The organism is Alphaproteobacteria bacterium, assembly GCA_016124955.1.
Taxonomy (GTDB): Bacteria; Pseudomonadota; Alphaproteobacteria; order UBA9219; family RFNS01; genus RI-461.
The window spans coordinates 1-113,081 of the sequence record WGMR01000004.1 but is presented as its reverse complement, the minus strand read 5'-3'; the positions used below and the strand labels follow the sequence as shown (position 1 = coordinate 113,081).

Here is a 113,081-nt window from a genome sequence, read left to right as displayed (position 1 = left end):
TACGAAGCCGATCTCGCGATCCGGAAAGACGCCACCTCGGCGCGGTCGCAGCTGAACATGCTGGCGCATTATGCGCTTTCCGACAGGGCAAGCGGCAAGGTCTTGCTTGAAGGCGACACCAACGCCATCGCCAGCTACAACAGGGTCGATGCGCAATACGCGGTGCTGGCTGCGGAAAAGAATGCGCAAGATCGCGCGCTGCGCGATATATCAAACAAGCTCATTAACCGTATTAGCCTGTTCATGGCCAATATGGATAAAGCGCCGGCAAGCCGTTAAAGCCGCAAAAAAACCGCAAATCGCTGGTGGGATGCGCTTACGCCGTGCCGTATTACGCGTTATGATGCCCGCCATGCTCCGCCCCGTTATCCTCGCCCTTTTTATTGTGCCTCTGGCGCTGCCGGCCCATGCGCAGGAAACGCAGCCATGGTTTTGGGCGGCCAACAACGACCGGAAAGCAACCGAACCCGCAAGCACGGAAGCCGCGCAAGATGGCGGCGCGCAAACACAAAGCCCCGAAGAAGCCTTGCTCGATTGGCAGCTCCAGAAATCCTGGGACTATAAGGATTTCACGGTCGAACAATGGACGGCGCCGGAGCCCGATGGCTCCCCCGGCCTCGCGCAAAGCCAGAAAATCGTGGTCCGCCGCGGCGGCACCATTCGCGATATGATCGAAGACCAGCTCGTATCGCTCGAATGGGTCGGGCTTGGCGAGGATGCGAATGAAAACACAGACGAAGCGGAACAAAATGAAGCGCCCGCAATGCCGGACAACGACGAGCTTCCGCTCGCGGCCATAACGGGCGGCGAAGCGAACGAGCTTGTGATCACGGCATGGTCCGGCGGCGCGCATTGCTGCAACACGACCTACATCGCGCGGCTCGCGCCCGGCGGCTACAAACGTTTGCTCACGCTGCCCACGGGGGATGCGGGCACCGAAATAAAACGCATCGACGGGGCCGAAGCCTGGTCGGTTGTCACCGCCGATACCGTATTCGCCTACTGGAACACCAGCTTCGCAGGCTCGCCGATGCCGAGCGTGATCTTCGCCTACGACGCGGCGTCCGACAGCTACAGGTTTTCCGGCGCGATGATGAAGCGCCGCGGCGCGAATGAAGCGCGCATCCGCGAGCGCGAACAGGAAATCGCGCCCGAAGACTGGGTGATGGAACCGGCCTTCAACACCATGCTTGTGGGCCCGACCATCGTCACGCCGCTGCCGCCCGTCGCGCTGTGGGATATCATGCTCGAATATATCTACGCCGGTCGCTGGCCCGCGGCGATCGCAGTACTCGATGCCAAATGGCCAGAAGATATCGCGGGGCGCGCCGAATTCCTCGCATCCTTCACTTGCCGTTTGCGCAAAAGCGCATACTGGGCCGATATCGCCGCGCTGAACGATTTGCCGCCCGGAACGGGCGCGCAAGCCTGCCCGATTGAATCCGGCAACGATCCCGGCGCGGCGCAGGATGACGGCGGCGACAGCGGCGGCAATAACGGCGGCGAAACGCCCGCGCCGCAGCCCGAACAGCCCGCCGCGCCAGCGGGGCCGGTGCCGTCATGAAGATCGCGCCCGCCCGCACCGACAGTTTTGTGAAAAGCCCGGATGCCGCGCTGCGCGTCGCGCTGGTTTATGGGCCGGATGCCGGCCTCGTGCGCGAGCGCGGCCTTTTGCTGGCGCGCACCGCGTGCGAAACGGCGGACGATCCGTTCCGCGTCGCTACGCCCGCGCCCGGCACGGTGGCGGAAGACCCTGCGCTTTTGATGGATGAAATGGCGGCGCAATCGCTTTCCGGCGGGCGGCGGCTCGTGCACATACAGGGCGCGGGCGACGGGCTCGCGCTCGCGCTCACCAACCTGCTCGCCAACCTGCCGGGAACCGACACGCTGCTTGTGATCGAGGCCGGCGATCTCGGCAAAAATTCCAAATTACGCAAACTGTGCGAGGGCGGCGGGTCGGAGACGGCGGCGATCGCCTGCTATACCGAAGACGGCCCGGCGCGACGCCGCACCATCGCCACGCTTTTGCGCGAACAGGGGTTCGAGGCGGACGGCGATGCGCTCGACCTGCTGGCCGAAACCGCGCCGGCCGATCGCATGGCGCTGAAAAGCGAGCTTGAAAAGCTTTCCATCTACGCGATGGGGCGGCAAAAAATTTCGCGCGCCGACGTGGCCGAAGCGCTGGGCGACGGCGGCGCGGCCGAGCTCGATGCGCTGGCGATGGCTGTGGGCGCGGGCGCGCCGGGGGAGGTGGCGCGGCTGGCGCAACGGCTGCTTTCCGAAAACATGTCGTTCGTGATGCTGCTGCGCACGGTGCAGCGGCACTTGCTGCGCCTGCAGCTCGCGCGCGCGGCGCTGGATAGCGGCCGCACCGCGACCGACGCGATCAAATCGCTGCGCCCGCCCGTTTTCTGGAAACACGAAACGCCGATGGTGCGGCAGCTGCAGCGCTGGAGCGCGGAGCGGCTCGCCCGTGCGCTGGTCCACCTTGCCGAAGCGGAAGCGCAATGCAAAAGCACCGGCATCCCCGCCGAAACCGTTTGCGCCCAGGCGCTCGTCACCGTGGCGCGGTAAAAGAGCGCGCGCCTTAACAGGATGGCGTTCTTTTGGCTGATTTTATTTGAAATTCGCTAGGCTGTGGCCGATGCCCGGCCTGGTAGAATTTACCCCCGCAACTTCCCGATCAACCCGTCGAGCTGCTCGAGATCCTTGTACGCCACCGTCAGCGTCCCGCTGCCGTCGGTGCGGGCCTTGAGCGCAACCTTGAGCCCGAGCGTGGCGGCCAGATCGCGCTCGAGCGCGATCACGTCCGCGGTGCGGATCTCGCCGCGCTTTTGCGCCTTGCCGGCTTTCTTGCCCTGCCGCGCCTTGCCGTCGCCATGCCGCTTGGCAAGCGCTTCGGCATCGCGCACCGAAAGGCTGTTTTCCGCAATAGCCTTCGCCAGCGCTTCGGGGTCGTCGGTCGCGATCAGCGCGCGCGCATGGCCGGGGCTGAGCGCGCCGCTGGCCAGCATATCTTTTACCGTTTGCGGCAACCCAAGCAGGCGCAGCATGTTGGTCACATGGCTGCGGCTCTTGCCCACGGTCTTGGCCAGGTCTTCCTGCGTATAGGAAAATTCATCCATCAGGCGCTGGTAACCTTCCGCTTCCTCGACCGCGCTAAGGTCCTGCCGCTGGATGTTTTCGACCAGCGCGACCTCAAGCGTTTCCTTGTCCGAAAGCGCGCGCACGACCACCGGCACGTCATGCACGCCCGCGATCTGCGCGGCGCGCCAGCGGCGCTCGCCCGCCACAATCTCGTATGAATTTTTTTCGGCAAGCGGCCGCACCAGCAGCGGTTGCAGCACGCCGCGCGCGCGCACCGAAGCCGCAAGTTCGCGCAAAGCGGTTTCGTCGAACTGGCGGCGCGGCTGGAAGCGGCCGGGCTGCAGCCAGCTTAGCGGCATGGTTTGCGGGCTTTTTTGCTGCGCGGTTTGCGGCGCGGTTTGCGGCGCGGGGCTTTGCGCGGCGGCGCCCGAAGCGGTAGCAGGCGCGCCCGGCGCTTGCTGATAGGATGCGTCGGCATCGCCGAACAGCGCCGCGAGCCCGCGGCCCAGCGGGGCCGGCTTGCCCGTATCTTTCAGCGCTGCGTTGGTTTTGTTGGTCATGGTTTTTTCTCCCTCAGTATTACGCCACGGCGCTTTCGCTCGCGCCCAGCGGCCTGCCTTCGCGCTTCAAAACCTCGCTCGCGAGATGCATATAGGCGCGCGAACCCGGGCATTTCAGATCGTAAAGCAGAACCGGCTTGCCGTGCGAAGGCGCTTCGGAAATGCGAACATTGCGCGGGATCACCGTGGTGAAAACGCGGTCACCGAAATAATCGCGCACGTCTTTCGCAACCGCTTCCGAAAGCGCGTTGCGGCGGTCGAACATGGTCAGCACCACGCCTTCGATCACAAGCCCCGGGTTAAAGCGCGTGCGCACCGCTTCCACGGTTTGCACAAGGTTGCTGATGCCCTCCAGCGCATAGAACTCCACCTGCAGCGGCACGATCAGGCTATGCGCCGCCACGAGCGCATTGAGCGTCAAAAGGTTCAGCGAGGGCGGGCAATCGATCAGGATGTAATCGAAATCCTTTTCGCTGCGCTCGAGCGCTTCGCGCAAGCGGCTCTCGCGCCGCTCGGCGTTCACGAGCTGGATCTCGGCGCCCGCAAGGTCGGCCGAGGATGTCACGATCTGCAAACCCGGAATGGGCGTCGCCGCCGCAACGTCTTCCACGCTCATGCCGTCGAAAATCATCTCATAGCCGCCACGCTCGCGCGCGCTGCGCGGCACGCCGAAACCGGTGGATGCGTTGCCCTGCGGATCGAGATCGACCACCAGCACCCGCATGCCGACGGCGGCAAGCGCGGTCGCGAGATTGACGGTGGTGGTGGTTTTGCCGACCCCGCCTTTCTGATTAACGATCGCGATGATGCGGCACCGTTCGGGCGGCGTGATGCCGGGCGCGACGCCGCCGGACTTGGTTTGATCTGAGCTCATGCGGCGCTTCCTTGCTGCTTTCGGGTTATGGCTTTCTGCAAACTGTATTATTATAATAACACATTACTACAATCGCGCGGTCCTGTTTCCGTCCTCCCGCCTATTTCGGCTCCGGGTCGGGCTCCGGCTTCGGCGGCGGGGTCACAACTTTTTGCGTCGAAACGCCCGCCTTGGTCACATGCCCCAGCCCGCGCCAACGGACATCCTTGCGGGTGCTTTGATTATGGCCGACGCCCTGCAACACCAATACGAATCCGGAAGGATCGCTAAGGCTAGCATGCCTGCTGGCTTCAAAGTGCCAATCTTTGGCTGCCGCTGTCAATTCTTCTTCAACATGCTGACCCTTAAGGAAAATCATGATCCCGCCCTTATCCAGAAACGGGAAAGCATAGGGAATCAGCTCATCCATATGCGCCACGGCACGCGCCGTCACAACGCTTGACCGTATGTTGCGCACAAGCTCGGACCGCTCGGCATGAATATGCACCTCAAGCCCAAGCTCTGTTGCCACCGCCTCAAGGAAACGGGCCTTTTTCTGGGTTGCTTCAATAAGGTTTACGTGTGGCGCACCCAAAATTGCCAGCACCATGCCGGGAAAACCTGCACCGCTGCCAATATCGGTCACGCTTCTGGTCCATTGCGGCAGGTATGGCATCAATTGCGCGCTATCCAGAAAATGGCGGGTCCATATCTCGGACAACGTGCCCGGACCAACCAAGTTCATCTTCTTTTGCCATTCGGTAAGCATCGCGGCATAGCGATCGAGCTTGTCCAATGTTTCACGTGAAACATCGGGAAAATGGGTCAGGAATGTTTCACGTGAAACATCGGTCATAAATATCACCTATATTGTTGATTATGCTGCTTTTTTACTGCGTTTAACATAGCGCAAGAGTGCCAGGGTGGCCGCTGGCGTAACCCCCGGAATGCGCGCGGCCGCACCAAGCGTCTGCGGACGTACCTGCGCCAGTTTTTGCCGTACCTCAGCCGAAAGCCCGCCGATGGCATCGAGATCCAGGTCGGCCGGCAGTCGCAAAGCTTCATCCTTCTCGAAGGCCCGAATATCGGCATCCTGTCTGTCCATATAGCCGGCATAGCGGCCATCTGTCTCGATTTGATTCAAAATTTCTGTTTTAATATCAGATAGTTGTGGCCAAATTCTGGTCAATGTTTCACGTGAAACATCGGGATAGGCCAGCAAATCCATGGCGCTACGCCGCACCCCATCCTGGTTGATGTGCACGCCCTGTTTCACAAGCGCGGTTGGGCTGGCAGAAAATCCTTCAGCCATCGTCCGCGCGCGGGCCAGCTCGCTCATCTTGCTCGTGAATTTCTGCCGTCTTTCTGGCCCCACGCATCCGAGCTCCAGGCCCGCCGGGGTAAGGCGCTGGTCGGCATTGTCTGCCCGTAACTTAAGCCTGTATTCGGCGCGGCTTGTGAACATGCGGTAAGGCTCGGCGGTGCCACGGGAAATCAGATCGTCGATCATCACGCCGATATAGGCTTGCGTGCGGGAAAGGGTGAAGGGCGAGCTGCCGCTTGCCTTGAGCGCAGCATTCAGCCCGGCAATCAGCCCCTGTGCCGCCGCTTCCTCATAGCCCGTGGTGCCGTTGATTTGTCCCGCCAGAAAAAGCCCGGGCGCGCGCTTGACTTCGAGCGATGCGGTCAGTTCCCGGGGATCGACATAGTCATATTCAACCGCATAGCCGTGGCGCAAAATACTAACATTTTCAAGACCTTGTATGGATCGCACGAGTGCATCCTGCACATCACGCGGCAGCGATGTTGAGATGCCGTTTGGATATACGGTGTGATCGTCTAGCCCTTCGGGCTCGAGGAAAATCTGATGCCGTTCCTTGTCTGCAAAACGCACAACCTTGTCTTCGATCGAAGGGCAATAACGCGGGCCCGTCCCTTCGATCTGTCCCGAATAAATCGGCGAGCGGTCGAGGTTGGCGCGGATCATGTTGTGCGTGTCGGCAGATGTGTAGGTCAGGCCGCAGCAAACCTGGGGATTTGTGATCGCGGATGTTAGGGTCGAGAAGGGTATAGGCGGTTCGTCGCCCGGCTGCATTTCAAGCCCGGCCCAATCGATCGTCCGGCCATCGAGCCTCGGGGGTGTACCGGTTTTGAGCCGGCCAAGCGCGAGCCGGAGCCGTGCAAGCGTGGCCGAAAGCTTCGTGGATGGCGCTTCACCTATACGGCCAGCCTGTATCTTTTCGGCACCGATATGAACAAGGCCACGCAGGAACGTGCCCGTCGTAATCACAACGGCTGCGGCACGCAGCACTTCGCCCTGCTCGGTCACGATACCTTCGATACGGTTATCGGCGCCAACGATCAGATCGCCCACGGCGCAGGCGCGAATGGAAAGGTTTTGCTGACTGCCGAGCACTTCCTGCATATAGCGGCGATAAAGTTTTCGGTCCGCCTGCGCGCGCGGGCCTTGCACGGCAGCGCCCTTGCTACGGTTCAAAAGCCGAAACTGGATCCCCGCGCGGTCAGCCACCCGGCCCATGACGCCATCCAGCGCATCAATTTCCCGAACCAAATGGCCCTTCCCGAGCCCGCCGATTGCCGGGTTACACGACATTTCGCCTATGGTTTCAGGCTTATGCGTAGCAAGCAGCGTATGCGCGCCAAGCCGCGCGGCCGCGGCGGCGGCCTCACAGCCCGCATGGCCACCGCCAACAATGATGACATCAAAATCCTGCATGGCCGGAAGGTATAGGGCGAAACGCCCGCGCGCGCAAAGAATGTGCGCTGATGGCGATATTTAACGAACTTTTGTTGCACAATTAAAAAAAATTTTGAGACAGGCAGGGATATCAGCGTCTTAGCCGCAAAGGCACCCATAAGGCCAATGACACAAAAATTATTGTTATATATCATATGTTTAATGATTGATTGTTAAAGCTGTGGCTTAACAATTTATGGATATATTTTGGTTAAAATTAACCTTTGTGCGGTTATTTCGGGCTTTGCGGCCCGGTGCCGCGAAACAAGGGATCGGAACAGGCCCATGGCCACCGAATTACATATCGATGAAGTGCGCGGCCTTCTGATGGCCGCCAAGGAGCGCATCGCCGGCGAACGCGAGGCCATTTTGGCCGCGCATAGCCTTTCGGCCGATTGCAGCCGCGACGAATACGCCTTCGCTTATATGCAGGCCGAGCGCATGGGCATGCGCGCGATCCGTCACCAGCTCGATGAACTGGCATGGCTGCCCACCAGACTTGACCCGGACGGCGAGGTTGGCGGCGCGGGTGATGGCAACACCGCCGTGCGTGAACAGATGCGCGCGTGGATCACGCGCGGCCGCAACAACGAAGACGGCCAGCACGGCATCGCGCCGGATGCCATGATTTTCGGCAACGATTTCATCCATGCGCTGACGCGCTGCGGGCTCGCGACCGGCCCGGCCAAGACGCGCATGCGCGCGATGGCGACGCGCATCGGCACCCTGTTCCACGATCTTTCGCTGCTTGTCAGCAGCCTGCATTGCTGCAACACGTTGCGCGAATTTAATATCGATTACATCGAGCTGAGCGACCCGCAGGACCAAGTAAGCATCGCGCAGGAACTGGCAATGGTCGCGGATTATCTTGTGAGCGAGGCCGAAGCCTTGGTCGAACAACAAAAAGCGGAAACCAGGGCGGCGCAGAAGAAAAGTGTTCCGCATCTCCGGCTCGTGAAAAGCGACGTCGATTTCAGCGGCGACTACGCGCCGGCACACTAAACCCGGACTATCATACAAATTTCCCACCCGGCGCTTTTCCTGCCATAAAAGCGCATGGAAATTTTCCTGAGTGTCGTTATCGTTTTTGCCACCTCGCTTGTCGAGGCCACGTTCGGTTTTGGCGGCGGTCTTGTCGCCGTGCCGTTGCTTAGTCTCATGTTCGGCATCAAGGACAGCGTGACGCTTTTCCTTGTGTTTCAGGCGCTCAAAGGCGTACTCCTGCCTTTTATCTGGCGTCATATCGATTGGAAGGGAATCGGCGTGATCGCCGTGGTTTTCCCTGCCGCCTCCGCGCTCGGCTTGTTTTTGCTCAACACGGTCGATGACAGCCTGCTTAACTTCGTGCTGGCCGGCTATTTGGTTTTTTATGTCGCGGCGGGCGCGCGGCTGAAGTTTCCGCAATTGCGCGGCGTGAAAAACGTGGCGGCGCAGGCGGCGGCGGGCGCGGCAGGCGGGGTAGTTTCGGGCATATCGGGCATGGGCGGGCCCTTTATCGTGACTTATTTGAAAACCCTTTCGCTGAACAAGGAAACATTCCGGGCAAGCGTTCTGTTGATTTTGTTCGCAGGCAATGCGTTGCGTTGCGCGCTCAGCGGCACGGCCGGCATGTATCATGGGGAAATTCTGACGTTGTTGCTCATTTGTTTGCCCGCGCATTTGCTGGGGCTCGCGGTCGGCTACAAGGTTCCGCGCCTGATATCGGAAGACAGGTTTCGCGCCGCCATCAACATACTGCTCGTGGCGGCGGCCATCTCGCTGCTCGCCAAGGGGCTCTGAGCCTCTTCAATCCGTCTATATTGAAAATCAGTGCGGGCCGGTCATGCCGGCATTGCGCATTGCGTTCGCGGACAATCCCATAATACCCGCGCCCGCAACGGCCGTAGTCATCGCGCCGTTGAGCCCGAAGGCCGTAACGGCCGGCGGTATAAGCGCCGCAAAGCCAGGCATAAGCAGGGCCGCAAGGCCGAATGCGGTCAGGCCCGCGCCAACAAGGAAGGCGGTCGTGCGCGGATGTTCAACGACGGCCTTCGCCGCCCTGCCGAACATGTTATCGCCGAGCACCGCCATCGTCACGTTGGCGACGCCGGAAACCGCGCCCCATGCGGCGTAAGCGCCTACGCAAAGCGCCGCGCCCAGAAGAATTGTGGGCGCCAGGGCCGCAGCTGTGGGCGCCGCGATGGAAAGCGCTGTAAGGCCTGCGATGATTTTACCGGTTAAATAAGCCTTGGCGACCGGCATTGCCACGGCGCCGACGGCAAGGCCGGACACAATAATGCCGCGTGTCGTCCTCGCCCAGTTCTGCCTGCCAAACATAAGTTTGCCGGCGCCAGAAAAGAAACTGTCAATGCTGTTTGCGGCCATAATTGAAACCCCTTTGAGCGAATGGCTTTATAAAAAATTCCGGCGCAAGCGAAGCGCATCATCATTCGCATAAAGACCATGGGCGCACATTCTGTCAAGAATTTGGCGCACGAATGTTGGTTAATACGCTGATTTTCTTTATTTCCCGATACAAAAATCGCGAAATATGACATCGAGCAAATCTTCAACATCGACCCGGCCGGTGATGCGCCCGAGCGCGCGCAGCGCAAGGCGGGCATCTTCCGCGCGCAATTCCGGCGCAACCGCCATCGATGCGCGCAACAATGCCCCGCAACATTCCTCCAAAGCTTCGCGGTGGCGGGAACGGGTAAGGGACGGTGCACCGGTATCGGCAAGACGCGCGGCCACGGTTTGGGTAAGCGCGGCGATAAAGTTTTCCATGCCCGCACCGGTTTTCGCGGAAAGCGGATGGACCGATGCGACGGGGGCGGACAATGCTTTCGCCGCGCCCTCGATATCGGATTTGTTCAAAACCGCCATGCTGGCGGGGCCGGCCAGCGCCAAGGTCGCGGCATCGGGCGGCGTCGATGCGAGCAAGGCGGCATCGAACACCAGCAGCGTAAGATCGGCCGCGCGGGCGCGCGCCAGCGCGCGGCTTACGCCTTCGCTTTCCACCGCGTCGGCGCTTTCGCGCAAACCGGCGGTATCGGCAAGCGTGACCGGATAGCCGCCGAGATCGAGCCGCACTTCAATCACATCGCGCGTCGTGCCCGCCTGTTCCGCGACGATCGCCGCTTCGCGCCGCGCCAGCGCATTGAGCAAGGATGATTTGCCGGCATTGGGCGCGCCGAGAATGGCGATATGGAAGCCTTCGCGCAAACTTTCGCCGCGCCTGTCTGCCAGATGCGCTGCGATATCGCCCGCCATCGCCCGCAATTCGGCCAACGGCGCATTGTACGCATCGGGGGGAAGGTCTTCGTCCGCGAAATCGATATCGGCCTCAAGATGCGCGAGCGCGCGGGTCAGGCGCGCGGCCCAGCCGTCATACAGGCGCGCGAGCGCGCCGTCCATTTGCCGCAACGCCTGTTTGCGCTGCGCTTCGGTTTCCGAAGCCGCAAGATCGGCAATCGCTTCGGCCGCCGTCAGATCGAACTTGCCGTTTTCAAAACCGCGGCGGGTAAATTCGCCCGGTCCGGCATGGCGCAAGCCGGGCTGCGCGCGTAACGCTTCCGCCACCGCTTCGGTCACCGCGCGGCCGCCATGCACATGCAATTCGACGACGTCTTCGCCCGTGAAGCTGCCGGGCGCCGGAAACCAGAACAGCAACGCACGATCCATAATTTCTTTCGTGCCGGGATGGCGCAATGTGCGCAACGCCGCCGTGCGCGGCGGCGGCAGGGTTGCGGCGCAAAGCGCCGTAGCGGCGGCGCCCGCTTGCGGGCCCGATATGCGCAGAACGGCAATACCGCCGCGGCCGGGCGCGGAGGCAAGTGCGAAGATGGTTTCGGCGGCATTGTTGGCGGGCGCGGGATTTTCAGACATGCAGAAATGTATAACCGCATGCGCGCACGCAGACCAGCGGGCTAGCCGGTATAGGACGCCATGTAATCAAGTACGCGTTGCATGGTTTTGCGGCGCGGTTCGCGCCCCCGGCGCAGCTGGAACACAAGACCCGGATCGTTGACCGCGCATTTGCCCAGCATGCTTGCCGACATGCCGCTACGGCGCAGGAACAAATCCACCGCCGCAAGGAACTGTTCGGGCGCAAGTTGGCCGGAAAACGCAGGCGGGTATGGGCCGGGGGTCATCATGCCCACAGAATGTATAGGGCGTTTCCTATATGTCAATAGGATATTTTATATATTGTGTACTTATCTTCCTATGTATATAGTATTTATCCTATGACCGAGATGAAAAAACAAACCGGAAGACAAGAAGGCGCGGGCGACCCGGTGCGCAACCGGCTGCGCGCGCGCATGCAGGAACGCGGCCTTACGGACCGCGAGGTTTCGCTGCAGCTCGGCAAAAGCCATTCATACATGAACCAGTATTTCGAGCGCGGCACGCCGCGCAAGTTGCCCGAAGATGTGCGCTACCGGCTCGCCTCCCTGCTGGAAATGCCGGAAGCGGCGTTGCGCGATCACTTCGATATGACTTATTTACAAACAGCCGGCGGCACGAACAAGGCCGGTATCGCCGAAACATCCGGCGCGGGCGCGGGCGGGCGTATCGCCAACTTGATCGCGCACATACGCATGACGCTGCGCGCCGAATATTTCGGCAATGACGGACCGCTTGATCTCGAAGAAGTCACGCGGCTTGGCGATGCCTTGATCGAACATTTTTCGGAAGGCGCGCTGGCGGGCGCGCTGCCGACACGCATGGATTTGTTGCGGCAGGCCGAAACTTTGCTGAAGTACAAGGGTATCGGCGGGGAACGCTAGGCCGTTTGCGCGCGCGGCGGCAGTAACAGCCGCGCAACGCGCGCGCCGCCTTGCAAATGCGAAGCGATAATTTCATCGACATCGGCTTCGTTTTTTGGCGCATACCACACGCCTTCCGGGTATATGACGATGCAGGGCCCAAGCTCGCAACGGTCAAGGCACCCGGTCCCGTTGACGCGCACGGCTTCCAGCCCCGCTTCCTTCACACGCCGCTTCATATAGTTGCGCAAACGCTCGCTATCCTTGTCGGCGCAGCAGCCGCGTTCGTGCCCGGGCGCGCGCTTGTTTGTGCAGCAGAAAATATGCGCCCGGTAAAAGGGTTCGGCTTCCATGCCGGCCTTATTCGTTTCCGCGTCCGCCGCCGGATGCCAGGCGGGCGATGTTGGCGGCGTTTTGCATGGTCTGTTGCATGGTTTGCTGCACCGTTTGCTGCATGCCGCCCCAGAACAGTTTTTGCATTTCCTGCAGGCTGTCGGCTGAGCCGGGCACAAAAGCCTGCAGCATCTTCGAAGGGTCGGTGGCCTGCAGGCCGATTTGCATGCGTTCCTGCATTGCGCTCATCAGCGCTTCTTGCAGCGGCTGCACATCGGGAAGGCCCATAAACGCACGCGCCTCTTCGGGTGTGCATTCTATATTCATGGTGATTTTCATGGCTGCGCTCTCCGGCCCGTGTTGTGTGCCAGGTACTTTACGCCACAAGCGGCGCGGTTACAAACCGGCGGCCCGGCATGGACAAACCGCGGCGAGCCGCATAATCTGGCCCCATACAAGCAAATGCCCATGCGGAAAGGACGCGTCTCCCATGCCCGATACGCAAATCACCTCGCTCGACGGCGGCACCTTCAACGGCTATATCGCCCTGCCTGCCAGCCAGCAGGGCCCGGGCATGATCGTTTTGCAGGAAATTTTCGGTGTGAACGCAGCCATGCGCACGATCTGCGACCGCTATGCCGCCAAGGGTTATATCGCTATCTGCCCGGACCTGTTCTGGCGCCAGCAGCCCGGCGTGCAGCTGACCGATAAAAGCCAGGAAGAATGGGATAAGGCGATCGCGCTGATGAACGGCTTCGATATCGAACGCGGCGTGACGGATATTTTGGCCACGCTCGGGCATATGCGCAACATCAAGGGTTGCAGCGGCATGGTGGGCGCGGTCGGTTACTGTCTTGGCGGCAAGCTGGCCTGCTTCGCGGCATCCCGCACCGATGTCGAGGCGGCGGTGAGTTATTATGGCGTCGGGATCGAGGGTATGCTGGGCGAGATCCCGGATATACGCCGCCCCTATATGATGCATATGGCGGCGAAGGACCGCTTCGTTCCTGCGGACGCGCAGGCAAAAATCGCGCGCGCGGCCGAACGCAACAAGAATATCGTGATCTACACTTACGAAGGCGTCGATCATGCTTTCGCGCGGCCGGAAGGCCAGCATTACGACGAGGCGGCGGCGATGCAGGCCAACCGGCGCACGGATGAATTTTTCGCCAAACATCTTAAATAGTCATGCCCGCCGTCATACGCATTCATGAATATGGCGGCAGCGACAAGCTGGCACATGAAGATATAGCCTCGCCCGCACCCGGGCCGGGCGAAGCCTTGATCCGGCAGGATTTTATCGGCGTAAATTTCCGCGATATTTATCAGCGCACCGGGTTATACCCGCTGCCCGCCTTGCCCGGCGTGATCGGCGGCGAAGGCGCGGGCACGGTCGAGGCGGTGGGGACGGGCGTTACGGATGTGAAGCCGGGCGACCGCGCCGCCTATGCCGCGCCCGAGCCCGGCGGCTATGCCACGTACCGCACCATCGCCGCTTCGCGGCTGGTGCCGTTGCCGGAATGGCTAGATAACAAAACAGCAGCAGCCGTAATGGTGCAGGGCATGACGGCGGAATATTTGTTGTTCGGCGCGTATCAGGCGCTGGCGGGACAAAGCATTCTTGTGCATGCCGCCGCGGGCGGGGTGGGCCAGCTTTTGTGCCAATGGGCCAGCCATCTTGGTCTTGCCGTAATCGGCACCGTCGGCAGTGACGCGAAAGCGGAAATCGCGCGGGCGCGGGGTTGCGTGCATGTCATCAATTATGCGCGGGAAAATTTTACGGACGCCGTGCGCGCGTTCACGAACGGGGAAGGCGTGCACGCGGTTTACGATGCCGTCGGCGCCGCCACTTTCAATGGCAGCCTCGCCTGCCTTCGCCCGCGCGGCACGCTCATTAGCTTTGGGCAGGCTTCGGGGCCTGTGGCGCCTTTCGACATTCTCAAGCTTTCCGGCGGGTCGCTGCATCTGACGCGGCCTTCGCTGTTTTCCTATACGGCAACGCGCGCCGAGCTGCTGCAGCGCGCCGCCAACCTTTTCATGGTTCTGAAGAACGGCAGCGTGAAGCTGGCGCCGCCGGCAGAATTCCCGTTTGCCGCCGCTGCTGCAGCGCACGATGCGCTGGAAGGACGGAAAACGACCGGAAAGATTTTGTTGGCGGTCTAAAAGCCTCTGGCGAAACCTACGGCGTATATGTGGCGATGCTCGTACAGATAAGGGCGCCGACCGCAAGCGTTACGGGCACCATGATTATCGCGGCACGGCCCCGGCAAAACATGCCGAATAAAAACCCGACGCAGAAAGCCGCCGCGCCGACGGTTAGCAGCACCTCGGGCGGGAAGCCCTTGCCCGCACAGCTCAACGCGGCGGCGCAGGCATACATGGCCCCGACGGCAAGACCGGAACCGAGGGCGGAGCCGCCGCTGCGCACGGGTCCGCCCCGACTGCGTTTTGAATGATATCCGCCCGTATCAGGCCTATCGTCTGGCATAAAAAATCCGGATTGCTGAAAATATTTTTCTAAAATCTGTACGCCTGCATCTGCGCAGGCAGGCAGGCAGGAAACGTCAACAAGACAAGCGCTTTGTGCGAAATTACGCAAGCCCGTTATTGCTGCCTTTTTTTGGTAATCGCGTATGCGAATTATCGTTAACGCGTTAGCCTTGCTTCCAGAGCGGCGAGGAAATTTTCTTCAGAAACTCCTCGTGCGCCGCAAGCTCATCCTTGCCCGGCACATGGCTGCGCGGTTTGCGAAAAGCGCGCTGTACCGCGACCACGGATTCTTCAACCGCCTCGTCGCTTGCAGACGAAAGCGCAGCCAGGCCCGGTTGCCGTCCGCCGCGCAATTCAAGATAAACCTCGGCCAGCAATTGCGCATCGAGCAGCGCGCCGTGCAGCGTGCGCCCGGTGCGATCGATGCCGAAGCGGTCGCACAGCGCGTCAAGCGAGGCGCGCTGGCCCGGATATTTGCGCCGCGCCATGCCCACCGTATCGATCGCGCGCCCGGACTCTAGCGCGGGAAAACCGGCAAGTGCCAGCTCGGCGTTCAGGAAACCCATATCGAAAGCGGCATTGTGGATCACAAGCGGGTCGCTTGCGACAAATTCAAGAAAACCGCCCGCCACCGCGGAAAACACCGGCTTATCTGCCAAAAATGTATCGGTCAGGCCATGCACCGCCGCCGCTTCGGCCGGCATGTCGCGCTCCGGGTTGATATAAACATGGAAGCTTTTGCCGGTGGCGACGTAGTTGACCAGCTCAAGGCAGCCGATTTCAACCACGCGATGGCCGTCGGCGGCGCTCAGGCCGGTTGTTTCGGTATCAAGGACGATTTCGCGCATGGCTTCTTACTTATGCCCTTCAAGAATTTTTTGCAAAGCCTGTTTCAGTTGCTTGCGCATGGCGGCGCGCCCGCGATCGCTGCGCACGACGAAATCGGCGCGGCGGCGTTTTTCGGCATCCGGCATCTGGCGTGCGCGAATGAAGCGAAGCCGCGCCGCATCCATGCCCGGGCGCGCGAGAACGCGCTTTTTTTGCACCGCCGCGCTTGCGGTCACGACGATGACGGCATCGCAGCGCGCCTCGCCCTTCGTTTCAAACAAAAGCGGAATATCGAGCACGAGCGCGGGCTTGCGCTGCGCGCGCGCCTGCGTGCGCGCCGTACGCTCGGCCGCACGCACAGGCGGATGCAGGATGCGTTCCAGCCTGCGCAGCGCGGCAGCGTTACCGAGCACGCAGGCGCGCAGTTTTTCGCGGTCTATTTTGCCGCGCCTGAAAGCAGCGGGAAACAGGCGCGCGATCTTGCGCGCGGCCGCGCCGCGCGGGTTGGAAAGCGCGCGCGCCACAGCGGCATCGGCATTGTGAACGGCGCAGCCCATGGCGGCCAGCATGGCGGCCGCCGTGCTTTTACCCATGCCGACCGAACCTGTAAGGCCGATGATCGCGGGTTTCATGTAAGCTAAAGCCCGGCGCCGGCGATGCGGCGCACTTCGTCCGTCACCTGCGGTTCCACGCCGAACCACGCTTCGAAGCCCGGCACCGCCTGATAGAGCAGCATGCCGAGCCCGTCGATCGTGCGGTGGCCGCGCGCGGCGGCATCCTGCAACAAAGGCGTGACCAGCGGGTTATAGACGCAATCCATCACCCACGCGCCTTCGGCGAGGTTATCGAGCTTGAGATCGAGCGGCGCGGTACCCGAAAGGCCTTGCGTGGTTGCGTTGACGAGCAGCCGCGCCTCGCTGATCGCTTCGTGCCTGTGTTCCCATTTCACAACCTTGATATCGGTTTGCTGGTTGCGGAGCGATTCCGCAATCGCCTGTGCGCGGTCATAGGTGCGGTTGATCACCAGCACGCGCGGGCATTCCATCGCGATCAAGGCCGCCACGATCGCGCGCGCGCCGCCGCCGGCCCCGACAAGCGCGACCGGGCCCGCCTTGAAATCGTAGCCGGAAACCCGCAAATGCTCGGCAAAGCCGTAAGTGTCGGTATTCATGCCCATCAGCGTGCCGTTTTCACGCACCACCACGGTGTTGATGGCGCCGATACGCTCGCCGAACATATCAAGCTCATCGACGATCTTGGCCGCCAGCTCCTTGTGCGGCACGGTGATGTTGACGCCGCGGAAGCCGAGCGCGGGCAGTGAACGCAACGCCTGGATCAGCCGTTCGGGCTGCACCGCAAGCGGAACATAGACGCCATCGATGCCGTGATGCGCCAGCCAGAAATTATGCAGCGCGGGGCTGCGCGTATGGGCGATGGGCCAGCCCATCACCCCCGCCAGCTTTGTTTTGCCCGTCACCGCCATTATTGCCCTTCCCGTCCGCTATCCGCCGCAATGCGGCGTTTCTGCAATAGCATCATAACCTCGGCCGCGGTTTCTTCAATGGAGCGGCGCGAAACATCGATCACCGGCAGCCCCAAACGCGCGAACAGGCGGCGCGCCTCCTGTACCTCTTCTTTTACCTTGTCCGGATCGACGTAATCGGTTTCCTGATGCTGGTTGAGCCACTTAAGCCTGTGGCGGCGGATCTCCACCAGGCTTTCCGGATCCTTGGTGAGACCGACGACCAGCCTGCCCTTGCACAGTTCCGTAAGGTTTTCGGGCAGCGCCACGCCGGGGACGACCGGAATATTGGCGGCCTTGATGCCGCGATTGGCCAGATAAACGCAGGTCGGGGTTTTCGAGGTGCGCGAAACCCCGAGGATAATGACATCGGCCTTTTCGAGATTGCGCGACCCGTTGCCGTCATCGAGCGCGAGCGCGAAATCCATCGCTTCGATCCGGTCGAAGTAATCGGTATCCAGCACATGCTGCTTGCCCGGATTGTGCGCGGCCTTGACGCCGAAATGGTCGCGCATCGCATCCATCACGGGATCGAGCACCGAAATGCTGCGTATGCTTTCCTTTTTGCAGAAATCCTCAAGTTTCAGGCGCAATTCTTCGTCAACGAAGGTGTACATGACAAGCCCCGGACGGGCGCGGATACCATCGATCGCCATATCGAGCTGACGCGGAGTGCGGATCAGGCTCCAGAAATATTGGCTCGCTTCAATGCCTTCAAATTGCACGAGGCAGGCGCGGGCAATGGTGTTGATGGTTTCACCCGTCGCGTCGGAAACAAGATGGATATGGAATTCCTTGCTTTCCATTGCCGGTATTCTGTCCTTCCTGCGCTGTGCCTGTGGATTACGGTGACAAGAACGGGTTTTTCACAGGCCCATGAAAATCATCCCTGTCATGCACAAACTGTCACGCTTTTACCCAACAGGATAGCCGTTATGTCAAACACGCTTGTGTATAACCGGGATAAAACAAGGGCCTTGTTTACCCCCAAAAATCACAAACCTCGGTTAGCGCCAATATGCGGACTTGCACACATGGCTACACAGTTTCGATCCACAGGGATATTGAAGCCTTATAAAAAAAGCCTGCGTATAACTTAGCGCATAACCCTTAAAAAGCCATTCCATACCCATTTTCAACAGGACCAACCTACAACTCCTATCTATTATATATTCTTATTATAGAAGAACGCGTCTATGGATAATTCAATGCGTACGCTCGAACAAACTTTTAATGGCAAAGCCACATCTCCGCCGCCGATCTGGCTGATGCGGCAGGCGGGACGTTATTTGCCCGAATATCGTGCGGTCCGGGAACAGGCCGGGAGCTTCATGAAACTTTGCGGAAACCCGCAACTGGCAAGCGAAGTTACCTTGCAGCCGGTAAAGCGCTTCGGATTGGATGCCGCGATCATATTTTCCGATATATTGCTTATTCCCCATGCCCTTGGCCGCAGACTGGATTTTGCCGAAGGCGAAGGGCCGCGTCTGGACCCGTTGCCCGAGGATAGCGGTGCGTGGAACCTTGTTTACGATGAAGCCGGAACGGCGCCGACCTGCGCGGCTATAAAAACCGTCCGCGCCGCACTTGGCAACAAAACATCGCTGATAGGGTTTTGCGGCGCACCCTGGACGGTAGCCTGCTACATGATTGACGGAAAAAGCGGCAAGAACGGCGGCTTTGCCCGTGCGCTGCAATGGGCGCAGGAAAAGCCGGATCTTCTGACAGCGCTTTCAGACCAGCTTTGCAAAGCAAGCGCGCAATATCTTATAGCGCAAATCAGCGCCGGCGCCGGGGTTTTACAGATATTCGACAGCTGGGCCGGATTACTGGCGCACGACGAGGCGCTTTTTACCCGTTTTGTGACCGGACCGGCGGCAAAGATAACCGCCGAGATCAAGCGGCATTACCCGGAAATACCCGTAATCGGCTTCCCGCGCGGGGCGCGCGGGCTTTATGGCCGCTATGCCGCGGCCAGCGGCGCGGACGCCATCGGCATAGATAGCGACGTATCGCTGGCCGCCGCGCGCAAATTGCAGCAAGACAGGCCGGTACAGGGCAATTTACGGCCCGAAATATTGCTCGAGGGCGGGGGCAAGCTGGTACGCGAGGTTGCCTCCATTATGGAAGCCCTTGCAGGGGGCCCGTTTATCTTTAATCTTGGTCACGGTATCCTTCCCGCAACGCCGCCGGACCATGTCGCGCAGCTTGTGGATCTGGTGCGCAACTGGAAAGCCTGACCCTATGCCCGAACGCATCGCTGTCGTACTTTTCAATCTTGGCGGCCCCGACCGCGCGGAAAGCGTCCGCCCGTTCCTGTTCAATCTTTTCAACGACCCGGCGATTATTCGCCTTCCCGGTATCGTGCGTACGCCGCTCGCTTACCTGATCGCGCGCCGCCGCACCCCGTGGGCGCAAAAGAATTACGGAATTCTTGGCGGCGGCTCGCCCCTGCTTGCCAACACAAAAGCGCAAGCGGCGGCACTGGAAGCAAGGCTGGCGCAGGATTTGCGCGGCGACACGGTGAAATGCTTTGTATCCATGCGCTATTGGCATCCGATGGCGGACGAAACCGCGATGGAGGTGAAGGATTTCGCGCCCGACAAAACGGTTTTGCTGCCGCTCTATCCGCAATATTCCACGACCACCTCGGCTTCCAGCCTGCGCGCCTGGGCGCGCGCCGCGCGCGCGGCGGAGCTTGCGGACACGGCACGCGCGGTTTGCTGTTATCCTGCGATGGAAGGGTTTGTCGCCGCTATGGCGCAGGCGGTGCGCGTATCCTACGAACAGGTGCGTGCGCAGGCGGGCGAAGCAAGCCCGGCGCCGCGCGTGCTGTTTTCGGCCCATGGCTTGCCGCAAAAAGTGATCGCGGCGGGCGATCCATACCAGCTGCAATGCGAACAGACGGCGCGCGAGATTGTGGATGCGCTGGATATCCCCGGGCTCGATTGGGTGAACTGCTATCAAAGCCGGGTCGGGCCGCTTGCCTGGATCGGGCCTTATACGGACAACGAGGTGCGCCGCGCGGGCGCGCAGCGCGTCCCGCTCGTTATCGCGCCGATTGCGTTCGTGTCGGAACATGTCGAAACGCTGGTCGAGCTTGATCGCGATTACCGGAAGCTGGCGGATGCTTGCGGCGTGCCCGCCTATGCGCGCGTGCCTGCGGCCGGCGTCAACGCGCAATTTATCGGCGGGCTTGCGGGGCTCGTGCGCAGCGTTCTCGGCCGCGCGGCACAAACCGCGCCGTGTCCCGAAGGGGGCGTGCGCATCTGCGGCGCGGAATTCGGCGGCTGCCCCGCGCCCCGCGCACAGGAATGGCGAAAGGCGGCATGATGAAGAAACGCAAGCTCGGCCGTACCGGGATCGATGTCGGCGTTATCGGCCACGGTTTGTGGGGGATGGGCGGCTGGACCGGTTCGGACGACGCGCAATCCTTCGCGGCGATGCAATCCGCGCTGGATGGCGGGTGCAATTTCTTCGACAGCGCCTTCGCCTACGGCATGGGAAAATCCGACGGCCTGCTCGGGAAATTTATCAAAACCAACCCGCGCAAAACCATCGTGGCCGCCAGCAAGGTGCCGCCCAAGAACTGGAAATGGCCGCCGCCCTGGGGCTGCGCATTCGAAGAAGCCTTCCCGTTGCACCATGTGCTGAGCTTCGGCACCAAAACGCGCGATCTTGTCGGCCGTCCGCTCGATCTTTTGCAATTGCATGTGTGGGAAGACGATTGGGTGCGCGATCATGGCGATGATCTTGGACGCATCGCGGAGAAGGTGAAGGCGGAAGGCATCACGCGCCATTTCGGCATCAGTCTCAACCGCTGGGAGCCGGGCAACGGCATCGAGGCGATCGAGACCGGCCATATCGACAGCGTGCAGGTGATCTATAACATTTTCGACCAGGCGCCGGAGGACGAGCTGTTCCCCGCCTGCCTGAAGCATAATATCGGCGTGATTGCGCGCGTGCCGCTGGATGAAGGCAGCCTTGGCGGCGCGATGACGCGCGAAACCCGCTTTCCCAAGGACGACTGGCGCGCACGCTATTTCAACCCGGAAAACCTTGCCGCCACCTTGGACCGGGTGGACGCGCTGAAAAAAATCGTGCCGCACGGCATGACGCTGCCGGAAATGGCGATGCGTTTTGCCGCGCAGCACGAAGCGGTTTCGACCGTGATTGTGGGCATGCGCAAGCCCGATCACGTGCGCATGAACCTTGCGGCGGGTGACGGCAAACGGCTTGGCGACGATCTGATGCAGGAATTGCGCGGCCACCGCTGGAACCGCAAACCCGCGCCTTGGTCGGATTAAGGGGCTTGGAATGACGCATGACGTGATCAAGGCGCTGCATATTATCAGCGTGATCGCATGGATGGCGGGGATGCTTTACCTGCCCCGGCTTTATGTCTATCACGCGGATGCGGCAAAGGGCTCCGACAAATCGGAAACTTTCAAAGTAATGGAACGCAGGCTGCTGCGCATCATCATCAACCCCGCCATGATCGCCGCGTGGCTGTTCGGCGTCTGGATGATCCTTCTCAACCCCGCTTTGCTGGAACAAGGCTGGCTGCACGCCAAACTGGCGCTGCTGGCCGGCATGCAGGTGACCCACGCGCTGTTCGCGCGCTGGCGCCGCGATTTCGAACACGACCGCAATACCCGCCCGGCAAAATTCTATCGCATGGTTAACGAAGTGCCGACGCTTTTGCTGATCGGGATCGTGTTGCTGGCGGTGATCAAGCCGTTCTAGGGTTTTCCGGAAATCATGGTTAACCGCAAATAAATTCCATTATTTGGTTTCACGGTTTTCGCTTAGTTTCTGGCTACAGCAATTTAAACGAAATCATATACGGAGATTATTATGCAGGTCAGCGGCGGTATTGGCATCCCCGGTTTACTCGTTATGGCAGCGGCAGAGCTTTGCATGCCGGGCGGCAGCATCATCGCCGGTGCCCTGATTGGCGCGCTTGCCATGCGGGACGAATATGGCCAGCGTAATATTGGTACAGTGCTCGTCGGCGCTGCCTTCGGTGGCCTTCTTGGTTGGGGTATGTCGTGGCTTATGGGCATTACTGGCTTTACGGAAATGGCGCGCCCCGTCGCTCAAGGCCTTGTTTCCAAAGTTATGCATCTACGCCCCGGCGCCTGATTTGTCCGTCATGGTTAACGTGGTGATGACGGTTCAGGACGAGCTAATCCTTCCATTTTTTCCGCGCATGCGCTAAATCTCCGCGCGCATAAATTATAGTAATTGCGGTATTTTATTATGAATTTAGGAAAGATACGCGCCGCCGCCCTTGCGGGCGAAGCGGCGGCCGAGCTGGCCGCGCGCCGCGAAAGCAAACAAACTATACGCACGCTTGCCGGCACCATTGCCGTGCTCGCGACCTGCAACGGCGACCATGCCGCCGCAGGGCTGATGCTGGCCGCCTATCTGCAGCTCGGGAATACGGCTGCGGTGTTGCGCGATCAGGCCGGTACGCGCCCCAGAAAACGCAGACGCAGACGCACGAAAGCGACGGCAACGGGCCCGGTCAGATCGGCGCTTACGGGCGCGGCAATGATGGCGGTCACCATGCGGCCGACCGTTTCGGGCGACAAGCATATTGCCGCGCGGGCAATGCGGGCGGATCCGGTCCATGCCGGGGCTGATGTTGCGGTGCTTGTTTGTGAAGGCCAGAAGCTGATTACGGCGCGCCGCAAGCGGCTGCAACGCGCGCGCGGCGAACATGTGATGCCGCAAAAACGCAGACCGCTGATCAATGCGCGCCGCGCCCGCGCGCTGCGCCGCTGCTTTGAAGGCGCGGGTGCCGTCACGGTTGCTGCTGCAGGCGCGCGCCTGAACATGACGCCCGAAGAGGCGCATGCGGCCGCGCAGGTGGCGCTGCTTTACTTAACGGTGGCGGGCGCGGAGAGCATGGCGCGCGAGGCGGGCTTTGCGCTGCAGGCGAAGCTGTACAAGGCGGCGGCCGATTTGCTCGCCGACATACATTTCATGCCCGAATATCTGGCGGGGCTGCGCGCCAGGGTGATAGGCCCGCGTGCCGCCAAGGAAAAGGTTTTAACGAAAGATTTGGTTTGAACCGGCCTTGCCCGCCGCGCCGCCGGGGCCGCGGAAGAAGCGGGGCCCGCTATATGCCGTATTTCCTGCAAATTTTCTTTGACAGGCCCGGCCGGTTCGGGTAACACATCTTTAATCCCGCCGCGGTAAGATGCATAAATATTAACAATTAGCATCAGCGTTTAAGCATCGGCCCGGCCGGACCTTCCCCTGAACCCTGCGCTTTATCCCGGCCATAAGCCCGTATTCCTGCGCAGCAAACCATCTTGGATTACCCCAAACGGACCCGAAAAAACCAATCACACAGGACCAGAATACAAAATGAATTTACGCGAATTGAAAGCCAAGACGCCGGCCGAGCTTTTGCAGCAGGCCGAAGAACTGAAAATCGAAAACGCGGGCACGCTGCGCAAGCAGGATATGATGTTCGCGATCCTGAAGGCACTGGCCGAACAGGACCAGACCATCAGCGGCGAAGGCGTGCTTGAAGTTTTGCAGGACGGCTTCGGCTTCCTGCGCTCGCCCGAAAGTAACTATTTGCCCGGGCCGGACGACATCTATGTTTCCCCAAGCCAGGTCCGCAAATTCGGTTTGCGCACCGGCGACACGGTTGAAGGCGAGATCCGCTCGCCGAAGGAAGGCGAACGCTATTTCGCCCTGCTCAAGGTCAACAAGGTCAATTTCGACGAGCCGGACAAGGTCCGTCACCGCATCAATTTCGACAACCTGACGCCGCTGTATCCCGATGAGCGGTTGAAGCTCGAAATCGAGGTCGAGGCCGAAACCCTGCCGGCACCGAAGGAAATCAAGATCGAAAAGGCCGGCGCCGACGGCAAGCCCGGCAAGGTGCGCGCCACCAAGATCACCAAAACCGAGCGCAAGGATTTCACCGCCCGCATCATCGACCTGATCTGCCCCGTCGGCAAAGGCCAGCGCGCGCTCGTGGTCGCGCCGCCGCGCACCGGCAAGACCGTGATGCTGCAGAACATCGCGCATTCGATCGCGCAGAACCATCCGGAAGTCTATCTGATCGTGCTTTTGATCGACGAACGGCCGGAAGAAGTCACGGACATGGCGCGCTCGGTGAAGGGCGAGGTGATTTCCTCGACCTTCGACGAACCGGCCTCGCGCCACGTGCAGGTCGCCGAAATGGTGATCGAGAAGGCCAAGCGGCTTGTGGAGCACAAGCGCGACGTCGTGATCTTGCTCGACAGCATCACGCGCCTTGCACGCGCCTACAACACCGTTGTGCCGTCTTCGGGCAAGGTTCTGACCGGCGGCGTGGACGCCAATGCGTTGCAGCGCCCCAAGCGCTTCTTCGGCGCCGCGCGCAATATCGAGGAAGGCGGCTCGCTGACCATCATCGCCACCGCGCTGATCGATACCGGCAGCCGCATGGACGAAGTGATCTTTGAAGAATTCAAGGGCACCGGCAATTCCGAAATCATCCTCGATCGCAAGCTTTCCGATCGCCGCAGCTTCCCCGCGATCGATATCACCAAATCGGGCACGCGCAAGGAAGAGCTTCTGGTCGATAAGCCCACCATGACCAAGATGTGGGTGTTGCGCCGCATTCTGTTGCCCATGGGCGTGACCGACGCGGTGGAATTCCTGCTCGAAAAGCTACGGACATCGAAGACAAACAACGACTTCTTCGACAGCATGAACCAGTAAACCGGGTTTTGCTGTAGTGCACGACAAGTCTTAATCCGGCGTAACTTCCGTAACACTTTATTAGCCCTAACGGCCGTATAATGGCGTTAAGGGCAGGATGCCCCGTTGCCGCAGGCCTTGCGGCCAACAGGAAAAAGAGTTCCCTGACGGGGGCATAACCAACAAACAAAACCCCCTGCTCGTGAACCCGGCATCTGGCCCTCCCGTCGCGTCCTGCGGCCATACGTGGCCGCGTTGGCATAAACGCGATGCGGTATGGAAAGGGGGTCGAGGCTATGGTGCGTTTGTGCGGCCATGCCATGCATGAAAAGCTTGCGGCGCCCGCCGCGGCCGTCTCCCTTTTGTTATTTTTTGCGTTTCTGCTGTTCGCGCCCGCCGCCCAAGCCTGGACCGACAGCACCGGCCCCGAAAAACCCTATGCCTGGATCGACCCCAAGGTCGTGCCCGATTTCAAAAGCGGGCCGAGTGCATCGACCATGATGGACGGCGGCAACGGTACGCGCGCCGCCTACAGCAACCGCCACCACGACTTGCTGCCGCAGCTCGATCTCGAGCGCGGGCGCGAGCTGACCTACAGCCAGCACGGCAACCGCATTATTTTGAACGACGTGCTTGATCCGATGGAGCCCGGCGTTTCCTTCCGTTATAAAATCTATTTGCAAAAAGCGCCGAGCACGGTGGATTTGCGTTTCGGCTCCCCGCGATAGCAACCGGAAAAAAAGACAAAGTAAGATTCCGGTAACCAAAAACTCAGAAAATTTTAGCACAAATGCGCTATAACCGTTTTATAGCTTGATGAAACGCGGGGTCATTGTTCCGCCCCGCACCGGAAACTTGCATAGCCCGTCTGTTTGATGGAGATAACGATGGAAAGCGTGAAACGCGCGTCCGCGCATGTGCCCGTATTGTTTGTTGTTTGCACCCTTGCGCTGTGCCTTGTCGCCGGCGCCGTGCTGGCCTGAGGCGGCGGTGATCGTCGCGCTTATATGCTACGCGTTGGCCGCGCTTCTTGCCTGCGCCTCGTTTTGCCGCAGCATGCCGGCAAAATCGACCGGCGCCAGCATCAAGGGCGGAAACCCGCCTTCGCGTACCGCGTCGGCAATGATCGCGCGCGCGAACGGGAACAGCAGCCGCGGGCATTCGACCATCAAAGCCGCGCGCAGCTGAGGCTCCGCCATCGCCGGCATGGTGGCGATGCATGCATAGGTAAGATCGCAAATGAACGCGGTTTTATCCCCGATTTTCGATTCCGTCTTCAGGCGCAGCGCCACTTCATAGACATTTTCCGCCAGCGGCTGCGAGGTGACGTTCACGTTCACCTCCACGCGCGGCTCGGCGTTCGGCTGTTCGCCGAAGATGCGCGGCGCGGACGGGCTTTCGAAGGAAAAATCCTTCATATACTGGGCGTTGACCGTCATTTGTTGCGGCACGTTGCTGCCTGCTGCGCCTGCGGGCGTATCGTTCATGGCGTGGCTCCTATCCTGCTTCCGGCTTCGATAAGCAGGGGGTAACATGGTGCTTGCGCAGCGGCAACCTCTTTAATGGCCGCCGCTTTGCCGCGCCGCGCACGCGTATGCGCGCTGCCCTCTTGAAAAAGCCGCGCCGCTGGCGCATTAATCAGGCGTATCCCGCTTCCCGGCCCATGCGGCGCGCAAGATCTCAGGGTGTCATGGCTTATCTCGATATCATTGTCTTTGCCCTTGTTGCGGCCGTGCTCATATTCAAGTTGCGCGCGATCCTTGGCCGCCGCAATGACGGCGAGGAGCAGCGCCCGAACCCGTTTTCTGCCCCTTCGCGCGGCGCAGGCAAGGATAAGAAAGCCGAAAAGGATGACGGCGCGCGGGACGGCAATTTGGGCGATGACGAGGAAAACGTAATTCGCTCCGAAAAGTTCGACCGGCCGCGCGCGCTGCCCGCTTTCAAGGCCGCGCCCGAAAGCCTTATCGGCGGGATCGAGGCCATCACCGCCGCCGATCCTTCGTTTGACGAAAAGGCTTTTCTTGCGGGCGCGCGCAGCGCTTTCGGCATGATCGTTTCCGCCTTTGCGGCGGGCGAGCTGAAGGTTTTGAAGCCGCTGCTTTCCTCGCGCGTTTTCGCGCAGTTCGAACAGGCGGTGCAGGAACGCCAGAAGGCGGGCGAAAGACAGGAAACCGAGATCAAGAACATTCGCGACGCCGATCTCGCGCGCGCGAAGCTTGAAGGCACGCGCGCGCTTCTGACCGTGAAATATGTGAGCGACCAGATCAATGTAACGCGCGACGCCGCAGGTAATGTTGTGGCGGGCCTGCCCGGCAAGGCCGAGGAAGTCGAAGATAGCTGGACTTTCGCGCGCGATGTGAAATCGGGCGATCCGAACTGGCTTTTGGTTGAAACCCGTTCATAGAGCATACAAGTGCGACCATCCCCTGCATCGCCGCGCCATATTGCCCTTGCGGCGCTTTTGTTTGTGGCCGCTTGCGCGCAGGTGCCGAAAGGCCCGCAGCCCGAAGCATTGATTTTACAACCCGCAAGCTTCGCGCAATTGCCCGGCTGGCGCGCTGATAATACGGCGGAAGCGCTTGAACCCTTGCAAAAATCATGCGCGCTGGTTGCGCGCAAGGATCCGGCGCAGGATTTCGGCGCAGCCGGGAAAGTTGCCGATTGGCTCGTGCCCTGCGCGGCGCTTGAAGCTGTGCCGGCGGGTGACGGCGAAGCCGCGCGCGCGTATTTTGAAACCTATTTCACGCCCATGCGTGCCACCAGCAACGGCGATGCGGACGGGCTTTTCACGGGGTATTACGAACCTTCGCTGCGCGGCGCGCGCATGCGCGGCGGGCCTTATCAATACCCGCTTTACGCCCGCCCGGACGATCTTGTGACCGCCGATCTTGGCTTGTTCCTCGATAGCCTTGCGGGGCAGCGCGTTACGGGCCGCGTGCAGCAGGATGCGAAAGGCAAGATATTCGTGCCCTATGCCAAGCGGGCGGAGATTGCGGCCTTGGGCGTGCCGGCGCGCGCGCTGGCATGGGTGGATGACCCGGTCGGCGCCTTTTTCCTTGAAATACAGGGTTCAGGCCGTATCGAACTCGATGACGGCACGGTCATGCATGCCGGCTATGCGATCCAGAACGGGCACCCTTATACCGCGGTCGGCCGCGCGATGCGCGATGACGGGCTGTTCGCGGAAGACGAAAAAATCACGATGCAGAAAATCCGCGCCTGGCTTTCCGCCAACCCGCAGACCGCGCAGAGCGTGATGAACAAAAACGAATCTTATGTGTTTTTCGAAGAACGCGAAGCCGAAGGCGCGGTGGGCGCGCAGGGCGTCGTATTGACGCCGCTGCGCAGCGCGGCGGTCGATCGTCACTTCATCGCCTACGGCACGCCGCTCTGGCTCGATATCGAAAGCCCTGAAGGGCCGGGCATGCGCATTCAAAGGCTGGTGATAGCGCAAGATACGGGCGGCGCGATCAAGGGGCCCGTGCGCGGCGATTTGTTCTGGGGCCATGGCGCGCGCGCCGAGGAAATGGCGGGCGTCATGCAAAGCCGCGGCGGTTATTGGATGCTGGTGCCGAAGAACGCGGCGCGTTAGCCGAATTTCAAACTAGCGGCGACACGGCGATAGCCAAGCTTGCTGCCGAAATTTTCCCATACGCCGCCATTTTCCGACGTATCATTGGGGGCGGAGGTTTCGAGCGTGACGCGATTGCCGACAAGCCTTCTGGCGACAGTTAAGGGGACATGATCCGGATGCGCTTCCGTGAGATCCGGATATTCTTTTTGTATCAGACCATCAACCGCCTTCTGGCTAAGCAGGATTTTTTCGCGCGAAAGCCTTTCCGTAAGGATGGAAGCGCCGACACCAAGTGCTGCCGGAATGAGCGCCCAGAAGCCGATAGAGAATGCAGCTAAGGCGGCTATGCCGAGGCTTGCAGCAAGTACGGCGCGCCCGGGTGTGCGCTTGCTTAGCTCGATCGCGACCATTTTCACCGCGCCATCCGTGCCGGGCTTGACCGTGGAATAAGCGGTAACATGGGTGGGGCCGCTTGCAGAAAAAGCGACGGCATCGATAACGTCTGCCGATATGATTTTGCCTTTGGCAATGTTGCTCCGGCTCATTTTTTGCCTCTTTAAAAGCTGTTGTTATATGGGCTTCATTTTAATCGTATCATGGAGCGAAGAAACTAAAAAACAAACGCAGACGTTAACTATACGGCACAAAAACCGTGCTTTTATAAAGCATTGTACCGCATATTGAATATGGGGCGAGTCGTAGAGAATTCGTGGTTGGCTGCATGGATGAAAAAGACGAACGGTTCTGGCGGGAATACGCGCGCGGCATCAAGCCGTTGAAGCGCGGCGCGGACGCGCGCAAAAAAACGGAAACGGCAAAGAAGCCCCGGCCCGCCCCGCGCCGGCAAGGCGCCGGCCCGGCCATCGTGCCCGATCCGGACAGTTTCCAGCACAAGAACGTGCCGCGCGTGCATATTGCCGTGACGGCGGACGATCGCGGCTGGCAGCTTGACCGCAACATCGTTAAAAAATTACGGGTCGGGCGCGTGCCGCTTGAAGCGCGCATCGATCTGCACGGCATGACGCGCCCGGAAGCCTATGAAGCCTTGAAACATTTTATCGCCATCGCCCGGCGCGGCGCTATGCGCTGCGTGCTTGTGATTACGGGCAAGAGCGGCGTTTTGCGCGCGGACGTGCCGCGCTGGCTGCGCGCGCCGGAATTCATGCAATCGGTTATCGGCGCCGAACCCGCCGCGCCGCGTCACGGCGGCAACGGCGCGCTTTATGTCGTGCTGCGCCGCGGGCAGAAACGGGCGGGGCGCGATGGATAAGGGCCTTTTCGGCTATCTTTCGCTGCTGCTCACGGTGGCGGCCTATGCGCCTTATGTATGGATGACATGGCGCGGCAGCAACCGCCCGCATGTTTTTTCGTGGGCGATCTGGAGCCTTTTGATGAGCATCGCCGCTGCCGCGCAATATGCGGGCGCGGCCGGGCCGGGATACTGGGCCACGGCCTGTAGCGCGGGTTTTTGCATCGTCATTGCCGCGATGGCGCTGTACGGCGGCGAGAAAAACATTACGCGCAGCGACTGGGCTTTTCTTGCGGCTGCGCTGGCCGCCATTCCGCTCTGGGCCGCGACCGACGAGCCGCTGGCTGCCGTGCTGCTTGTAACTGCCGTCGATCTGCTCGGCTACGGGCCGACACTGCGCAAATCGTGGGCAAGGCCGCGCGAGGAAATGGCGCTGCATTACGTGATCAGCAACGCCAAACATATCGCATCGATTGCCGCAATCAGCGTCTATTCGCTCACCACCGCGCTGTACCCCGCCGCGCTGATTGCGGCCAACAGCGTGCTCGTTGCCGTGATCATGGCCCGCCGCGCGCGGCTTGCGGCGGCGCGTTAACCATAGAAAATAATTGCCAGCGGCGGCCATGCCAAGGATAGTGCCGGCATGTTCGTCGAATCCGAAACATATGAAGGCGCGATCAAGGGATCTTCCTGCATCCTGTATTACAAGCCGTGGATAATGTGGAAATCGGCGCGTTTCGTGCTGATCCGGCACGCGGACGGCAGGTACGGCAACCCCGGCGGCCTTGCGGACCCCGAAGACAACAACGACATGCGCGTCGCCGCCGTGCGCGAAATGGGCGAAGAGGTCAGGGATGCGCGCGGCAAGCCCGCCTTGCCGGATGTCAATCCAAGACAGCTGAAACTTCTGGGCGAAAGCTTTTACAAGCCCGATAACCCGCAATACCGCAACGTACACCAGCACACCTGTGTCTATAAGCTTTCGATGCGCGAATATACGCGCCGCGCGAAACCGCTGACCGCCATCGACCGCGATACGCAGCTGCGCAACACGAAGGGCGAGATCAGCGGCGTCGAGATTTTGACGGCGCGGGAGATATTGAGGCGCACGAAAAACCCGGCGCTGGCCGACGACCCCGCGCGCGGGCTGCCTTTCACCTATGCGGCTTCGCGTTTGCCGCTGATCGCGGTTGCGCGCAAGTTCAAGCGCCCTTCGCCGGTATGGCATTTAAACCGGGGCACGCTTTCCAACAATCTCGCTATTTAGCGGCTAGAGAATAAATTTCGACAGGTCGGCGTTTTGCGTCAGCGCCGCCAGTTTTTCCTTTACGTCACCCGCGGTGATGGCGATGGATTTCGGGCCGCCCTTCGCCGGATCGCCGGCATCGAAACTGATATCCTCGAGCAGCTTTTCAAGCACCGTATGCAGCCGCCGGGCGCCGATATTCTCGACGCTCTGATTGACATTGGCGGCAAGGCCGGCGAGCTCGTCGATCGCGGCGGGCTCGAATGTCAGCGTTATGCCTTCGGTCGCCAGAAGCGCCTTGTATTGCGTGATCAGGCTGGCTTCCGGCTCGGTCAGGATACGGCGAAAATCGTCGCGCGAAAGCGAGGCAAGCTCGACCCGGATCGGCAGGCGGCCTTGCAATTCGGGCAGCAAATCGGATGGCTTGGCAAGATGGAACGCGCCCGAAGCGATGAAGAGGATATGATCGGTTTGCACTGTACCGTATTTGGTGCTGACCGAGGTGCCCTCGATCAGCGGCAGCAGATCGCGCTGCACGCCCTCGCGGCTGACATCGCCGCCGCCGCGCACATGGTCGCTGCGCGCCGCGATTTTATCAATCTCGTCGAGGAACACGATGCCGTTTTGTTCGACATTCCGGATCGCTTCGCTCGCCAGCGCATCGGTATCGAGCAATTTGTCGGACTCTTCGGCCATAAGGATATCATGCGCCTCGGCCACCGTGCATTTGCGCGCACGCGTGCGCCCGCCCATGGCCTTGCCGAAAATATCGTTGAGGTTGAGCATGCCCATCTGCGCGCCCGGCATGCCCGGCACATCGAAGGTGGGCAGCGTGCCGCCCGCATTATCGGTGACCGTAATTTCGATTTCCTTGTCGTTCAGCTCGCCCGCGCGCAATTTATCGCGGAATTTCTGGCGCGTTTCCGGCGCGGCGCTGCCGCCCACAAGCGCATCGACCACGCGCTCTTCCGCGTTGGCCTTGGCCCGCGCCTCGACCTCCGCGCGCATTTTTTCGCGCGTGAGCTTCAGGGAAACCTCGACCAGGTCGCGCACAATCTGTTCGACATCGCGCCCGACATAGCCGACTTCGGTGAATTTGGTGGCTTCGACCTTGATAAAGGGCGCCTGCGCCAGCTTGGCGAGGCGGCGGGCAATCTCGGTCTTGCCGACGCCGGTGGGCCCGATCATCAGGATGTTTTTGGGCAAAACCTCTTCGCGCAGGCCTTCGGGCAATTGCTGGCGCCGCCAGCGGTTGCGCAACGCGACGGCGACGGCGCGCTTCGCGTCCTGCTGGCCGATGATGTGGCGATCAAGTTCGATGACGATTTCGCGCGGAGATAGTTCGGTCACGCGATTTTTTCCAAAGTGATGTTGTTGTTGGTATAGACGCAGATATCGGCGGCGATCGAAAGCGCGCGCCGCGCGATCGCTTCGGCATCCAGCTTTTCGTTATCCATCAGCGCGCGGGCGGCCGCGAGCGCGTAAGGCCCGCCCGAACCGATGCCGATGATGCCGTCTTCGGGTTCCAGCACATCGCCGGTGCCGGTGATGATCAGCGATGTTTCGCCGTCTGCCACCGCCATCAGGGCTTCAAGACGGCGCAGGTAGCGATCGGTGCGCCAATCCTTGGCCATTTCGACGCAGGCGCGCAGAAGCTGGCCCGGATGCTTTTCGAGCTTGCCCTCAAGCCGCTCGAACAGGGCGAAGGCGTCGGCCGTGGCGCCGGCAAAGCCCGCGATCACATCATTGCCGCCGGAACCAGATTTCAGCCGCCGCACCTTGCGGGCATTGGCTTTCATCACGGTTTGTCCCATTGAAACCTGCCCGTCGCCCGCGATCACGGCTGTGCCACCCTTGCGGATGGCAATGATGGTAGTGCCATACCATTTGGACGGGTCGTTATGGTCGAACATGCGGCTTCCCTTGTTGCCCTGCATAGATAGGAACGGAGCAAGAAAATTACAAGCCCGGCTTTGCCAAGCCCGCTAAACCCGCTATAAAAGCCGCCATGATCCTGTACCCTTCGATCGATATCAAGGACGGCAATGTCGTACGGCTCGTGCATGGCGACATGGAGCAAGCGACCGTATTCGGCAACAACCCGGCGGCGCAGGCCAGGGCGTTCGCGGCGCAGGGCTTCGAATGGCTGCATATCGTTGACCTGAACGGCGCCTTTGCGGGCAAGCCGGTGAACGGCGATGCGGTGGACGAGGTTCTGGCCGACGTCAAGATCCCGGTCCAGCTCGGCGGCGGCATTCGTAACATCGCGCTGATCGAAGCTTGGCTGCAAAAAGGCGTTTCGCGCGTCGTGCTCGGTACCGTCGCCGCGCGTCACCCGGAATTGGTGAAAGAGGCCTGCGCCCAGTTTCCGGGCAAGATCGCGGTGGCGATCGATGCGCGTAGCGGCACCGTGGCGGTTTCAGGCTGGGCGGAAGATACGGCGATGAAAGCGCTTGATCTCGCGCTGCGCTTCGAAGATGCCGGCGTTTCCGCCATTATCTATACCGACATTGATCGCGACGGCGCTTTGGGCGGCGTGAATGTTGAAGCCACGGTCGATCTTGCTTTCGCGCTCACGACGCCCGTGATCGCTTCCGGGGGCGTCGCCAGCCTGAACGACCTTGAAGAGCTGAAGAAACAGGAAAAGGCCGGCATTGCGGGCGCAATCATCGGCCGCGCCTTGTATGACGGTCGCATCGACCCCAAGGAAGCGCTCGCAAAAACCAAATAACGGACGGAGGGCGTGATGGCCTACGACAGCAACAATGTGTTCGCGAAAATACTGCGCGGCGAGATACCGTGCAAGAAACTGTTCGAAGACGGTTTCGCGCTCGCGTTCCCCGATATCAACCCGCAAGCGCCCACGCACATACTTGTGATACCGAAGGGATCCTATGTTTCGCTGGACGATTTCAGCGCGTCCGCCAGCGCGGAGGAGATCGAAGGTTTTTGGCGCGCGGTCGGCAAGATGGCGCGCGATGCCGGCGCTGTGCCGGGCGGTTACCGCCTGATCGCCAACCACGGGGCCAACGCGCACCAGGAAGTGCCGCACTTCCACATTCACATACTTGCCGGGAAACCTTTGGGGCCGATGCTGGCCAAATAAATTCTTAGGCTATTACGATGTAAATTTAGGGCCGCGGGCGCCGAATCTGGCAGCGGGTTTTGTGGCGCTGCCACCCATTCGCTTTGCTATGGATTTGCCCGCGAATTTGAGCACAGCCGCGGTAACTTTCGGGTGCTTTACCGCAAACATGGCGGCTTTTGCTGCGATCGCCGGAAGAGCCATTTTTATTTCCTTAGCAGAAAAATTTTCTGTTTCTGAAAAAAACACGCGGGGGAGAGAGGCCCGCGTGTTTTGATTTGCACACTATTTCTGGAAACTATGCGCTTCCAGGCTGAAGTTTTGGATTTCTGTCACGCAATGAATTCGTGGCATTTCTGCCTGGTGTAAGGGATGTGCCCTGCAGCACCCGGCCTACACCGCTGAACAGTTTGCCCAAGCCGCCTGCAAATTGCTTTACGGCAGTAATGGGCTTGCCTTTCAGAAGAGAGCCTATCGATTCAAAGCCACTACCCACAGCAGACGATGCCGTTTGAGTAAGTCTCCAAGGAACAAGCCCGGCTTTGGTTGCCATACGAGCGGTTGGTGCCCAAGACATGTGTTATTCCTCCACCCAAAATTCTTCGTCGATCAATTTCTTCAAGGTTTCTTCCTGGTTCATATATTTCCAGCGAAGCAAAGGGCCGTCAGGGTGACGCATAGTGAAGGAAACCTGTTCAACAGCGCCAAGGGCGCTCAGATCCCTTTCCGACAACCTGTTTCCATCTACATTTACAATTGGCATGGTCCCCACCTCTGCCCGGTTTATGTCGCTACATTATCAATTTGACAGCAAATCTCTTAACAAGGGATTAATTGGGTAACTAGTTGATGAATATGGCAAAATATACGCTTCCGAAACAGTCTTGGTTAATTTTACCTTTCATTTAAGGCATATTGTTTCGAAATCGAACCGACTCATTTCCGGCCATTGCTTTTGCCATTACACAAGCAAACCGTTATCGTCCGCTTAATTAAACTTAAGGAAACCATAATGCGTCCATCCGGAAGAACCGTAGGCGAGCTGCGCGCCATCCAGCTCGATATCAATGCCGCGAAATATGCCGAAGGATCGTGTCTGATCAAATGCGGCGATACACATGTATTGTGTACCGCCAGCATCGATGAGCGCACGCCATCCTGGCTGCGCGGCACCGGTCTTGGCTGGGTGACGGCGGAATACGGCATGCTGCCGCGCGCCACATCGGAGCGCACCGAGCGCGAAGCGGCAAAAGGCAAACAAAGCGGACGAACGCAGGAAATCCAGCGGCTGATCGGGCGCGCGCTGCGCGCGGTGACCGACCGCGCCGCGCTCGGCGAAATGCAGATCAAGATCGATTGCGATGTGCTGCAGGCCGACGGCGGTACGCGCACCGCCGCGATTACCGGCGGCTATGTCGCGCTTGCGCTCGCTTGCAAGCATCTGGTGCGCATCGGTCGGCTGAAGAAACCGCCGCTGACCGACAGCGTCGCCGCGATTTCGTGCGGCCTTTACAACAATGCCGCCGTGCTCGATCTCGATTACGCGGAAGACAGCAACGCGCAGGCGGATGCGAACTTCGTGCTTACGGGCAGCGGCGGAATCGTGGAGGTGCAGGGCACCGCCGAACAGAAGCCGTTTTCCGAAGAACAGTTCCAGCAGCTGATGAAGCTTGCGCGCGAAGGCACCGCGATTTTGCGCGCCAAGCAGCAGGAAGCCCTGGCGTGAGCGTGCTTGCGGCCGCGCCGAACGCCGCGCGCTATCGCGGCCGCCGCTTCGATGCGCCGCGGCTTGTGGCGGCTACGCACAACCATGACAAGCTTGTCGAGATCCGCGGCTTTCTCGGCGGCCGCGTGAGCGAACCGCACCGGCTCGCGATCGTCAGCGCGGGCGAACTTGGGCTGGACGAGCCGGAAGAATCGGGCGACAGCTTTTCCGCCAACGCCATGATCAAGGCCCGCACCGCCGCGCAGACGGCGAACGAAATTGCGCTTGCGGACGATAGCGGCCTGAGCGTCACCGCGCTGGGCGGCGAACCCGGCATTCGCTCGGCCCGCTGGGCGCCAAAAAATGCCGCAGGCGAAAAGGATTTCGAAGCCGCCATGCAGCATGTCCACGAACGCATGGCCGACGCGCCGGACCGCAGCGCATGCTTTATTTGCGCGCTGGCGCTGGCCTGGCCGGACGGGCATTGCGAAACCGTCGTCGGGCGTATCGATGGCGCCATTGTGTGGCCGCCGCGCGGCGATGCCGGGTTTGGATACGATCCGTTCTTTGTGCCGGCGGGCAGCAACCGCACCTTTGCGGAAATGAGCCCGCTGAAAAAGCAGCGCATCAGCCACCGCGCGCAGGCATTCCGGAAACTTATCGAACGCTGTTTCTGGGAATGAGCGATACGCTCGCGCTTTATATCCACTGGCCCTTTTGCCTCAGCAAATGCCCCTATTGCGATTTCAACAGCCATGTGCGGGACAATGCCCCCGCAGACGGCGTCGCCGCCGCGCTGCTGCGCGAACTTGGGCACTATGCCGCGCTTTTGCCCGGGCGCACGCTTGCATCCATTTTTTTCGGCGGCGGCACGCCTTCGCTGATGGACCCGGCCCATGTCGCCGCGCTGGTGGATGCCGCTACGCAGTACTGGCGCGCGGCGGACGATATCGAAATTACCCTGGAAGCCAACCCGACATCGGTCGAAGCCGGGAAGTTCCGCGATTTGCGCACGGCCGGGGTGGGGCGCGTTTCGCTTGGCGTGCAGGCGCTTGATGATGCCGCGCTTATGGCATTGGGGCGCGGGCACAGCGCCGCCGAAGCGCGTGCCGCGGTTGCGCTGGCGGCCAAAATATTCCCGCGTTTTTCCTTCGATCTTATCTATGCCCGCGCCGGGCAGACGCAAGCCGCATGGCGCGCCGAATTGGCGGACGCGCTTGTTATGGCACGCGGGCATCTTTCGCTTTACCAGTTGACGATAGAGCCCGGCACGCAGTTCGCGACCCGCGCAGGGCGCGGCGAGAAGCTGGCGGCGGAAACCGAAGAAGCGGGCACGATGTATGAGCTGACGCAGGAAATTATGGAAGCGGCCGGGTTGCCCGCATACGAAATCTCAAACCATGCGCGCGCGGGCGATGCTTCGCGTCATAATCTGGCTTACTGGCATTATAATGATTACATCGGTATCGGCGCCGGGGCGCACGGGCGCTATGCGGGCGCGGACGGCGCGCGCTTTGCCACCGAAAACCACCGCATGCCAGAAGTGTGGCTTGGGCAGGTGGAGCGGGACGGGCACGGGCAGCGTCTTTGCGACGGCATAGGCAGCGCAACGGCGCAGCGCGAAGCGCTGATGATGGGGCTGCGGCTGCGCACCGGCATAGCCCGGGCGCATTGGCGCGCAAAGTTCGGCGGCGATATTGCGGATACGCTGCCGGCACGGAAAATCACGAAGCTTGCGGAAGAAGGGTTGATTGCGCTGGATGATACGGCGCTGCGCGCCACGCCTGCGGGGCTGCAAAGATTGAACGGCGTGCTTGGGTATTTGCTGGCGGACGAAACCGCCTAGAACCTGGAAACCCTTGTTTTCCGGGCGATTACGCCGCCATCGGCGAGGGGGTCGGGAACGCGTGCTTGAAGGCCGCGGCCGGGCGCACCGGCATTTCCAGTTCCGTGCCCGGCTTGCGCACGGTCAGTGACGGGCCGGGGGCCGCCTTGAGCGAGGCGTAGCGGTCACCCGCCTTGAAGGACATCACCGGACGGCAGCTGTCGTTGCCGCCCTTGTAATCGGTTTCCAGCGCCGCGTTGCCTGCGATCAGGGTGCTTTCGGCGCGGTCGGTCATGTTCCGGTTACCGAACTTCATGCCGCGCAGCTCGGCGCCGGCAATGTTGGCGACGGTGATGTTGGTGCCGGCGGTGGCGGCGTAGCTCAGATCGGCCTTGCCCAGATCGGTGCTGCCGTTGACCAGTGCGCCCGAAAGGTTCGCGCTGGCGAACGAAGCATGGCGCAGGCCGGCGTAGCGCAGATCAGCGCCCTGCAGATCAGCGCCCGAAAAGTTGGCATTATCCAGCGCCGCGTTGTTCAGGCTGGCGCCCTGCATCTTGGCATTGGTGAATTTCACGTTGTCGCCGGTGGCGTTGGTCAGGTCCACGCCGCGCATCTGCGCGTTGTCGAAGTTGCTGTCGCGAAGGTTGGAGCCCGCGATCTGCGCGCCGGCGAAGCAGGCACCGGCAAAGCCGCCGTTGAACAGGGCGGCACCGCGCACCTTGGTGAAATCCGCGCCGCGCGCATCGGTGCGGTCGAACACCGCGCCGCCGATCTTGGAACCGGCCAGCTTTGCGTTCTGCAGGTTCGCGCCCGAGAAGTTCGCGCCTTCGAGGTTGCAGCCTTCGAGGTTCGCGCCGCGCAGGTTGGTGTTGGTCAGGTTCGCGCCCTTGAGGTTCGCGCCCTTGAGGTTCATGCCCGCGAGGTTCAGGCCGCTGAGATCCATCTTGCTGAGATCCGCGCCGGAAAGATCGAGGCTGCGGATATCGAGTTCGTTCTTGCGGGCCGGGTTGTTGCGCAGCTCGGTCAGCAGGTCCTGGGTGAAAGAGCGTTTGTCGTTGGTGTAGCGGACGAAATCGGCATGGCCGTTTACGCCCCTTACCCGGATCAGGCCCAATTTGCGTTCTTTTTCATGCGTGCTGCTCATAGGTTCAGGTTAAGCGGGCGCGGTTAACAGGACCTGAATTTTCGCAGCTAAGTCATTGATACAATTGATAAATTAACAATTTAACTCAAATTGTTCGCAACTAATTCGGCACCCCCAAAACCCCCTGTTTTCAGGCCCCGTTTTACTTGCATCACGGCCTGCCCAGAGGGGCCGTCTTTACTTGCAAGCAATTTGAGGGGATTTCGAAACGATAAATCCGCCGGCGCGGAAAAAAACGCGATAGATCAAATTTTAGGTATTTGTTTTTGCGCGACTGTTCTGCGGGCGCTCACATGCGTTCGCCGCCCGAAACCGCGACTGCGCCGTTTTACAACCCCGGCGCTTCGTCCGTCCGGGCGATGCCTTCGGGCGTAACCTGATAGACCGCGAGGCTGCGTTCGACCCGGCCCGCCGCCGTCAGGCGGATGGGGCCGTCAATACCTTCGAAGGTGCGCATGCCGGAAAGCGCCGCCGGGGTCAGGCTGCCCGCGCGGCGGCTCAGCGTGACCGCCATGGCGGCCGCGTCATAGGCCAGCGAGGCGATGCGCGGCGGCTTTTGCCCGAAGGTTTCCTCGTAACTGGCGATGAAGCTGCCCAGCCGCCCGTTGTCCGGCGCGGCGAACCAGCCGCCCGCCAGCGCGGGCGCGCCGCGCCCGACATCCGCTTCATCCCACAAACCGGTGCCGAGAAGATGGATGCGGGAAAGATCGATGCCGCGCGCCGCCAATTGCGTGGCGATGCTGCGCAACCTGTCGCCGCCTTCGGCAATCAGGATGCCGTCGATCCCGCCTTGCGACTTTGCGATAGTGTCGAGCTGTGCGCCCATCACCATTGCCGCCGGATCATATTGTTCGATGCGCACGATCTTCGCGCCGCTGCGCGCGGCGGCGCCGGCAAGCGCGCCTTGCACGACATCGCCATACCCGCCGCGCGGCACCAGCGCCGCGATACGCTTCACGCCCTGCGTTTGCGCGAACCCGATGATGCGTTCAACCTGCGCCGCGGGGGAAAAGCCGGTGATGTAGATATTTTCGCCCGCCATCGCGGTATCGTTCGATAGCGCCAGCACCGGCACATTCGCGCTTTGCGCCAGCGGCTTGATCGCGGAGACCGAGGAAGAAAACAGCGGGCCGATGATCAGCTTCGCGCCGCTCGCCAGCGCATCGCGCAGCGCCAGTTGCGCGCCTTCGGGCGTATCGCCCGTGTCGCGCGGCATCAATTCGAAATCGTTGCCGGCATTGTCGAACACCGCGAGCTGCGCCGCGTTTTGCAACGCCATGCCCAGCTTTGCCTGCGCGCCGGAAAGCGGCAGCAAAAGCGCGACGCGCGTCGCCGGCGCGGTTTGCACCGCCGGGCTTGTGCCGCCCATGGAAGGGCCGTGCCTGTCCTGCCCGGAAAGGTTATAAACCTGCTTGCCCGGCTGCGCGGCGCCCGCCGGACCCGTATAAGGCTGGCCGATATTGCGCGGCAGCGCCTGCCGGTCCAGCCGGGCGGGGGGCTGCATGCGTTCGCCGTAATAAGGCGGGGGTTCCTTCCCGCCCTGCGGCCAGGCGGGGGGTATGATTTGCGTCTGTTGCCTTGAACCGGGTACAGTGCCGCCGCAGGCAACAAGGCATGCCAGAACGAGCCCGAAAGCCGGAACCAGGCGCAGACATGACAAAGGCGAAACGCGCATCGCAAGATTACTCCGAAATTGCCCGAACGGCCCTTGCCGCGATGCGGCAGGGTGCGGGCGAAAAGGTTGCGCACAAAGCTAGCGGGACGGACGCGGGAAGTAAACCGCCCGCCGCGCAAGATTTTGCCCCCGGCCTCTATCTTGTCGCCATGCCGATCGGTCATAGCGGCGACATTACGCTGCGCGCGCTCGCGCTGCTTTCCACCGCGGGCTGCGTGGCTTGCGAAGACACGCGCACCACCGGCGCGCTGCTCGCGCGCTACGGCATACGCGCCCATCTTACGCCCTATCACGACCATAATGCGGACCGGCAGCGGCTTGTGCTCGTCAATCGTTTGCGTGCGGGCGATACGATTGCGCTTGTCAGCGATGCGGGCACGCCGCTTGTCTCGGACCCGGGTTATAAGCTGGTGCGTGATTGCATCGATCACAACATCCCCGTCACCGCGCTGCCCGGCGCTTCGGCCGCGCTGACCGCGCTGCAGCTTTCCGGGCTTCCTCCCGACAGATTTTTATTCGCGGGGTTTTTGCCGACCAAGACGCGCGCGCGCGATATCGCCATTGCCGAGCTGAAGGATGTGCCCGCAACATTGGTGATATATGAAGCGCCCACGCGGCTTGCGGCCACGCTGGCCGCGCTTGACCGCGCATTGGCGCCGCGCCATGCCGCCGTGGCGCGCGAGATGACCAAGATGTTCGAAGACGTGCAGCGCGGCACGTTGACCGACCTTGCCGTCCGTTATGCCAAAGCGGAAGCGCCGAAGGGCGAGGCGGTGATCGTCGTCGGCCCGCCCGGGCCCAAAAAGCCGGAAGAGGCGGATATCGATGCGATGCTGAAGGATGCGCTGGAAAGCAATTCCGTGCGCGACGCCGCCGCGCTGGTCGCCGCCGCCATCGGCGGCAAGCGCCGCGCAATTTACAGCAGGGCGCTGGCGCTTACGGGCGGCGCGGCCGCCGCGGACGGCAAGCGCCGCGCGCGGACATGAACGAAGAGCGCAGGGCCCGCTACCACACCGGAAAATTCGCCGAGAAAATGTGCCAGCTTGTTTTATTGCTGCGCGGCTACAGCATTCTGGCCGCGCGGCTGCGCACCCCGGCAGGCGAAATTGATATTGTGGCCGCGCGCGGCGGTATCGTTGCCGTGATCGAGGTCAAGGCGCGCCGCACCACGACCGAAGCGCTGGCCGCCGTCAGCATGCAGCAGCGGATACGTTTGGCGCGTGCGGCGCAGCATTTCCTTGCCGGCAAGCGCGAACATACAGGCAAGACCGTGCGTTTTGATGTGATGGCCGTCGCGCCCTGGGCTTGGCCGGTGCATGTGCAGGACGCCTGGCGGCCGTAAAATCCGCTTTGCCGCAAGGGCCGGATTGCCTATGGTTTCCGCCGCGCGGTGCGCGGCGGTTTTTCAACGACAGGCGGGATGCGAGCATGGGATTGCGCGTTGCGGTACAGATGGATGCGCTTTCGCGCATCAAGCCCGCCACCGATACGACGCTGGCGATGCTGCGCGCAGCCCGTGCGCGCGGCCACAGCATTTTCTATTATAGGCCGGAAGAGCTGACATGGTGCAGCGAGCGCCGCTGCGTTCTGGCGCGCGGGCGCGACATGGAGGTTCATGAAAGCAACGAGAAATTTTATACGCTCGGGGCGTGCCGGCCCGTGAATCTGCACGATTTCGATGTGATCCTGATGCGGCAGGACCCGCCCTTTGATCTTGCTTACATCACGGCTACGCATCTGCTTGAGCGCGTGACGGGCGATGTGCTGGTGGTCAACGACCCGGCTTCCGTTCGTAACGCGCCGGAAAAAATTCTGGTCACGCATTTTTCGCAATTCATGCCGCCGACGCTGATTACGCGCGATATCGAGGCGGTGAAGGAATTTCATGCCAAGCACGGCAGCATCGTGATCAAACCGCTGTTCATGCATAGCGGGCATATGGTGTTTCATTTGCGCACCGGCGACGACAACCGCGGCAATTTGCTTGCGATGTTTTCCAAAACCGATCGCGCGCCGTGGATGGCGCAGCAATATTTGCCCGCGATCGCGCAGGGCGACAAGCGCATCATCCTGATCGAAGGCGAGATTGCGGGCGCGCTCAACCGCATTCCGGGCCCCGAAGAGGTGCGCGCCAGCCCCTATGCCGGCGGGCACCTTGCCGCAACGCAGATTACGCCGCGCGAGCGCGAGATCGTGGCGGCGCTCGGCCCGGTTTTGCGTGAACGCGGGCTCGTGTTCGTCGGGATCGATGTGATCGGCGATTACCTGACCGAGATCAACGTGACATCGCCGAGCGGGATCATGCAGGTCGCGGAGGTCGAGAGCGCGGCTGCGGGCCAAGCGATTTCCATGAAGTTCTGGGATGCGGTGGAAGCGCGCCGCGCCGCCATGGGCCGATAGCCGGGCCATATATTGGTAAAGATTGCGGTGGGGCTTTCTGATACGCAGCCGAAACAAACTATGGCCAAGCGGGCCTTTGCGTGGCACACTTTGCCATAGACCGATACCGATTGCCCGGAAGAGCTCCATGACAATTTTCGTTTGCACCGCGAGCGGTTACGTAAATCTCGATCAGATCCAGAAGCTGGAAGGCCGCAGCGATGGCGGCTACAAGATCGTTTCCGGCAATCAGGTGATCGACAACAATCACAAAGGCATCGCCGGTGCCGTCACATCGCTGATCCCCGTTACGGCGGAATGGGAATGCCTGTTCGCCGATGCGCAAGGCGATACCGCGTTCGAGCCCGTGATCGCATGGGGGCTTGACCCGTTCGGTTCGCTCGTGCCCGTGACGCCAAGCCAGCCTGCGGGCGCGCAGGGCGGTTATGCGATCCGGAAAAAGGGCGACCCCGCCGTCTATGCGCGCGGTCAGGTTTTCGACAGCGCGCAAGCCTGGCGCGCCGCGCAGAAGCAAGAACCGCGCCCGCAGATCGAACGTCTGCGTCGCAGCGCATAGGATTGTCGGCCCCGCTTTCGTGCGTTTGCACACACTTGCTTGACCGCGCGCGTTCCGCGCGGCACCCTGAACGCCCCTTCTTTCCGCAATAACAAACCCCACAGCCATGACCGCTCGCATCCACACCTTTGCGTTTGAAGGCACGCATGTGCGCGATATTGATGTGCAGGTGCAGCTTTCGAGCGGGATCGTGGCTTTCGCGGTGGTCGGGTTGCCCGATAAGGCGGTGGCCGAAAGCCGGGAACGCGTGCGCGCCGCGCTGCAGGCACTCGGGCTCGCGCTGCCGCCCAAGCGCATCACCGTCAATCTTGCGCCCGCCGACGTTCTGAAAGAAGGCAGCCATTTCGATTTGCCGATCGCGCTCGGCGTTCTGTGCGCGATGGGCGTTCTGCCCCTGGACGAGCTTACGGGTTATTGCGCGCTTGGCGAGCTTGCGCTCGATGGTGCCTTGATGCCGGTCGCCGGGGTTTTGCCGGCCGCCGTGGCTGCCGCCGCGCACGGCAAGGGGATTATTTGCCCGGCCATCAACGGCTGCGAGGCCGTATGGGCGGGAGAAAGCGTGAACGTTCTGGCGCCGCCGCATTTGCTTGCGCTGATCAACCATTTCAAAGGCACGCAGGTTTTGCCAAGACCCGAAGCGCAACTGTTGCCGGACGAGCAAGGCGGCGCGCCGGACATGCGCGACATTAAGGGGCAGGAGACAGCGAAGCGTGCGCTCGAGGTCGTGGCGGCGGGCGGGCATAATTTGCTGATGATCGGCCCGCCCGGCAGCGGCAAGAGCATGCTGGCCGCACGGCTGCCCGGGCTTTTGCCCCCGCTAAGCCCGGCCGAGGCGCTCGAGGTTTCGATGGTGCATTCGCTCGCCGGGCATCTGGAGGGCGGCAAATTGCTGCGCCGCCGCCCGTTCCGCGATCCGCACCATTCCGCTTCGCTGCCCGCGCTGGTGGGGGGCGGCATGCGCGCACGCCCGGGCGAGATATCGCTCGCGCATAACGGCGTGCTGTTCCTCGACGAGCTGCCGGAATTCCAGCGCGGCGCGCTTGAGGCGCTGCGCCAGCCGCTCGAGACCGGGCGCGCCGTTGTGGCGCGCGCCAATCATCACCTGACTTACCCCGCGCGCGTGCAGCTTGTCGCAGCGATGAATCCGTGCCGCTGCGGACATCTTGATGACGCGGCGCAGGCTTGCGGCAAGGCGCCGCGCTGCGCGCAGGATTATCAGGCACGGCTTTCCGGCCCGCTGCTCGATCGCATCGATTGCCATGTCGATGTGCCGCGTGTCGATGCGCGCGATCTTTCGCTGCCGCCGCCCGCCGAAAGCAGCGCAGATATTGCCGCGCGCGTTGCGCATGCGCGCGCGATGCAGGGCGAACGCTATGCGAGGGCCGCAAACGCCAACGATAAAACCGCGCAAGCGCCGCGCACCAATGCCGAAGCGGACGGCGAATTGCTTGAACATGTCGCGGGGCCGGATGATGCCGGCCGGCAATTGCTTGGCGAGGCGACCGAACGGCTGCGCCTGTCGGCCCGTGGTTACCACCGTATGTTACGGGTTGCGCGCACGCTCGCCGACCTTGAAGGCACCGATGGCGTGAAGCGCCGGCATGTGGCTGAAGCGCTTGGATATCGCAGGCTCGGGGCCGGGCGCGGCAGCTAAGATGATGAAAAACTTATTGTGCGTGCGCAAATTGGCGTGTAAGCCGGGCGATATGCATGAATATGATAATGTGCTATAATACAACTGTATGCGCGCCGGTACGCCGTTTCGCGCAGGGATGAAAGGCCGGAAAATATGGCCAGTCAAAACAAGAATGACATAAAGGAGCGTGCAAGCACGGACGGCGCGCGCGCTTCCGATTTTGTCAGCCGCAACTACCGCGTCAACGGCCGGCGCACATCGATACGGCTTGAGCGTATTTTCTGGAACGCGTTCGAAGACGCCGCCAGGCGCGAACGGCATGATGTGGCTGAACTGTGCAGCAACATCGACCGCCGTCGCGACAAGGGCATCAGCCTTACGGCCGCGGTGCGGCTTTTTGTAATCAATTACTATCGCGGCGCTTCAGCCGCGCCCGCAAGCGCGCATGGATTTGCCGAACAGGGCCAAAGCCCGCTCGAAGGCGAACAAGGCTCGTTGATCGAAAAGGCGCTTGGTGTTCTGGATTAATACGCGGCCCTGCGCCGGCGCATGCGCGCTGCGCCGTAAATAACTTTTCCCCTGGAATTACTTCTTGCTGGCGACCTGGATCGCGGCGGGCGTGCCGCTCTTGCCCGCGAGCACGCTCTTGAACTCGCCGTTGATCTGGGTGATGCCCTGCTTGAACTGCGCGAGCATGCGCCCGTCAAGCGTGCGGCCCGCCGCGGTGTTGATGCTAAGCGGGTTGACCTGCTGGCGGTTTATCAGCACTTCGTAGTGCAGATGCGGGCCGGTCGAACGGCCCGACGTGCCGACATAGCCGATCACGGTGCCTTGCTTGACCTTGCTGCCGCGCTTGAGGCTGGAAGAAAAACGCTTCATATGCGCGTAGGCCGTCGCCATCTTGCCGTTATGGCGAATGCGGATATAGCGGCCATAGCTGCCGTTGGTGCCGATGCTTTCGATCACGCCATCGCCCGCCGCATAGATCGGCGTGCCGGTGGGGGCGCCGAAATCGATGCCTTTGTGCATTTTGCTATAGCCGAGAATCGGATGCCGGCGCATGCCGAAAGAGGATGTCATGCGCGCGCCATCGACCGGGGTGCGCAGCAGCGCCCGCCGGATGCTTTCGCCGCGTTCGTTGAAATATTCGGCCGTGTTATCGGAAAACACCACCCGGTAAACGGTTTTGCGCACGCCGCCGACCTTGAGCGCGGCATAGATCACCGTACCTTCGCCTACCGCCGTACCGGCCTGCGGGCCGCTTTTCAGCATCGGCTGGTCATACATAACCTCGAACGCGTCGCCGTCGCGCAAATCGCGCTGGAAATCAATCTCGTGCGAGTAGATACGGATCAAGGCCGCCATCACCGCCAGCGGCACGCCCGCGCGGTCGCCCGCTTCGTAGAGCGAGGAAGAAATATTGCCGTGCGCGGCAAAACGGTGGCGTTCGACCGGAGTTTCGGCGCGAACCGCTTCCCAGCCGTCGCCCGCCGCGTTCTGGGCGACCGTGATTTCCTCGGTCAGGCCGGGCTGGAAGGTCAGGCCGGTGAATTTTTCCTGTCCCTGCGCGCGCGCGAAATGCAGGGTCATATCGAGCCCGGCGCGCAGGCTGCGTAAATCATAGACCTGGCGCAGCGCCGCGACGATCGCATGCGCGTTGTTGGCATCGACATCGGCGTCGTCAAGAATTTGTGCCAGCGTATGGCCGCGCTTGATCTCGATCTGGCGGGCGAGCGTTTTCGGCTCTTCCTTGACTGCGGCGGGCAGCGCGGCGACGGCGAAATCGCGCAGGTTTGAAAGCGTGGCGGTGACCGTTTCGGGGGCCGCCAGCGTATCGGGCGATGGCGTGGCCGCGCTTGCCGCGGTTTGTGCGGGTTCCGTGCCGGCCGCGATCTTGCCGAGATCCGAAACGCCGACATTCAAATCGGTGCCGCCCGATGCGCCAAGCATATGGCCGCTGCCGCCTATGACGATCGCCAAAAGACCGGCGATGACAAGGGAGCTTATTTGATCGGATGGCGCTATGAGAACCGGCCGCAAGCCAGAGAGGAATTTCAAGAGGCTGTTCCTTGAAAGGTTATCGTCCGGTTTGCCGTATGGATTCTTTCCTTCGGCGGAATGGACTCGGTGCGATTGATTTTCCAAGGAAAATGGCTGCACAGGCCCGCCTCTGTCAATCTGGTTTTTTGTCCGGAGCCCCCAGTTTGCCGGATAGTGGGTTATTTTTCTATTAAAATCAATATGTTAACAGATCGTCGCGCAAGCGGACCGATCTTAGCAACCCGTTCAGTTTTCTCATAAAGCCCACGTTTTACGGAGCTTTTCATATGCGTGCGGGCATATTTGCCGGCGTGATCCACCACAGCGGCTGTTTGCGCCGCAGCTGCGCTGCCGCCGCATCGGCCGCCATGCGGTCCGTATATAGGCCGAAACAGGTCGCACCGCTGCCCAGCATGCGCGCAAGCAGGCAGTTGCGCGTGGCGGTCAGCGCCGCCAGCACATCGCCAACCGCGGGCGCGACATGCAGCGCCGCTTCGGTCAGATCGTTGCGGCGCGCGGCCAGCATGGCGGCGAGGTCGGCGGCATCCCTGGGCGTATTTTCAAGCCGGGCTGCGGGCGAAAAGCTGCCGGTGCGGGCGCGGAACACATCGGCTGTCGCCACCTGCACGCCCGGATTGGCCAGCACGATGTGACAAGGCGGCAGCGCCACTTCCGGGCCCAATTGTTCGCCGCCGCCGCCGAAATATTGTGTCACCGAAGCGATGCAAACGGGAATATCCTTGCCAGCCGTGCTGCCCGTTTCAAACAAAAGCGGGTCATCTTCCGCCAGTTTCCAAAGCCGGGCGAGCCCGCGCAGCGCCGCCGCCGCATCGGCCGAGCCGCCGCCGATGCCCGAAGCGACCGGCAGGTTCTTTTCAAGCGATACCGAAACATGGGGCGGCCGCCCCAGCTTTGCCGCCAGCCCATGCACCACCTTCGCGACCGTGTTGCGCGTGATATCGGTGCCCGCCAGCGCGCCCGCCATGACGCCGGTAACGGAAAGCGAGAATTTCTCGGCGGCCGCTACGGTAACGGTGTCGCCCACGTCGGCGAAAGCGACGAGGCTATCGAGCAAATGATAGCCATCAGCCCCCCGCCCGGTGACGTGGAGGTAAAGGTTCAGCTTGGCGGGGGCGAATTCCTCGATCATGGCGCCAGCCTAGACAAAAAAGCCCGCCTGCGCCACTTTACCGCGATGCGTATATTGTTCCTTGGCGATCTGGTCGGTCGCAGCGGCCGCGAAGCCGCGTTGCAGCACTTGCCCGCGCTGAAGGAAAGGCTGCGGCCCGACGCTGTGATCGTGAACGGCGAAAACGCGGCCGGAGGCTATGGCATTACCGGCGCGATCGCCAAAGAACTGTTCGCCGCAGGGATCGATTGCATCACGACCGGTAACCATGTGTGGGACCAGCGCGAGCTGCTTGGGCTCGCGGACAGCATGCCGCGTCTTTTGCGTCCGCTGAATTTCCCCGCCGGTACGCCGGGGCAGGGGCACGGCATTGTAGAATGCGCGGGCGGAAAAAAACTTCTGGTGATCAACATCATGGCGCGCTTGTTCATGGAGCCGCTCGATGACCCCTTTGCCCTGATCGACGCATTTTTACAAAAACACCGGCTGGGCCAGAGCGTGGCCGCGATTTTTGTCGATTTTCACGGCGAGGCAAGTTCGGAAAAAATGGCGTTCGCGCATTTTCTGGACGGGCGCATTTCGGCCGTGGTCGGCACGCATACGCATGTGCCGACGGCGGACGCGCAAATTTTGCCCGGCGGCACCGCCTGCCAGGGCGATGCCGGCATGTGCGGCGATTATGACAGCGTGATCGGCATGAAGAAGGAAACCGCGATCTGGCGCTTCACCCGCAAGATACCGGGCGAAAGGCTCGCGCCCGCCGAAGGTGAAGGCACGGTATGCGGCACGCTTGTGGTCACAAGCGACAATACGGGGCTTGCGACCGCGATCGCGCCTGTGCGCATCGGCCCGCGGCTTCAGGAAGCCTGGCCGGAAATATAATATTAATATAAAGCGCTACCGCTTCGCTGTTTGAGCGTGGTTTTTCTATGCGCTACCGCTTCGCTGTTTGAGCGTTTGTTTTTTAACGCGCTACCGCTTCGCTGTTTGAGCGCGTTTTGCTTCGCGAAGCGCGGCGACGGCGGGAAGGTCCTTGCCCTCAAGCCATTCAAGGAATGCGCCGCCCGCGGTCGATATATAAGTGAACTTTTCCGCCTGGCCCGCGACATTCAGCGCCGCAACGGTATCGCCCCCGCCCGCGACCGAGATTATTTTGCCCGCGCCCGTCAGATCGCCCGCCATGTTCGCGACCGCGCAAGTGCCCGCATCGAACGGCGGAATTTCAAACACGCCAAGCGGGCCGTTCCAGACCACGGTTTTCATTTCCGTCAGCTTCGCGCAAATTGCGCCCACCGTTTGCGGACCGATGTCGAAAATTTTCTGACCCGCCGGCAGCGCGCCGACGGCGGCCACGGCGGTGACGGCGTTTTCGCGCAATTCTGCGGCCACGACGGCATCGGTCGGCAACAAGATGGCGCAGCCCTTTTTCGCCGCCGCCGCATCGATTTCCCGCGCGGTATCGAGCATATCCCGTTCATAGAGCGATTGCCCGACATCGACGCCGCGCGCCGCCAGAAATGTGTTGGCCATGCCGCCGCCCAGCACCAGGACATCGACGCGCGCGACAAGGTTGCCGAGCAGATCGAGCTTGGTCGATATTTTGGCGCCGCCCACCAGCGCCAGCACCGGCCTTGCGGGATGTTCCAGCGCGGCATCAAGCGCATCGAGTTCGGCCTGCATCAGCCGCCCGGCGGCTGCGGGCAGCAATTCGGCCAGCCCGACGGTGGAGGCGTGCGCGCGGTGCGCGGTCGAAAAAGCGTCCATCACAAAAATATCGCCGTTCTTCGCGAGCTGGGCCGTGAAGGCCGGGTCGTTCGCGGTTTCGCCGGCATGGAAGCGGGTGTTTTCGAGCACCGCGACGCCGCCCGGCCCGAGCGCCCCGATGGCCGCTTGTGCCGCCGCGCCGATGCAATCTTCGGCGAAGCTGACATCGCGCCCGAGCGCGCGGGCGAAAGCGGGTGTGATCTGGCGCAGCGAGCTGCCGGGCTCCGGCTTGCCTTTGGGCCGGCCGAAATGCGAAAGCACGGCGATGCGCGCGCCGCAGGCGGCGAGATCGCGGATAGTCGGCGCAAGCCGTTCCAGCCGTGTCGCGTCCGTCACCGTGCCGGCTTCGTCCACCGGCACATTCAGGTCGGCGCGCAGCAGCACGGTTTTGCCGTGGCAGTCGATATCGTCCAGCGTCAGGAAATCCCGCATTGTTAATGACCTGTTTTTGCAAAAAACGAGCGCTAAAACTGCCTTTTTAGGCAGGTTTGTCAAGTTTCCGGGCCTGCGCCGGGCCCGTTAACCCGCCTTTTGTTGACTCTGTGCCGGGGCGACCCTATAAACCGCGCTTCAGACTGTTAAGGAGTATTTACAGTGAAACGCACCTATCAACCCAGCAAGCTGGTCCGCAAGCGCCGCCACGGCTTCCGCGCGCGCAAGGCGACCAAGGGCGGCCGCAAGGTTGTGCAGCGTCGCCGCGCCAAGGGCCGCAAACGTTTAACCGCCTAAGGGCCGGAGCCGTTTTGGCTGCCGCCATCCTACAACCCCTCAGGAAACGCGCGCAATTCCTTGCCGTCGCGGCCGGGAACCGCAAATGCGCGACCCCCGGCCTTGTCGTGCAATGCCTGCCCTGCCCGGCGCAGGAAAAAGCGGGCGTGCGGCTCGGCTTCACCGCCAGCCGCAAGGTCGGCAACGCGGTTTTGCGCAACCGTGCCCGCCGCCGCTTGCGCGCGCTGGCGCGCGAAGTGATCCCCGCGCATGTGCGGGCCGGCGATTACGTGCTGATCGCCCGCGCCGCTACGCCGAAGCGAGACTATGATGCGTTGCGCCGCGATTTGATACAGGCGTTGCAGAAGCTGGGAATGTGGGTAGCATAAGGGCCGCCATGACGAAATTCGCCACACAATTTGCCGCCGCGTGCCTGCGCGCCACAATATACGCATGGCGTTACGGCGCCGCGCCGTTTCTGGCGATGCTGGGCGCAGGGCGCTGCCGTTTTGCGCCCAGCTGTTCGGCCTATGCGCTTGAAGCCGTCAATAGCCACGGCCCCGCGCGCGGCGCCGCGCTTGCGCTGAAACGCATCTGCCGTTGCCATCCGTGGGGCGGCGCCGGCCATGACCCCGTACCCACTTGCCCGAAACAGGAAATTTCGCATGGTCGATAATACGCGCCTTATATACGCCGTTATTCTTTCCGTGCTGATCATGCTCGGTTTTCACTTCTTTTATGAACGCCCGCGGATCGAACAATTTCGCGCGCAACAGGCTGTGCAGGAATCTGTAAAGTTCGAACAGACGCAGAAACAGGAAAAAGCGCAGCTCGAATTGCGCGACCGCGCCGCCGTGCTGGCCGACGACCCGCGCGTGCAGATCAACACGCCTTCACTCCGCGGCAGCGTCAATCTGCGGGGCGGACGGATCGACGATCTGACGCTTCCGCAATACCGCGAAACCGCAGACCCCGGCAGCCCGCCGATCGTGCTGCTGTCGCCGCCCGGGTCGGCTGCGCCGCACCGCGCCTATTACGCCGCCTTCGGCTGGCTCGCGGACGCGCCCGGCACGGCGTTGCCTGATAACGATACGCTGTGGCGTGCGACCGGCAAGGAATTGACGCAGGATAAGCCGCTGACGCTGACATGGGATAACGGACAAGGCATAACCTTTACGCGCACGATCGCGGTCGATGAAAACGCGATGTTCACGATGACCGACGGCGCACGCAGCACGGGCGCGGGCGCGGTCACGCTGCATCCCTATGGGCTGGTTTTGCGCCATGGCGTGCCGGAAGGCGAGGACGCCATCAGCATCGCACATACGGGCCCCACCGGCGTATTCGACGGCACCTTGCACGAACACAGCTATGACAAGCTGGTGGATGAAAAGACAATCGCTACGCCGGGCACCGGCGGCTGGCTCGGGATCACCGACAAATACTGGCTGGTGGCGCTTGTGCCGGGCGCGGACGAACAGATCGTCGCGCAATTCAAATATTCGGGCGAAGAAAACGAAGAGCCCAAGCATGGCCGCTATCAGACCGATTTCCGCGGGCCCGCGCAGAAGCTGGCGCCCGGCGGCAGCGTGGAGCATGTCACGCATTTGTTTGCCGGGCCCAAGCTCGTCAACCTGCTCGATAGCTACGGGGAGACGTTATCGATCACGCGTTTCGACCGCGCGATCGACTTCGGCTGGTTCTATTTCCTGACCAAGCCGCTTTTGAAGCTGCTTGACTGGCTGGCGGGGATCATCGGCAATACAGGGCTCGCGATCATTGCGCTGACCGTGCTGGTCAAGCTTTGCGTGCTGCCGCTCGGGGTTAAATCCTACACATCCATGGCGCGCATGAAGAAGCTTCAGCCGGAAATGAAGAAGCTGACGGAACGCTACAAGGACGACCGCACGCGCCAGAGCGTGGAGATGATGGAATTGTACAAGCGCGAAAAGGTCAGCCCGTTTTCGGGCTGCGTGCCGATTTTATTCCAGATCCCGGTTTTCTTTGCGCTTTACAAGGTTTTGTATGTCGGGATCGAAATGCGGCATGCGCCTTTCTTCGGCTGGATCCGCGATCTTTCCGCGCCGGACCCGACTACGATCGTCAACCTGTTCGGGCTTTTGCCTTATGACGCGCCCGGGTTCCTTGGCTTCATGCATATCGGCGTTTGGCCGCTCCTGATGGGCATCAGCATGTTCTTGCAGCAGAAGATGAGCCCGCAGCCGGCCGACCCGGTGCAGGCCAAGGTTTTTATCCTGCTGCCGATCGTGTTCACCTTCATGCTGGGGCCGACCATGGCTTCGGGGCTGATCGTTTACTGGACCTGCAGCAACCTGATTTCCATCGCGCAGCAATTCTTTATCTATCGGCGGCTTGGCATCAAGCTTTCCTGATGAGCGCAACGAAAGACAAACAGCTTTTCAACAGCGCCGCTTTTTTTGCCGCTGCCGGCGCGCCCGGCCAGTTGCCGAAGGAACGCGCGCCGGAAATCGCCGTGATCGGGCGTTCGAATGTCGGGAAATCATCGCTGCTCAACGCGCTCGCGTCACAAAAGGCGCTGGCGCGCACTTCGCGCACGCCGGGCCGGACGCAGCAATTGAATTTCTTCACGGTGGGCGACCGGTTTGTGCTGGTCGATTTGCCCGGTTACGGCTTTGCCAAGGCGAGCGGGCAGAAGCGCCACGCCTGGGGCGAACTTTCTCTGCACTATCTTTCCACCCGCGCAGCGCTGCGGCGCGTTTTGGTGCTGATCGACGCGCGGCGCGGGGTGATGCCGGTCGATCTCGGAATCATGGATTTTCTGGCGCAGCATCAGGTGGCGTTCCAGGCCGTGCTGACCAAGACCGATGCGATCAAACCCGCCGAACAGGAACAGGTCTTGCATGCGGTGACCGAAACGTTGCGGATCGCAGGTGCCGGCGACCATACGGTGCGAATGACAAGTTCATCCACCGGCGCAGGCATCACCGGGCTGCGCGCCGAGATTATCGCGGCGATTAAATAAGCCGCCCGGGGCCGGCTTATCGGGCCTTGCTGTCAGCCTCAATCTAACCCCTTGATAAACATATAAATATAAAAAATGTCCGGGCGTTGTAACCCGGCAGGGGCTTGCCGCGAATTTCACAGGGATTGTTTTTGTTCTTTTTTTTAAATTATTTCAGGGAAGGGAATTTCAAACATGAAGAATTTCAGCTTTCTTTCAAATGGCGCCAAGGCTGAAGTGACCGGGGGCAAGGGCCGCAACCCCGCCGCCATGCTGCGCACCGCGGTAGGTTTCGTGCTTTCCGTTTTTGCCCGCAAACCCGAAGAGCCCGCGCGCAAGCCCGCACCCTTGCATTTATATCAGTGCGTGGTCTAGGGCACCCGGGTCTTTATCGCCGCCCACAATCTGCTTCGCGATATCGAGGCTGAAGCCCGCGCGCGCAAGCGTTGCTATATCCTTGCGTTGGCGTTCCCGCATTTGTTCGGGCGCAGGCGCGCCCGCACGGTAGGGGCCGAGTTTCCGGCGGCGGGCATAGCGCATGGCCGCTGCCAATTCAGCCTCCTCGCCGCCCGCCGTGTCGCCGTCTTCGTCATGCGCCAGAAGCGCGGCCGCGCCGGTATCGCGATCGATGCCTTTCAATTGAAGTTTCTGTTTGATCGCGCGCGCGCTTGCGCCCGCCCGGCGCAGGCCAGCGACCTTCATTTCCGCGAAGGCGGTATCGTTCAATATGCCCTGTGCCGCAAATTTTTCGATCAGCGCGTCAATTTCGCGCTCCAGCGACGCGATCAGGGTTTTATCGGCGGCGAAGGCCGGGTCGCGCATTGCCGCGCGGCGCAATTTGTTCATCAATATTTTTTTCAGGCCCGCGCGCGAAGCCGCGTAGCGGCCAAGGTAATGCAAGGCCGCATTATGCAGGTATGCGGGAGTGGGGGTTTTCGGGGCGCGTTTAAAGACGGGGCGTGCGGGCATGGCCATGATTTTATGCCGCGCCGCGCGCTACGGGAAAAATATTTTTTTGTGTGTGAAATACATGGGAAAAACCCTATTTTTTAAGGGCTTGTTAAATAGCGCACACGCATCATGCGTGCATGCGCCATAACTTTCACCGCTATTTCATCGAACTGACGCCGGAGCCCGAAAACCGGCTGCCGGGCGACGAGCGCGCGCCGCCCGCGCGCAAGGAAGCCGTTGCCGCGAGCCGCGCTGCGGCCGTAGAATTCGTTACGCTGATCCGCGAATGGCTGACCGAGCGCGGCATGGCCGCGCAGGTCGATAAAATAGAGGTAACGGCGATGGGGCAGGTGCAGATTGTGTGCCACGACGATGTGATCGCCGCGATCCGCGAACAGGATGTTTTGCCGATCGCGCAGATAAGGCAGGGCAAGCACATCGCCAACCAGATCGGGCGCATGGAAGAAGCGCGCGGCGAGAACGATATTTTTTGATAGGGCCGGAAAACGCTTCCGGCGATCGACGGTCAATCCCGCAAAATAAGCGTGCCCGCGCCGCGCGCGGTAAAGAGTTCGAGCAATACGGCATGCGGCACGCGCCCGTCCATAATGACGGCGCCTTCGACGCCCGCCTGCACCGCCATGCGGCAGGTTTCGATCTTCGGGATCATGCCGCCGGTGACGGTGCCGTCCGCGATCATGCGGTCAATGGCGCTGAAGCTGATTTCGGGGATGATCTCGCGGTTCTTGTCGTACACGCCCGGCACGTCGGTCAGCAGCATGAAGCGGCGCGCCCCAAGCGCGCCCGCGACCGCGCCCGCCGCCGTATCGGCGTTGATGTTATAGGTCATGCCATCGGGCCCGGTGCCGACGGGGGCGATGACGGGGATAATATCGGAGCCGCTCAGCAACCGCAGAATATGCGGATCGACCTTGTCGGGTTCGCCCACGAAACCGAGATCGACGACTTTTTCGATCATGCTGTCCGGGTTCGGCGCGCGTTTGCCGCCCGCCTTGCGCGCGGTGATCAGACGCGCATCCTTGCCGCAAAGCCCGACGGCGGTGCCGCCCGCTTCCTGAATGCCTTGCACCAGCTGCTTGTTGATGTTGCCGGCCAGCACCATTTCGACGATGTCGGCGGTGGCGGCATCGGTCACGCGCAAACCGTTCACAAATTCGCTTTTGATCTTGAGCTGTTCGAGCAGCTTGCCGATTTGCGGCCCGCCGCCATGCACCACGACGGGGTTGATCCCGACCTGCTTGAGCAGCACGACATCGCGCGTGAAAGCCTTCATCGCCGCCGCGTCGCCCATGGCGTGGCCGCCGTATTTGATGACGAAATCGCACCCGGCGTAGCGTTGCAGGTAGGGCAGCGCTTCGGTCAGCAGCTTGGCTTGCTCGACCAGCCGCGCTTGCCGCGCCGCTTCGGTTGCCTTGTCTTGCACGGCCGTATGTTTCGCTTCATCGCTCATGGCGGCCAATCTAGCGAATTTTACATGTCCGACAAACAGTTATTGAAAAGGCCCGCCGGGCGCGGTGCAGCGCACCATAGCCGCATTGACGCCGCGCGCCGTTTTCCCTAGCATCCGGCCATACCACGGGGTGTCCCCATTTGGGGGCTGAGATCATACCCGTCGAACCTGATCCGGCTCATACCGGCGAAGGGATTGGATATGTCAGACGACACTGCGCCCATTTCGGGCGGGGCTGGCGATGCCGTGCAAGCGGCTTCGCAGCCGGATCAAAATCCGGGCCGGCAACGCGCTTCGGCCCAGCCTGTATCCCGGGCGCCTTCGGCCATGCGGCCGCGCGCGATTGCGGGCCATAGCGGCCATTTCATCAATCTTACGCGTCTCGCGGAATCCGAACGCAAGGAAGGCCGCGTTATCGTAGCCGGTTTTTCATCGCTGCAGCGCGTGACCAAGGGCGCCTGCATTGAAACATGGTTTCCGCGCCAGAAAAAAGAAGAGGTATTGGCCGGACGGATCGAACCGCTGCCGCAATTGCAGTGGGCGGCCGTGCGCCAGATCGAGCTTTTGCAGGAAGCGCCGAACATTTCCGTGTGGGATATGGATGTAGAGCGCATCCAACGTTCGATGTTTTATATGCAGAAGATGAATTCCAAGGGCTACCGGCTTGTGGTCGCGATCGCAGGAACCTATGCCGACAGCAAGAAGACCGACGAGCTCGCCGTCTTCGACAAGGTTCTGCAAGAACGGTTGCAGCAGATCGTGAACATGCTGTGGCTCGAGGAGGTCAGCGCGATGATGCGCGAAAAAATGACCGACATGATCGTGCAGCGCAACTGGGATTTCCGCGAAATTCTGCCGCATGTCGGCATGACGCTGGGCGCGATGGATTTGTTCGACCGCGGGCAAGCGGTGGCGGGCGTGGGCGGCAAGGTGAAGCCCGCGCCTTCGCCCGGCAAGCTCAAGGCCCAGCTGGCGCGCCTGTTTCTGGAAGCGATCGCCAAGCCCGCGCGCGAAGGCGCTGTCGATCACGATGTGGTCGTCGGCCTTAAATTGCCGCAGCTGGCGGGCAATCATCACTGGGTCTATATCCCGCCCGGCGGCATGGAAGTGCACGGCTTCCAGCGGGCGCTGACGGATGCTTTTTCAAAGTTCGATCATGTGAGTATGAGCGGGCTGCAGGGCGACGGCATCGGTCCGGGCCGCAGCGAGGTGAAGGCGACCATCGGCCATCTGGGCGGGTATCGCCACCGGCTTACCGCCGGCGCGGACGCGCATTACCGCGACATGGCGAAGTTCGCGTTCGGCGGCGGTTCCTAGGTGTTTTTGCGTTTTTTCTTACAGCACGACCGCGCGCAATTCTTTCGTTACATCACGTACCCGGACATCATCCCATATGTTATCGCGCAACAGAAACCTGTGACTATGGGTATGATCTACATACTTTGAACATTCCACAACAACGACACGGGGGATAATTGCGGCGCGCGTAACTTCATAACTTTCGTCGAATAGAAGCCCCGCCAGAAAATCAAACGGGGCACCGCCGAGATCCCGTATGGCGGACATTTGACGCGATTTGCTATAGGTGGTTATGCGCCTGGCTTTAATTTGATACCGCATCCCTTGTGCATCGATTGCATCAAACCCTGCTTTGGAATTGTTTTCTTGCCGCCAATTAAAAGCACGGCAAAAAAGCAACTCGGCTACATCGCCAGCGGGATTGTTTGCGCTGCGTGTAATGCCGCGTCGCTGAAGTTCGTTGACAATTTCTGCATATATTTTTAACAGCTCTTTCGGATTTACAAGAGCCATATTGATCATGACGCCGATGCCATTATAGCGTGGCGAAGGCGTGGTAATAGACGCACGCCATGGCGAGGATCATCAGCACCAGATAGGTGCCCTGCGCGCCGACCGCGCGCAGAAAGCCCGCGCCGGTAACCTGGTTCATGGCATAGGCGTGCAACAGGCGCGCGACGCATAGAACGATGCCGAGCCCGTGCAGAATAACCGAAGGCGCGCCGCGCAATTCGACCAGCGTCATAAGCACGAGCGCAAGCGGCACATATTCGACGAAGCTTGAAAGAAGCCGTTCGGCCCGCCGCATGTTTTTATCGGTTTGCAGGCCTTGTCCGGTCACGCGCACCCAGTGATAGGTGATGTTGAAGCCAAGGATGACCAGCAGCATGCCAAGGATGCCGGCGTACAACAATGTAACCTGTATGTTCATGAGGCGGCTCCGGAACCATGCTGCGCCGGATGAAACCGGCTAGCTTTGATAGATGGTAATGATATCGCCAAGCAACTTCAAGGCTTCCTCGCGCGGGCGCTGGAAGCTGTTGCGGCCGATGATCGAACCGTTGCCGCCGCCCGCCTTGATCGCCTTGGCGTCTTCATAGACGCTGTCCGCGCCCTTGGCGGCGCCGCCGGAAAACACCACAAGCCGCTTGCCCGCAAAGCAGCACTGCATGACATGCGCGACGCGCTGTGCCTGGGTTTCGATATCGATGTTCTGCGCTTCATAGACCTTGCGCGCCTCCTTTTGCTCGAGGTGCGCGGAAGGCAGCTTGACCTTGATGATGCTGGCGCCCAGCAGCGCAGCCATATGCGCGCCGTAGCTGATGACGTCGATCGCCAGCTCGCCGTCCTTGGAAAGATCGCCGCCGCGCGGGTAGGACCAAAGCACGGACGCAAGGCCCTTGCTTTTCGCTTCGCGCGAAAGATCACGGAATTCCTCGAACTGGTTATACATAACGTCGGAACCGGGATAGATGGTGAAGCCGATCGCGGCGCAGCCCATGCGCACGGCATCGTCCACGCTGCCGGTGATCGCCTGATCCGGCGCTTCCTTGCCGCGCGAAAGGCTATTGGCGCTGTTGAGTTTCAGGATAGTCGGGATCTTGCCTGCAAAGGTTTCGCAACCCTGTTCGAGCGGGCCGAGCGGCGCGGCATAGGCGTTAAGCCCCGCATCAACCGCCAGCTGGTAGTGATAGTGGGGGTCGTAGGCGGCGGGGTTCATGGCGAAGCTGCGCGCGGGGCCGTGTTCGAAGCCCTGATCGACCGGCAAAATCACCATTTTGCCGGTGCCGCCGAGCTTGCCGGTCATGAGAATGCGGGCGAGGTTTTCCTTGACCTTGGCGCTTTCGCCTTCATACCAGCCGAGGATTTCCTTAACGCAGGGGGTCAGATTCATGATGTTGCTCCGGAATAATGAAGAAAGGTTAGGCAATGTGGTATCGCAGGCGCGCGCAATTGGCAAGAAACGGGGTTCCGCGCCCGCCCGGATTTGGCGTATAAGGAAAGCGCCGCACCCGTCAATTAGCGAGGAACACCTCATGCAAGGCACCAGCCAACGCCTCCACCCCGAAGCCGGGATCGCCATCGGCCCCATTCTTTTTGTGGTCGCGCTGCTTGGCATCCTTGCGGCCGTGATGGCGGCCGGGTCCAGCAACATGGGCACGGCAACGCGGGCCGACAGCATCAGCCCGCTTTTGCATACGCAAGCGAACCTGATCCGCAGCAAGATGTTCGAATGCAACACGATCCGCGGCAGCTGGCCGACGTCGGACGCTTCGGGCACCGCGGTGGCGGATGTCGAATGCCCGAACGACCCTACGGGGCAGGAAAATTTATGGAACGGCGCGCGCCCGGCGCAATTGCCGCAGCCGCCGCGAGGCTTCACCGACTGGACCTATTACGATCATTCGGGTGACGGCGGCGGGCGCTGCATCAAGATCCAGCCGAGCACGACCGCGATCGCCGCTTCGGTCGCCGTGCAGCAGGGCGTTGCGCAGGCGCGCATCAAATTCACCTCGCAGGAAGCCGATTACGACAGCGAGAGTGAAAACCAATCACTGGTGATCTGGATCACGCAGCCGAGCGGAAGCGCGGACAGCGATTGCGTCGCGGATTAATCGCGCCGGGCACTTGCAAGAAAGCCTTCCATGATTGCGCTGCTGATCGTTTACATTTCCCTTGTCGCCGCCGCCATAACGGACGCGCGTACCGGCAGGGTGCCGGATAAAATCCTGCTGTTCGGCGCGGGCATGACCCTCGGTTACCTTCTGGGGGAAGCCAGAGGGGTGGTATTGTGGACCAACGGGCTTGCGGCCCTGGCGATCGGCGGCGGGCTTTGGCTTGTCAACTGGCTGTGGTTCAAATGGAAAAAGGCGGATGCCTTCGGCATGGGCGATGTGAAATGGACCATGCTCGCGGCGCTCGGTTTCGGCCCGGCTGCCGCGCTTGTCGCCTGGCCCTTGGGTGCCGTGTTCGCGCTTTTGTGGATGGGGGCGTGGCGGCTGGCCAAAAAGCCGCGCACGCAGGTGCATTTTGCGCCCTTTTTATGCATCGGCTTTACGCTGGCGGTCGGCGCGGCGCTTTATACGCTTGTGAAAGCGGCGCTTTAGCGGTTCAAACCGCTTCGGGCGCGGGCTGGTCGGCCTTTACCTGCCGCAGCGGCGGCATGTAAAGCAGCAGGGATGCCGCCACATAGATCGAGGAATAGGTGCCGATCAGCAGACCCCAGGTGAGCGCCAGCGAAAGATTGAAAAGCGTTTCCCCGCCCCAAAACACCAGCGGCAGCACCGCGACCAGCACGGTGCCCGATGTCATGACGGTGCGCGACAGAGTCTGATTGACGGAATCGTTGATCACCTTGCGCAGATCGTGCGCCTTCTGGCGGCGCAAAACTTCGCGGATGCGATCAAACACCACGACGGTATCGTTGACCGAATAGCCAGCCAGCGTCAGCAGCGCGGCGACGGCCGTGAGGTTGAAATCGAGCTGCAAAACCGAAAACAGGCCTATGGTGACGATCAGGTCGTGCAGGGTCGCGGCCATGGCGGCGACGCCGAATTGCCATTCGAAGCGGACCGCGACGTAAAGCGCGATCGCGAGCACCGCGAGCACGGAAGCGATCACGCCGGCGCGGAACAATTCATCGCCCACCGTCGGGCCGACCACTTCGACGCGGCGGTATTCGTATGCGTCCCCCAGCCGTTCGCGCACGCGCTGCACTGCGTTTTGTTGCGCATCTTCCCCGCCTTCCTGCCGTTGCAGGCGGATGAGGATATCGGTCGGCGCGCCGAATTCCTGCAGGCTGACCTCGCCCAGCTGCAGCGCGCCAAGTTCGCCGCGCAGCGCGCCGATATCGACCGCCTGCGGCGCTTTCGCTTCGATCAAGATGCCGCCCTTGAAATCGATGCCGAGATTGAGGCCCTGCACCGCAAGCGAAACCACGGTGACGATCATCAGCGCTATGGTGACGCCGAAGCCCCACCAGCGGGCGGCGACGAAATCGACCTTGGTGTCGGGGGGAACGAAATGGAGCGGGAATTTCATAGCCGCAGGGTATAGCAGGGCCTTAACGCTTCGGCAATATTTGCCGTGGCAGATTTGGAAGAACCCCCGCGCCGCCAGCCTTACCCACGGCACAGCAAGGAGAAGCGCCCCGATGGTCCGCAGCCGCCTGCGCCAGTTGCTGAACGATTTGTTCCCGCCCGCGCAGGCCGGGGCCAGGGGCGCGGCCGCGCACCGGCGCTTTATTGACCTTGCTTTCGAAGAGGCGGCCGCGAGCCCGCATCCCAAGGTGCAGGTCGGCGCCGTCATCACCACGCCCGACGGGCGGCATATGCTGGCCTGCGCCTATAACGGTTTTGCGGATGGCGTAAAATGCACGCCGGCACGGTTGCGCAGCGGGCAAAAATCATACTGGATCATGTGCGCGGAAAAACGCGCGCTGAACTTCGCCCGCCAGAACATGAAGCGGCACGGGTTGTTTTCGCTGAAGGGGTGCCGGGTCTATTCGACGCTCGATCCCTGCCACACCTGCGCCGACGATCTGATCGCCGCGGGCATCGCGCGCGTCTATGTGCCGGATGCGGCGCACCAGCACCATCCGCGCTTGAAAGAAAAATGGCGCAAGAGCATCGCGGTCGGCGCCGCCAAACTGCGCGAAGTGGGCGTGCCCGTCACCAAGCTTGCTTACGGCGCGCGGCCCGTGCCGAAAAAACGGGCGAAAAAAACCGCGCCCCGTAAGGCGCGTAAAACCGCCCGGAAGAAAACATGAGCTGGGCCCTCGCCGCGCTGTTTTGCAGCTTCTTTCTTGCCGCCAAGGTCGAAGCCAACCGGCATTTCCGGCATAACGGGCTTGAACTGGCTTTTACGGGCGCGCTCGGCGGCGGGGCCGTGCTTTTGCTGCTCCTGCCTTGGGCCTATCTTCCCGCGGACGGGTATTTTTATGCGGTGGTGGCGCTGAGCGGCATCGGCGGCACGCTGACGGTGCCCGCCCTGCTTGATCTCGCGGCGCGGCAATCGGGCCGCGTTACCAGCATGTATATGCCGGTTGCGGTGTTCACCGCCTTTTTGTCGTACGGCCTGCTGCGTCCGGAAAGCATGGAGGCGCTGCTAAGCGATACCGGGCGGATGACCGGCGTTCTGGGCGCGCTGTTTTTCGCCGGCTTTGCCGTGCAATTCATTCGCCGCAACGATGCGGGCTGGCGGCATTTCCTTGTCGTGCTGCCCGCAGGGCTTATCTATGGCGCGCTCGATGCGCTTTATAAATATGTGTTTGACCCTTCCTATCCGATGATCGGCACCGGCATCGCTTATGCGTTTTTGACGTATCTGCTGGCGATTTTCGTGCTGGCGGGCATTCTGGCGCGGCGCGGCAAAGGCATGCGCGCGCTGATGACGAAGAAGCTGCTTGTGAACGGGTTGATCATCGGCACGCTCGGCGCTGCCGCGCTGGTGCTGTGCACCGCCGCGCTCGTGCTCGCGCCCAATCCGGCCTATCCGGGCGTGATCACTATTATGGTTCCGCTTTGGCTGATGATTTACAACCGCGCGCGCGGCGTGCCCGATAATGCCAGCCCGCTTGCGGGCGCGGTGATGGTGGTGGCCGCGCTTTCGCTGATCTGGTTTACGCGGTAATCAGTGCCGGAAATGCCGCATGCCGGTAAACAGCATGGCGATGCCCGCCTTGTCGGCCGCCTCGATCACTTCGTTATCGCGCACGCTGCCGCCGGGCTGGATCACGGCCGTCGCGCCCGCTTCGATGGTTGAAAGCAGGCCGTCGGCGAAGGGGAAGAAGGCATCGGATGCCGCAACGCAGCCGCGCGTCGGCGGCTCGGGCAGCCCTGCTGCGCGGGCCATATCCTCGGCCTTGCGCGCGGCGATGCGGGCGGCATCGACCCGGCTCATTTGCCCGGCGCCGATGCCCACCGTGGCGCCATCCTTGGCGTAAACGATGGTGTTGGATTTCACATGCTTGGCGACGGTGAAGGCGAACACCAGATCGCGCATCTGCTGCGCGCCCGGTTGTTTTCTGGTGACGCATTTCAGCGCCGCGCGATCGAGCGCGATATTGTCGCGCGATTGCACCAGCAAACCGCCGGCGATGGATTTCACGGTTTGTCCGTCCGCGCCGGCATCCGGCATGCCGCCGGTGAGCAGCAGGCGCAGGTTTTTCTTGGCCGCGAGGATTTTCTTCGCTTCCTCGTCGGCATCGGGCGCGATGATCACTTCGGTGAAAATCTCGGCCATTGCCGCTGCCGCCGCGCCGTCGAGCGTGCGGTTGCAGGCGATGATGCCGCCGAAGGCGCTGACGGAATCGCAGGCCAGCGCGCGGCCGTAGGCGGAAGCGAGCGTTTCCCCAAGCGCGACGCCGCAAGGGTTTGCATGCTTGATGATGGCGACCGCCGGGGTTTGCGAAAATTCGGACACCAGTTCGAAGGCCGCGTCGGTATCGTTCAGGTTGTTATAGGAAAGCTCCTTGCCCTGGATTTGCGTGGCGGTGGCAAGGCCTTGGCGCGTATCGCATGTGGTGTAGAAAGCCGCGCTTTGGTGCGGGTTTTCGCCGTAACGCAGCGCCTGCTTGCGCGCGGCGGCAAGGGTAAGTGTTTGCGGGTAGGCGTCATTCAGCTGCCGGGCGAACCAGCTCGCGATCATTGCGTCATAACTGCCGGTATGCGCATAGGCGGCCTGCGCCAGTTTGCGGCGCAGGGCAAGCGTGGTTGCGCCCCCGCGCGCTTCCATTTCACCCAGCACATCGGCGTACTGCGCCGGGTCGGTGACGATGGCGACAAAATCGTGGTTCTTGGCGGCGGCGCGCACCATGGCCGGGCCGCCGATATCGATATTTTCGATGCAATCGTCGAACGTTGCGCCCTTGGCCACCGTGGCGGCAAAGGGATAGAGGTTGATGACGACAAGATCGATCGGCGGAATGCCGTGCTTTTGCGCGGCTTCGGCATGGCCCGCGATATCGCGCCGCTGCAAAATGCCGCCGTGGATTTTCGGGTGCAGCGTCTTGACGCGCCCGTCCATCATTTCGGGGAAGCCGGTATAGTCGGAAACCTCGGTTACCCTGACGCCCGCTTCGCGCAGCGCCTTGGCCGAACCGCCGGTGGAGAGAATTTCGACGCCCATCGCCGCCAGCTTTTTGCCAAGCCCGGGCAGGCCGGTTTTATCGGAAACGGAAATTAGCGCGCGGGCAATCTTGATAGCGTCGGTCACGGGAAAACATCCTGCACATCTTGCGAAAACGAGGCCCAACGGATAAGCCGGTTTGGCCCGGAAGGCAAGACAACGCTGAAAAATGCCCAAAAAAAGGGCGGCATTCCCGCCGCCCTTTCCTTGTTTTCCGGCAAAAGCTACCGGGGCGCTTTTACGCCGCTGTCGCTGCCCGTATCGCTCCAGTCCGTTGCGGTATCGCCGGATTTCTTTTCGGCGCCTGCGGGCGTTTTGTGCTTCTTTCTGTGATGGTTTTTTTGCGTTGTCGTTTTTTCGAGCGACGCATGCTTTTCGGGCGCCTTTTGCTGCATGGCCGCGCCATAGGACGCGGGTTGCGGCGTTGTTGCCTGCGTGGCTGCGTAGCCGGCGGCAGGCATGACAAGGGTAAGCGCCACGGCGGCTGCCGTGATGACGGTCTTGGTCTTCATTGCGATCTCCTGGATCGAAGGTTCCAGCGCGGCGGGGAGGCGATTTTTCGCTCTCACGCGCTGAAATGCCATTTGGCGCGCCCAATGTGGCGAAATCTTGCCCTAATTCCGCCGGGCTCGTGAAAAAAACAAAAGATTATTGCTAACGCCCTTCGCGCTGCAGCTGCCAGCAAAGTTCGGTTTCATCGTTGCCGCCGGCGCTGTTGCCGGTGCGGCCATGCACAACGATCTGCTTGCTGCGCTGCAGGTTGGCGGGCGGCGTGCCGGGGCGGCCGCCATAGACGCTTTCCTCGATCGCGCAGCTGCCTTCCGCCACGCGGAAGCGCCAGCCCTGCCCGCCATCGAGCCGCAGCAAAACCGTTTGCCCGCCTTGCGCCGCCGATGCCTGGACATCGGGGTGCAGATGCAGGCGCAGCGTGAAATCGCACGCCGCGAAGCCGCGCGCGGCGCGCCCTTCGGCGCGGCGCAGAAGCTCGCGCGCCTGCAAAAGCTCGCCGTCGGCGGAAAGCGCGAGCGTGCGGTGGTGCATGAGGCCGAAGCGCGCGTCATACCCGTCATGCACGGTTTCGATGTAATGCATTCCGTCTTGTTCGTAGCGTTGCGCGGATACGCGCGCCCAATCGGGGTCAACGCCGTTCACGGTAAGCGCCGTATGCGCGGCGGCGCAGGAAAGCGCCTTGCACCATGCTTCGGGGGCTTGCGGCGCGCCGCCGCAATTAACGACCACGCGTTGCTTGCCGACGCTGAATTCAAACGACAGCGGCGCGGCGTGCGCATTACCGGCGGCGGGCGGCGCGCCCGTATCCATGATCAGCAGGCTGCGCCCGGCGGCCACGCGTTCATACCCCGTTTGCGGCAGGCTGCGCGCGGCCCGGGCGCGCACCTCGCTTTGCGTGATCACGCTATCGATCACAAGTTCGGCGCCTTCCTGCCCGCCATGGAACAGCGCAAGGCCGCCATCGCCGTGGCGCAACAAACGCAGTGCCGGGACCATGCGCTGGATCGCGAGCTGCAGATCGTTCGGCGGCGTGATTTGTGCGGCCGTTAGCGCGCCGCGCACATCGATCAGCAACCGCAGCGCCGCGAGCAATTGTTCGGGGCAGCGCGCCGCCACGCCGCCATCCGGGGCAACAAAACCGGTAATTTCGCGCATGATCCAGTCAAGCGCCGCCGCGAGCGTGCGGTCACAGCGCGGCATGTTGAGCGCCGCCGCCAGCATGCCCCGTGCCGCGCCGAGTGCCGCGATGCCGTGCAGGCGCCCCGGCGTGATGCGCTGCAGGTGACGCAGCTGCTGCCCCGCCGCTTCATAGACGCGGGCCAGAAAAGCGCGTTCGGCCCCGGCCGCGTAGAAATCGTGGAAACTTATCCAGGATGCGAGCCGCGCGCCCGTCACCTCGGCTTCCATCGCTTCGCGCCGCCAGCTACCGGCGGATGCGATCCAGCCGTCGATCAGCGTGCGCGCGCAGGCGCGCGCGCCTTCGCCGCCCGCCGCGCGCAGATCGCGCAGCCAATCGAACCCGTGCAGCGCCGTGCCGCGCAGGCCAGCGGCAACAGGGCCTTGCTGGGCGATCAGCAGCCCGCGCGCGGCATCGCCGGGCCAAGTATCGGGCGGCACAATGGTGATCTGCTGCGGCGACGGGCCTTGCAGCGACCAGCGATAGAGCGGGTTGTGCCATGCCAGCGCGGCGGCGCGTTCGCGCAGCGCAGCGCTTGCGCGACCGGCGAAGCCGGGCGCCGGCAAAACATCTGTGAATTTGGGAATGGCGGCCATGGCGGGGGGGTCGCCCGTTTCAGGCGACGGCTGCGCCGCGCAGGCGGGCGATATTTTCGGCGTATTTTGCGGGCCCACCGCGGAAGGTGGCGGTGCCCGCGACCAGCACATCGGCGCCCGCGAGCGTGACTTCCTCGACCGTGTCAGGATCGATACCGCCATCAACTTCGAGATCCACGGGCTTTTCGAGCTGATCGATCATTTTGCGCAGCGCGCGGATTTTTTCGATCTGCGAGGCGATGAAGGCTTGCCCGCCGAAGCCCGGGTTGACGCTCATGACCAGCACGAGATCGATATCGCCCAGAACCTGTTCGACCGCCGCGATCGGCGTTGCCGGGTTCAGCGCCACGCCCGCGCGCTTGTTGTGCTGCTTGATCAGTTGCAGCGTGCGGTGCAAATGCGGCCCGGCTTCCGGATGCACGGTGATGATATCGGCGCCCGCCTCGGCAAAGGCCGGGATCAGCAGATCGACCGGCGTAATCATCAAATGCACATCGAACGGTTTTTTGCTGTGCGGGCGCAGCGCCTTGACCACCGAAGGGCCGATCGTGAGGTTGGGCACGAAATGCCCGTCCATCACATCGATATGGATGTAATCGGCGCCCGCCGCGTCCACCGCCCGCACTTCTTCGCCCAGCTTCGAAAAGTCGGCCGAAAGAATGGAGGGGGCGATACGGGTTTTTTGCTGCATAGCTATGATTTATCAGGGAATCCGCGGCCCGGCAACAAACGGTTTTTGCTGGCGCGCCGGCCCCGCTTTGCTAGGATGAAGCCATGACGCAGCCCGCACAGCAAAAACCGCCCGCGCAAGCGCAGCCCGTAAAAAAAGCCAAACCCGCGCCCTTGCCGCCCGCGACCGAACAGGGCGGCCCGCCGGGCCCGGAGCCGACCCGCTATGGCGACTGGGAGCGCCGGGGCAAATGCGTGGATTTCTGATCTGACAACGGAGGAAACAATGGAATGGATTTTGGGCGGGCTGGCTGTTGCGGGCGTTCTGGCGATCGTGCTTTACAACCGGCTCGTGGCGCTGCGCCAGAATTTCAGGAACGCCTTTGCCGATATCGATGTGCAGCTGAAGCAGCGGCACGATCTGGTGCCCAACCTGGTTGAAACCGTAAAGGGTTACGGCGCGCATGAAAGCAAGGTGTTCGAGGCGGTGACGCAGGCGCGCGCCTCCGCCATGCGCGGCGGCAGCATGGCCGAGCGCGCGGGCGCGGAAGCCGCGCTTTCGGGCGCGCTGATGCAGCTGATGGCGGTTGCGGAAAACTACCCGCAGCTGAAGGCGAGCGAAAATTTCAAGCAATTGCAGAACGAGCTTTCCGACCTTGAAAACAAGATCGCGGCGGCGCGCCGCTTCTTCAACAACGCGGTGGCGGAATACAACATATCGATCGAACAGTTCCCCGCGGTTTTGCTGGCGGGGCCGCTTGGTTTCCGCGGCGAGGGCATGTTCGAGCTGCAGGGCGCCGAAAAAGAAGCGGCCTCGGCCGCGCCGCAGGTGAAATTCTAGCCCCGCGCGCCGCATGCAACGGGCGCCGGACCCTGCCGCTACGCTCGGGCTTGCGAGCTGGCGCTGGAACAACAACGCGATGAGCGCGCTTTTGCTTGTCGCTTTTCCGCTTCTGCTTTTGCTGCTTGTGTGGGGGATCGCTTTCGCGGGCGGGCATGTGCTGGCCTATGAAGATACCCCGGGTGTGCGCGCAGGTTTTGTGCCCGTGCAGCAGATCGGCGACCTTGTGATTAACGCCAAGCCCGTGAAGCCCGGGGTTTTCGCGCGCGATATCGCGCGCGTCGCCTTGCCTTGGGTGTTTGCACTTGCGGCGTTCTGGAGCGTGATCGGCTATCTGTTCCACGGCGCAATGATCGCTTCGGCCACCGGCGCGCGCGATGTCGAGCGGCGCGAACAGCCCCGGCTTTACAACCTGCTTGAAAATCTGTGCATAAGCCGCGGAATGGCGATGCCCCGGCTTTACATGATTGAAACGGACGCGCTGAATGCCTATGCCGCCGGGCTGAGCGAGGGAAGCTTCAGCGTCACGGTTACGCGCGGGCTCGTTGACACACTAAACGATGCCGAGCTGGAGGCAGTGCTGGCGCACGAGCTGACGCATATCATCAACCGCGATGTGCGGCTTCTGGTCATCACCATCGTGTTCGTGGGCATGATTTCCTTTCTGGCGGAAATGAGCTGGCGCAGCATGCGTTTCACCGCGCATGCGGGCAGCGTAAGCAGCCGGAACAGCGGCGGCGGCAAGAAGGGCGGCGGCGCGGCGATGATTTTGCTGATTGCCGCCATTCTGCTCGCGCTCGGTTACGCCATGGCGCTGATGCTGCGTTTTGCCGTGAGCCGCAGGCGCGAATATCTGGCGGATGCGGGCGCGGTGCAATTGACGAAGAATCCGGATGCGATGATCGCCGCGCTGCGCAAAATTTCCGGCAACCCAAAAGTGCCGGGCGCGCCGCCGGATGTGCAGCAGATGTTTATCGAAAACCCGCCGCCCGCGATGAAGATGTTTTCGCTGTTCGCGACCCATCCGCCGATTGAAGACCGCATCCGCGTTCTGGTGCAGCTTGGCGGGCGGGATCTGCCGCCTGCCGGACCGTGGGGCGCGCGGGGCGGCAGCAACAGCGTCATCTCTGAAGCCGGCTGAAAAGCGTCGGAAAAATGCTTTTCATTTCAGATAGAAATGCGCATATCTGAAATAAAATTTCACTATTTTAACTATAATATAATTTAATTATATGAACTCATGTTTCAACGAAATAATGTTGACATACACGCAAAACCCGCCATATCCTCCTTTTTGTCAATTTATTGCCCAATATTTATTTTGCACGGAGTGAGCCATGAAAACAGCGATCGAGATGGTTTTTTCACTAAGTCAGTTTGGTCAGCGTGCCTTGCAGTCCATTGGGCCCGTTTTTGCTGGTCACCACAACCTCAGCGCCCGCTGCGCCGGCATCACAAGAAGAGAGCCGCGGTGCTGACGTCATAAAAACATCCGGAATCGGCCGGTGGGCTTGTGCCCACCGGCCTTTTTTATAAAGTCTTCGTATTAACCAAAGAAAAAATTTCGCGGCGCAAAAAAAGTGCCGCTCTTCTATTTACGGTGCCAGCCTGCAGGCATAGGCTTATTCCGTCTTCGAGTCGTGTTTCCTGATTATTTATCAACAAAAGAAACCGTAAGGAGAGTGCCATGGCGGGTTTATTAGATTTTTCCGCGTCACAACATGCAATGACGGCGCACCCCGTTTACGCAGAAGAGCAATTGCCGCTACCGCTCCCCGATCCTGCGCCGCCTGCTGACCCCGACCAGCTTCCTTTGCCTTTGGGCGCAGCAGTACGTACGGACGTGGGCGGTGTTGGCATAAATGTAAGGCGGGCATTGATGGCATTTCGTTCCTGAAAGGCGGGATGTTTTCTGCGCGCGCGCGCATTTCAGCGCGACAGACGGAGCGATGTTTGTTAGATAAAGCGGGTGCAACCGGCATAACCGGAAAGACGGCACCGGCATGGTTTATGTAACGAAATTATCTCCGAGAAGAATTCGCGAGCTGGAAAGAATGCATGCGAAGGCTGCCCCGGCCCCGGTTCTGGAGCCGCGCGTGCAGCCCGCTTCAGGGGAACGCTTGGCGCGGCCGCGCCTTCTGCTCGATAACAATGTCAGCCATTGGACCAGGCGCGTTCTGGAAAATGCCGGCTTTACCGCCCGGCATGTTGCCGATATCGGGCTTGCCAGCGCATCGGACGAGGTTATTTTCGATTTCGCCGCGCAGCAAGGCGATGTCATCGTGACGCAGGACAACGATTTTGCGAAGTCGCACCGCATGGCAATCGGCCGCACGCCCGGCATCGTTGTTTTTCCGCATCAGAATATCGGCGATGGCCGCCCGTTCCGGGATTCGCTGGAACATTTTGTCACGCGTTTCCCGCATACGCCCTGCGCGCTGATGTTCCGCGTTGTGCAGTATGTCAATTTACAGCGCATGATTGTCTTCACGCCGCCGCCTGCGGCGCCGCGCGGAACGCCGAAAGCGAACACAGCCCCGCAATGGCATAAATCCTATGACGGCCCGCATTTTTAGCGCGCGCGGCCTTTAACCCAATCATCCGCCAGGACCGGGTCAGGCGGTGCCGGGAAGGGGGAGGTCACCGGTTAACAGGCGGGGTTATGCGAGGCCGGTTGTAAACATTGACTCTATCGCGCAGACGCCATTATGGTGCTTGCTCATTGAAAATGATTTTATTTATGCGTTTACAGAAAGGATGAAAGCAACATGAGAATTACCCCGCGTTTAGAAAGCCAACCCGGCGGACATCCTTCGGGCGGCGACAAACAGCAAGGCGACGGCACAAGCGGCGGTTCGGGCGGCGGAACCAGCCAGCAGCCACAGGGCATGGTGCGCGGAATAACTTTCTTTGCGCATAGCTCCGGGTCTGCGCCAAAGCTGATTCTTTAAGGCCGGTTCCTTACCAAATCATCCATCACGGCCGGATCGGCCAGCGTGGATGTGTCGCCGATCCGGTCTTCTTCCCCCGCCGCGATCTTGCGCAAAATACGGCGCATGATTTTGCCCGAACGGGTTTTCGGTAACCCGGGCGCCCACTGGATCACATCCGGCGTCGCGATCGGGCCGATTTCCTTGCGCACCCACTGCGCCAATTCCTTTCGCAGCGCGTCGTTTGCCTCCACGCCCGCATTGAGCGTGACGAAGGCATAAATGCCCTGCCCCTTGATATCGTGCGGAAAGCCGATCACGGCGGCTTCCGCCACCGCGCGGTGTGCAACCAGCGCGCTTTCGATCTCGGCGGTGCCGAGCCGGTGGCCCGACACGTTGATCACATCATCGACGCGCCCCGTGATCCAGTAATAGCCGTCTTCGTCGCGCCGGCAGCCGTCGCCGGTGAAATATTTGCCCGCGAAGGACGAAAAGTAGGTTTTGACGAACCTTTCATGGTCGCCATACACGCTGCGCATTTGCCCCGGCCAGCTGGCGGCGATGCACAAATTGCCTTCGCACGCGCCTTGCAGCTCCTTGCCTTCGCTATCGACGATGACGGGGACGACGCCGAAGAAAGGCAGCGCGGCCGAACCGGGCTTGAGCGTATGCGCGCCCGGAAGCGGCGCAATCATATGGCCGCCGGTTTCGGTTTGCCACCAGGTGTCGATCACAGGGCAGCGGCCATTGCCGACCACGCGGTGATACCACAGCCACGCTTCGGGGTTGATCGGTTCGCCCACGGATGCGAGCACGCGCAGGGATTGGCGCGATGTTTTTTGCACAGGCCCGTCGCCTTCGCGCATCAGCGCGCGGATGGCGGTGGGCGCGGTGTAGAAGATGTTGACCTTATGTTTATCGACCACCTGCCAGAAACGGGAACTGTCGGGATAGTTCGGCACGCCTTCGAACATCAGCGTGGTGGCGCCGTTGGCGAGCGGGCCATAGACGATATAGCTGTGCCCCGTGACCCAGCCGACATCGGCAGTGCACCAGTAAATATCGCCGTCATGGTAATCGAACACCGTTTCGTGGGTCAGCGCGGCATAAAGCAGGTAGCCGCCGGATGTATGCAGCACACCCTTCGGTTTGCCGGTGGAGCCGGAGGTATAGAGAATAAAAAGCGGGTCTTCCGCGCCCATCGCTTCGGCCGGGCAAGCGGCGGGAACCTTCGCGGCTTCTTCGTGGTACCAGACATCGCGCGGCGGATGCATGCCGACCTTGCCGCCGGTACGGCGCACGGTGATGACGGTTTTAACATCGGGGCAATCTTGCAGCGCGGCATCGGTGTTGGCTTTCAGCGGGATCGTTTTGCCGCCGCGCACACCTTCGTCCGCCGTGACGATGCAGGTGGATTGGCAATCGATGATGCGCCCCGCCAGGCTTTGCGGGGAAAAGCCGCCGAACACCACGGAATGGATCGCGCCGATGCGTGCGCAGGCCAGCATGGCATAGGCCGCTTCGGGGATCATCGGCATATAGATCGTGACGCGGTCGCCCTTTTGCACGCCGCGCGCCTTCAGCACATTGGCAAAGCGGCAGACCTGTTCGTGCAATTCGCCGTAGGTGATGTGCCTGCTTTCGGCCGGGTCGTCGCCTTCCCATATGATCGCGGTTTGCTTCGCCCGTGCCGGCAAATGCCGGTCGATACAGTTGGCGGCGACATTCAGCGCGCCGTCTTCGAACCATTTGATTTGCACGTCGCCTTCGAAACCGGCGTTTTTCACGCGCGTGAAAGGTTTTATCCATGTCAGGCGCGCGGCCTGTTCGCGCCAGAACGCGTCCGGCTCGCGCACCGAACGATCGTACATTTCCTTGTAGCGTGCGGCGTCGATATGCGCGTGCCTTGCAAATTCTGCGGGAACAGGGAAATTTTCAGATGCGGTCATAACGCCCTCACTTTCACGCCTGCTTGTCATGCGGCGATAATACCCAATCGGCCAGCCTGCGCCAAACCTGCGTTCCGGCTTCGCGCCCCACAACCATGCCGACATGGCCGAGCTGCGGTTCGCATAACGTAGCGTTCGGCATTTTTGCCGCCAGCGCGCGGGCCGAGCCGGGCGGCACGATGCGATCCTGCGCCGGCACAACTACGAGCGCGGGCGCGGCGATGGCGGCCGGGTCAATAACGCGGCCGAGCGCGCGCCACGTGCCCGTGCCGGGACGGTTTTCGGCATAGAATTTTTCGAACAGGTCGCGCGCAAAGGGCGCGGAAAGCGGCACGCCGTCATTGAGCCAATCTTCCACCAGCACGAAGTGGTGTTGATCGGCGGGCGCGAGCGCCGGGAACTGCATGAATTTTTCGATCACCTGCGCGGGCTGGAAACCCGTCAGCAGCGCTTGCAGCGCTTCGACCGGGAAGACGCCGCCCGTGCCTTGCGCGAAAAACGGTTGCAGCATATCGGTAAGCTGCCGCGCGCGCGGCGCGATATGGCCGCCGCCCGCATGAAAATCCCACGGCGCGGCAAGCGCGATCAGGCTGCGCACCAGCCCCGGCCGCACGTGCGCCAGTGCCGCCGCCAGCGTGCCGCCGAGACAGTAACCGAGCAGATGCACGCGCGTGCGCTGTTCGGTCAGCCAATCGAGCATATGCGCGAGCCGGTGGATGTAGCCGTCGGCGCCGAAGCCGCGCTCGGTTTCGCCCGGCTCGTCCCAATCCACGACCAGCGGGCGTATGCCTAGCGCCGCGAGCCAGCGCAGCATGGAACGGGCGGGCGCGAGATCGAGCACATGATAGCGGTTGATCAGCGAAGGGATGACAACGAGCTGCGGCGCGCGCGCATCAAGCGCGGGCGCGTAATCAAGCAGGCGCGTCGTGCCTTGCTGCCAAAGCACCGGCATTTCCGGCAGATTGCGCCGCGCCGCGTGGCGATGATAGGCTTTGATGCCGGAAAGAAATTTGCCGTAGCGTGCGCAAGCCTCGGCTTGCAGCGCCGCCAGAATTTCCGCTTCAGGAAGTTTGTTTGCCGCCGCGTGCAGCGCAGGCGGAACCGGCAGGCTTGCGGGGCTTGCGGCGGCGTTCGAGCTTGTGTTCGAGCCCGGCGAGCCGTTCTTCAAGTGCGCCCAGGCGAGTGGCCAGTTCATCCATAGCATTCCCGCCGTCAGCAGATGTTGCGGCAGCGGGCGCGGGCCGTTGCGCGGTTGCGCCGCGCGGGGCGGCGTTCGGGCCGGGTTTGCGGGCTGGGTCATGGGCTTGATCCTGCATCATGGTGGACCAGACCGCAAACAGCTGCGCGAAGGGTTCGGTCATGCGGGTCAGGTCGTCGCGCATACGCGTGTCGTCGGCATAGGCCGTCAGATGTTCTTGCCACAAATCCATGACGGAGCGGGCGATGCCTTCGGGGGTCCAATCCGGTTCCTTTGCCATGACGGCACTATAACGCGGCTGCGCGGGCGGAGTCACGTGCCGCCGCGGCCCGCGCCCGGGCGGGGATAATAGGCCTTGTTTTTTGGCGGCGGGGGCTGCAAAATCGGCCTCGCGCGGCAATCCCGGCCCTTTGCGAAGCATCCTCCAGGAAATATCGATGAACGAGCCCGAAACATCCAAGCAGCCCGCCGCCGAGGCCGTGACGATCAAGAAGTATGCCAACCGGCGGCTCTATAACACCGCAACCAGCAGCTATGTGACGCTCGATCACCTGTGCCAGATGGTGAAGGACGGCGTGGAATTCAGCGTGTACGACGCCAAGAGCGGCGACGACATCACGCGTTCGGTTTTGACGCAGATCATCGTCGAAGAAGAAAGCAAGAGCGGGCAGAATCTTTTGCCGATCAGCTTTTTGCGCCAGTTGATCGGTTTTTACGGCAACAACATGCAGTGGCTGGTGCCGAAATATCTCGAACAGAGCATGGGTCAGCTTTCCGCCAATCAGGGACCGATGCAGGATTATTTCAAGAACGCCTTCGGCGGCGTGTTCCCGCTTACCACGCTCGAGGAAATGGGCAAGCAGAACATGGCCATGATCGAAAAGGCGATGCAGGTGTTCATGCCCTTCAACATCGGCGGCGTTGCGCCGGGCAAACCCGCGGCCAGCGCGCCGCCGGGCGCGGGCGGCGGCGAAAGCGAATCGCAGCTCGAGGAAATGCAGCGCAGGCTGAACGAGATGGCGCAGAAGCTGCACGATATCGACAACAAGTCCTGACCGGACGTTGTTGAAAATCTAGAAAATTCGGGAAAAAACGAGGCGCGGTTTCAGGCCGTTGTTTTGTTTGCGCGGCCTGTGGCCTTCTTCAGGCCGCCATGGCCCACGGGCGGTTCATTTGCGGGCGGCCATGATGATAGCCCTGCTGGTAATCGACATGATGCGCGCTCAGCCAATCGGCGACATCCTGGTCTTCGACGCCTTCGGCAACGATGCGAAGGCCAAGCCCGCGCGCGAGCGCGACGAGGGAGCGGATCACGACCTGTTGTTCGTGATGATCGAGCAGATCGGTCACCAGCGCGCGATCGAGCTTCATGATCTGTACCGGCAGCGTGCGTAGTTGCTTGATCGAGGTGAAGCCCGCACCGAAATCATCGAGCGCGGTGCGCCCGCCCATCGCCTGGTTGGCGGCGATGAAATTTGTCGTGTGCTCGAAATCAATAACATCGGCAGTTTCGGTGATTTCGATGATCAGGCGTTCGGAAATATCGCGGCGACCGGCCATCGCGGTTTGCACTTCGCCCGACCAGCCGGGCTGCGCGGCGGTGTAGCCCGAAACATTGATCGAGAGCTGCAGCGACGGGTGCTGCTTCAATTCTTCCACGGCCAGCGCCAGCACCTTGCAATCGAAGGCGTAGGAAAGGCCGAGCTGTTCGACCACCGGGATAAAGGCGGCGGCGGAAAGCGGGCGGCCCGCTTCATCCGACAGGCGCGCGAGCGCTTCGTAGAACAGAACTTCGCCGGTCGAGGATTCCACGATCGGCTGCCATGCAAGCTGGATCTTGTTGTCGGCAATGGCGGTGCGCACGAGCGCGGCAATTTCGTTGGCGTCCGGCGCCGCTTCGCGCATGGTTTCGCGGCAGCTGGCGAAGCAATTGCGGCCGCTATCCTTGGCTTTTTGCATCGCGCTTTCGGCGCCGTGCACGATATCGCTGACCAGCGGAAAAATGGAAGGCATGACGATGCCGCCGAGCGAAACCAGAACCGGCCCTTCGAGCGGCGCGGGGGCGCGCGCCGTGCGGAACATCTCAAGCACCGCTTCGGCGGTTTCGGCCATGGTCTTCACGCCCAGATCGGGCACGACGATGCCAAAGGTATCGCCGCCCAGCCAGCAGATGTGGGCGCGATCATCGAAATAGGTGGCAAGCAAAAGCGCGACATGGCGCAAAACATCGTGCCCGGCTTCAAGCCCGTATGTGCGGTTGATGCGCTGCATGTGATCGATTCCGGCCACAAAATAAGCGCCGCCTTGCGGATATTTGGCGGCCTGTTCGCTTGCCGCGCCGACAATATCGGAAAGACCGCGCCTGTCGGGCAGACCGGTCAGAGGATCGTAATGCAAAAGAGAAGCATCGATGCTGGCGCCAAACGTATAGTGCGGGTGGGTAATGTGCATTGCGCCGAGGCCTTTCATAACCATATGGAATATCCGTTCCCCGCACGGGGTGCCAATATGCACTGATTCGTAATAATCAAAAGCTAGCTGATTTGTTTTAAGATTTTATAAAATGCTTTGGTAATCTTAACCATTGCGCCGGATGCAACGTTGTATTTGCTGGGCAAGCGCGCGGGCATGGTAAAAAACAATCTTCATTTTCTGTTTTTTTGATGGTTTTTATAGGCCGCGCCCTGCCCCGGCTTGTTGCGGCGCGGAAAGTTTTACGGTTTTTTGGCCGCCACCGGTGTGCCCGGCTTGGCGGCATCAGCATAGAAGCCGCGCAGCGTGCGCATGATGGCGTCGCGATCGGCGGTCGCCTGCGCCGCCGCGGCCGCTTCGCCCTGATTGAGGTAGAGCGTGAAAACCCCGTCGCGGCTTAGCACATATATAAGTGCGGCGAAGATGCTTGTGTCCGTCAGCTCGCACGCAATCGTGCCCGGCATCATGTGCGCCATGCCGGCGCCCAGCGCCGTGCCTTCACGCGCCGTGAACTTGCCCTGGCATTTTTCCCGGAACGCATCGGCATAAAACTTGACCATGCCTTCGAGCGAAGCGCCATCCGGCGCTTGTGTTTCGCGCACGCCGCCAAGCACATTGCCGTGCCGCCATACATAATCGGCCGGGCGCAGATCGGGCGGAACATCGCCGAGCGCGACCGGCACCGCGCCCGTCAGCCCCGCCGCGCGCAAAAGCGCGCCAAGGCTTTCGGGCCACGCTTCGGGCACCAGCATGTGCGCGGCACGCGCGCGGTCTTGTGCCTTTGCGCGTAAATCGGCCGCGCAGGCGGCCAGATGCGTGAAAGCGTCATCGAGGTTCGGCAGCGCGTAGCTGGTATGATCGATGCGGCCGATGGCGATCAACTGCATGCCGTGACGCAGCGCATAAATGAAATCGCGGTCGCGGCCGATATCGGCGACCAGCAGATCGCCGGTTTTGGCCACCGCCCGCACCGGGCGTTGCAACGCGCTATCGATTTGCAAGATAAGATCGTGTGTGTCGCCGCTTCCGAAGCCCGCGCGCGGCACCACGAGCCCGAGGCTGAGATGCCCGGCTTCCGGCGTATCGTCGGTTGCCGCAGCGTCCTTCGGCCCTTCATCGAGCAGGGCGAAATGCAGCCGGAAACCGTTCTCATAAGGCTGATCGAGCAGGCAGTAGCCGCCGCTGCTGTCATCGCCCGTCGGCACCGCGCGGATCGCCCACACATCTTCGGGCTGCAAAAGCGAAGGCATGCCGTTCTTGGCCCCGGCCGCCGCCGTGCCGGGCAGGCAGGCAAGCGCGCACAGCATCAAGGCCGCCATCAAACCGGGCCGTAAAAACAATGGCGGAAAAAGCGATGCAGGGGCGGCGCGCATGCAGCTATTGTTACCAATTATTTCACGGCGCCACCACGCCCTTTTCAGCCCGCGCGCGCTGGCCTATCTATGGGGGCAGAAACATTCCAGGGGCAGAAGGAGCCCAAGCCATGCCGCGCACCCATACCATGCAGGAAATCGCCGCCGCCACGGGCGGCAGGCTGGTGGGTGATGGCGCGCGCGCGATCAGCCGCATCACGCATCCTTCCGACTGGCGCGCGGCGGGCGACCTTGCGCTGGCGATGGACAAGAAGCTTGTGCCGCTTGCGCGCGAAAAAGGGTGCGATGCCGTCGTGCTTGGCGAAGAAGCTTTGGGCGAAGATGTTGCGGCGGTGGCGGGTGAATTTGCGGCCTGCGTGGTCGTGCGCCGTCCGCGCCTTGCTATGGCACAGCTAACCGGCCTGTTCGCCGCGCCCACACCGGGCGCGCCCGGTGTGCACCCGACCGCGACGGTGGAAGACGGCGTGCAACTTGGTGCGCAGGCTTCGGTGGGCGCCCATTGCTATGTAGCGAGCGGCGCGCAGATCGGCGACCGCGCCGTTTTGCATGCGCATGTGACGGTAGAAGCGGGCGCGCAGATCGGCGCCGATACGCTTGTGCGCGCGGGCGTGCGGATCGGTGAGAATGTTTCGATCGGCGCGCGCTGCATCATTCATTACAACGCCGTGATCGGCGCGGACGGTTTCAGCTTCGTGACGCCCGAGGCGGGCAGCGTCGAAAGCGCCAAGGCGAGCGGCGAGGTGAAGGCGACCAACCATCAGGGCCTGGTGCGGATCGCCAGCCTCGGTAACGTGATCGTGGGCGACGATGTCGAGATCGGCGCTTGCACCAGCATCGACCGCGGCACCGTGGCGCCGACCCGCATCGGCCGCGGCACCAAAATCGATAACCAGGTCCAGATCGGCCATAATGTGCAGATCGGCGAAGATTGCCTGATCTGCGGCCGCGCCGGAATTGCGGGCAGCGCCGTGCTTGGCAACCGGGTTGTGCTTGGCGGCAGCGCCGGGGTGGGCGATCACCTGCGGATCGGCGACGATGCGGTCGTGCAGGCCTTTTCGGGCGTGGGCAGCACCGTGCCGGCCAAAAGCATCGTGGCCGGATTGCCCGCGATGGCGCGCACCCGGGTCTATGAAAATATTATGCATATCAACAGGTTGAAGATGCTGTTCGCGGATGTTAAAGAACTGGCGCAAAAACTTGCACGGCTGGAACAAAGCCGCGACAATGGCTGAAGGTTATTTAGCAAGGAAAACAAAAGCGTGCCCGGAGAATTGCCTATGACGGAAAACAGCCTGACCAACGAGATTCTGGACATCATTGCCGACAAGGCCATGGTCGAGCGGGACAAGCTCGATCCCGCCGCCAAGCTGACGGACCTTAATATCAGCTCGCTTGATGTGGTCGAGATCGTGTTCGCGCTCGAGGACAAATATGCGGTCCAGTTGCCGTTCAACGCCAATGCCGAGAACAAGGAATTCGAGACGCTCGGGCAGGTCGTGAAGCTGGTTGAACAGCAGATCGCGATCAAGCAGGGCGGCGCGAAACAGGCCGGAGCGGCTTCCTAAGCCCGCCGCCAGACATGAACCCCACATCATGAAACCGGTTCCGCGCGTCGTCATCACCGGCCTTGGCGTTGTTTGCCCTGCGGGCGAAACCGTTCCCGACTTTGCCGAAAATATTTTTTCCGGCAAAAGCGTGCTTGGCCGCATCGATTTCGAGCGCGAGGACGGCAAGGTAAACTACCCCGGCGCCGTGATAAAAGATTTCGCGCCCGAAAAAATCATCGATTCCAAGAAGCTCGGATTCATGGACCGTTTTTCGCAGTTCGCGGTAATCGCCGCGCGGCAGGCGATGAACGATGCCGGGCTGACCTTGACGCCGGACGAGGCGCTGCGCTGCGCCACCATCATCGGTTCGGGCGTGGGCGGGCACCAGACGCTGGAAGATTCCTATAACCGGCTGCGCGACCGCGCGGGCGGCCGCGTTCACCCTTTCACCATTCCGCGGCTGATGATCAACGCTGCCGCCAGCCATATCAGCATGGACCGCGGGCTGACCGGCCCGGCCTTTACGGTCGCGTCCGCCTGCGCTTCGGCTACGCACGCGATCGGTGTCGCCATGCAGATGGTGCGTTCGGGCGCGGTCGATTATGCCGTCACGGGCGGCACGGAAGCCTGCATGACCTTCGGCACGCTGAAGGGCTGGGAAGCCTTGCGCGTGATGGCGCCGGATGTATGCCGCCCGTTTTCGCAAGGCCGGCAGGGCATGGTGATGGGCGAAGGTTGCGGCATTCTGATGCTGGAAACGCTTGAACGCGCGCAAGCGCGCGGCGCAAAAATTTACGCCGAGCTGGCCGGGTTCGGGCAAAGCGCGGATGCCTGCGATCTGACGACGCCGGACGCGGGCGGCATGGCGCGGGCTATGCAAAACGCGCTCGATGACGCGGGGCTGAAGGCGGAAGATATAGGCCATATCAATGCGCACGGCACCGGCACGCGCGCCAACGATTTGACCGAGACGAAGGCGCTGAACGCCGTGTTCGGCGCGCATACGGGCCAGCTGGCGGTGACTGCCAATAAATCGCTGTTCGGGCATGCGCTGGGCGCGGCGGGCGCGCTCGAAATGGTTGCGCTTGCGCTTGCCATGCAGGCGCAGCGCGTGCCGCCGACCGCGCATTTCACCGCGGCAGACCCGGAATGCGCGCTCGATATCGTTACGGGCGAAGCGCGCGCGATGCCGTTGCGCGCGGCGCTGAAAAATTCATTCGCGTTCGGCGGGCTCAATGCCGTGCTGGCGGTTACACAACATGGCGGGGCATAAACGGTGTTCGACCAGATAGATGTTCTGTTCCGCGGTATCGTGCTCGGCGTCATGGTGGCGGCGCCCGTGGGGCCCGTCGGGCTTTTGGTGATACGGCGCACGGTGCATAGCGGCATTCTCAGCGGTCTTGCGACGGGGATCGGCGCCGCCGCGGCCGACACGCTGTTCGGTGCGGTTGCCGCCTTCGGCATTGCCGCGATCATCAGCCTGCTTGAAGGTTATCAGGGACCGATCCGGATTGTGGGCGGGATCGTGCTGATCGCCATGACATGGAAATTATGGCGCGCGCATCCGCACGCGCCCGTGGGCGCAGACGGCGCGGCGGGCGCGCTGAAGGCTGTGTTGAGCGGCTTTATGCTGACCGCCACCAACCCCGTGACCGTGTTCGCGATCATGGCTGTGGTGACGGCGCTTGGCGGCAGGCTCGGGCATGCCGATGCCAGCACGTTGACGGCCGGCATTATGCTCGGTTCGCTGGCATGGTGGTTTACGCTTTCGGGCGGCATCGCTTGCGTGCGGCATCACTTCGATGAAAAGACCATCGCCGTGATCAACCGCGGCACCGCCGTTCTGATGGCGGCGCTGGCGGCGTGGGTTTTGCTTGGCGCGCTGCTCGAAGCGCCGCTCGCCGGCGCGGTTCTGTAGGCGGGGGCGGGCGATGGTGCTGCGCAAACTGATGAAGCGTGAAACGCAGGCAACGTTGCCCGAACCTTTGATCAGGCTTGACGGCGTTGTGCTGCGCTATCCTGTCGGGCCGTTCATCAAAGGCAGTTTGAAGACCGGGCTTTTCAGCCTTTTCGGCCATCGCGGCGCGCAGGGCCCGCAAAAACAGTTTCATACCGCATTGAACGGCGTCAGCCTTTCCATTGGCGTTGGCGAAAAGGTCGGGATCATCGGCCGCAACGGCGCGGGCAAATCGACGCTTTTGCGCGCGATGGCGGGGATTTACCCGGTTGCGGACGGGCGGATCGAGGTGCGCGGGCGGATCCAGAGTCTGTTCGATTTCGGTTTGGGGTTCGAGACGGAATCGACCGGCCGCGAAAACATTTTTTATCGCGGCCTTGCAATGGGGTGCGCGCCCGACGATATCGCTGCACGCGAAAAGGATATCGTGGATTTTGCGGGCCTGGGCGAATTCATCGATATGCCGATGCGCATGTATTCCGCCGGCATGTATGTGCGGCTGGCCTTCGCCATATCGACTTACCTCGAAGGCAACATTCTGCTGATCGACGAAGTGTTCGGCGCGGGCGATGCCGCTTTCCAGCAGCGCGCGGCGGAACGCATGCAGGGGTTGATCAGCCGCGCCAGCATCGTTGTGTTCGTGACGCACGATATGAACCTGATCCGCCGCATCTGCAACCGCATCATCTGGATCGATGGCGGCAAGCTGCGCGCGGACGGCGACCCCGATACGGTGTGCGGCGCGTATCACGAGGAAATGACGGGCAAGAAGCTGAGCGCGGCCTGAAGCCTAGAAGTAAAACACAACCTTCTTTCGTTCACGCGCCATGACGATAAGCGCGGCGGCCCAGAAAATTGCGGCATAAACGCCAATCACCATCCAATCGCGCGCATCAGGCGCGCGGCCTTCCAGCAGCGGCGCGCGCATGATATCGCACAGGGCGGCGATGGGGTTGATCGCGGTCCAGGTCGCCAGCGCCGGATGTTCGAAGATGTTGCGCATGATGAAAACGGGCGAAAGGTACCAAAGCATTTGCAGCGCGATCCCGATCGATTGCTGGTAATCGCGGAACTTCAGATTGATAAAAGCGCTGATGATGGCAAGCGGCGTGCACAGCGCCAGCATCGCGAGCGTGAGCGGCGCAATATAGAGCCAGTACAGGCTGAACAGATCCGGGCTTACCGCCAGCGTATAGAGCGCGAAGCCGGACAAACCAAGCCCGAACAAAATAGTGCAATAGACCATCGCCTTTACCGGGTAAATGACGACCGGCAGGCTGACCTGCTTGATATAGCCTTCGGCGTTCACAAGCGCGACCGCGCCGATCATGATCGCGTTCGTGAAATATTCCCACAGCACAAGGCCGGAAAAGACATAAACGGAGAAACTGGCGAAGGGCTGCTTGAAAATTGCGGTCATCACCACCGCGATCACGAGCGTGAGCAAAAGCGGCTGCAGCATCGCCCATAAAATGCCGATATAGGAACGGCGAAAGCGCGCGCGCAATTCGGCGAGCGCAAGATGCAGGGTAAAGTGCCGCGCCGTCCATAGCCGCGCAAACAGCCCTTCGGGCACGGCGGGTGCCGTGGGCGGAGGGATGGGCGCGGCCTGGGAAGCGTTCATGGACTTGCGGCGTGTTCCGGAGGGCAAATGACTGTTCGAGCAGGCAAAATAAGCGGTTTCAGTTTCCCCGGCAATGGGCTAAAACAGCGGTGATTTCACGAGATGATGACCCCGCAGGAAGCGGGCAGGCCGCAGCACCGGCGCGGCGGCCAGGCGGGCGGACCCCTATTGACCGTTTAACCGGAATTTTACGGCGAAAACAGCAACGGCTTTTTCATGGCGGCTTTGAAAATCCTGCAACGCGGCTGGCGCAATTTCGTGCCGGAGGGCATGCGCAAACGCATGGCGCCGCTGGTGCGCGACAGGGTCAACAATGTGTTGGCGCGCAAGGTGCCGCCGCCCGCGCCGCTTGAAACCATTCCGCAGGGGCCGGTAACAATTGCCGGTTATACGCAATCCGTGCTCGGGCTCGGCACCGCCATGCGGCTTTACCGCGACGGTTTGCAGGCTTGCGGCTATGCGCTGCGCGAAGAAAGCCTCAGCGCCATGATCAAGCTGCAGGATTACGGCGAAGCGGCGCTGCCGCAAAAGCCCGCGCCCGCGGGCGGCGTGCTCGTGCTCGGCGTCAATCCGCCGGAAATGGGCATGGCTTTTTCGCATCTTGATCCCGCGCTGGTGCGCAGCAGCTATCGCATAGGTTTCTGGGCGTGGGAAACGCCGGAAGTGCCGGAAGCCTGGATGCCGCGTCTGCGCCACTTCCATGAATTATGGGTACACAGCAATTTCGTGCGCGACGCCATTCTGGCACGCAGCGCGATCCCGCCCATTCCCGTGCATGTGGTGCCGCACCCGGTGCCCGCGCTCGATCACGTGATGCCGGCGCGCGCGCGCTTCGATTTGCCCGACCATATGAAGATCGTGCTCACGATGTTCGATCTGCGCTCCAGCATGGCGCGCAAAAACCCGATGGCGGCCATCAAGGCGTTTCGTGCCGCCGAGCCCGGCACATATGGCGCGCTGCTGGTTATCAAGGTCAGCCACCCGGAAGCCGCGCCCGAACAGTTTGCGGCGCTTAAGGCGCTGACGGCGGGCGACCCGCGCATCCGGCTTATGACCGATACGCTCGATCAGGAAGCGGCCTACGCGTTGATCGCGAGCTGCGATATTGTGCTTTCGCTGCACCGGGCCGAAGGTTTCGGGCTCGTGCTCGCCGAAGCCATGCGTCTTGGCAAGGCGGTGGTGGCGACCAACTGGTCCGGGAATGTCGATTTCATGAACCGTGCCTGCGCCGAGCTGGTCGATTACCGGCTGGTGCCGGTGGTGGACCCGCAGGGCCAGTATCGCGATGGGCAGTGGGCCGAGGCCGATGTGGACGATGCCGCCCGCGCGCTGCGTTATTTGCTGAAGAACGAGGACCAGTGCGCCGCCATGGGCCGCCGTGCCAGCGACCATGCCGCGCGCATGTTTTCCCGCCACGCCTTCGCCGCGCATCTGAGCCCGGCTTTTCTGCGCTTTGCGGCGCACGAGGAAGGCAGAGAAGATTGCGCCGGCGCTTCGTAGGCGCCCCGTGCCGTGCGCGGCCTTTTTTTCATAGCCTATAGGGGTTGCGGACGCTAAGATCGGCCTATGACCACCGGGCTTACCATCCAGCAGCATTTGAAGAACGCGTCCGAGCTTGCGGCTGCCATGGCCGCGCATGGCGCGGCGGCACGCGCCGACGACGCGGTTGAAGCCATTGTGGCGGCGCTTGCGGCAAGCAAGCCTGTTTTGGTGTGCGGCAATGGCGGTTCGGCTGCCGATGCCATGCATATTGCGGGCGAAATGGTCGGGCGCTTTCTGGTCAATCGCAAGGCCTATAACGTGATCGCGCTGACGGCCGACAACGCGACGCTGACGGCCTGGAGCAACGATGTTGGCTACGACACGGTGTTTTCCCGCCAGGTGGAAGCCTATGGCGCGCCGGGCGGCGTGGTGTGGGGGATCAGCACGTCCGGCAATTCGCCCAACGTGATCAAGGCGTTCGAGCAAGCGAAGAAGCAAGGCATGGTAACGCTTGCGCTTACGGGCGCGGGCGGCGGCAAAATGGCGCCGCTTGCCGACATTCTGATCGATGTACCGTCGAAGCGCACGCCCGATATCCAGCAGGTGCATATGTGCATCTATCATTATATTTGCGAAGTGGCCGAAGCGCGCCTTGCCGAAAAAACTTGAAAGCCTGAATGCGACCGGCGCGGACGCCTTCGTGTTCGACATGTGGGGCGTGCTGCATGACGGCACGCGGGCTTATGACGGCGTGATCGACACCTTGCGCGCGCTGAAGCGCGCGGGGAAAAAAACCGGCATTCTTTCCAATTCGCCGCGCCCGCTTTTTTCGGCGCGCGAAAACATAAAAAAATACGGGCTTGTGCCCGATCTGTATGACGCGCTGCTTACATCGGGCCAGATGACATACGAGGCCTTGCAAAAGCGCGACGATGCGTGGCTGCAAAAACTTGGCGCGCGCGCCTATATGATAGGCAAGCAAGAAGAAGCCGGTTTTTATGACGGCACCGGCATCACGCTTGTGCCGGAACCGGAAGACGCCAGCTTTATTCTGGTTGTCAACTTGCCGGGCGACAGGTATGACGAGGCGCATTACCGGCCGCTGCTGGAACGCTGCCTTGCGCGCAAATTGCCGATGCTGTGTGCCAACCCCGATCGCGCGGTGGCGGTTGGCGCGGCATGCGTGCCGGCCAGCGCGGCGCTGGTCGATGCCTATGCCGCCATGGGCGGCGACGGCCGCGCGCCATACGGCAAGCCGTATGGGGAAGCCTTTGCGCGCATTCTGGCCGAACTCGGTATTGCGCCGGGCCGCGCCGTGATGGTGGGCGATAATCTTGAAACCGATATCGCGGGCGCGCGCGCTGCGGGCATGCAAAGCGTTTTGATGCCGGGCGGCATGTATGCCACCGCGCTCGGTGTGGTTAACGGCGCATGGCCGGACGAAGCAAAGCTGGGCAAGTTGCTGACACAGCACAATGTTGTACCCGATTACATCATGGCGGCGCTGCGGAGTTGACCGGTGCGCTTGCCTTTTTGCCCGCAACTCATCTATAACGCCATTATTGTTACGGGCATTTTCAGAAAACGATAGTATGAGCGGCAACGTTATTATACGACCACACAGCGAATTGGCTGAGGCGCAGGCGCGCGAAGGCCTCGGCGCATTCATAAGCTTCGATCACCCGACCGCAACGACGGATGGCAGGGCCGCGCCGGATTTTAGCAGGCCCGGCGTGCGGCAAGCGGTGCTGACTTGCTGGGATACGGAAAAAACGCGCCGCGGATTTTTGTTGCATAGAACAATAAAATACAGCCCCGCGCGCGAACAGGTGCAGGCCGGTCTGGATTTCGCGGGCGAATTCTTTGCCGCCAAGCCCGAAGGCACGCTGGCGGTGACATGCCTGCGCGGCAAATCGCGCAGCACGGCCATGGCGATGGCCATTCTGTACAAGCGCGCCTTCGGCGAATTGACGCTTGCGCGCAGCGAAAAACGGCAAATGGCCCGGCAGGCGCTTGAGACACTGCTTGTCATACGCCCGGAAGCCATACCCAACCTTTTGATCTTGCGGCATGCGGACGCAATCATGGATACCGGCGGCGCGCTCGTGGCGGCGGTTAAGGCCAACCGTAAAATCATGGGGCTGCATGCAGCCATGCAGGCCGCCCGCGGGAAATATGTCGAGCGCATGCCCGCCCGGGATGAAGCCCTTATCAATACGCCGCTTGTTCAGATACGCCCCGCCGGGCCGGTATAGCGGCTTTTCCTTGCCTTTCCCGCGCAAAACCGCCATAAGGCACGCAGTCTGGCGCGTTTTCTGACCATGTCGAACCCGTGAAAACGCGCTGATTTTTTGTTTTACCGCATTTTCTGCGTCCAACCGGTTTCCACTTGGGCGGAAAATGCTTGATCGGCTGCGAGAGACCTTATGAATCTGCGTAACATCGCCATCATCGCCCACGTTGACCACGGTAAAACCACGCTCGTGGATGCCATGCTGCGCCAGTCCGGCACCTTCCGCGACAATCAGCATGTGGCGGAACGCGCGATGGACAGCAATGATCTGGAGCGCGAACGCGGCATCACCATCCTGGCCAAGTGTACATCGATCTTCTGGAACGATCTGCGCATCAATATTGTCGATACCCCCGGCCACGCCGATTTCGGCGGCGAGGTGGAGCGCATCCTTTCCATGGTCGATGGCGTTGTCGTGCTGGTGGACGCGGCCGAAGGCCCGTTGCCGCAAACCAAGTTCGTGGTTTCCAAGGCGCTTGCGCTGGGGCTGCGCCCGATCGTTGTGGTCAACAAGGTCGATCGCAGTGACGCCCGCCCGCACGCGGTGCATGATGAAGTGTTCGATCTGTTCGCGGCGCTTGATGCCAGCGAAGATCAGCTCGATTTCCCGACGCTTTTCGCATCCGGCCGCAGCGGCTGGGCGGCCGAGAAGCTCGAGGAAAACGTGCCCGGCGGCGAACGCAAGGATCTGACGCCGCTGTTCGAATTGATCGCGCGCCACGTGCCGCCGCCGAAGGTGGAAAACGACGCACCCTTCACGCTGCTTGCCACCATTCTTGAGGCCAACCCCTATCTCGGCCGTATCCTCACGGGGCGGGTGCAAAGCGGGCGGGTGAAACCCAACATGCCGATCAAGGCGCTTTCACGCGACGGCAAGCTGATCGAACAGGGTCGTGTGACCAAGTTGCTGGCGTTCCGCGGGCTCGAGCGCGTGCCGGTGGAAGAAGCCGAAGCGGGCGATATCGTCGCCATCGCCGGCATGGTCAAGGCAACCGTGGCCGATACGATTTGCGATGTTGCGGTGGAAACGCCGCTGCAGGCGCAGCCGGTCGATCCACCCACCATCGCCATGACGTTTTCGGTGAACGATTCGCCGCTTGCGGGGCTTGAAGGCGACAAGGTCACGAGCCGCATGATCCGCGACCGTTTGCTGCGCGAGGTCGAGGGCAATGTCGCGATTCGCGTCGCGGAAACGCAGGGCGGCGACGCATTCGAAGTTTCGGGCCGCGGCGAATTACAGCTCGGGATCCTGATCGAAACCATGCGCCGCGAAGGGTTCGAACTTTCGATTTCCCGCCCGCGCGTGCTGTTCAAGACCGAAAACGGCCAGAAGCAGGAGCCGATCGAGGAAGTGCAGGTCGATGTTGACGAACAATATTCCGGCACCGTCGTCAGCAAGATATCGGAACGCAAGGGCGAGCTGATGGACATGAAGCCTTCCGGCGGCGGCAAGGTGCGCTTGACCTTTTATGCGCCTTCGCGGGGCCTGATCGGCTATCACGGCGAATTTCTTTCCGACACGCGCGGCACGGGCCTGATGAACCGGCTGTTCCACGGCTATGCGCCCTTCAAGGGCACGATCGCGCCGCGCCGCACCGGCGTTCTGATTTCCAATTCGCCCGGCGAAGCGACCGCTTATTCGCTGTGGAAGCTTGAAGAGCGCGGGCCGATGCTGATCAATCCGGGACTTAAGGTTTACGAAGGCATGATCATCGGCGAGCACAGCAAGGAAAACGACCTTGATGTCAATGTGATCGAAGGCAAGAAGCTGACCAACGTGCGCGCCAGCGGCAAGGATGAAGCGATCAGGCTGACGCCGCCGATCCAGATGACGCTTGAAAAGGCGATGGCCTATATCGCCGACGACGAGCTGATCGAGGTGACGCCGCAAAACGTGCGCTTGCGCAAGCGCTGGCTCGATCCCAACATGCGCAAGCGCATGATGCGGCAGGCCGAGGCCGAAGAGGCCTAGATTTTTATCCCTGCGCTTGCCGTTTAAAGGCAATTCCACCTGTTTTTGTGGTTAATGAAACTATTCAAGCAATTGCCGTTGTGCGTACCGCACGGTACAATAGCCCCAGATTTATTTTTCATATTTAATTTATACGAGCGCAGATATGTCGCGTGCCGTTGGCCCACTGGATGAATTTGTTCAAACGGTTCCGAACCGTAGCGGCCGCCATGTGCCCGCTTACAGATATTATCGCAACACCTATCTTGCGCGCGGATTTCTTGCCGCAGCCACGGCGGCATGCGCGTTCGCATGTTTGCCGTTTGCGGGTGCGGCCGCGGCCCCGCTTCTGGGTATATATGCTTTTTGCCGCGGCGCCATCGCTCTTGGTATCTTACAAACGCCCATTCCCTGGCGCGCCTCCATTCACCGCAGAACCTTATGGAAGACGCAGCCCAGAGAACCGTGCCCGTATGGCCGGGCCCGCCGAGCCGTCACCCGTTGCGCTGGCTTGTCGCTGCGCTGGTTATCTAGCAGGATTTATTACAGAAAGTGCCGACCCGCGAACGCGAACAGCGCGAGCCCGGCGATGATGGCGGAAATTCCATACATAAAAAAGGCGCGCGAAAGGCGGCTGTGAAAGCGCCGTGTCGCTTCGGCTTCCGGATTATCGCTGTTCAGGGCCGGGGTGGTTTGCTGGAAGCGCCGCGCGCCGTAAGCCCAGATCACCAGACCGCCGATGATCATGAGCGCCAGCCCGATAATGACCCCCCAGGCCGCGCCGTCATAGAAACCAAGCATCCAACCTCTCCCGCTTCAGAAATAACGCCCTGCAAAGCATAACCCAAAGCGCCGGCCGAGCATCCCGGAAAATATCGCTTATGGTGCCCTCGCGGCGGCAAGGTAGAGGCTGATGGGGACGCACATGGAAACGCAATAAAATTACAAAAACCATGCTAAGCGATTGTTCTGGAAGATACAGAATTCCATATAAATCAGCATGTTAACGGAAAATACACCATACATGAAAGCAAAAACAGTCAAACCGTATGCTACAAATAATCCATAAGAACTAGCCAATCAAAGGTAATTGCGGATTGCAGGGGCTTGCAGGGCCCGGACGATAAAACAGGGGAATACAGAGATGACCGTACATCAAGAACAAGAAAACCGGATCCTTCCCATTCTGACCTTCCATGAATTTTTCGAAGGCGAGCCGCTTGCGGTGCATCTGGATATGCGGGCGCGCAGCCTGAGCGTGCGCCTCGCGGACGGCCGCACGGTCGCGCTGGCTGCGGTCGCTGACGAGACGCTGGCGCTTCTGCACCGCATGCGCGAGGTTGATTTGCACGAAAAGTACGACGGCATGATGATCGCCGCCTACCGGCTTGCGCTGAGCGTGATTGATGAAGCGGAGCAGGTGCACTAAGCGCCGAATTAAAGGATCGTTTACTTGTTCGCGGTTTAATCAAGCCAGCCGCATTTCATTTCCGGCCACGCATTATTTCTCAAGCCATTTTCCGGGCCGCTGCCATGTTTGAAGAATTGACCGGGCTGTCATTCTTTGATTGTGTCGGTCTCGCCGGCGTCGTCGGCTACCTGGTTGCGCATGCGGGGTTGCAGGTAAGGGATGGGTTTGCAGGTTCGGCCGCTTATGCGTTTTTAAATGTCGGCTCGGCCATTCTGGTTATTATCTCTCTGCTCAATAATTTTAACCTTGCCGCAATGATCGGACAGGCGGCATGGATGATGCTCAGCATTTACGGATATTGCCGCCATGCCTATGGCGGGATGCGCCGCGCCGAACACGCATCCGCCCCATCCTTGCGCGACGAACCTCATATGCCCGTGGCCTGAAGCTGTCTTTGCGGTCATGGACACGAAAAAGGCCGGAACCAAAGCTTCGCTAGCTTGGGTTTCCGGCCTTTCCGTTATGGCAATAACGGAGAAACGAATAAGCGAAAAGCCTAGGCGGCGTCCTTCGCCGCTTCCTTGCTCTGCTGATTGAAGCGTTCCATCGCGGCGTTGACCTTTTCGGTCACCGGCTCGATCGCCTGGTTGACGGTGCGCGTCGCCAGCTCGCTGCAACGGCTGGTTTCGGCCAGCGTGCTGTCGAGGCAGGTTTTGACGAATTCGGTCTGCAGATCGACATATTCGCGCAAGGTCTTGACCGTCAGCGCCTGCTTGCTGGTGGCCATCGCCTGTTCGAGCGAGGCTTGCGACCAGTTCATCAGGCTGCGGCTGATTTCTTCGCAGCCCTTGGCGCAGATGGTGGCGGCGGAAACGCATGCTTCCATGGTTTCGCGGTTGGCAGATGTCATTTGCTCGGCCGATTGCATCAGGCGCTTGCTGACTTGTTCGAGCTGTTCGGATGTTGCTTTCATGGCTCCCTCAAACTGTTTGCTGGCGGCTTCCTGGCCAGCCTTCATGACGCTTTCGATCGCTTCCGGATCGACCGTTTTCAGGTGAGGCGCCTTGGTTTTGCTGGTCGTGGTCATGGTTCGCTCCCTTTTATGGCCCGTGGCTTCTGGCTAAGCCTTCACCTGGGGCCGGTGGCTGGTGTGACAAGGATTGTTCCGGCTGCATATCGTTTGAACGATATGCATACCGGTCTATGCTGCACCGCACAATAAGTCAGTATAGTTAAGTCTTTGTTTACGTCAAGCGGGAATAAACTATGCTATATGGCGTCATCGGCCCTGTGGGCGGGGTGGCAAGAAACCGCCATTTTGCACATTGTGTCGGTTCAATACCCTAAACTTGTGTTTTAATTCCAATAGGTTAGCATTTGCTTGGGGCGCTGGGGGTGATTCGGTTCGTTAGCCGCTTTGCCGCTATTCCACCTGAATTTGCCAGCAAGGGGGTCGTTCGGTGCAAAGAGCAGACGCATTCTTTCCGCGTTTTTCCTGGCGCTCGCTGGTGATGCTTCTGGCGCTTGTCGCGCTGACGGCAACCGCTTTCCCTGATGACGCATACGCGCGCAAGAAGAAGCGTGCGGCGCCATACCGCCCGCCCTATTCGCACATCGTCGTCGATGCCCGCACCGGCAAGGTTCTGGAAGGCGAAGATTCGCGCGCATCCCGCCATCCGGCCTCGCTCACCAAGATGATGACGCTGTACATGACCTTCCGCGAACTGGCGGCGGGGCGCTTGCAGCTCGACCAGCCTTTGAAAATCTCGTCCTTCGCCGCCGCGCAATCGCCTTCCAAGCTGGGCCTGCGCGCCGGGTCAACTATCAGCGCGCGCGAAGCCGTGCTCGGGCTCGTGACGCAATCGGCCAACGATGCGGCTGTCGTGCTGGCGGAAGCAATCGGCGGCAGCGAAAAGAATTTTGCCAGCCAGATGACGGCACAGGCGCGCAGGCTTGGCATGGACCGAACCGTGTTTCGCAACGCTTCCGGCCTGCCCGACAAGCAACAGGTGACGACCGCGCGCGACATGGCGATCCTTGGCCGCGCGTTGCTGTATCACTACCCCGCCTATTACCCGCTGTTTTCGACAAAAAGTTTTACCTATAAAGGCGTGACGCACGCCAACCACAATCATCTGATGAAGCGCTATGACGGCATGGACGGGATCAAAACCGGCTTTATCCGCGATTCCGGTTTCAATCTTGTCGCTTCGGCGCAACGCAACGACAAACGTTTGATTGCCGTCGTGTTCGGCGGGCGCAGCACCCACACCCGCGACAGCCAGATGGAAAAACTTCTCGATCGCAATTTCGCCCGCTTCGGCCTGGACGAGGATTACGCGGTGCGCGTGGCCGGCACAACGAACGGTGCGGAAGCTTTCCCCGTGCCGCCGCGCAAGCCGGGCGAAAACGGCTATGCCATTGCCGAAGGCGATACCGCCGGGGGCATGGAGGAATTCAGTTACGACAGCAGCGAAGAGAGCGGCGAAGGCGGCGTCACCACGGTCGCAATGAACGCGCCGCCATCATGGGAAAACGCGGCGCGCGAAGCCGCCATGCAGGAACGTGCCGTGATGCAGCCCGATGCCCGGCCCGAAGCCGCTGCGTTGCCGCCATCGGTGGGCGGACCGGTCGATACGACGCGCTGGGCCGTGCAGGTCGGCGCCTATTCGAGCCGCGAACAGAGCCAGTTGGCAGTCGCGGACGCGGCGCGCGCCGCCAAGCCGATCGCGGGCGAGGTGCGGGCCTATGTGCAGGAAGTGAAGACCGCAGACGGGCCGCTTTACCGTGCGCGCCTTACCGGGCTCGATAAGGACATGGCGGGCGCGATCTGCGGCTATATGGTGCGCAACGCACGCAACTGCATCACCGTTCCGCCCGAACAGTAATTTCCCCCAGGTATCTATAAGGTTGCGCGCGCAAGCCGTGTCTGCGTGAGCGGGCTTGCACCCGTTTTACGCCGGCCGCCGAACGGATTGCGCAGCGCGCCGTAATGCAGCCACCATGCCATGTGACGCGTGGCGACAACGGTGCCTTTGCTGGTCGGCACGTCCGGCCGTTCCAGCATGACATCCGCCGCCTTGATCTTGATGCCTTGCGCGCGGGCGCTTTCCAGCGCGACCATCAAAGCCGCGTCCGCAAAATATTCAAGCTCGCTGGACAGGGTCTTTCCGCTTTGCGCGATGAGCCAGTCGTTGAGAACTTCCCAGTTCCAGTTTTTTGCGATTTCGGCGCCGGCATTTTTGAATTGCAGCGCGACACTTATATAGATGGTTTCCTGGCTGGCCTCGACGCCCGGATTGATGCTGATGTGGCCCTGGTCGATCTTCAGCGCGACAGGGACCCTGTCGAGGCGCATTGTCCTGATATCTTTTTGCGGTAAAATCCCCATACAGATATCCATTAATATTAATAATTAGTAATATATTACCATAAATAACAAATTATTCCACAGAAAAAGTGTTAACTTGCTGGCACACAAATACAGGAAAGACCCTTGCCGGAAATGGACAACACAGCCGTGCGATAAAACGGGGGAAGCCTAGCTATCGTAATTGACGAGCGAGGTTACCGGCACATCGAGATTGTTGCGCCCGTGCAGGAAGCCGAGTTCGATAATGAACGCGGTGCGCGTGACCGTGCCGCCGACCTTGCGGCACAGCTTGACCGCCGCTTCGGCGGTGCCGCCGGTGGCGAGCAGGTCATCGACCACCACAACGCGCTCGCCCTTGGCGATGGCGTCTTCCTGGATCTCGATTGCGTTGGTGCCGTATTCGAGCGCGTAATCGAACGATATTGTCTTGCCCGGCAGCTTGCCGCGCTTGCGGATCATGATGAAGCCGGTATTAAGCGCAATCGCCAGCGGCGCGGCGACGAGAAAGCCGCGCGCATCGATACCGACGACCTTATCGACCTTGTCCGGCCCGATGGCTTCGGCCAGCCTTTCGATCGTTTGCTTCCAGGCTTCGCCATGCCCCAGCAGGGTCGAGATATCGTAGAACAGGATGCCGGGCTTCGGGAAATCGGGGATGCCGCGGATGTGGTTCTTGAGATCGAGCATGGGGCTGGTCCATCTTGGTGAAACGCGCCGGAAAGGCCGCCACACAGTAGAGTGTTTGCCGCGGCCTGCAAACAGGAAATGCGCGTTATATGTGCGCCAGATATGTGCGCCGGAAAATGAAGGCGTGGCGGCGCGCGCGAACATGCGCGTATGGGAAGCCGATGCAGTGCAGCACCGGTAAAATTTTAGCGAAATGCGCAGTTATATATTTCATAAAAACCAATCGATATACCGGACAGGCCGGAAATCTTAACAATTGCGAAAATCTTATCGCGCATAGTAGCCTTGCGGAACCAGACGAAAACGCGTTGTATATCGGGACTTGGGCCGAAAGCTTCAGGCGATGCCTGAGCGGATTTATGTTTAACGCGCGGCACGCATACGGGGGAAAGTACCAACGCATGGCATCGCAGCTTACTCAGGCAGACGTCGCCAAACTTCTTGCAGACCCTTCGCCCGTTGCGCGGTCCGAGATCGCAGCCAAGGTCGGGCTTGAAATCGACAGCCCGCAGCTTACCGCCCACGAACTGGAACTGGCGCACGGCATCGTGCGCGCGCTGGCCAAGGATGTAACCGACAGCGTGCGCGAATGCCTTGCCGTAAGTTTGCGCCGCGCGCAGCGCATCCCGCACGATGTGGCGGTGCAGCTCGCGAAAGATATCGAACAGGTTGCGTTGCCGATCCTGGAAGATTCCAGGGTTTTGACCGATACCGACCTGATCGAGATTGTCGGCGCCGGTTCCGACAACAAACAGGCCGCGATCGCGCGCCGCGCGGACGTTTCCGAAGCGGTCGCTGATGCGATTGTCGATAAGGGCAGCGAAAAGACGGTCGCGACGCTGGTCGGCAACAAGGGCGCCAAGATCGCGGAAAAGAGCCTCGGTAAGGTCGTGGACCGTTTTCCGGAAAGCGAGATGGTGCAGGAACCGCTGGTGAAGCGCGACAAGCTTCCGGTCGCGGTGGCCGAGCGGCTCGTGACCCATGTTTCGGAAAAGCTGAAAGATTATCTCGTGACCCACCATGAAATGTCGCCCACGCTTGCGGCCGACATGATTTTGCAAAGCCGCGAACGCGCGATCGTCAATCTAGCCGCGACGGCGGCCGAGATGGACGTGGAGAAGCTTGTGCTGCAGCTTTATCGCAACAAGCGGCTGACGCCTTCGCTTGTGATCCGCGCGCTGTGCATGGGCGATGTAACGTTTTTTGAAAACGCGATTGCTGTTCTGGCAAACGTGCCCGTTGTGAATGCGCGCATTCTGATCCACGATGCCGGGCGTCTGGGCATGAAATCGCTTTACGACAAATCGGGTCTGCCGGCGCGGCTTTTGCCCGCCGTGCGCGTGGCCATTGATGTTGTGCACGAAACCGAGCTGGACGGCGGCGCGCAGGATATGGAGCGTTACCGCCGCCGCGTGCTGGAACGTATCCTGACCCAGTTCGAGGATATGGGGCAGGAAGACCTCGATTACCTGCTCGATAAGCTGGGCGATATTATCACCTCGCCCGCCGCCGCCTGAAAACAAGACTGAATTGAAGGTACCCGGGTTTCGGGCGCGCAGGCCGCTATTTTCCTGATGCGCGGCGCGGCATAATCTGGTATTTGCAGCAGCGAGGCCAAAATAAACAAGAGCTGCAATGCCTGATCTGATCACCATTCTTAAGGCCGCGCTGATGGGGGTGGTCGAAGGTTTTACGGAATTCCTGCCTATATCCTCAACCGGGCACCTGATATTGCTGGGCGAGGGTATCGGCTTTCAGGGCCCTTCCGGGTATATGTTCGAAGTGGTGATCCAGCTTGGCGCCATTTTGGCCGTTGTGATCGCTTTTTTCCCCCGCCTTTGGCATGTGACCCTGACGCTGCACAGGGATGCCGCTTCGCGGCATTTTGTCTGGGCCGTTTTGCTTGGATTCCTGCCCGCCGCCGTGGTTGGCGCGCTGGTCCACGATTTCATCAAGGCCGCATTGTTCAATCCGCTGGTCGTGGCGTGGGCGCTGTTGCTCGGCGGGGTCGCCATTCTGGTGATCGAACGCAACATGTACAGGGTGAAAACACAGGCGTTCGACCGCATGCCGTTGAAGACCGCATTCCTGATCGGCTGTGCGCAATGCCTTGCGATGGTGCCCGGGGTTTCGCGTTCCGGCGCCACCATCATGGGGGCGCTTCTGCTCGGGGTCGAACGGCGGGTTGCGGCGGAATTCTCGTTTTTTCTTGCTATCCCGACCATGATGGGCGCCACCGTCTATGATTTTTACAAAAACCGCGACGCGATGGCGGAAGGCGACACGACCTTGCTTGTGATCGGGTTTATTGCCGCCTTCTTCGCCGCATGGCCGATTGCGAAGGGGTTTATTGCCTTCGTCGGCCGTTATGGCTTCGCGCCCTTCGCCTGGTACCGGATCGCGATCGGGGGGCTGCTTTTGGCCGTTCTGCTGACCTGAGACTTGTCCTCGCGCCCGGATGCCGCCTGAAAAGCGGATTCTTTCGCTTTCGTCACTATATCGAAAACGTAATAAATGCCGCGTAATTTTCTGTCGCGGAGCGCTTCACAACGCCCTGTAAACAAAGGCTGAATCAGCGCCGAATGCAAATTTGTGGATAAACCAATTATTAAACGTTTGGCCCCAGATTCAAAATAACGGCAGCCGTCTAACCAAGGTTTTCAAGGGCTTCGGCCCTGTCCGGGGTTATGCGGCGCCGTTCGCGCGCGACGTACCGGTCTGCAGCCGGCGCGGACAGTGCGCGGCGATTGACCAGGGGCGCGTGAATGAATTTCGGCAAAACCCCCACGACCAATGACGCGGGCACGGTGAGGCGCGGGCTTTTCGGCTCGGCTTTCATGCGCGCGCGTTTCGGGTTTGCGCATGCGCGCAAGCGGGGCGAAGCGGGCTTCATGATCGGCCCGATCCTTTATGTGCTGGCGATTGCGGGCGTCGGCGCAGGCATTTTGTTCAGCGGCTATTCGCAAATTCTGCGCAGCAACGTCGAAGTCACGCGCGATAATACCGCCCGCAACGATCTGACCGCCGCGGCGCGCACGCTTTCCTCGACATCGGCGCTCAGTGTGGACCAGACCACACTCGAGCCGCCGGCGACCTATCCCTTTGCAAGCATCGCCAGCGAGGACGCGTCCAAACTTCCGACCGGCTATGCCGCCGCCGACGATGACGGCAGCCCCGAAAGCGCGGGTGTTTACATGGCCACCGCCGGGGTCAAGCAGCTCGACCCCTGGAACCGTTTCTATATTTACTGTCGCTGGGAAAACGCGGTCACGCCCGGCAGCGACCCGGCGATGCTGCTGATCAGCGCCGGCCCCAACGGCACGCTTGAAACGGATTGCGGCGACACCGTCGCCCAGAACGACGATAAAATCGAACGCGTCAATGTGGGCGAAGCGATCAACCGTGCCAACGTCTGGCAGGTCGCCGACATCGGCGGCGGGCAGCAGGAAGTTCGCTACGGCGTTGCCGCCAACGCGGTGCGCGTGCAGCCGGACGGCACCATCATGGGCTCCGCGCTCAGCCTCAGCGGCGCGATCACGGCCGATTCGATCAGCATTTCAAATCCGTTGCCGGTGGCTTCGGGCGGCACCGGCGCGGCCACGGCGGGCGGCGCGCGCGTGAACCTCGGCGCTACCACGATGGGCGACTATCTTTTCACCGCCGGTTCCTATGACAGTTCCACCGCCGCGACCGTGCGTACAACGCTTCTGGGCGCGACCAGTATCGGCGAATCGCTCTTTACCGCAGCCAGCGCGGGCGCGGCGCGCAGTTCGCTTGGCTCGACAACGGTGGGCGACGCGGTGTTTGTGGCCGCCGACGAAGAAGCGGGCCGTACCGCCCTTGGCGCCAGCACGGTGGGCGATGCGCTGTTCATTGCCGCCGACGAAGCTGCGGGCCGCACCGCCCTTGGCGCGGGCACGGTCGGCACCACGCTTTTCACGGCCGATGACGCTTCGACCGCGCGTTCGACCATCGGCGCGGGCAGCACGGGCGATTCGCTGTTCACATCGTCAACCGCCGCCGCCGCGCGCGTCACGCTTGGCGTCGGCGCGACCGGTGATGCGGTGTTTCAGGCGGCGGATGCCGCCGCGGCATGGTCTGCGCTCGGGCTCACGGGTCTGGGCGGGGGCACGCTTGATGTCGGCATTTCCGGCACCGCCACTACGGCGACGACCGCGACCTACCTTACAAACGCGTCCGGCATTCTGGCCGGGCAGGTCGCCATCGCCAATGGCGGCACCGGCGCCAGCACGGCGGCGGGCGCGCGCACCAACCTTGGTGCCAACGATGCGGGCAATCTGACGACGGGCACGCTCGATGCCAACCGGCTGCCGGCCAGCGGCGTGACCGCGGGCGCCTATAACTGGGGCACGGTCGATAGCACCGGCCGCGTAACCGCCGCGCAGGATGTGGAAACCGCCTCGTTCAACCAAGACGACACCGGAATAGACATTACCGACGGCGGCGGCAGCGGCGGCACGATCGTGCTTTCGACCGACGGCACCGCCGCTATGACGATCGACGAAAACGGCTATGTCGGCATCAACACCTCTGACCCCGCCGAGCGGCTGCATGTGAAAGCCGGCAACATCAGGCTGGAAGGCACGGCCGCGAGCGACCGTTTCTACCAGATCGCGACCGGCACGACGCTGCGCTGGGCGTGGGGCGGCGAAAGCACCGCCGAAGGCGGCAGCAACGCCGGCAGCAATTTTGTTTTGAAAAATTACGACGACAGCGGCGCCGCGATCGGCACGCCCTTCTCGATTGCGCGCGATACCGGCAATGCCTCCTTCACGGGCGCGGTTTCCGCCTCGACCGGCGGTTTCTACGGCAATCTTGCGGGCAATGTTACCGGCAACCTGACCGGCATGGTCACGGCGGTGGCGGCGAACGCGACATCGAAGCCGCTGATCGTGCGCGGCGCCGCATCGCAGAGCGTCAATTTGCAGGAATGGCAGGACAGCGACCAGAACGTTCTGGGCGTGGTCGGACCGGCGGGCAGCATGGCGCTCGGTGCCACCAGCGTGACCGGCACCGCCCTGCTCGCGCTCTCGAGCACGACCAAGGGCTTTCTGCCGCCGCGCATGCAGGAAACGGAACGCGACGCGATATCAAGCCCCGCGACCGGCCTGCTTATCTACAACACAACGACAGACGGGCTGAACTATTACGACGGCGATAGCTGGGAAGCGGTGGGCAGCGGCCGCGCCACCAACTTTGACCCGGGCACGGTGACCGAACCCGGCCTGTTCGTGACCAACGATACCAACACCGGCTTCTATCAGGCCAATGCCGATACGCTTTCGGTCACCGCCGGCGGCACCGAAGTGGTGCGCTGGAACACCGGCACGAACGGCGTCAATTACGTCAGCATCACCCCCGGCGCGACGGGCGCGGGCCCGACCATTTCTGCGGGCGGTAGCGATACCAACATCGATCTTACCCTTTCCACCAAGGGCACCGGCAAAATCAACCTTTCCGACCGCATCCTGCATTTCGGCGGCGCGAGCGGCGGGCTCGGCTCCAACGGCTCCACGGGCGATGCCGCCGGCGCCAGCGGGCAGGTGCAGTATAATGGCAGCGGCGGTTTCGCCGGCGCGCTCGGGCTTACATACGCATCTTCGGGGGATGTGGTGACCGTGACATCGCAAACCGCGACCGACATTCCGTTTGTAGTGGCGGGCGCGACATCGCAATCCGGCAACCTGACGGAATGGCGCAACGATAGCGCCGGCGTTCTGGCGCGCGTGACGGCGGCGGGCAATATCAGCACCGACGGCACGCTCGCGGCCGCGGGCGATTTCGCGATCAACAGCGATAAGTTTACGGTCGAGGGCAGCAGCGGCAATACGGTCGTGGGCGGCACGCTCGGCGTCACCGGCACATCCGCGCTTGCCGCGCTCGGGCTTAGCGGCAACCTTACGGTGAATACCGACAAATTCACGGTCGATGCCGCCACGGGCAACACGCTGGCGGCAGGCACGCTGGATGTGACCGGCGCGGTCACGGGCGCGAGTTTCGCGGGTTCCGGCGCTTCGCTGACGGCTTTGAACGCCTCCGCGCTCGGTTCCGGCACGGTGCCGACCGCGCGGCTCGGATCCGGCACGGCGGACAGTACAAGTTTTCTGCGCGGCGACAATACATGGGCCACGGTGCAGGGCGGCGTCGGCACGATCGGCGATCTGAACGGCCCCGCCAGCGCAACCGACAACACGCTCGCGCGTTTCGATGGCACCACCGGCAAGCTGGTGCAGGGCAGCGGCGTTGTGGTGGACGACAGCAACAACGTAAGCGGCATCGGCGTGCTTTCGGCCAGCGGTAATTTTGCGATCAACACCAGCAAATTCACGGTGGCGGCTTCAAGCGGCGATACGGTCGTGGCGGGCACGCTGGATGCAACCGGCGCGACCACGCTTTCCGATACGCTTGACGTGACCGGCAATGTCGCGGTCAACACCGATAAATTCACGATCGATGCCAGTACCGGCGATACCGTTACGGCGGGCACGGTCACCGGCGCCACGGGCGTTGGCATCGGCACCACAAGCGTGGCAACAAGCGCCGTGCTTGATATGGTCAGCACGACCAAGGGCTTCCTGCCGCCGCGCATGGACAGCACGGCGCGCGACGCGATCAGCAGCCCGGCAACCGGCCTTGTGGTTTACAATACATCCACCAACGCGCTGAATTACTACACCGGCAGCGTCTGGAGCGCGGTGGGCACCGGCGCGGGCGGCGGCGGGGGCAGCAGCACGGGGCCGAGCTTCTTTGTACGCAAAACAATTGACCAGACAGTCGCAACCAGCACATGGACCAAATTGACGTGGCAAACGGAAATTTTTGACACCAATGACAACTTTGCTTCTGATCGCTTCACGCCAACGGAGGCGGGGAAGTATATTTTTGCAGCTAGCGCATATTGCGGCAACGGCGGGACTATCTGCTATATTGGCATATATAAAAATGGAGCTCTGATCTCCTATGAAGGACAGGCGGGCACGCCGACGAACTATATTCCGAACGCATCCGTCATACTCGATATGAACGGCAGCAGCGATTATGTGGAAGCTTATATTTATAGCGGAAGCACAACAATTACGGGTGGCACATTATACACCGCAAACTTCTCCGGCGCCATGGTCGGCGGCGGGGGCGGCGGCGCTACCGACATGGCGGATGGCACGGTGGATGCGCCCGGCTGGCCGTTCGCGAACGACGAAAACACCGGCATTTACCGCCCGGCGACCGATACGCTCGCGATCGCCGCGGGCGGCAGCATGGCGGCCAGCTTCACCGCAGGCGGCATGGTGTTTCCGGGCGTGACGGGCGACGAGCCCGAAGCGGGCGGCGGCACGGCGGGGCAGTTCGATGCCGGCACGGTGGGCGCACCCGGCCTTGCGGTAAGCACGGATACCAATACCGGCCTTTACGCCCCGGCGGCCGATACGCTTTCGGTGACGGCGGGCGGGGTTCAGGTTGCGCGCTTTAACACCGCCAGCAGCGGCGTGAATTACGTGGCGCTGACCCCGGCGGCGACCGGCAGCGGCGTGACCATCGGCGCGGCGGGCAGCGACACCAACGTCAATATCAACCTGACGCCGAAGGGCAGCGGCAAAATCAACATCGCCAGCGGCAGCGTGATCTTTCCCGGCCAGGCGGGCGGCGCCGGCGTGGGCGACGGCGGCGACGTGGGCGGCGCGGGCAGCAGCACCGACAACGCCGTGGCGCGCTTTGACGGCACCGGCGGCGCCACGCTGCAGAACAGCGCCGTGATCATCGACGACAGCAATAACGTAAGCGGCATCGGCACACTGGCGGCGGGCGCGACGACCATCACAGGAAACCTGACCGCCAGCGGCAATGTGGGCATCGGCACGACGAGCGCGAACTATTCGCTCGATATACCCACGGTTACCAATAACGCCCGCCTTGGCGCTGCCATAGTTGGTGCGTGGCCTGCCAACACGGCATATGCGGTATTCGGTCATGCGGCGATGGATCAGTCGGTCAATACAAATTACGCATTGCTACAAAACAGCGGAGCCACGGGAACATACCTGAATACCGGAACCGACGGATCCATCTATTTCCGTGTCGCCAACAGCACCGTTATGACCATGAATACCAACGGTCTTGGTGTTGGTGTGGCACCAAGTGCGAGTTACAAAATTTATACCAACGGCAATATCCTTTCCGCTGGCTATTACCATTCATCGGACGCGCGGTTGAAGCACGATGTGGTGCAATTTGAACGCGACCCGTATGCCACCATTGAAGGCATCCGCGCCGTGCATTTCAAATGGAACAAGGATAACGAACAGGATTTCGGCGTGATCGCGCAGGAAGTTGAGAAGGTTCTGCCCGAAGCGATCACGCGCGACGAGAAGGGCTTTTTGGCGGTGCAGTACGACAAGCTCGTGCTGCCGGTGCTGGAAGCCGTGAAAAAGCTGGTGATCGAGGTGAAGCAGATGGCCGCCGACCTGATGGCGCTGGCCAAGCGCGTTGATGGCCATGACGACGAGATCAAGGCGCTGCGGGAAGAAAACAAAATGCTGAAGGACGAGCTGAAGGCGCTGCGCGATTCTGTGGAATCGCTTCGCGGCGAATTCGCGGCTCTCAAGGCGGCGGCACCATGATGCGGTATATATATAAGGTATCGCTCGTAGCCGCGTTTGCGGCGCTGCTGCTGCCCGGCGCGGCGCGGGCCGATTGTACGACCCCCACCGGCGTTGCGGGCGACCAGTTTTATAATACCAGTTATGATTTGATGCAGTACTGTAACGGCAGCGTCTGGATCAATATGGGTTCGGGCGGTTCCGACAGCGCGATCGGCACGCTTGAAAGCGGCAAATGGTGTACGTCCGACGGCACTCTGATCAACTGTCAGGAAGATCCGCCGGCGAACGCCGCCGGCAGCGGCGGACAGGTGCAGTATAATGACGGCGCGGGCGATCTTGCGGGCGCTTCGGGCCTGACATATGCGACCGATACCGATATCGTGACCGTAACCGCGCTTGCGGCGACCGATGTGGGCCTGATCGTCAAGGGCGCGATCTCGCAAAGCGGCAACCTCGCCGAGTTTCGCGACAGCGATGATGTGGTGCTGGCGCTTATTACCGCCGCAGGCGTGTTCAACGGTTCGGGCGCCGGCCTGAGCGCGCTGAACGCCAGCAATATCTCAACCGGTACGGTGGGCACGGCACGTCTCGGTAGCGGCACGGCGGATACAACGACATTCCTGCGCGGCGATAACACCTGGGCCACGGTGCAGGGCGGCAGCGGCTCGATCGGCGATTTCAACGGCCCCGCCAGCAGCACCGATAACGCTGTGATACGTTTTGACGGCACCACGGGCAAGCTGGCGCAGAATAGCGGCGTGATCATTAGCGATGCCAACGCCGTAACCGGCATCGCCACGTTGAACACGACAGGCAATGTCGGGATCGGCACCACGGCTACAAGCAATTTGCTTGATGTCTATAAATCCGGCACCACAGCCGCCGGTATCATGGTGCGGTCAGATACATCAACCACCAGCCTTGCCATACAGGCCAACATGTCCAGTGGCTCGCATAACCCTATTACCGCCACGGGCGACGCGATCATCACCTACAATGCCGGTTCGCAGGGAACCGGCGGGCTTGTTATCGCGCCGTGGAATTCCAGCATCGGCGGCATCAGAATGGATAGCACGGGCAGCGTGGGCGTGGGCACCAAAACCGTGGATGCGAGCGCGCAGTTTGAAATGGTCAGCACCAGCAAGGGCTTCCTGCCGCCGCGCATGGACGGCACCGCGCGCGACGCAATTTCAAGCCCGGCGACGGGCCTGATGATCTATAACACCAGTACCGGCAAGATGAACGTCTATGCCGGCGGCTGGACGGAAGTAGGCAGCAGCACTTTCGCAGCCGGCACCGTCAGCGCGCCCGGGTGGGCCGTGACGGGCGATGCCAATACCGGTCTTTACGCCCCGGCTGCCGATACGGTTGCGATTGCCGCGGGCGGTGTGATGGCGGCAAAATTCGGCGCCGACGGCGTTGTGTTTCCCTCCGCCACCGGCGGCCCCGGCGCGGGCGGCAGCGGCGGCGGCGGCGCGGGCAGCACGACCGATAACGCCGTGGCGCGCTTCGACGGCACCGACAGCGTGACGCAGGACAGCGGCGTGATCATCGACGACAGCGATAACGTAACCGGCATCGGCACGCTTGCCGCTTCCGGCAATTTCGCGATCAACACCAACAAATTCACGGTGGCGGCGGCAAGCGGCAACACGGTGGTGGCGGGCACGCTGGGCGTGACCGGCGCCGTGACCGGCGCAAGCTTTTCGGGCACCGGTACCTCGCTGACGGCGCTGAACGCAACGCAGCTGACATCGGGCACGGTGCCGGTGGCGCGGCTTGCGTCTTCGGGCACCGCCGACAGCAGCACGTTTTTGCGCGGCGACGGCACATGGGCGACGCCGGTGGGCAGCATGGTGGGCCCGGGCAGCAGCACCGATAACGCGATCGTGCGCTGGGACGGTACCACCGGCGGCTTGACGCAAAACAGCGGCGCGACGATTGACGATAGCGGCAACGTGACCGCGACCTCGTTCGCCGGCTCGGGCGCTTCGCTGACCGCGCTGAACGCCAGCAACCTGGCATCGGGCACGGTCGGCACCGCCCGCCTTGGCAGCGGCACCGCAAGTTCTTCGACCTATCTGCGCGGCGACGGCACCTGGACCACGCCTTCGGTCAGCGCCGGCATGGCCGTCGGCAGCTCGACCATCACCGGCGGCAACAACGGCTATGTGCTGTATGACAACAGCGGCGTGGTGGGCGAATATGCGATCACCGGCACGGGCAACGTGGTGATGTCGGCTTCGCCGACATTGACGGGTACGATAACGGCCGCGGCGGGCACTTTTTCCGGAACCGTAACCGCCAACAACGGCATCCTGCTTGCGAACGCAAAACGGCTCGATTCCAAGGATTCGGGCGGCACCACGCGCGCGTTGCTGCAGCTGTATTCCGACGACATCACCTATCTTGAAGGTGGCGCGGGCGGCTTGAAGATCAGAAGCAATTATGCCGCCGTGACGGCCATGACTATCGATGCTTCGGGCAATATCGGCATCGGCACGACCGGCCCCGCCGACAAGCTGCATATCTATGATGCTACCGACAGTACGATTACGGTTTCGCGCGCGGGCACGCCCGCGACGATAAGTTACTGGACTTATAACAGCGGCACCGTTTTGTTCGGTACCGCCGGCGGCGATGCCGTTGCACTTGTTACCGCAGGCACGGCGCGCATGACGGTTAGCCAAAGCGGCGCCTTTGTGGGCATAGGCAACGCGCCGAACACCAGCTATTCGCTTGCTACGGCGGGCAACATCCTCTCGACCGGCTACTACCATTCATCGGACGCGCGGCTTAAGCATGATGTGACCGGGTTCGGGCGCGACGCTATCGAAACCGTGAAGGGCCTGCGCGCCGTGCATTTCAAATGGAACAAGGATAATAGCGAGGATTTCGGCGTGATCGCGCAGGAAGTGGAAAAGGTTCTGCCCGAAGCCATTACGCGGGACGAAAAGGGCTTCATGGCGGTGCAGTACGACAAGCTTGTATTGCCCGTGATCGAGGCTGTAAAGCAGATGGCCGGAAACCTTACGGCGCTGACCGGCCGCGTGGACGCGCATGACGCACAGATGGCGGCTATGGCGCAGCGCCTTGCCGCGCTGGAAGCGGCCAACGAAAATCTGCGCGCCGAGAACGCGACGCTGCGCGACGCCATGAAACGCGGCGCGCTTGACGGGCGCGCGGTAAAAGCTAGATTCGACAGGACGGCCAACCCATGAGGGACGCGATGAAACCGGCAACCGGCCATAACGCCCTTCCCCGCAGCCTTGCGGCGCTGCTGGCCTGCGCGCTTGTGTTTGCGCCCGCCGCCGCGCGAGCCGATTGCGACACGCCCACGGGCGTTGCCGGGCAGCAGTTCTATAACACCAGCTATAACATCATGCAGTACTGCAACGGCAGCAACTGGATCAATATGGGCACGGGCGGCGTCAGCGGCTTCGGCGCTTTGGCCAGCGGTAAATGGTGTACCAGCGACGGCACGGTTGTGACCTGTACGGAAGACGAGCCCACCGGCACCATGGTCGGCCCCGGCAGCAGCACCGATAACGCTATTGCGCGCTGGGACGGCACGACGGGCACGACGGTGCAGGACAGCGCCGTGATCATCGACGACAGCGGCAATGTGGGTATTGGGACGACAACCGCAAGCTACGCGCTTGATATACCGACAGCGACAAGCGTCGCGCGTATTGGCCGCGTGTTGGCAGGTGGATGGCCCTCCAATACAACATATGCCGTGTTCGGCCATGCAGCGCTTGATCAATCGGCAAGCGGCAATTATGCGCTGCTGCAGTCTTCCGCGGGCATTACATATTTGAACGCATCTTCCGGCAACGCAATTTATTTCCGTATCGATAACGCCAGCATCATGACAATGAACACCAATGGCCTTGGTGTGGGCGTGACACCGAGCGCAAGCTATAAGATCTATACCAACGGCAACATTCTTTCCACCGGCTATTACCATTCGTCGGACGCGCGGTTGAAGCATGATGTGACCGGGTTCGAGCGCGACCCGATCGAGACCGTGAAAGGCCTGCGCGCGGTGCATTTCAAATGGAACGATGGCGGCAAGCAGGATTTCGGCGTGATCGCGCAGGAAGTGGAAAAGGTGTTGCCCGAAGCGATCACGCGCGACGAAAAGGGCTTCATGGCGGTGCAGTACGACAAGCTGGTGCTGCCTGTGATCGAGGCCGTCAAGCAGATGGCCGCACGGATGAGCGGGTATGACGAACAGCTCGCGGCGATGACCGAGATTATGCGCAAGCAAGCCGCGAAGCTGGCGGTGATGGAAGAGCGCCTCGCGGCGCTCGAAGCCGCCAACGAAAAACTTCGCGCCGCGCAGGCGGCAGGCGGTTTGCATAAGGCCGGATTCAGGAAGGCGGCGGCGCCATGAAAGCGATGAACATAGCAGCAATCAGGCTTTGCGGCGCGCTGGCGCTTGCAGCCGTGATGATGCCCGGCGCGGCGATGGCCGATTGCGACACGCCAGCCGGCGTTGCGGGCGAGCAGTTCTATAACACTTCCTATAACCTGATGCAGTACTGCAACGGCACCAACTGGGTGAATATGGGCGCGGGTGCGGGCAGCGCGGGCAACGGCGACGTAACCGGCCCCGGCAGCAGCACCGATAACGCGATTGCGCGCTTCGATGGCACCACCGGCAAGACTATTCAAAGCAGCTCGGTCACGATCGATGACAGCAACAATATCAGCGGCGTGGCGACCCTAAACGCCACCACATTCGCCGGTTCCGGCGCATCGCTGACCGCGCTGAACGCCAGCAATCTTTCATCCGGCACGGTGGGCACGGCGCGGCTTGGCAGCGGTACGGCAGACGGCACGACATTCCTGCGCGGCGATGGCAGCTGGGCGACGCCCACGGGCAGCATGGACGGACCCGGCAGCAGCACCGATAACGCGGTCGTGCGCTGGGACGGCACCGGCGGTGACATCACACAGAACAGCACAGTGACGATCGATGACAGCGGCAATGTGACGGCAACATCCTTCGCAGGTTCCGGCGCTTCGCTGACCGCGCTGAACGCCAGCAACCTGGCATCGGGCACGGTGGGCACGGCACGGCTTGGCAGCGGTACGGCAAGCAGCAGCACATATTTGCGCGGCGATGGAATTTGGACCACGCCTTCGGGTTCCGGCGACGTGGTAGGCCCGGCCAGCAGCACCGATAACACGCTCGTGCGCTTCGACAGCACCACCGGCAAGTTGTTGCAGGGTAGCGGTATCACCGTGGACGACAGCAGCAATGTGACCGGCGTCGGTACGATCGGTGTATCAAACACCGCGACATTTTCGAAATCTGTTTATGTCAGTGGGCAGGCTGCTTTCAGCGATTTCTGGGGCACCACCTCCGGCCCATGGTTCGGCACACCTTATGGCTATATTGGCAGCAACGGCGCCTATCGCCTTTCGTTGATGTGGAACGGCTATCGCAACGCCAGCAGCGGCTGGACCTCGCTCGGGGTTAACTCATACACTTCGGCCGCCGGCATCGAAATCGGTTATGACGGCATAAGGTTCCTTGGGGATTCGTCCGCACCCTCAGGCACCTCCCCGACGCTGCTCATGAGCATAAGCAACACGGGCGCCTATGTCGGCATCGGCACCACGCCGAACAGCAGCTATTCGCTGGCCACGGCGGGCAATTTGCTGACCACCGGCTATTACCATTCGTCGGACGCGCGCTTGAAGCATGATGTGACCGGGTTCGAGCGCGACCCGATCGAGACCGTTAAAGGCCTGCGCGCGGTGCACTTCAAATGGAACAAGGATAATTCGGATGATTTCGGCGTGATCGCGCAGGAAGTGGAAAAGGTGTTGCCTGAAGCGATCACGCGCGACGAAAAGGGCTTCATGGCGGTGCAGTACGACAAGCTGGTGCTGCCCGTGATCGAGGCCGTCAAGCAGATGGCCGCACGGATGAGCGGGTATGACGCGCGCTTCGCGGCGCTGGAAGAACGGCTTGCCGGGCTTGAAGCCGCCAACGAAAATCTGCGGGCTGAAAACGCTTCGCTGCGCGGCGCGCACGCGGGCGCCAAAGCCAAGCTTATCAGGACGTCTAACCCATGAGGGATGCGATGAAACCGGAAACCTGCCGTAACATCACCGCCCGCTTTTTTGCGGCGCTGCCGCTTTTGGCGGCGCTTGCGCTGTTTTCCGTGCCCGCGCTGGCTGATTGCACCAGCCCCACGGGCGTCGCCGGGCAGCAGGTCTATAACACCAGCTATGATCTGATGCAGTATTGTAACGGCGCGTCATGGGTAAACATGGGTGGCTCGGGCGGCGGGGGCAGCAGCAGTATCGGCACGCTGACCAGCGGCAAATGGTGCACGACCGACGGCGATGTTATCAACTGCACCACCGATGCGCCTTCGGGCAGCGGCGACGTGACGGGCCCTTCGAGCGCGACCGATAACGCGGTCGTGCGCTTTGACGGCACCACCGGCAAATTGCTGCAAAACAGCGGCGTGACAATCGACGACAGCGGCAACATAACCGGCACCTCGTTCGCCGGTTCGGGCGCATCGCTGACCGCGCTGAACGCCGATAACATCGCTTCCGGCACGGTGGGCACGGCGCGCATGGGCAGCGGCACGGCCGACAGCAGCACCTATTTGCGCGGCGACGGCAGCTGGGCGACGCCGAGCAGCGGCGGCATCACGGTGGGATCGACCACGATCACCAGCGGCACCAACACCAGGGTTTTGTACAACAGCAGCGGCGTTGTGGGCGAATATACGGTGACGGGCACAGGCAATGTGGTGCTTTCGGCTTCGCCCACCATGACGGGCACGCTTTCGGGCGCGGCCGCAAGTTTTTCGGGCAACGTGGCGGCGGCGACCTTCAGCGGTTCCGGCGCATCGCTGACGGCGCTGAGCGCCAGTAATCTTTCCACCGGCACGGTGGGCACGGCGCGGCTTGGCAGCGGCACGGCCAGCAGCAGCACATACCTGCGTGGCGACGGCACCTGGGCAACGCCTTCAAGCAGCAGCAGTGTCGATACACAAACCTTTACCTCAAGCGGCACATGGACCAAGCCCGGTAGCGGCAGCATGACGCTTATTGAATGCATTGGCGGTGGCGGCGGCGGCGCGCGGCAATCAAGCGGCTATGCCGGCGGCGGCGGCGGCGGCGGCTATTCCTATCGCTGGATTGCCACAAGTTCGCTCGGTTCCACCGAAACCGTGACGATCGGCGCCGGTGGCACCGGCCAAACAACTAATAACGCAAACGGCGGCGTAGGTGGCACAACCACCTTTGGCAGCTGGGTTTCGGCCTATGGCGGCGGCGGCGGCGAAAGTGAGCAAGGCAATGGCGGCGGCGGCGGCGGTATGCTGGCAGCCGGGACGAACACTACTGGCAGCGGTCAATCAAGCGTACCCGCCACAGCGGGCGATGGAACGGCAGGGGATGGCGGTACATATGTCTATTATGATTGCGGGTGCAATAACTGTTATGCCTATGCTTTGCCAAAAGGCGGCAGTTTTGGCGGCGGCGGCGGCGGCTGCAGGAGATGTAATAACAATAACGCCTATGCTGGCGGCAGCTCGGCTTTTGGCGGCGGCGGCGGCGGCTCAGCAAACACTACGTCAGGCGGGTCATCGAAATATGGTGGCGCTGGCGGCGCGGGTAGCACCGGAACCGGAACCGCTGGTACGCAGCCGGGCGGCGGCGGCGGCGGCGGGCGTAGCGCCGGCGGTGCTGGCGGCGCGGGCAGATGTGTCGTTACTACCTTCTGATTTCTTTCTTAGGTTGTTTCCATGCATGAAGGGATGACGGCCGCGGTACCCGCGGCGCAAAACCGCACGCTTATCGGCCCGGTTTGGGATTTCATGTTTGCGGGCGGGTTTTGGGTTATTCTCGCTACGCTCATATATTTATTCATTCCGCATCAATGGCGGGGCGCGCCGGTGGGGCCGGCAATTGCTTCTGCCGTGCTGGTTTTGCCGTTCCTGACGACATATGCGCATTTCGCCGCTTCCTACCAGCTTATGTACGGCAATTTCATCGAGCGCGTGACGGCTGTGGGCGTATCGCCCGCCAACAGGGCGCGGCTTTGGGTTTCGGGCGTGGCCGTGCCGCTGATACTTTTTTTCTACCTTGTGACCGCCTTTGCCTACGATTCGGTCGATATGCTACGCCCCGCCTATATGGCGATGACGTTTTTCCTCGGTTGGCACCATACCAAGCAGGGTTACGGCGTGCTGGTGGTGCTTTCGGCCAAGCAGGGCATAAGCTTTACGGGAGCCGAGCGCACAGTTCTGCGCACCAACGCCTATGCCGCATGGTTGATGGCGTGGGGCTATCTGCACACTTTGCCGAATGTGGGGCATCTGTTCGGGCCCTATGAAACGCTTGGATTTCCAGCCGTGTGGGGCGGGCCGATGCTGGCCGCGCTGGCGCTGGCCGCGCTGCCGGCCGGGGCGGTTTTGCTGCGCAAATCACTGCGCTACCGGCGCGCGCCCTGCTGGGCCGGGGTGGTGGGCTATGTGGCGCCGCTGTATTTGTGGGTGCTGCTTTTGAACATTCACCCGCTTTTCATGTTCTTCGTGCATTATTTCCACGCGCTGCAATATATGCCATTCGTCGGGCGGATGCAGTTCAACAAATACCGCGAACGTATGGGCGCGCGGGCGGCATGGTTGCGGCTTGCGGGTTTCGGGGCTGTGGCGGTTTTGCTTGGCTATATCTTTATGGGCTTCGTGCCGCATTTTTTGCAGCGAAAGCTGGAAAGCGGGCTTTCGGATGACGGCTTCGACATCATGCAATCGGTCCCGGCCATGATGTTGTTCGTAATTTTCTTCAACATCCACCATTTTTTCATCGACAGCGCGATCTGGCGCCACGACAACCCGGAATTGCGCAAATACCTTTAGCCGCTAGTTGCGCGGCGGGATCTGCGGCGCGGTGCGCTTTTCCTTGATCAGGCCGGCCTGCATCATCTCGAACTTCGCTTCGGCCATGTCGTTGCGGTAGGCGACGGATTGCCACAATTCGCCCAGCACCAGCATCGCCAGTTCCTTGCCACCTTCGCTGTCGGCCGGGAATTGCTGGCCCGCCTGCACGCGGCGGAATGCGGTTTCATCAACCCATTTGCGCAAAGCCTCTTTTTTGTCGGGCTGCAGGTAGTTCAGCGTTTCGGCCCATACAATCGCTTGGAACGCATCGCCCCCGGGATAGGCGCCGTTGGAAGGCTTGCCGCCAAGCGGCGTTACATCGGTGCTTGCGATAAAGGGGCGTTCCGTTTTCCAGAAATTCTTGGCGCCGTTGATGATCTTGTTGCCGTCTTCGCGCAACCGGTCGAGCAGCAGGAAGGTTTTCGGCAATTTTTCGCGCGTGAAACCCCTGCCAAGGACGGCGGCGGCCGCAGCGGGATCGAGGTCTTTTTCCGCTTCGATCGCCTTGCGTTCGGCCTCGCTCAGCTTCTTTTGCGCCGTGATAACCTGCGCGAGCTGTTCTTTCCAGGCCGGGCTGTCTTTGGCCGCCGGCACGGAAAGCATGCGCGTCGGCACATCGTTGATGGCAAGGTAATTGGCGCTTTGCGCATTCTGTGCGCCCTGCGGCGGCACAGCATTGGGGGCTTGTGCCGCACCGCGAACGAGCGCCAACGGATCGGGTATTTGGGCGGCGGCGGGAAAGGCCAGCAGGAAAAACGCAGCAAGGGCGGGCAGAAAGGCGCGGTGCATGGCAGGTCCTTTTTTCCGAACGGCGAGCGGGTGCAGTATCGTGCCCATGTGCCGTTTTCGTCAACCGACGCCATTTCTGCGTTGGCGCGGCACAATTTTCTGCTAAGCTTTCCCCATGCCCGAAAACGCTTCCCATCCATGGCTTACCCGCTACCCCGCCGCCGTTGACTGGAACGGCACGCTGCGCACCACGCCCGGCGCGGCGATGCTGGAGGAGGCGGGTGTAAAATGGCCCGATAACCTGTGCATCGATTTT

The 113,081-nt window shown here is 61.5% G+C and carries 113 protein-coding genes, 2 pseudogenes and 1 riboswitch (1 of these 116 running past the window's edge); of the genes and pseudogenes, 71 read left to right on the top strand and 44 right to left on the bottom strand.

The features are described 5' to 3' along the window. The 3 genes from GC131_02895 to GC131_02885 form a co-directional block, all read left to right on the top strand. Positions 1–279 carry the 3' portion of a hypothetical protein gene (locus tag GC131_02895; GenBank protein MBI1273017.1) on the top strand. 249 nt of this gene lie to the left of the window's left edge, so the window shows 279 of its 528 coding nt (coding positions 250–528); its start codon lies off the left edge, out of view; the stop codon is at positions 277–279. Positions 280–352: 73 nt separating this feature from the next. Continuing rightward, positions 353–1,564, top strand: coding sequence for a hypothetical protein (locus GC131_02890; GenBank protein ID MBI1273016.1), 1,212 nt, complete (start codon positions 353–355; stop codon positions 1,562–1,564). Beyond that, complete coding sequence (locus GC131_02885; protein ID MBI1273015.1) at positions 1,561–2,574, top strand: DNA polymerase III subunit delta; 1,014 nt, start codon at positions 1,561–1,563, stop codon at positions 2,572–2,574. Before GC131_02890 ends, GC131_02885 begins: the two co-directional genes overlap by 4 nt. A gap of 89 nt (positions 2,575–2,663) precedes the next feature. Here GC131_02885 and GC131_02880 read toward each other — a convergent pair whose 3' ends face one another. From GC131_02880 to mnmG, 4 genes are all read right to left on the bottom strand, one after another. Beyond that, complete coding sequence (locus GC131_02880; protein ID MBI1273014.1) at positions 2,664–3,647, bottom strand: ParB/RepB/Spo0J family partition protein; 984 nt, start codon at positions 3,645–3,647, stop codon at positions 2,664–2,666. A gap of 19 nt (positions 3,648–3,666) precedes the next feature. Beyond that, positions 3,667–4,521 carry an AAA family ATPase gene (locus GC131_02875; GenBank protein ID MBI1273013.1) on the bottom strand — a complete coding sequence of 285 codons (855 nt, stop codon included), beginning with the start codon at positions 4,519–4,521 and terminating at the stop codon, positions 3,667–3,669. Between the two features lie 100 nt (positions 4,522–4,621). After that, the gene (gene rsmG, locus GC131_02870) at positions 4,622–5,356 is read right to left on the bottom strand and encodes a 16S rRNA (guanine(527)-N(7))-methyltransferase RsmG (protein MBI1273012.1); all 735 of its coding nucleotides are present in this window, start codon (positions 5,354–5,356) and stop codon (positions 4,622–4,624) included. A 21-nt stretch (positions 5,357–5,377) separates the two neighbouring features. After that, the gene (mnmG, locus tag GC131_02865; protein ID MBI1273011.1) at positions 5,378–7,237 is read right to left on the bottom strand and encodes a tRNA uridine-5-carboxymethylaminomethyl(34) synthesis enzyme MnmG; all 1,860 of its coding nucleotides are present in this window, start codon (positions 7,235–7,237) and stop codon (positions 5,378–5,380) included. Positions 7,238–7,543: 306 nt separating this feature from the next. Here mnmG and GC131_02860 point away from each other — a divergent pair, with 306 nt between their 5' ends. Both GC131_02860 and GC131_02855 read left to right on the top strand, forming a co-directional pair. Next, the gene (locus GC131_02860) at positions 7,544–8,260 is read left to right on the top strand and encodes a hypothetical protein (GenBank protein MBI1273010.1); all 717 of its coding nucleotides are present in this window, start codon (positions 7,544–7,546) and stop codon (positions 8,258–8,260) included. Between the two features lie 54 nt (positions 8,261–8,314). Beyond that, positions 8,315–9,037, top strand: coding sequence for a TSUP family transporter (locus tag GC131_02855; GenBank protein MBI1273009.1), 723 nt, complete (start codon positions 8,315–8,317; stop codon positions 9,035–9,037). Positions 9,038–9,064: 27 nt separating this feature from the next. Here the strand turns inward: GC131_02855 and GC131_02850 are convergent, their stop codons facing one another. The 3 genes from GC131_02850 to GC131_02840 all read right to left on the bottom strand — a co-directional run bounded on the left by GC131_02850 (position 9,065) and on the right by GC131_02840 (position 11,394). Continuing rightward, complete coding sequence (locus GC131_02850; GenBank protein ID MBI1273008.1) at positions 9,065–9,622, bottom strand: hypothetical protein; 558 nt, start codon at positions 9,620–9,622, stop codon at positions 9,065–9,067. 138 nt (positions 9,623–9,760) lie between these two features. Beyond that, complete coding sequence (gene mnmE, locus GC131_02845; GenBank protein ID MBI1273007.1) at positions 9,761–11,125, bottom strand: tRNA uridine-5-carboxymethylaminomethyl(34) synthesis GTPase MnmE; 1,365 nt, start codon at positions 11,123–11,125, stop codon at positions 9,761–9,763. Between the two features lie 41 nt (positions 11,126–11,166). After that, a complete protein-coding gene (locus tag GC131_02840) occupies positions 11,167–11,394 on the bottom strand; it encodes a hypothetical protein (GenBank protein MBI1273006.1) in 228 nt (75 codons plus the stop codon). Between the two features lie 90 nt (positions 11,395–11,484). Here GC131_02840 and GC131_02835 point away from each other — a divergent pair, with 90 nt between their 5' ends. Then, positions 11,485–12,027, top strand: coding sequence for a hypothetical protein (locus GC131_02835; GenBank protein MBI1273005.1), 543 nt, complete (start codon positions 11,485–11,487; stop codon positions 12,025–12,027). On the opposite strand, the gene GC131_02830 is transcribed toward GC131_02835, so the two are convergent. Next, complete coding sequence (locus GC131_02830; protein MBI1273004.1) at positions 12,024–12,359, bottom strand: (2Fe-2S) ferredoxin domain-containing protein; 336 nt, start codon at positions 12,357–12,359, stop codon at positions 12,024–12,026. The two genes, GC131_02835 and GC131_02830, sit on opposite strands and share 4 nt — an antisense overlap. A gap of 109 nt (positions 12,360–12,468) precedes the next feature. Continuing rightward, positions 12,469–12,678, bottom strand: a pseudogene (locus tag GC131_02825) (hypothetical protein). Positions 12,679–12,829: 151 nt separating this feature from the next. Here GC131_02825 and GC131_02820 point away from each other — a divergent pair. After that, complete coding sequence (locus GC131_02820) at positions 12,830–13,525, top strand: dienelactone hydrolase family protein (GenBank protein ID MBI1273003.1); 696 nt, start codon at positions 12,830–12,832, stop codon at positions 13,523–13,525. Positions 13,526–13,527: 2 nt separating this feature from the next. After that, positions 13,528–14,502: a zinc-binding dehydrogenase gene (locus tag GC131_02815; GenBank protein MBI1273002.1), complete on the top strand. Its 975-nt coding sequence runs from the start codon at positions 13,528–13,530 to the stop codon at positions 14,500–14,502. Between the two features lie 16 nt (positions 14,503–14,518). Here the strand turns inward: GC131_02815 and GC131_02810 are convergent, their stop codons facing one another. The 5 genes from GC131_02810 to ppsR all read right to left on the bottom strand — a co-directional run bounded on the left by GC131_02810 (position 14,519) and on the right by ppsR (position 17,985). Continuing rightward, a complete protein-coding gene (locus GC131_02810; GenBank protein MBI1273001.1) occupies positions 14,519–14,767 on the bottom strand; it encodes a hypothetical protein in 249 nt (82 codons plus the stop codon). 226 nt (positions 14,768–14,993) lie between these two features. Continuing rightward, complete coding sequence (dnaQ, locus tag GC131_02805) at positions 14,994–15,677, bottom strand: DNA polymerase III subunit epsilon (protein MBI1273000.1); 684 nt, start codon at positions 15,675–15,677, stop codon at positions 14,994–14,996. Between the two features lie 6 nt (positions 15,678–15,683). Beyond that, a complete protein-coding gene (locus tag GC131_02800; GenBank protein MBI1272999.1) occupies positions 15,684–16,289 on the bottom strand; it encodes a dephospho-CoA kinase in 606 nt (201 codons plus the stop codon). Between the two features lie 5 nt (positions 16,290–16,294). Next, positions 16,295–17,140, bottom strand: coding sequence for a shikimate dehydrogenase (locus GC131_02795; GenBank protein ID MBI1272998.1), 846 nt, complete (start codon positions 17,138–17,140; stop codon positions 16,295–16,297). Further along, a complete protein-coding gene (gene ppsR, locus GC131_02790; GenBank protein MBI1272997.1) occupies positions 17,140–17,985 on the bottom strand; it encodes a pyruvate, phosphate dikinase/phosphoenolpyruvate synthase regulator in 846 nt (281 codons plus the stop codon). The genes GC131_02795 and ppsR overlap by 1 nt, the downstream gene beginning before the upstream one ends. Before the next feature lie 402 nt (positions 17,986–18,387). On the opposite strand from ppsR, the gene GC131_02785 reads away from it, so the two are divergent. The 8 genes from GC131_02785 to GC131_02750 all read left to right on the top strand — a co-directional run bounded on the left by GC131_02785 (position 18,388) and on the right by GC131_02750 (position 25,617). Continuing rightward, a complete protein-coding gene (locus tag GC131_02785) occupies positions 18,388–19,419 on the top strand; it encodes a uroporphyrinogen decarboxylase (GenBank protein ID MBI1272996.1) in 1,032 nt (343 codons plus the stop codon). A gap of 4 nt (positions 19,420–19,423) precedes the next feature. Next, positions 19,424–20,512 (top strand): ferrochelatase, encoded by a 1,089-nt coding sequence (gene hemH, locus GC131_02780; GenBank protein MBI1272995.1) that lies wholly within the window; start codon positions 19,424–19,426, stop codon positions 20,510–20,512. Continuing rightward, the gene (locus tag GC131_02775) at positions 20,512–21,486 is read left to right on the top strand and encodes an aldo/keto reductase (GenBank protein MBI1272994.1); all 975 of its coding nucleotides are present in this window, start codon (positions 20,512–20,514) and stop codon (positions 21,484–21,486) included. The genes hemH and GC131_02775 overlap by 1 nt, the downstream gene beginning before the upstream one ends. Positions 21,487–21,496: 10 nt before the next feature. Then, positions 21,497–21,925, top strand: coding sequence for a protoporphyrinogen oxidase HemJ (gene hemJ / locus GC131_02770; protein MBI1272993.1), 429 nt, complete (start codon positions 21,497–21,499; stop codon positions 21,923–21,925). 111 nt (positions 21,926–22,036) lie between these two features. Beyond that, on the top strand, positions 22,037–22,324 hold the full coding sequence (locus GC131_02765) for a hypothetical protein (protein ID MBI1272992.1): 288 nt from the start codon (positions 22,037–22,039) through the stop codon (positions 22,322–22,324). A 117-nt stretch (positions 22,325–22,441) separates the two neighbouring features. After that, complete coding sequence (locus GC131_02760) at positions 22,442–23,257, top strand: hypothetical protein (GenBank protein ID MBI1272991.1); 816 nt, start codon at positions 22,442–22,444, stop codon at positions 23,255–23,257. A 300-nt stretch (positions 23,258–23,557) separates the two neighbouring features. Next, entirely contained in the window at positions 23,558–24,910 is a 1,353-nt protein-coding gene (locus GC131_02755; protein ID MBI1272990.1) for a transcription termination factor Rho, read from the top strand. 248 nt (positions 24,911–25,158) lie between these two features. Then, complete coding sequence (locus tag GC131_02750) at positions 25,159–25,617, top strand: hypothetical protein (GenBank protein MBI1272989.1); 459 nt, start codon at positions 25,159–25,161, stop codon at positions 25,615–25,617. 282 nt (positions 25,618–25,899) lie between these two features. Here the strand turns inward: GC131_02750 and secB are convergent, their stop codons facing one another. Next, a complete protein-coding gene (gene secB / locus GC131_02745; protein ID MBI1272988.1) occupies positions 25,900–26,424 on the bottom strand; it encodes a protein-export chaperone SecB in 525 nt (174 codons plus the stop codon). A 155-nt stretch (positions 26,425–26,579) separates the two neighbouring features. Between secB and GC131_02740 the strand changes: the two genes are divergently transcribed. Next, a complete protein-coding gene (locus tag GC131_02740) occupies positions 26,580–27,293 on the top strand; it encodes a Tim44/TimA family putative adaptor protein (GenBank protein ID MBI1272987.1) in 714 nt (237 codons plus the stop codon). A 3-nt stretch (positions 27,294–27,296) separates the two neighbouring features. Next, positions 27,297–28,481, top strand: a complete 1,185-nt coding sequence (locus tag GC131_02735; protein ID MBI1272986.1) for a murein transglycosylase — start codon at positions 27,297–27,299, stop codon at positions 28,479–28,481. Here the strand turns inward: GC131_02735 and GC131_02730 are convergent. Then, positions 28,478–29,008 (bottom strand): hypothetical protein, encoded by a 531-nt coding sequence (locus tag GC131_02730; GenBank protein ID MBI1272985.1) that lies wholly within the window; start codon positions 29,006–29,008, stop codon positions 28,478–28,480. The genes GC131_02735 and GC131_02730 overlap by 4 nt on opposite strands. A 176-nt stretch (positions 29,009–29,184) precedes the next feature. Between GC131_02730 and GC131_02725 the strand changes: the two genes are divergently transcribed. From GC131_02725 to GC131_02715, 3 genes are read left to right on the top strand one after another with little or no spacing between them, the layout of a single operon-like run. Next, positions 29,185–29,733, top strand: coding sequence for a DNA mismatch repair protein MutS (locus tag GC131_02725; protein ID MBI1272984.1), 549 nt, complete (start codon positions 29,185–29,187; stop codon positions 29,731–29,733). Continuing rightward, the gene (locus GC131_02720; GenBank protein ID MBI1272983.1) at positions 29,726–30,307 is read left to right on the top strand and encodes a hypothetical protein; all 582 of its coding nucleotides are present in this window, start codon (positions 29,726–29,728) and stop codon (positions 30,305–30,307) included. Before GC131_02725 ends, GC131_02720 begins: the two co-directional genes overlap by 8 nt. Positions 30,308–30,355: 48 nt before the next feature. Continuing rightward, positions 30,356–30,979, top strand: a complete 624-nt coding sequence (locus GC131_02715) for a hypothetical protein (protein MBI1272982.1) — start codon at positions 30,356–30,358, stop codon at positions 30,977–30,979. 3 nt (positions 30,980–30,982) lie between these two features. Here the strand turns inward: GC131_02715 and hslU are convergent, their stop codons facing one another. Both hslU and hslV read right to left on the bottom strand, forming a co-directional pair. Further along, positions 30,983–32,308: an ATP-dependent protease ATPase subunit HslU gene (hslU, locus tag GC131_02710; GenBank protein MBI1272981.1), complete on the bottom strand. Its 1,326-nt coding sequence runs from the start codon at positions 32,306–32,308 to the stop codon at positions 30,983–30,985. Continuing rightward, the gene (hslV, locus tag GC131_02705) at positions 32,305–32,871 is read right to left on the bottom strand and encodes an ATP-dependent protease subunit HslV (protein ID MBI1272980.1); all 567 of its coding nucleotides are present in this window, start codon (positions 32,869–32,871) and stop codon (positions 32,305–32,307) included. Before hslV ends, hslU begins: the two co-directional genes overlap by 4 nt. 95 nt (positions 32,872–32,966) lie before the next feature. Between hslV and hisA the strand changes: the two genes are divergently transcribed. Continuing rightward, positions 32,967–33,689: a 1-(5-phosphoribosyl)-5-[(5-phosphoribosylamino)methylideneamino]imidazole-4-carboxamide isomerase gene (gene hisA / locus GC131_02700; GenBank protein MBI1272979.1), complete on the top strand. Its 723-nt coding sequence runs from the start codon at positions 32,967–32,969 to the stop codon at positions 33,687–33,689. 15 nt (positions 33,690–33,704) lie between these two features. Then, complete coding sequence (locus GC131_02695) at positions 33,705–34,064, top strand: HIT domain-containing protein (GenBank protein MBI1272978.1); 360 nt, start codon at positions 33,705–33,707, stop codon at positions 34,062–34,064. A gap of 559 nt (positions 34,065–34,623) precedes the next feature. On the opposite strand, the gene GC131_02690 is transcribed toward GC131_02695, so the two are convergent. After that, positions 34,624–34,806: a hypothetical protein gene (locus GC131_02690; GenBank protein MBI1272977.1), complete on the bottom strand. Its 183-nt coding sequence runs from the start codon at positions 34,804–34,806 to the stop codon at positions 34,624–34,626. A 249-nt stretch (positions 34,807–35,055) separates the two neighbouring features. Between GC131_02690 and GC131_02685 the strand changes: the two genes are divergently transcribed. From GC131_02685 to GC131_02675, 3 genes are read left to right on the top strand one after another with little or no spacing between them, the layout of a single operon-like run. After that, entirely contained in the window at positions 35,056–35,769 is a 714-nt protein-coding gene (locus GC131_02685; protein MBI1272976.1) for a ribonuclease PH, read from the top strand. 2 nt (positions 35,770–35,771) lie between these two features. Further along, entirely contained in the window at positions 35,772–36,431 is a 660-nt protein-coding gene (gene rdgB / locus GC131_02680; GenBank protein MBI1272975.1) for an RdgB/HAM1 family non-canonical purine NTP pyrophosphatase, read from the top strand. After that, positions 36,428–37,594 carry a coproporphyrinogen III oxidase gene (locus tag GC131_02675; GenBank protein ID MBI1272974.1) on the top strand — a complete coding sequence of 389 codons (1,167 nt, stop codon included), beginning with the start codon at positions 36,428–36,430 and terminating at the stop codon, positions 37,592–37,594. Before rdgB ends, GC131_02675 begins: the two co-directional genes overlap by 4 nt. A 28-nt stretch (positions 37,595–37,622) precedes the next feature. Here GC131_02675 and GC131_02670 read toward each other — a convergent pair whose 3' ends face one another. Continuing rightward, the gene (locus GC131_02670) at positions 37,623–38,717 is read right to left on the bottom strand and encodes a hypothetical protein (protein ID MBI1272973.1); all 1,095 of its coding nucleotides are present in this window, start codon (positions 38,715–38,717) and stop codon (positions 37,623–37,625) included. A gap of 328 nt (positions 38,718–39,045) precedes the next feature. Next, the gene (locus GC131_02665) at positions 39,046–40,392 is read right to left on the bottom strand and encodes an ABC transporter substrate-binding protein (protein MBI1272972.1); all 1,347 of its coding nucleotides are present in this window, start codon (positions 40,390–40,392) and stop codon (positions 39,046–39,048) included. Positions 40,393–40,433: 41 nt separating this feature from the next. Here GC131_02665 and rsmI point away from each other — a divergent pair, with 41 nt between their 5' ends. The 6 genes from rsmI to GC131_02635 all read left to right on the top strand — a co-directional run bounded on the left by rsmI (position 40,434) and on the right by GC131_02635 (position 45,512). Beyond that, positions 40,434–41,378, top strand: coding sequence for a 16S rRNA (cytidine(1402)-2'-O)-methyltransferase (gene rsmI, locus GC131_02660; GenBank protein MBI1272971.1), 945 nt, complete (start codon positions 40,434–40,436; stop codon positions 41,376–41,378). After that, the gene (locus GC131_02655; GenBank protein MBI1272970.1) at positions 41,375–41,734 is read left to right on the top strand and encodes a YraN family protein; all 360 of its coding nucleotides are present in this window, start codon (positions 41,375–41,377) and stop codon (positions 41,732–41,734) included. Before rsmI ends, GC131_02655 begins: the two co-directional genes overlap by 4 nt. 86 nt (positions 41,735–41,820) lie before the next feature. Then, on the top strand, positions 41,821–42,792 hold the full coding sequence (gene gshB, locus GC131_02650) for a glutathione synthase (protein MBI1272969.1): 972 nt from the start codon (positions 41,821–41,823) through the stop codon (positions 42,790–42,792). 127 nt (positions 42,793–42,919) lie between these two features. Next, positions 42,920–43,348, top strand: coding sequence for a hypothetical protein (locus tag GC131_02645; protein ID MBI1272968.1), 429 nt, complete (start codon positions 42,920–42,922; stop codon positions 43,346–43,348). Positions 43,349–43,454: 106 nt separating this feature from the next. Then, positions 43,455–45,002: a YifB family Mg chelatase-like AAA ATPase gene (locus GC131_02640; GenBank protein MBI1272967.1), complete on the top strand. Its 1,548-nt coding sequence runs from the start codon at positions 43,455–43,457 to the stop codon at positions 45,000–45,002. A gap of 135 nt (positions 45,003–45,137) precedes the next feature. After that, entirely contained in the window at positions 45,138–45,512 is a 375-nt protein-coding gene (locus tag GC131_02635; protein ID MBI1272966.1) for a hypothetical protein, read from the top strand. Positions 45,513–45,569: 57 nt separating this feature from the next. On the opposite strand, the gene GC131_02630 is transcribed toward GC131_02635, so the two are convergent. Beyond that, positions 45,570–47,042: a peptidoglycan DD-metalloendopeptidase family protein gene (locus GC131_02630; GenBank protein ID MBI1272965.1), complete on the bottom strand. Its 1,473-nt coding sequence runs from the start codon at positions 47,040–47,042 to the stop codon at positions 45,570–45,572. A gap of 265 nt (positions 47,043–47,307) precedes the next feature. Next, positions 47,308–48,174, bottom strand: coding sequence for a 4-(cytidine 5'-diphospho)-2-C-methyl-D-erythritol kinase (locus tag GC131_02625; GenBank protein MBI1272964.1), 867 nt, complete (start codon positions 48,172–48,174; stop codon positions 47,308–47,310). Positions 48,175–48,219: 45 nt separating this feature from the next. Here GC131_02625 and GC131_02620 point away from each other — a divergent pair, with 45 nt between their 5' ends. Further along, the gene (locus tag GC131_02620; GenBank protein ID MBI1272963.1) at positions 48,220–49,035 is read left to right on the top strand and encodes a metallophosphoesterase; all 816 of its coding nucleotides are present in this window, start codon (positions 48,220–48,222) and stop codon (positions 49,033–49,035) included. 90 nt (positions 49,036–49,125) lie between these two features. Here the strand turns inward: GC131_02620 and pgk are convergent, their stop codons facing one another. After that, a complete protein-coding gene (gene pgk, locus GC131_02615; protein ID MBI1272962.1) occupies positions 49,126–50,349 on the bottom strand; it encodes a phosphoglycerate kinase in 1,224 nt (407 codons plus the stop codon). A gap of 162 nt (positions 50,350–50,511) precedes the next feature. Between pgk and GC131_02610 the strand changes: the two genes are divergently transcribed. From GC131_02610 to GC131_02585, 6 genes are all read left to right on the top strand, one after another. Beyond that, a complete protein-coding gene (locus GC131_02610) occupies positions 50,512–50,646 on the top strand; it encodes a 50S ribosomal protein L34 (GenBank protein ID MBI1272961.1) in 135 nt (44 codons plus the stop codon). A 14-nt stretch (positions 50,647–50,660) separates the two neighbouring features. Further along, the gene (rnpA, locus tag GC131_02605; protein ID MBI1272960.1) at positions 50,661–51,014 is read left to right on the top strand and encodes a ribonuclease P protein component; all 354 of its coding nucleotides are present in this window, start codon (positions 50,661–50,663) and stop codon (positions 51,012–51,014) included. Positions 51,015–51,022: 8 nt separating this feature from the next. Next, a complete protein-coding gene (yidD, locus tag GC131_02600) occupies positions 51,023–51,301 on the top strand; it encodes a membrane protein insertion efficiency factor YidD (GenBank protein MBI1272959.1) in 279 nt (92 codons plus the stop codon). Next, positions 51,291–53,018 (top strand): membrane protein insertase YidC, encoded by a 1,728-nt coding sequence (yidC, locus tag GC131_02595; GenBank protein ID MBI1272958.1) that lies wholly within the window; start codon positions 51,291–51,293, stop codon positions 53,016–53,018. Before yidD ends, yidC begins: the two co-directional genes overlap by 11 nt. Then, entirely contained in the window at positions 53,018–53,629 is a 612-nt protein-coding gene (locus GC131_02590) for a YihA family ribosome biogenesis GTP-binding protein (protein ID MBI1272957.1), read from the top strand. Before yidC ends, GC131_02590 begins: the two co-directional genes overlap by 1 nt. A 174-nt stretch (positions 53,630–53,803) precedes the next feature. After that, on the top strand, positions 53,804–53,983 hold the full coding sequence (locus GC131_02585; protein MBI1272956.1) for a hypothetical protein: 180 nt from the start codon (positions 53,804–53,806) through the stop codon (positions 53,981–53,983). Here the strand turns inward: GC131_02585 and GC131_02580 are convergent. Beyond that, positions 53,963–54,583, bottom strand: coding sequence for a RecX family transcriptional regulator (locus tag GC131_02580; GenBank protein ID MBI1272955.1), 621 nt, complete (start codon positions 54,581–54,583; stop codon positions 53,963–53,965). The two genes, GC131_02585 and GC131_02580, sit on opposite strands and share 21 nt — an antisense overlap. Positions 54,584–54,696: 113 nt before the next feature. On the opposite strand from GC131_02580, the gene GC131_02575 reads away from it, so the two are divergent. Further along, positions 54,697–55,053, top strand: a complete 357-nt coding sequence (locus tag GC131_02575; GenBank protein ID MBI1272954.1) for a hypothetical protein — start codon at positions 54,697–54,699, stop codon at positions 55,051–55,053. A gap of 32 nt (positions 55,054–55,085) precedes the next feature. Here GC131_02575 and argB read toward each other — a convergent pair whose 3' ends face one another. Continuing rightward, a complete protein-coding gene (argB, locus tag GC131_02570; protein MBI1272953.1) occupies positions 55,086–56,030 on the bottom strand; it encodes an acetylglutamate kinase in 945 nt (314 codons plus the stop codon). A 116-nt stretch (positions 56,031–56,146) separates the two neighbouring features. Beyond that, a riboswitch (TPP riboswitch) is annotated at positions 56,147–56,242 on the top strand. Here argB and GC131_02565 point away from each other — a divergent pair. Continuing rightward, positions 56,232–57,347, top strand: coding sequence for a hypothetical protein (locus tag GC131_02565; protein MBI1272952.1), 1,116 nt, complete (start codon positions 56,232–56,234; stop codon positions 57,345–57,347). It overlaps the preceding riboswitch by 11 nt. Before the next feature lie 18 nt (positions 57,348–57,365). Here the strand turns inward: GC131_02565 and GC131_02560 are convergent, their stop codons facing one another. From GC131_02560 to GC131_02550, 3 genes are read right to left on the bottom strand one after another with little or no spacing between them, the layout of a single operon-like run. Further along, complete coding sequence (locus GC131_02560; protein ID MBI1272951.1) at positions 57,366–57,842, bottom strand: hypothetical protein; 477 nt, start codon at positions 57,840–57,842, stop codon at positions 57,366–57,368. Positions 57,843–57,864: 22 nt separating this feature from the next. Then, on the bottom strand, positions 57,865–58,260 hold the full coding sequence (locus GC131_02555; protein ID MBI1272950.1) for a hypothetical protein: 396 nt from the start codon (positions 58,258–58,260) through the stop codon (positions 57,865–57,867). Between the two features lie 39 nt (positions 58,261–58,299). Beyond that, complete coding sequence (locus tag GC131_02550) at positions 58,300–59,223, bottom strand: class I fructose-bisphosphate aldolase (GenBank protein MBI1272949.1); 924 nt, start codon at positions 59,221–59,223, stop codon at positions 58,300–58,302. Between the two features lie 142 nt (positions 59,224–59,365). Between GC131_02550 and GC131_02545 the strand changes: the two genes are divergently transcribed. Both GC131_02545 and GC131_02540 read left to right on the top strand, forming a co-directional pair. After that, positions 59,366–59,944 (top strand): hypothetical protein, encoded by a 579-nt coding sequence (locus GC131_02545; protein ID MBI1272948.1) that lies wholly within the window; start codon positions 59,366–59,368, stop codon positions 59,942–59,944. 30 nt (positions 59,945–59,974) lie between these two features. Then, on the top strand, positions 59,975–60,436 hold the full coding sequence (locus tag GC131_02540; protein MBI1272947.1) for a hypothetical protein: 462 nt from the start codon (positions 59,975–59,977) through the stop codon (positions 60,434–60,436). Positions 60,437–60,440: 4 nt separating this feature from the next. Here GC131_02540 and secF read toward each other — a convergent pair whose 3' ends face one another. After that, entirely contained in the window at positions 60,441–61,370 is a 930-nt protein-coding gene (gene secF, locus GC131_02535; GenBank protein ID MBI1272946.1) for a protein translocase subunit SecF, read from the bottom strand. Between secF and GC131_02530 the strand changes: the two genes are divergently transcribed. Beyond that, positions 61,288–62,097, top strand: a complete 810-nt coding sequence (locus GC131_02530) for a hypothetical protein (protein ID MBI1272945.1) — start codon at positions 61,288–61,290, stop codon at positions 62,095–62,097. The two genes, secF and GC131_02530, sit on opposite strands and share 83 nt — an antisense overlap. Beyond that, positions 62,094–62,960 carry a hypothetical protein gene (locus tag GC131_02525; GenBank protein MBI1272944.1) on the top strand — a complete coding sequence of 289 codons (867 nt, stop codon included), beginning with the start codon at positions 62,094–62,096 and terminating at the stop codon, positions 62,958–62,960. Before GC131_02530 ends, GC131_02525 begins: the two co-directional genes overlap by 4 nt. Here GC131_02525 and purH read toward each other — a convergent pair whose 3' ends face one another. From purH to GC131_02505, 4 genes are all read right to left on the bottom strand, one after another. Continuing rightward, complete coding sequence (gene purH / locus GC131_02520) at positions 62,961–64,544, bottom strand: bifunctional phosphoribosylaminoimidazolecarboxamide formyltransferase/IMP cyclohydrolase (protein MBI1272943.1); 1,584 nt, start codon at positions 64,542–64,544, stop codon at positions 62,961–62,963. It abuts the gene before it with no gap. 137 nt (positions 64,545–64,681) lie between these two features. Continuing rightward, positions 64,682–65,026 carry a hypothetical protein gene (locus GC131_02515; GenBank protein ID MBI1272942.1) on the bottom strand — a complete coding sequence of 115 codons (345 nt, stop codon included), beginning with the start codon at positions 65,024–65,026 and terminating at the stop codon, positions 64,682–64,684. Between the two features lie 85 nt (positions 65,027–65,111). After that, entirely contained in the window at positions 65,112–66,851 is a 1,740-nt protein-coding gene (locus GC131_02510; protein ID MBI1272941.1) for a hypothetical protein, read from the bottom strand. After that, positions 66,760–67,431 carry a ribulose-phosphate 3-epimerase gene (locus GC131_02505; protein ID MBI1272940.1) on the bottom strand — a complete coding sequence of 224 codons (672 nt, stop codon included), beginning with the start codon at positions 67,429–67,431 and terminating at the stop codon, positions 66,760–66,762. The genes GC131_02510 and GC131_02505 overlap by 92 nt, the downstream gene beginning before the upstream one ends. Positions 67,432–67,514: 83 nt before the next feature. Here GC131_02505 and GC131_02500 point away from each other — a divergent pair, with 83 nt between their 5' ends. The 4 genes from GC131_02500 to GC131_02485 all read left to right on the top strand — a co-directional run bounded on the left by GC131_02500 (position 67,515) and on the right by GC131_02485 (position 70,826). Next, on the top strand, positions 67,515–67,676 hold the full coding sequence (locus GC131_02500; protein ID MBI1272939.1) for a DUF1674 domain-containing protein: 162 nt from the start codon (positions 67,515–67,517) through the stop codon (positions 67,674–67,676). Between the two features lie 19 nt (positions 67,677–67,695). Then, complete coding sequence (locus GC131_02495) at positions 67,696–68,250, top strand: LemA family protein (protein MBI1272938.1); 555 nt, start codon at positions 67,696–67,698, stop codon at positions 68,248–68,250. Positions 68,251–68,263: 13 nt separating this feature from the next. Further along, complete coding sequence (locus GC131_02490; protein MBI1272937.1) at positions 68,264–69,391, top strand: M48 family metalloprotease; 1,128 nt, start codon at positions 68,264–68,266, stop codon at positions 69,389–69,391. Between the two features lie 913 nt (positions 69,392–70,304). Beyond that, complete coding sequence (locus GC131_02485; protein ID MBI1272936.1) at positions 70,305–70,826, top strand: hypothetical protein; 522 nt, start codon at positions 70,305–70,307, stop codon at positions 70,824–70,826. Between the two features lie 371 nt (positions 70,827–71,197). Here GC131_02485 and acs read toward each other — a convergent pair whose 3' ends face one another. Both acs and GC131_02475 read right to left on the bottom strand, forming a co-directional pair. Further along, positions 71,198–73,129, bottom strand: a complete 1,932-nt coding sequence (gene acs / locus GC131_02480) for an acetate--CoA ligase (GenBank protein ID MBI1272935.1) — start codon at positions 73,127–73,129, stop codon at positions 71,198–71,200. A gap of 13 nt (positions 73,130–73,142) precedes the next feature. Then, positions 73,143–74,429: a hypothetical protein gene (locus GC131_02475; GenBank protein ID MBI1272934.1), complete on the bottom strand. Its 1,287-nt coding sequence runs from the start codon at positions 74,427–74,429 to the stop codon at positions 73,143–73,145. A gap of 335 nt (positions 74,430–74,764) precedes the next feature. Here GC131_02475 and phaR point away from each other — a divergent pair, with 335 nt between their 5' ends. Next, positions 74,765–75,382: a polyhydroxyalkanoate synthesis repressor PhaR gene (gene phaR, locus GC131_02470; protein ID MBI1272933.1), complete on the top strand. Its 618-nt coding sequence runs from the start codon at positions 74,765–74,767 to the stop codon at positions 75,380–75,382. An 88-nt stretch (positions 75,383–75,470) separates the two neighbouring features. Here the strand turns inward: phaR and GC131_02465 are convergent, their stop codons facing one another. Both GC131_02465 and GC131_02460 read right to left on the bottom strand, forming a co-directional pair. Next, entirely contained in the window at positions 75,471–76,802 is a 1,332-nt protein-coding gene (locus GC131_02465) for an EAL domain-containing protein (protein MBI1272932.1), read from the bottom strand. Between the two features lie 239 nt (positions 76,803–77,041). Then, complete coding sequence (locus tag GC131_02460) at positions 77,042–78,118, bottom strand: hypothetical protein (GenBank protein ID MBI1272931.1); 1,077 nt, start codon at positions 78,116–78,118, stop codon at positions 77,042–77,044. Positions 78,119–78,282: 164 nt separating this feature from the next. Between GC131_02460 and lpxD the strand changes: the two genes are divergently transcribed. From lpxD to GC131_02435, 5 genes are read left to right on the top strand one after another with little or no spacing between them, the layout of a single operon-like run. Next, positions 78,283–79,404, top strand: a complete 1,122-nt coding sequence (gene lpxD, locus GC131_02455; protein ID MBI1272930.1) for a UDP-3-O-(3-hydroxymyristoyl)glucosamine N-acyltransferase — start codon at positions 78,283–78,285, stop codon at positions 79,402–79,404. Between the two features lie 45 nt (positions 79,405–79,449). Beyond that, positions 79,450–79,737, top strand: a complete 288-nt coding sequence (locus tag GC131_02450; GenBank protein MBI1272929.1) for an acyl carrier protein — start codon at positions 79,450–79,452, stop codon at positions 79,735–79,737. A 28-nt stretch (positions 79,738–79,765) separates the two neighbouring features. After that, positions 79,766–80,992 (top strand): beta-ketoacyl-ACP synthase II, encoded by a 1,227-nt coding sequence (locus GC131_02445; GenBank protein MBI1272928.1) that lies wholly within the window; start codon positions 79,766–79,768, stop codon positions 80,990–80,992. 3 nt (positions 80,993–80,995) lie between these two features. Continuing rightward, positions 80,996–81,637 (top strand): lysine transporter LysE, encoded by a 642-nt coding sequence (locus GC131_02440; protein ID MBI1272927.1) that lies wholly within the window; start codon positions 80,996–80,998, stop codon positions 81,635–81,637. 31 nt (positions 81,638–81,668) lie between these two features. Further along, positions 81,669–82,463 (top strand): ATP-binding cassette domain-containing protein, encoded by a 795-nt coding sequence (locus GC131_02435; protein ID MBI1272926.1) that lies wholly within the window; start codon positions 81,669–81,671, stop codon positions 82,461–82,463. 3 nt (positions 82,464–82,466) lie between these two features. Here the strand turns inward: GC131_02435 and GC131_02430 are convergent, their stop codons facing one another. Beyond that, positions 82,467–83,300: a hypothetical protein gene (locus GC131_02430; GenBank protein ID MBI1272925.1), complete on the bottom strand. Its 834-nt coding sequence runs from the start codon at positions 83,298–83,300 to the stop codon at positions 82,467–82,469. Positions 83,301–83,516: 216 nt separating this feature from the next. Between GC131_02430 and GC131_02425 the strand changes: the two genes are divergently transcribed. The 5 genes and pseudogenes from GC131_02425 (at position 83,517) to typA (ending at position 89,047) form a co-directional block, all read left to right on the top strand. Then, positions 83,517–84,800, top strand: a complete 1,284-nt coding sequence (locus GC131_02425; GenBank protein MBI1272924.1) for a glycosyltransferase — start codon at positions 83,517–83,519, stop codon at positions 84,798–84,800. A gap of 66 nt (positions 84,801–84,866) precedes the next feature. Further along, complete coding sequence (locus GC131_02420) at positions 84,867–85,451, top strand: SIS domain-containing protein (protein ID MBI1272923.1); 585 nt, start codon at positions 84,867–84,869, stop codon at positions 85,449–85,451. Next, positions 85,351–86,298, top strand: coding sequence for a TIGR01459 family HAD-type hydrolase (locus GC131_02415; GenBank protein MBI1272922.1), 948 nt, complete (start codon positions 85,351–85,353; stop codon positions 86,296–86,298). The genes GC131_02420 and GC131_02415 overlap by 101 nt, the downstream gene beginning before the upstream one ends. A gap of 493 nt (positions 86,299–86,791) precedes the next feature. After that, a pseudogene (locus GC131_02410) lies at positions 86,792–86,905 on the top strand (tyrosine protein phosphatase). A 303-nt stretch (positions 86,906–87,208) separates the two neighbouring features. Then, on the top strand, positions 87,209–89,047 hold the full coding sequence (gene typA, locus GC131_02405) for a translational GTPase TypA (GenBank protein ID MBI1272921.1): 1,839 nt from the start codon (positions 87,209–87,211) through the stop codon (positions 89,045–89,047). Between the two features lie 522 nt (positions 89,048–89,569). Here typA and GC131_02400 read toward each other — a convergent pair. Then, on the bottom strand, positions 89,570–89,827 hold the full coding sequence (locus GC131_02400; GenBank protein ID MBI1272920.1) for a hypothetical protein: 258 nt from the start codon (positions 89,825–89,827) through the stop codon (positions 89,570–89,572). Positions 89,828–90,170: 343 nt separating this feature from the next. On the opposite strand from GC131_02400, the gene GC131_02395 reads away from it, so the two are divergent. Together GC131_02395 and GC131_02390 are read left to right on the top strand one after the other, a co-directional pair. After that, on the top strand, positions 90,171–90,455 hold the full coding sequence (locus GC131_02395) for a hypothetical protein (GenBank protein ID MBI1272919.1): 285 nt from the start codon (positions 90,171–90,173) through the stop codon (positions 90,453–90,455). 104 nt (positions 90,456–90,559) lie between these two features. Further along, a complete protein-coding gene (locus GC131_02390; protein MBI1272918.1) occupies positions 90,560–90,883 on the top strand; it encodes a cyclic nucleotide-binding protein in 324 nt (107 codons plus the stop codon). A gap of 110 nt (positions 90,884–90,993) precedes the next feature. Here GC131_02390 and GC131_02385 read toward each other — a convergent pair whose 3' ends face one another. Continuing rightward, positions 90,994–91,524, bottom strand: a complete 531-nt coding sequence (locus GC131_02385) for a hypothetical protein (protein MBI1272917.1) — start codon at positions 91,522–91,524, stop codon at positions 90,994–90,996. Positions 91,525–91,897: 373 nt separating this feature from the next. On the opposite strand from GC131_02385, the gene GC131_02380 reads away from it, so the two are divergent. Further along, positions 91,898–93,325, top strand: coding sequence for a D-alanyl-D-alanine carboxypeptidase (locus GC131_02380; GenBank protein ID MBI1272916.1), 1,428 nt, complete (start codon positions 91,898–91,900; stop codon positions 93,323–93,325). A gap of 14 nt (positions 93,326–93,339) precedes the next feature. Here the strand turns inward: GC131_02380 and GC131_02375 are convergent, their stop codons facing one another. Both GC131_02375 and GC131_02370 read right to left on the bottom strand, forming a co-directional pair. Next, positions 93,340–93,828: a hypothetical protein gene (locus GC131_02375; protein MBI1272915.1), complete on the bottom strand. Its 489-nt coding sequence runs from the start codon at positions 93,826–93,828 to the stop codon at positions 93,340–93,342. A gap of 150 nt (positions 93,829–93,978) precedes the next feature. Further along, a complete protein-coding gene (locus tag GC131_02370) occupies positions 93,979–94,497 on the bottom strand; it encodes an adenine phosphoribosyltransferase (GenBank protein ID MBI1272914.1) in 519 nt (172 codons plus the stop codon). 401 nt (positions 94,498–94,898) lie between these two features. Between GC131_02370 and GC131_02365 the strand changes: the two genes are divergently transcribed. From GC131_02365 to GC131_02330, 8 genes are all read left to right on the top strand, one after another. Continuing rightward, positions 94,899–96,014, top strand: coding sequence for a DUF2336 domain-containing protein (locus tag GC131_02365; protein MBI1272913.1), 1,116 nt, complete (start codon positions 94,899–94,901; stop codon positions 96,012–96,014). A gap of 118 nt (positions 96,015–96,132) precedes the next feature. Further along, positions 96,133–96,936, top strand: coding sequence for an undecaprenyl-diphosphate phosphatase (locus GC131_02360; protein ID MBI1272912.1), 804 nt, complete (start codon positions 96,133–96,135; stop codon positions 96,934–96,936). Positions 96,937–97,262: 326 nt separating this feature from the next. Then, positions 97,263–103,133, top strand: coding sequence for a hypothetical protein (locus GC131_02355; GenBank protein MBI1272911.1), 5,871 nt, complete (start codon positions 97,263–97,265; stop codon positions 103,131–103,133). Continuing rightward, the gene (locus tag GC131_02350) at positions 103,130–106,336 is read left to right on the top strand and encodes a hypothetical protein (protein ID MBI1272910.1); all 3,207 of its coding nucleotides are present in this window, start codon (positions 103,130–103,132) and stop codon (positions 106,334–106,336) included. The genes GC131_02355 and GC131_02350 overlap by 4 nt, the downstream gene beginning before the upstream one ends. Next, positions 106,333–107,514, top strand: a complete 1,182-nt coding sequence (locus GC131_02345; protein MBI1272909.1) for a hypothetical protein — start codon at positions 106,333–106,335, stop codon at positions 107,512–107,514. The genes GC131_02350 and GC131_02345 overlap by 4 nt, the downstream gene beginning before the upstream one ends. After that, positions 107,511–109,208, top strand: coding sequence for a hypothetical protein (locus GC131_02340; protein ID MBI1272908.1), 1,698 nt, complete (start codon positions 107,511–107,513; stop codon positions 109,206–109,208). The genes GC131_02345 and GC131_02340 overlap by 4 nt, the downstream gene beginning before the upstream one ends. 8 nt (positions 109,209–109,216) lie before the next feature. Continuing rightward, positions 109,217–110,878: a hypothetical protein gene (locus tag GC131_02335; GenBank protein MBI1272907.1), complete on the top strand. Its 1,662-nt coding sequence runs from the start codon at positions 109,217–109,219 to the stop codon at positions 110,876–110,878. A gap of 21 nt (positions 110,879–110,899) precedes the next feature. Continuing rightward, entirely contained in the window at positions 110,900–112,015 is a 1,116-nt protein-coding gene (locus GC131_02330; GenBank protein MBI1272906.1) for a hypothetical protein, read from the top strand. 3 nt (positions 112,016–112,018) lie between these two features. Here the strand turns inward: GC131_02330 and GC131_02325 are convergent, their stop codons facing one another. Next, positions 112,019–112,825: a hypothetical protein gene (locus GC131_02325; protein ID MBI1272905.1), complete on the bottom strand. Its 807-nt coding sequence runs from the start codon at positions 112,823–112,825 to the stop codon at positions 112,019–112,021. Positions 112,826–113,081: the final 256 nt, after the last annotated feature.

Coding starts and splice junctions, on each gene's coding strand:
- GC131_02890 (MBI1273016.1), top strand. CDS start 353: ATGCTCCGCCCCGTTATCCTCGCCCTTTTTATTGTGCCTCTGGCGCTG.
- GC131_02885 (MBI1273015.1), top strand. CDS start 1,561: ATGAAGATCGCGCCCGCCCGCACCGACAGTTTTGTGAAAAGCCCGGAT.
- GC131_02880 (MBI1273014.1), bottom strand. CDS start 3,647: ATGACCAACAAAACCAACGCAGCGCTGAAAGATACGGGCAAGCCGGCC.
- GC131_02875 (MBI1273013.1), bottom strand. CDS start 4,521: ATGAGCTCAGATCAAACCAAGTCCGGCGGCGTCGCGCCCGGCATCACG.
- rsmG (MBI1273012.1), bottom strand. CDS start 5,356: ATGACCGATGTTTCACGTGAAACATTCCTGACCCATTTTCCCGATGTT.
- mnmG (MBI1273011.1), bottom strand. CDS start 7,237: ATGCAGGATTTTGATGTCATCATTGTTGGCGGTGGCCATGCGGGCTGT.
- GC131_02860 (MBI1273010.1), top strand. CDS start 7,544: ATGGCCACCGAATTACATATCGATGAAGTGCGCGGCCTTCTGATGGCC.
- GC131_02855 (MBI1273009.1), top strand. CDS start 8,315: ATGGAAATTTTCCTGAGTGTCGTTATCGTTTTTGCCACCTCGCTTGTC.
- GC131_02850 (MBI1273008.1), bottom strand. CDS start 9,622: ATGGCCGCAAACAGCATTGACAGTTTCTTTTCTGGCGCCGGCAAACTT.
- mnmE (MBI1273007.1), bottom strand. CDS start 11,125: ATGTCTGAAAATCCCGCGCCCGCCAACAATGCCGCCGAAACCATCTTC.
- GC131_02840 (MBI1273006.1), bottom strand. CDS start 11,394: ATGATGACCCCCGGCCCATACCCGCCTGCGTTTTCCGGCCAACTTGCG.
- GC131_02835 (MBI1273005.1), top strand. CDS start 11,485: ATGACCGAGATGAAAAAACAAACCGGAAGACAAGAAGGCGCGGGCGAC.
- GC131_02830 (MBI1273004.1), bottom strand. CDS start 12,359: ATGGAAGCCGAACCCTTTTACCGGGCGCATATTTTCTGCTGCACAAAC.
- GC131_02820 (MBI1273003.1), top strand. CDS start 12,830: ATGCCCGATACGCAAATCACCTCGCTCGACGGCGGCACCTTCAACGGC.
- GC131_02815 (MBI1273002.1), top strand. CDS start 13,528: ATGCCCGCCGTCATACGCATTCATGAATATGGCGGCAGCGACAAGCTG.
- dnaQ (MBI1273000.1), bottom strand. CDS start 15,677: ATGCGCGAAATCGTCCTTGATACCGAAACAACCGGCCTGAGCGCCGCC.
- GC131_02800 (MBI1272999.1), bottom strand. CDS start 16,289: ATGAAACCCGCGATCATCGGCCTTACAGGTTCGGTCGGCATGGGTAAA.
- GC131_02795 (MBI1272998.1), bottom strand. CDS start 17,140: ATGGCGGTGACGGGCAAAACAAAGCTGGCGGGGGTGATGGGCTGGCCC.
- ppsR (MBI1272997.1), bottom strand. CDS start 17,985: ATGGAAAGCAAGGAATTCCATATCCATCTTGTTTCCGACGCGACGGGT.
- GC131_02785 (MBI1272996.1), top strand. CDS start 18,388: ATGCGTACGCTCGAACAAACTTTTAATGGCAAAGCCACATCTCCGCCG.
- hemH (MBI1272995.1), top strand. CDS start 19,424: ATGCCCGAACGCATCGCTGTCGTACTTTTCAATCTTGGCGGCCCCGAC.
- GC131_02775 (MBI1272994.1), top strand. CDS start 20,512: ATGAAGAAACGCAAGCTCGGCCGTACCGGGATCGATGTCGGCGTTATC.
- hemJ (MBI1272993.1), top strand. CDS start 21,497: ATGACGCATGACGTGATCAAGGCGCTGCATATTATCAGCGTGATCGCA.
- GC131_02765 (MBI1272992.1), top strand. CDS start 22,037: ATGCAGGTCAGCGGCGGTATTGGCATCCCCGGTTTACTCGTTATGGCA.
- GC131_02760 (MBI1272991.1), top strand. CDS start 22,442: ATGAATTTAGGAAAGATACGCGCCGCCGCCCTTGCGGGCGAAGCGGCG.
- GC131_02755 (MBI1272990.1), top strand. CDS start 23,558: ATGAATTTACGCGAATTGAAAGCCAAGACGCCGGCCGAGCTTTTGCAG.
- GC131_02750 (MBI1272989.1), top strand. CDS start 25,159: ATGCGGTATGGAAAGGGGGTCGAGGCTATGGTGCGTTTGTGCGGCCAT.
- secB (MBI1272988.1), bottom strand. CDS start 26,424: ATGTTACCCCCTGCTTATCGAAGCCGGAAGCAGGATAGGAGCCACGCC.
- GC131_02740 (MBI1272987.1), top strand. CDS start 26,580: ATGGCTTATCTCGATATCATTGTCTTTGCCCTTGTTGCGGCCGTGCTC.
- GC131_02730 (MBI1272985.1), bottom strand. CDS start 29,008: ATGAGCCGGAGCAACATTGCCAAAGGCAAAATCATATCGGCAGACGTT.
- GC131_02725 (MBI1272984.1), top strand. CDS start 29,185: ATGGATGAAAAAGACGAACGGTTCTGGCGGGAATACGCGCGCGGCATC.
- GC131_02720 (MBI1272983.1), top strand. CDS start 29,726: ATGGATAAGGGCCTTTTCGGCTATCTTTCGCTGCTGCTCACGGTGGCG.
- GC131_02715 (MBI1272982.1), top strand. CDS start 30,356: ATGTTCGTCGAATCCGAAACATATGAAGGCGCGATCAAGGGATCTTCC.
- hslV (MBI1272980.1), bottom strand. CDS start 32,871: ATGTTCGACCATAACGACCCGTCCAAATGGTATGGCACTACCATCATT.
- hisA (MBI1272979.1), top strand. CDS start 32,967: ATGATCCTGTACCCTTCGATCGATATCAAGGACGGCAATGTCGTACGG.
- GC131_02695 (MBI1272978.1), top strand. CDS start 33,705: ATGGCCTACGACAGCAACAATGTGTTCGCGAAAATACTGCGCGGCGAG.
- GC131_02690 (MBI1272977.1), bottom strand. CDS start 34,806: ATGCCAATTGTAAATGTAGATGGAAACAGGTTGTCGGAAAGGGATCTG.
- GC131_02685 (MBI1272976.1), top strand. CDS start 35,056: ATGCGTCCATCCGGAAGAACCGTAGGCGAGCTGCGCGCCATCCAGCTC.
- GC131_02675 (MBI1272974.1), top strand. CDS start 36,428: ATGAGCGATACGCTCGCGCTTTATATCCACTGGCCCTTTTGCCTCAGC.
- GC131_02670 (MBI1272973.1), bottom strand. CDS start 38,717: ATGAGCAGCACGCATGAAAAAGAACGCAAATTGGGCCTGATCCGGGTA.
- GC131_02665 (MBI1272972.1), bottom strand. CDS start 40,392: ATGCGCGTTTCGCCTTTGTCATGTCTGCGCCTGGTTCCGGCTTTCGGG.
- rsmI (MBI1272971.1), top strand. CDS start 40,434: ATGCGGCAGGGTGCGGGCGAAAAGGTTGCGCACAAAGCTAGCGGGACG.
- GC131_02655 (MBI1272970.1), top strand. CDS start 41,375: ATGAACGAAGAGCGCAGGGCCCGCTACCACACCGGAAAATTCGCCGAG.
- gshB (MBI1272969.1), top strand. CDS start 41,821: ATGGGATTGCGCGTTGCGGTACAGATGGATGCGCTTTCGCGCATCAAG.
- GC131_02645 (MBI1272968.1), top strand. CDS start 42,920: ATGACAATTTTCGTTTGCACCGCGAGCGGTTACGTAAATCTCGATCAG.
- GC131_02640 (MBI1272967.1), top strand. CDS start 43,455: ATGACCGCTCGCATCCACACCTTTGCGTTTGAAGGCACGCATGTGCGC.
- GC131_02635 (MBI1272966.1), top strand. CDS start 45,138: ATGGCCAGTCAAAACAAGAATGACATAAAGGAGCGTGCAAGCACGGAC.
- GC131_02625 (MBI1272964.1), bottom strand. CDS start 48,174: ATGATCGAGGAATTCGCCCCCGCCAAGCTGAACCTTTACCTCCACGTC.
- GC131_02620 (MBI1272963.1), top strand. CDS start 48,220: ATGCGTATATTGTTCCTTGGCGATCTGGTCGGTCGCAGCGGCCGCGAA.
- pgk (MBI1272962.1), bottom strand. CDS start 50,349: ATGCGGGATTTCCTGACGCTGGACGATATCGACTGCCACGGCAAAACC.
- yidD (MBI1272959.1), top strand. CDS start 51,023: ATGACGAAATTCGCCACACAATTTGCCGCCGCGTGCCTGCGCGCCACA.
- yidC (MBI1272958.1), top strand. CDS start 51,291: ATGGTCGATAATACGCGCCTTATATACGCCGTTATTCTTTCCGTGCTG.
- GC131_02590 (MBI1272957.1), top strand. CDS start 53,018: ATGAGCGCAACGAAAGACAAACAGCTTTTCAACAGCGCCGCTTTTTTT.
- GC131_02585 (MBI1272956.1), top strand. CDS start 53,804: ATGAAGAATTTCAGCTTTCTTTCAAATGGCGCCAAGGCTGAAGTGACC.
- GC131_02580 (MBI1272955.1), bottom strand. CDS start 54,583: ATGGCCATGCCCGCACGCCCCGTCTTTAAACGCGCCCCGAAAACCCCC.
- GC131_02575 (MBI1272954.1), top strand. CDS start 54,697: ATGCGCCATAACTTTCACCGCTATTTCATCGAACTGACGCCGGAGCCC.
- argB (MBI1272953.1), bottom strand. CDS start 56,030: ATGAGCGATGAAGCGAAACATACGGCCGTGCAAGACAAGGCAACCGAA.
- GC131_02565 (MBI1272952.1), top strand. CDS start 56,232: ATGTCAGACGACACTGCGCCCATTTCGGGCGGGGCTGGCGATGCCGTG.
- GC131_02560 (MBI1272951.1), bottom strand. CDS start 57,842: ATGGCTCTTGTAAATCCGAAAGAGCTGTTAAAAATATATGCAGAAATT.
- GC131_02555 (MBI1272950.1), bottom strand. CDS start 58,260: ATGAACATACAGGTTACATTGTTGTACGCCGGCATCCTTGGCATGCTG.
- GC131_02550 (MBI1272949.1), bottom strand. CDS start 59,223: ATGAATCTGACCCCCTGCGTTAAGGAAATCCTCGGCTGGTATGAAGGC.
- GC131_02545 (MBI1272948.1), top strand. CDS start 59,366: ATGCAAGGCACCAGCCAACGCCTCCACCCCGAAGCCGGGATCGCCATC.
- GC131_02540 (MBI1272947.1), top strand. CDS start 59,975: ATGATTGCGCTGCTGATCGTTTACATTTCCCTTGTCGCCGCCGCCATA.
- GC131_02530 (MBI1272945.1), top strand. CDS start 61,288: ATGGTGACGCCGAAGCCCCACCAGCGGGCGGCGACGAAATCGACCTTG.
- secF (MBI1272946.1), bottom strand. CDS start 61,370: ATGAAATTCCCGCTCCATTTCGTTCCCCCCGACACCAAGGTCGATTTC.
- GC131_02525 (MBI1272944.1), top strand. CDS start 62,094: ATGAGCTGGGCCCTCGCCGCGCTGTTTTGCAGCTTCTTTCTTGCCGCC.
- GC131_02510 (MBI1272941.1), bottom strand. CDS start 66,851: ATGTGCTGGTCGCGGGCACCGCCACCTTCCGCGGTGGGCCCGCAAAAT.
- GC131_02505 (MBI1272940.1), bottom strand. CDS start 67,431: ATGCAGCAAAAAACCCGTATCGCCCCCTCCATTCTTTCGGCCGACTTT.
- GC131_02500 (MBI1272939.1), top strand. CDS start 67,515: ATGACGCAGCCCGCACAGCAAAAACCGCCCGCGCAAGCGCAGCCCGTA.
- GC131_02495 (MBI1272938.1), top strand. CDS start 67,696: ATGGAATGGATTTTGGGCGGGCTGGCTGTTGCGGGCGTTCTGGCGATC.
- GC131_02490 (MBI1272937.1), top strand. CDS start 68,264: ATGCAACGGGCGCCGGACCCTGCCGCTACGCTCGGGCTTGCGAGCTGG.
- GC131_02485 (MBI1272936.1), top strand. CDS start 70,305: ATGCATGCGAAGGCTGCCCCGGCCCCGGTTCTGGAGCCGCGCGTGCAG.
- acs (MBI1272935.1), bottom strand. CDS start 73,129: ATGACCGCATCTGAAAATTTCCCTGTTCCCGCAGAATTTGCAAGGCAC.
- GC131_02475 (MBI1272934.1), bottom strand. CDS start 74,429: ATGACCCAGCCCGCAAACCCGGCCCGAACGCCGCCCCGCGCGGCGCAA.
- phaR (MBI1272933.1), top strand. CDS start 74,765: ATGAACGAGCCCGAAACATCCAAGCAGCCCGCCGCCGAGGCCGTGACG.
- GC131_02465 (MBI1272932.1), bottom strand. CDS start 76,802: ATGGTTATGAAAGGCCTCGGCGCAATGCACATTACCCACCCGCACTAT.
- GC131_02460 (MBI1272931.1), bottom strand. CDS start 78,118: ATGGCGGCCTTGATGCTGTGCGCGCTTGCCTGCCTGCCCGGCACGGCG.
- lpxD (MBI1272930.1), top strand. CDS start 78,283: ATGCCGCGCACCCATACCATGCAGGAAATCGCCGCCGCCACGGGCGGC.
- GC131_02450 (MBI1272929.1), top strand. CDS start 79,450: ATGACGGAAAACAGCCTGACCAACGAGATTCTGGACATCATTGCCGAC.
- GC131_02445 (MBI1272928.1), top strand. CDS start 79,766: ATGAAACCGGTTCCGCGCGTCGTCATCACCGGCCTTGGCGTTGTTTGC.
- GC131_02435 (MBI1272926.1), top strand. CDS start 81,669: ATGAAGCGTGAAACGCAGGCAACGTTGCCCGAACCTTTGATCAGGCTT.
- GC131_02430 (MBI1272925.1), bottom strand. CDS start 83,300: ATGAACGCTTCCCAGGCCGCGCCCATCCCTCCGCCCACGGCACCCGCC.
- GC131_02425 (MBI1272924.1), top strand. CDS start 83,517: ATGGCGGCTTTGAAAATCCTGCAACGCGGCTGGCGCAATTTCGTGCCG.
- GC131_02420 (MBI1272923.1), top strand. CDS start 84,867: ATGACCACCGGGCTTACCATCCAGCAGCATTTGAAGAACGCGTCCGAG.
- GC131_02415 (MBI1272922.1), top strand. CDS start 85,351: ATGTACCGTCGAAGCGCACGCCCGATATCCAGCAGGTGCATATGTGCA.
- typA (MBI1272921.1), top strand. CDS start 87,209: ATGAATCTGCGTAACATCGCCATCATCGCCCACGTTGACCACGGTAAA.
- GC131_02400 (MBI1272920.1), bottom strand. CDS start 89,827: ATGCTTGGTTTCTATGACGGCGCGGCCTGGGGGGTCATTATCGGGCTG.
- GC131_02395 (MBI1272919.1), top strand. CDS start 90,171: ATGACCGTACATCAAGAACAAGAAAACCGGATCCTTCCCATTCTGACC.
- GC131_02390 (MBI1272918.1), top strand. CDS start 90,560: ATGTTTGAAGAATTGACCGGGCTGTCATTCTTTGATTGTGTCGGTCTC.
- GC131_02385 (MBI1272917.1), bottom strand. CDS start 91,524: ATGACCACGACCAGCAAAACCAAGGCGCCTCACCTGAAAACGGTCGAT.
- GC131_02375 (MBI1272915.1), bottom strand. CDS start 93,828: ATGGGGATTTTACCGCAAAAAGATATCAGGACAATGCGCCTCGACAGG.
- GC131_02370 (MBI1272914.1), bottom strand. CDS start 94,497: ATGCTCGATCTCAAGAACCACATCCGCGGCATCCCCGATTTCCCGAAG.
- GC131_02365 (MBI1272913.1), top strand. CDS start 94,899: ATGGCATCGCAGCTTACTCAGGCAGACGTCGCCAAACTTCTTGCAGAC.
- GC131_02360 (MBI1272912.1), top strand. CDS start 96,133: ATGCCTGATCTGATCACCATTCTTAAGGCCGCGCTGATGGGGGTGGTC.
- GC131_02355 (MBI1272911.1), top strand. CDS start 97,263: ATGAATTTCGGCAAAACCCCCACGACCAATGACGCGGGCACGGTGAGG.
- GC131_02350 (MBI1272910.1), top strand. CDS start 103,130: ATGATGCGGTATATATATAAGGTATCGCTCGTAGCCGCGTTTGCGGCG.
- GC131_02345 (MBI1272909.1), top strand. CDS start 106,333: ATGAGGGACGCGATGAAACCGGCAACCGGCCATAACGCCCTTCCCCGC.
- GC131_02340 (MBI1272908.1), top strand. CDS start 107,511: ATGAAAGCGATGAACATAGCAGCAATCAGGCTTTGCGGCGCGCTGGCG.
- GC131_02335 (MBI1272907.1), top strand. CDS start 109,217: ATGAAACCGGAAACCTGCCGTAACATCACCGCCCGCTTTTTTGCGGCG.
- GC131_02330 (MBI1272906.1), top strand. CDS start 110,900: ATGCATGAAGGGATGACGGCCGCGGTACCCGCGGCGCAAAACCGCACG.
- GC131_02325 (MBI1272905.1), bottom strand. CDS start 112,825: ATGCACCGCGCCTTTCTGCCCGCCCTTGCTGCGTTTTTCCTGCTGGCC.